At 54.8% G+C, this 115,343-nt stretch carries 101 protein-coding genes, 1 tRNA gene and 3 pseudogenes (1 of these 105 only partly in view); 48 read left to right on the top strand and 57 right to left on the bottom strand.

What is annotated here, in order from left to right; translation table 11 throughout:
* A protein-coding gene (gene rho / locus QP888_RS05895; RefSeq protein WP_284812568.1) for a transcription termination factor Rho crosses the window boundary here: on the bottom strand, positions 1-1,265 show its 5' portion. 787 nt of this gene lie to the left of the window's left edge; 1,265 of the gene's 2,052 nt are visible here — the first part of the coding sequence; the start codon lies at positions 1,263-1,265; the stop codon falls past the left edge of the window.
* Between the two features lie 505 nt (positions 1,266-1,770).
* Between rho and QP888_RS05890 the strand changes: the two genes are divergently transcribed.
* The 5 genes from QP888_RS05890 to mobA all read left to right on the top strand — a co-directional run bounded on the left by QP888_RS05890 (position 1,771) and on the right by mobA (position 7,365).
* Positions 1,771-3,585, top strand: coding sequence for a long-chain fatty-acid--CoA ligase (locus QP888_RS05890; RefSeq protein ID WP_284812567.1), 1,815 nt, complete (start codon positions 1,771-1,773; stop codon positions 3,583-3,585).
* Positions 3,586-3,675: 90 nt separating this feature from the next.
* Complete coding sequence (gene moaA / locus QP888_RS05885) at positions 3,676-4,794, top strand: GTP 3',8-cyclase MoaA (protein WP_284812566.1); 1,119 nt, start codon at positions 3,676-3,678, stop codon at positions 4,792-4,794.
* Between the two features lie 20 nt (positions 4,795-4,814).
* Complete coding sequence (locus QP888_RS05880; RefSeq protein ID WP_284812565.1) at positions 4,815-6,200, top strand: molybdopterin molybdotransferase MoeA; 1,386 nt, start codon at positions 4,815-4,817, stop codon at positions 6,198-6,200.
* Between the two features lie 24 nt (positions 6,201-6,224).
* The gene (moaC, locus tag QP888_RS05875; RefSeq protein ID WP_284812564.1) at positions 6,225-6,704 is read left to right on the top strand and encodes a cyclic pyranopterin monophosphate synthase MoaC; all 480 of its coding nucleotides are present in this window, start codon (positions 6,225-6,227) and stop codon (positions 6,702-6,704) included.
* 28 nt (positions 6,705-6,732) lie between these two features.
* Positions 6,733-7,365 (top strand): molybdenum cofactor guanylyltransferase, encoded by a 633-nt coding sequence (mobA, locus tag QP888_RS05870; RefSeq protein WP_284812563.1) that lies wholly within the window; start codon positions 6,733-6,735, stop codon positions 7,363-7,365.
* Positions 7,366-7,367: 2 nt separating this feature from the next.
* On the opposite strand, the gene QP888_RS05865 is transcribed toward mobA, so the two are convergent.
* The 5 genes from QP888_RS05865 to QP888_RS05845 all read right to left on the bottom strand — a co-directional run bounded on the left by QP888_RS05865 (position 7,368) and on the right by QP888_RS05845 (position 12,869).
* Positions 7,368-8,588: a ThiF family adenylyltransferase gene (locus tag QP888_RS05865; RefSeq protein ID WP_284812562.1), complete on the bottom strand. Its 1,221-nt coding sequence runs from the start codon at positions 8,586-8,588 to the stop codon at positions 7,368-7,370.
* 67 nt (positions 8,589-8,655) lie between these two features.
* Positions 8,656-9,156 carry a molybdenum cofactor biosynthesis protein MoaE gene (locus QP888_RS05860; protein ID WP_284812561.1) on the bottom strand — a complete coding sequence of 167 codons (501 nt, stop codon included), beginning with the start codon at positions 9,154-9,156 and terminating at the stop codon, positions 8,656-8,658.
* On the bottom strand, positions 9,137-9,715 hold the full coding sequence (locus QP888_RS05855; RefSeq protein WP_284812560.1) for a MogA/MoaB family molybdenum cofactor biosynthesis protein: 579 nt from the start codon (positions 9,713-9,715) through the stop codon (positions 9,137-9,139). Before QP888_RS05855 ends, QP888_RS05860 begins: the two co-directional genes overlap by 20 nt.
* Before the next feature lie 143 nt (positions 9,716-9,858).
* A complete protein-coding gene (locus QP888_RS05850; protein WP_284812559.1) occupies positions 9,859-11,400 on the bottom strand; it encodes an L-lactate MFS transporter in 1,542 nt (513 codons plus the stop codon).
* 125 nt (positions 11,401-11,525) lie between these two features.
* Entirely contained in the window at positions 11,526-12,869 is a 1,344-nt protein-coding gene (locus QP888_RS05845) for a molybdopterin molybdotransferase MoeA (protein ID WP_284812558.1), read from the bottom strand.
* Positions 12,870-12,989: 120 nt separating this feature from the next.
* Here QP888_RS05845 and QP888_RS05840 point away from each other — a divergent pair, with 120 nt between their 5' ends.
* The 4 genes from QP888_RS05840 (at position 12,990) to QP888_RS05825 (ending at position 17,051) form a co-directional block, all read left to right on the top strand.
* The gene (locus QP888_RS05840; protein WP_284812557.1) at positions 12,990-13,253 is read left to right on the top strand and encodes a MoaD/ThiS family protein; all 264 of its coding nucleotides are present in this window, start codon (positions 12,990-12,992) and stop codon (positions 13,251-13,253) included.
* Positions 13,254-13,342: 89 nt separating this feature from the next.
* Positions 13,343-14,215 (top strand): formate dehydrogenase accessory sulfurtransferase FdhD, encoded by an 873-nt coding sequence (gene fdhD, locus QP888_RS05835; protein WP_284812556.1) that lies wholly within the window; start codon positions 13,343-13,345, stop codon positions 14,213-14,215.
* Between the two features lie 23 nt (positions 14,216-14,238).
* Positions 14,239-15,060: a molybdate ABC transporter substrate-binding protein gene (modA, locus tag QP888_RS05830; protein ID WP_284812555.1), complete on the top strand. Its 822-nt coding sequence runs from the start codon at positions 14,239-14,241 to the stop codon at positions 15,058-15,060.
* A gap of 23 nt (positions 15,061-15,083) precedes the next feature.
* On the top strand, positions 15,084-17,051 hold the full coding sequence (locus QP888_RS05825) for an ATP-binding cassette domain-containing protein (protein WP_284812554.1): 1,968 nt from the start codon (positions 15,084-15,086) through the stop codon (positions 17,049-17,051).
* An 83-nt stretch (positions 17,052-17,134) separates the two neighbouring features.
* On the opposite strand, the gene thrB is transcribed toward QP888_RS05825, so the two are convergent.
* The 4 genes from thrB to argS all read right to left on the bottom strand — a co-directional run bounded on the left by thrB (position 17,135) and on the right by argS (position 22,630).
* A complete protein-coding gene (thrB, locus tag QP888_RS05820; RefSeq protein WP_284812553.1) occupies positions 17,135-18,064 on the bottom strand; it encodes a homoserine kinase in 930 nt (309 codons plus the stop codon).
* A gap of 24 nt (positions 18,065-18,088) precedes the next feature.
* A complete protein-coding gene (locus QP888_RS05815) occupies positions 18,089-19,420 on the bottom strand; it encodes a homoserine dehydrogenase (protein ID WP_284812552.1) in 1,332 nt (443 codons plus the stop codon).
* A 197-nt stretch (positions 19,421-19,617) separates the two neighbouring features.
* Positions 19,618-20,973 (bottom strand): diaminopimelate decarboxylase, encoded by a 1,356-nt coding sequence (lysA, locus tag QP888_RS05810; protein ID WP_284812551.1) that lies wholly within the window; start codon positions 20,971-20,973, stop codon positions 19,618-19,620.
* A 4-nt stretch (positions 20,974-20,977) separates the two neighbouring features.
* Entirely contained in the window at positions 20,978-22,630 is a 1,653-nt protein-coding gene (gene argS / locus QP888_RS05805) for an arginine--tRNA ligase (protein ID WP_284812550.1), read from the bottom strand.
* Positions 22,631-22,810: 180 nt separating this feature from the next.
* Between argS and QP888_RS05800 the strand changes: the two genes are divergently transcribed.
* Positions 22,811-24,427, top strand: a complete 1,617-nt coding sequence (locus QP888_RS05800; RefSeq protein WP_284812549.1) for an alpha/beta fold hydrolase — start codon at positions 22,811-22,813, stop codon at positions 24,425-24,427.
* 98 nt (positions 24,428-24,525) lie between these two features.
* Positions 24,526-24,599 (top strand) — tRNA-Arg (locus QP888_RS05795).
* A gap of 96 nt (positions 24,600-24,695) precedes the next feature.
* Here the strand turns inward: QP888_RS05795 and QP888_RS05790 are convergent.
* The 5 genes from QP888_RS05790 to QP888_RS05770 all read right to left on the bottom strand — a co-directional run bounded on the left by QP888_RS05790 (position 24,696) and on the right by QP888_RS05770 (position 33,379).
* Complete coding sequence (locus QP888_RS05790) at positions 24,696-25,208, bottom strand: MarR family winged helix-turn-helix transcriptional regulator (protein WP_284812548.1); 513 nt, start codon at positions 25,206-25,208, stop codon at positions 24,696-24,698.
* Between the two features lie 77 nt (positions 25,209-25,285).
* A complete protein-coding gene (locus QP888_RS05785) occupies positions 25,286-28,183 on the bottom strand; it encodes an AAA family ATPase (protein WP_284812547.1) in 2,898 nt (965 codons plus the stop codon).
* Complete coding sequence (locus QP888_RS05780) at positions 28,183-29,370, bottom strand: metallophosphoesterase family protein (RefSeq protein WP_284812546.1); 1,188 nt, start codon at positions 29,368-29,370, stop codon at positions 28,183-28,185. Before QP888_RS05780 ends, QP888_RS05785 begins: the two co-directional genes overlap by 1 nt.
* A 29-nt stretch (positions 29,371-29,399) precedes the next feature.
* Entirely contained in the window at positions 29,400-30,233 is an 834-nt protein-coding gene (locus QP888_RS05775; protein ID WP_284812545.1) for an SWIM zinc finger family protein, read from the bottom strand.
* A gap of 41 nt (positions 30,234-30,274) precedes the next feature.
* On the bottom strand, positions 30,275-33,379 hold the full coding sequence (locus QP888_RS05770) for a DEAD/DEAH box helicase (protein ID WP_284812544.1): 3,105 nt from the start codon (positions 33,377-33,379) through the stop codon (positions 30,275-30,277).
* A 374-nt stretch (positions 33,380-33,753) separates the two neighbouring features.
* Here QP888_RS05770 and putP point away from each other — a divergent pair, with 374 nt between their 5' ends.
* From putP to QP888_RS05750, 4 genes and pseudogenes are all read left to right on the top strand, one after another.
* Positions 33,754-35,325 carry a sodium/proline symporter PutP gene (gene putP / locus QP888_RS05765; RefSeq protein ID WP_284812543.1) on the top strand — a complete coding sequence of 524 codons (1,572 nt, stop codon included), beginning with the start codon at positions 33,754-33,756 and terminating at the stop codon, positions 35,323-35,325.
* 334 nt (positions 35,326-35,659) lie between these two features.
* Positions 35,660-36,086, top strand: a pseudogene (locus QP888_RS05760) (sodium:solute symporter family transporter); the annotation flags it as partial.
* 111 nt (positions 36,087-36,197) lie between these two features.
* Positions 36,198-36,989: an HNH endonuclease family protein gene (locus QP888_RS05755; RefSeq protein WP_284812542.1), complete on the top strand. Its 792-nt coding sequence runs from the start codon at positions 36,198-36,200 to the stop codon at positions 36,987-36,989.
* Positions 36,990-37,059: 70 nt separating this feature from the next.
* A complete protein-coding gene (locus QP888_RS05750) occupies positions 37,060-37,533 on the top strand; it encodes a DUF2269 domain-containing protein (RefSeq protein ID WP_284812541.1) in 474 nt (157 codons plus the stop codon).
* 155 nt (positions 37,534-37,688) lie between these two features.
* On the opposite strand, the gene QP888_RS05745 is transcribed toward QP888_RS05750, so the two are convergent.
* Complete coding sequence (locus tag QP888_RS05745) at positions 37,689-39,620, bottom strand: DEAD/DEAH box helicase (RefSeq protein WP_284812540.1); 1,932 nt, start codon at positions 39,618-39,620, stop codon at positions 37,689-37,691.
* A 114-nt stretch (positions 39,621-39,734) separates the two neighbouring features.
* Here QP888_RS05745 and hutG point away from each other — a divergent pair, with 114 nt between their 5' ends.
* Entirely contained in the window at positions 39,735-40,682 is a 948-nt protein-coding gene (gene hutG / locus QP888_RS05740; protein ID WP_284812539.1) for a formimidoylglutamase, read from the top strand.
* A 40-nt stretch (positions 40,683-40,722) separates the two neighbouring features.
* On the opposite strand, the gene QP888_RS05735 is transcribed toward hutG, so the two are convergent.
* Entirely contained in the window at positions 40,723-42,015 is a 1,293-nt protein-coding gene (locus tag QP888_RS05735) for an MFS transporter (RefSeq protein ID WP_284812538.1), read from the bottom strand.
* 421 nt (positions 42,016-42,436) lie between these two features.
* Here QP888_RS05735 and QP888_RS05730 point away from each other — a divergent pair, with 421 nt between their 5' ends.
* Entirely contained in the window at positions 42,437-42,649 is a 213-nt protein-coding gene (locus tag QP888_RS05730; protein WP_284812537.1) for a hypothetical protein, read from the top strand.
* Positions 42,650-42,682: 33 nt separating this feature from the next.
* On the opposite strand, the gene QP888_RS05725 is transcribed toward QP888_RS05730, so the two are convergent.
* Together QP888_RS05725 and QP888_RS05720 are read right to left on the bottom strand one after the other, a co-directional pair.
* A complete protein-coding gene (locus QP888_RS05725; protein WP_284812536.1) occupies positions 42,683-43,381 on the bottom strand; it encodes a hypothetical protein in 699 nt (232 codons plus the stop codon).
* 24 nt (positions 43,382-43,405) lie between these two features.
* Positions 43,406-44,983 carry a carboxylesterase/lipase family protein gene (locus tag QP888_RS05720; RefSeq protein ID WP_284812535.1) on the bottom strand — a complete coding sequence of 526 codons (1,578 nt, stop codon included), beginning with the start codon at positions 44,981-44,983 and terminating at the stop codon, positions 43,406-43,408.
* A gap of 172 nt (positions 44,984-45,155) precedes the next feature.
* Between QP888_RS05720 and QP888_RS05715 the strand changes: the two genes are divergently transcribed.
* Complete coding sequence (locus QP888_RS05715) at positions 45,156-48,932, top strand: multifunctional oxoglutarate decarboxylase/oxoglutarate dehydrogenase thiamine pyrophosphate-binding subunit/dihydrolipoyllysine-residue succinyltransferase subunit (protein WP_284812534.1); 3,777 nt, start codon at positions 45,156-45,158, stop codon at positions 48,930-48,932.
* A gap of 298 nt (positions 48,933-49,230) precedes the next feature.
* Positions 49,231-49,365 (top strand): hypothetical protein, encoded by a 135-nt coding sequence (locus tag QP888_RS05710; RefSeq protein WP_284812533.1) that lies wholly within the window; start codon positions 49,231-49,233, stop codon positions 49,363-49,365.
* On the opposite strand, the gene QP888_RS05705 is transcribed toward QP888_RS05710, so the two are convergent.
* Positions 49,349-50,098 carry a type 2 periplasmic-binding domain-containing protein gene (locus tag QP888_RS05705; protein ID WP_284812532.1) on the bottom strand — a complete coding sequence of 250 codons (750 nt, stop codon included), beginning with the start codon at positions 50,096-50,098 and terminating at the stop codon, positions 49,349-49,351. The two genes, QP888_RS05710 and QP888_RS05705, sit on opposite strands and share 17 nt — an antisense overlap.
* Before the next feature lie 45 nt (positions 50,099-50,143).
* Between QP888_RS05705 and QP888_RS05700 the strand changes: the two genes are divergently transcribed.
* Positions 50,144-51,268, top strand: coding sequence for an Mrp/NBP35 family ATP-binding protein (locus tag QP888_RS05700; protein ID WP_284812531.1), 1,125 nt, complete (start codon positions 50,144-50,146; stop codon positions 51,266-51,268).
* 78 nt (positions 51,269-51,346) lie between these two features.
* Here the strand turns inward: QP888_RS05700 and tatB are convergent, their stop codons facing one another.
* The 3 genes from tatB to sigE form a co-directional block, all read right to left on the bottom strand.
* A complete protein-coding gene (gene tatB / locus QP888_RS05695) occupies positions 51,347-51,865 on the bottom strand; it encodes a Sec-independent protein translocase protein TatB (protein ID WP_284812530.1) in 519 nt (172 codons plus the stop codon).
* 40 nt (positions 51,866-51,905) lie between these two features.
* Positions 51,906-52,283, bottom strand: a complete 378-nt coding sequence (locus QP888_RS05690) for a hypothetical protein (RefSeq protein ID WP_284812529.1) — start codon at positions 52,281-52,283, stop codon at positions 51,906-51,908.
* 173 nt (positions 52,284-52,456) lie between these two features.
* Positions 52,457-53,122: an RNA polymerase sigma factor SigE gene (sigE, locus tag QP888_RS05685; RefSeq protein ID WP_502869125.1), complete on the bottom strand. Its 666-nt coding sequence runs from the start codon at positions 53,120-53,122 to the stop codon at positions 52,457-52,459.
* Between the two features lie 184 nt (positions 53,123-53,306).
* On the opposite strand from sigE, the gene QP888_RS05680 reads away from it, so the two are divergent.
* A complete protein-coding gene (locus tag QP888_RS05680) occupies positions 53,307-53,936 on the top strand; it encodes an O-methyltransferase (RefSeq protein ID WP_284812670.1) in 630 nt (209 codons plus the stop codon).
* A gap of 106 nt (positions 53,937-54,042) precedes the next feature.
* Positions 54,043-55,533 (top strand): GH32 C-terminal domain-containing protein, encoded by a 1,491-nt coding sequence (locus QP888_RS05675; RefSeq protein ID WP_284812528.1) that lies wholly within the window; start codon positions 54,043-54,045, stop codon positions 55,531-55,533.
* Between the two features lie 6 nt (positions 55,534-55,539).
* On the opposite strand, the gene QP888_RS05670 is transcribed toward QP888_RS05675, so the two are convergent.
* The 6 genes from QP888_RS05670 to dapE all read right to left on the bottom strand — a co-directional run bounded on the left by QP888_RS05670 (position 55,540) and on the right by dapE (position 60,608).
* Positions 55,540-56,436: a methyltransferase domain-containing protein gene (locus tag QP888_RS05670; protein WP_284812527.1), complete on the bottom strand. Its 897-nt coding sequence runs from the start codon at positions 56,434-56,436 to the stop codon at positions 55,540-55,542.
* 4 nt (positions 56,437-56,440) lie between these two features.
* A complete protein-coding gene (locus QP888_RS05665) occupies positions 56,441-56,884 on the bottom strand; it encodes a DivIVA domain-containing protein (RefSeq protein WP_284812526.1) in 444 nt (147 codons plus the stop codon).
* A 2-nt stretch (positions 56,885-56,886) separates the two neighbouring features.
* Positions 56,887-57,660 (bottom strand): glucosyl-3-phosphoglycerate synthase, encoded by a 774-nt coding sequence (locus QP888_RS05660; RefSeq protein ID WP_284812669.1) that lies wholly within the window; start codon positions 57,658-57,660, stop codon positions 56,887-56,889.
* A gap of 143 nt (positions 57,661-57,803) precedes the next feature.
* Entirely contained in the window at positions 57,804-58,628 is an 825-nt protein-coding gene (folP, locus tag QP888_RS05655) for a dihydropteroate synthase (protein WP_502869124.1), read from the bottom strand.
* The gene (locus QP888_RS05650) at positions 58,621-59,355 is read right to left on the bottom strand and encodes an LOG family protein (protein WP_284812668.1); all 735 of its coding nucleotides are present in this window, start codon (positions 59,353-59,355) and stop codon (positions 58,621-58,623) included. Before QP888_RS05650 ends, folP begins: the two co-directional genes overlap by 8 nt.
* 122 nt (positions 59,356-59,477) lie before the next feature.
* The gene (gene dapE, locus QP888_RS05645; RefSeq protein WP_284812667.1) at positions 59,478-60,608 is read right to left on the bottom strand and encodes a succinyl-diaminopimelate desuccinylase; all 1,131 of its coding nucleotides are present in this window, start codon (positions 60,606-60,608) and stop codon (positions 59,478-59,480) included.
* A 283-nt stretch (positions 60,609-60,891) separates the two neighbouring features.
* On the opposite strand from dapE, the gene QP888_RS05640 reads away from it, so the two are divergent.
* Both QP888_RS05640 and dapD read left to right on the top strand, forming a co-directional pair.
* Complete coding sequence (locus QP888_RS05640; protein ID WP_284812524.1) at positions 60,892-62,298, top strand: amino acid permease; 1,407 nt, start codon at positions 60,892-60,894, stop codon at positions 62,296-62,298.
* A gap of 152 nt (positions 62,299-62,450) precedes the next feature.
* Positions 62,451-63,422: a 2,3,4,5-tetrahydropyridine-2,6-dicarboxylate N-succinyltransferase gene (dapD, locus tag QP888_RS05635; protein WP_284812523.1), complete on the top strand. Its 972-nt coding sequence runs from the start codon at positions 62,451-62,453 to the stop codon at positions 63,420-63,422.
* A gap of 21 nt (positions 63,423-63,443) precedes the next feature.
* Here dapD and QP888_RS05630 read toward each other — a convergent pair whose 3' ends face one another.
* The 6 genes from QP888_RS05630 to typA form a co-directional block, all read right to left on the bottom strand.
* The gene (locus QP888_RS05630) at positions 63,444-64,013 is read right to left on the bottom strand and encodes a GtrA family protein (protein WP_284812522.1); all 570 of its coding nucleotides are present in this window, start codon (positions 64,011-64,013) and stop codon (positions 63,444-63,446) included.
* 45 nt (positions 64,014-64,058) lie between these two features.
* On the bottom strand, positions 64,059-65,153 hold the full coding sequence (dapC, locus tag QP888_RS05625) for a succinyldiaminopimelate transaminase (protein ID WP_284812521.1): 1,095 nt from the start codon (positions 65,151-65,153) through the stop codon (positions 64,059-64,061).
* Between the two features lie 80 nt (positions 65,154-65,233).
* Complete coding sequence (gene fdxA, locus QP888_RS05620) at positions 65,234-65,566, bottom strand: ferredoxin (protein ID WP_284571736.1); 333 nt, start codon at positions 65,564-65,566, stop codon at positions 65,234-65,236.
* 397 nt (positions 65,567-65,963) lie between these two features.
* A complete protein-coding gene (locus QP888_RS05615; protein ID WP_284812520.1) occupies positions 65,964-66,815 on the bottom strand; it encodes a PIG-L family deacetylase in 852 nt (283 codons plus the stop codon).
* 95 nt (positions 66,816-66,910) lie between these two features.
* A complete protein-coding gene (locus QP888_RS05610) occupies positions 66,911-68,875 on the bottom strand; it encodes an ABC transporter substrate-binding protein (protein WP_284812519.1) in 1,965 nt (654 codons plus the stop codon).
* Between the two features lie 73 nt (positions 68,876-68,948).
* Complete coding sequence (typA, locus tag QP888_RS05605; RefSeq protein WP_284812518.1) at positions 68,949-70,853, bottom strand: translational GTPase TypA; 1,905 nt, start codon at positions 70,851-70,853, stop codon at positions 68,949-68,951.
* A gap of 367 nt (positions 70,854-71,220) precedes the next feature.
* On the opposite strand from typA, the gene QP888_RS05600 reads away from it, so the two are divergent.
* Complete coding sequence (locus tag QP888_RS05600) at positions 71,221-71,976, top strand: Rv1157c family protein (protein WP_284812517.1); 756 nt, start codon at positions 71,221-71,223, stop codon at positions 71,974-71,976.
* Between the two features lie 14 nt (positions 71,977-71,990).
* The gene (locus tag QP888_RS05595) at positions 71,991-72,587 is read left to right on the top strand and encodes a ribonuclease FAU-1 family protein (protein WP_284812516.1); all 597 of its coding nucleotides are present in this window, start codon (positions 71,991-71,993) and stop codon (positions 72,585-72,587) included.
* Here the strand turns inward: QP888_RS05595 and QP888_RS05590 are convergent.
* The 4 genes and pseudogenes from QP888_RS05590 to QP888_RS05575 form a co-directional block, all read right to left on the bottom strand.
* Positions 72,584-72,808 (bottom strand): annotated as a pseudogene (locus tag QP888_RS05590) (zinc transporter ZupT); the annotation flags it as partial. The gene QP888_RS05595 and the pseudogene QP888_RS05590 sit on opposite strands and share 4 nt — an antisense overlap.
* A gap of 83 nt (positions 72,809-72,891) precedes the next feature.
* Entirely contained in the window at positions 72,892-73,191 is a 300-nt protein-coding gene (locus QP888_RS05585) for a hypothetical protein (RefSeq protein WP_284812515.1), read from the bottom strand.
* A 68-nt stretch (positions 73,192-73,259) separates the two neighbouring features.
* Positions 73,260-73,661, bottom strand: coding sequence for a hypothetical protein (locus tag QP888_RS05580; protein WP_284812514.1), 402 nt, complete (start codon positions 73,659-73,661; stop codon positions 73,260-73,262).
* A gap of 218 nt (positions 73,662-73,879) precedes the next feature.
* Positions 73,880-74,011: a hypothetical protein gene (locus QP888_RS05575; protein WP_284812513.1), complete on the bottom strand. Its 132-nt coding sequence runs from the start codon at positions 74,009-74,011 to the stop codon at positions 73,880-73,882.
* 388 nt (positions 74,012-74,399) lie between these two features.
* Between QP888_RS05575 and QP888_RS05570 the strand changes: the two genes are divergently transcribed.
* Complete coding sequence (locus QP888_RS05570) at positions 74,400-75,332, top strand: hypothetical protein (RefSeq protein ID WP_284812512.1); 933 nt, start codon at positions 74,400-74,402, stop codon at positions 75,330-75,332.
* Positions 75,333-75,769: 437 nt separating this feature from the next.
* Here the strand turns inward: QP888_RS05570 and QP888_RS05565 are convergent.
* Positions 75,770-76,225: pseudogene (locus QP888_RS05565) on the bottom strand (ZIP family transporter); the annotation flags it as partial.
* Between the two features lie 140 nt (positions 76,226-76,365).
* Between QP888_RS05565 and QP888_RS05560 the strand changes: the two are divergent.
* Entirely contained in the window at positions 76,366-77,097 is a 732-nt protein-coding gene (locus tag QP888_RS05560; RefSeq protein ID WP_284812511.1) for a hypothetical protein, read from the top strand.
* Here the strand turns inward: QP888_RS05560 and QP888_RS05555 are convergent.
* From QP888_RS05555 to ychF, 3 genes are read right to left on the bottom strand one after another with little or no spacing between them, the layout of a single operon-like run.
* On the bottom strand, positions 77,078-77,842 hold the full coding sequence (locus tag QP888_RS05555) for a PIG-L deacetylase family protein (RefSeq protein WP_284812510.1): 765 nt from the start codon (positions 77,840-77,842) through the stop codon (positions 77,078-77,080). The genes QP888_RS05560 and QP888_RS05555 overlap by 20 nt on opposite strands.
* Positions 77,843-77,878: 36 nt before the next feature.
* Positions 77,879-78,577: a queuosine precursor transporter gene (locus QP888_RS05550; RefSeq protein WP_284812509.1), complete on the bottom strand. Its 699-nt coding sequence runs from the start codon at positions 78,575-78,577 to the stop codon at positions 77,879-77,881.
* Positions 78,578-78,582: 5 nt separating this feature from the next.
* Positions 78,583-79,668 carry a redox-regulated ATPase YchF gene (gene ychF / locus QP888_RS05545; protein WP_284812508.1) on the bottom strand — a complete coding sequence of 362 codons (1,086 nt, stop codon included), beginning with the start codon at positions 79,666-79,668 and terminating at the stop codon, positions 78,583-78,585.
* An 86-nt stretch (positions 79,669-79,754) separates the two neighbouring features.
* On the opposite strand from ychF, the gene QP888_RS05540 reads away from it, so the two are divergent.
* Genes QP888_RS05540 through QP888_RS05530 form a run of 3 tightly spaced genes read left to right on the top strand, consistent with a single transcriptional unit; the run spans position 79,755 to position 83,323 of the window.
* A complete protein-coding gene (locus QP888_RS05540) occupies positions 79,755-81,257 on the top strand; it encodes an AI-2E family transporter (protein WP_502869123.1) in 1,503 nt (500 codons plus the stop codon).
* Between the two features lie 27 nt (positions 81,258-81,284).
* A complete protein-coding gene (locus QP888_RS05535) occupies positions 81,285-82,496 on the top strand; it encodes a DNA recombination protein RmuC (protein WP_284812507.1) in 1,212 nt (403 codons plus the stop codon).
* Positions 82,497-82,507: 11 nt separating this feature from the next.
* Complete coding sequence (locus QP888_RS05530; protein ID WP_284812506.1) at positions 82,508-83,323, top strand: DUF6542 domain-containing protein; 816 nt, start codon at positions 82,508-82,510, stop codon at positions 83,321-83,323.
* A gap of 74 nt (positions 83,324-83,397) precedes the next feature.
* Here QP888_RS05530 and QP888_RS05525 read toward each other — a convergent pair whose 3' ends face one another.
* Positions 83,398-84,387 carry a 4-hydroxy-3-methylbut-2-enyl diphosphate reductase gene (locus QP888_RS05525; RefSeq protein ID WP_284812505.1) on the bottom strand — a complete coding sequence of 330 codons (990 nt, stop codon included), beginning with the start codon at positions 84,385-84,387 and terminating at the stop codon, positions 83,398-83,400.
* 107 nt (positions 84,388-84,494) lie between these two features.
* On the opposite strand from QP888_RS05525, the gene xseA reads away from it, so the two are divergent.
* The 4 genes from xseA (at position 84,495) to glnA (ending at position 88,908) form a co-directional block, all read left to right on the top strand.
* Entirely contained in the window at positions 84,495-85,733 is a 1,239-nt protein-coding gene (gene xseA / locus QP888_RS05520) for an exodeoxyribonuclease VII large subunit (protein ID WP_284812504.1), read from the top strand.
* A gap of 78 nt (positions 85,734-85,811) precedes the next feature.
* Entirely contained in the window at positions 85,812-86,099 is a 288-nt protein-coding gene (locus QP888_RS05515) for an exodeoxyribonuclease VII small subunit (protein WP_284812503.1), read from the top strand.
* Positions 86,100-86,216: 117 nt separating this feature from the next.
* Positions 86,217-87,362 carry an ornithine cyclodeaminase family protein gene (locus QP888_RS05510; protein ID WP_284812502.1) on the top strand — a complete coding sequence of 382 codons (1,146 nt, stop codon included), beginning with the start codon at positions 86,217-86,219 and terminating at the stop codon, positions 87,360-87,362.
* A 109-nt stretch (positions 87,363-87,471) separates the two neighbouring features.
* Positions 87,472-88,908: a type I glutamate--ammonia ligase gene (gene glnA / locus QP888_RS05505; protein WP_284812501.1), complete on the top strand. Its 1,437-nt coding sequence runs from the start codon at positions 87,472-87,474 to the stop codon at positions 88,906-88,908.
* A 27-nt stretch (positions 88,909-88,935) separates the two neighbouring features.
* Here the strand turns inward: glnA and QP888_RS05500 are convergent, their stop codons facing one another.
* Positions 88,936-89,511 (bottom strand): DUF4245 domain-containing protein, encoded by a 576-nt coding sequence (locus QP888_RS05500; RefSeq protein WP_284812500.1) that lies wholly within the window; start codon positions 89,509-89,511, stop codon positions 88,936-88,938.
* A gap of 191 nt (positions 89,512-89,702) precedes the next feature.
* Here QP888_RS05500 and glpX point away from each other — a divergent pair, with 191 nt between their 5' ends.
* The 5 genes from glpX (at position 89,703) to QP888_RS05475 (ending at position 96,887) form a co-directional block, all read left to right on the top strand.
* Positions 89,703-90,713, top strand: a complete 1,011-nt coding sequence (glpX, locus tag QP888_RS05495) for a class II fructose-bisphosphatase (RefSeq protein ID WP_284812499.1) — start codon at positions 89,703-89,705, stop codon at positions 90,711-90,713.
* Between the two features lie 174 nt (positions 90,714-90,887).
* On the top strand, positions 90,888-92,291 hold the full coding sequence (locus QP888_RS05490) for a class II fumarate hydratase (protein WP_284812498.1): 1,404 nt from the start codon (positions 90,888-90,890) through the stop codon (positions 92,289-92,291).
* A gap of 411 nt (positions 92,292-92,702) precedes the next feature.
* The gene (locus QP888_RS05485) at positions 92,703-93,068 is read left to right on the top strand and encodes a zinc ribbon domain-containing protein YjdM (RefSeq protein WP_284812497.1); all 366 of its coding nucleotides are present in this window, start codon (positions 92,703-92,705) and stop codon (positions 93,066-93,068) included.
* A 1,152-nt stretch (positions 93,069-94,220) separates the two neighbouring features.
* Positions 94,221-94,880 carry a DUF3558 family protein gene (locus tag QP888_RS05480; protein ID WP_284812496.1) on the top strand — a complete coding sequence of 220 codons (660 nt, stop codon included), beginning with the start codon at positions 94,221-94,223 and terminating at the stop codon, positions 94,878-94,880.
* Between the two features lie 213 nt (positions 94,881-95,093).
* On the top strand, positions 95,094-96,887 hold the full coding sequence (locus tag QP888_RS05475; RefSeq protein ID WP_284812495.1) for a hypothetical protein: 1,794 nt from the start codon (positions 95,094-95,096) through the stop codon (positions 96,885-96,887).
* 33 nt (positions 96,888-96,920) lie between these two features.
* Here QP888_RS05475 and QP888_RS05470 read toward each other — a convergent pair whose 3' ends face one another.
* The 3 genes from QP888_RS05470 to QP888_RS05460 are packed head-to-tail and all read right to left on the bottom strand — an operon-like array spanning position 96,921 to position 99,677.
* Positions 96,921-97,844 (bottom strand): hypothetical protein, encoded by a 924-nt coding sequence (locus QP888_RS05470; protein ID WP_284812494.1) that lies wholly within the window; start codon positions 97,842-97,844, stop codon positions 96,921-96,923.
* A gap of 38 nt (positions 97,845-97,882) precedes the next feature.
* Positions 97,883-99,037 carry a hypothetical protein gene (locus QP888_RS05465; RefSeq protein WP_284812493.1) on the bottom strand — a complete coding sequence of 385 codons (1,155 nt, stop codon included), beginning with the start codon at positions 99,035-99,037 and terminating at the stop codon, positions 97,883-97,885.
* Between the two features lie 19 nt (positions 99,038-99,056).
* Positions 99,057-99,677 (bottom strand): GntR family transcriptional regulator, encoded by a 621-nt coding sequence (locus QP888_RS05460; RefSeq protein ID WP_049148217.1) that lies wholly within the window; start codon positions 99,675-99,677, stop codon positions 99,057-99,059.
* Positions 99,678-100,045: 368 nt separating this feature from the next.
* Here QP888_RS05460 and QP888_RS05455 point away from each other — a divergent pair, with 368 nt between their 5' ends.
* The 4 genes from QP888_RS05455 (at position 100,046) to QP888_RS05440 (ending at position 103,552) form a co-directional block, all read left to right on the top strand.
* Positions 100,046-101,215 carry an NRAMP family divalent metal transporter gene (locus QP888_RS05455; RefSeq protein WP_284812665.1) on the top strand — a complete coding sequence of 390 codons (1,170 nt, stop codon included), beginning with the start codon at positions 100,046-100,048 and terminating at the stop codon, positions 101,213-101,215.
* A gap of 95 nt (positions 101,216-101,310) precedes the next feature.
* Entirely contained in the window at positions 101,311-102,084 is a 774-nt protein-coding gene (locus QP888_RS05450; RefSeq protein WP_284812492.1) for a 5-oxoprolinase subunit PxpA, read from the top strand.
* Positions 102,078-102,704: a 5-oxoprolinase subunit B family protein gene (locus tag QP888_RS05445; RefSeq protein WP_284812491.1), complete on the top strand. Its 627-nt coding sequence runs from the start codon at positions 102,078-102,080 to the stop codon at positions 102,702-102,704. The genes QP888_RS05450 and QP888_RS05445 overlap by 7 nt, the downstream gene beginning before the upstream one ends.
* A complete protein-coding gene (locus QP888_RS05440) occupies positions 102,698-103,552 on the top strand; it encodes a 5-oxoprolinase subunit C family protein (protein ID WP_284812490.1) in 855 nt (284 codons plus the stop codon). Before QP888_RS05445 ends, QP888_RS05440 begins: the two co-directional genes overlap by 7 nt.
* A 40-nt stretch (positions 103,553-103,592) precedes the next feature.
* Here QP888_RS05440 and QP888_RS05435 read toward each other — a convergent pair whose 3' ends face one another.
* Together QP888_RS05435 and QP888_RS05430 are read right to left on the bottom strand one after the other, a co-directional pair.
* Positions 103,593-104,120, bottom strand: coding sequence for a GNAT family N-acetyltransferase (locus QP888_RS05435; protein WP_284812489.1), 528 nt, complete (start codon positions 104,118-104,120; stop codon positions 103,593-103,595).
* Between the two features lie 143 nt (positions 104,121-104,263).
* Positions 104,264-105,085, bottom strand: coding sequence for a type 2 periplasmic-binding domain-containing protein (locus QP888_RS05430; RefSeq protein WP_284812488.1), 822 nt, complete (start codon positions 105,083-105,085; stop codon positions 104,264-104,266).
* 65 nt (positions 105,086-105,150) lie between these two features.
* On the opposite strand from QP888_RS05430, the gene QP888_RS05425 reads away from it, so the two are divergent.
* Positions 105,151-105,516 carry a PH domain-containing protein gene (locus tag QP888_RS05425; RefSeq protein ID WP_284812487.1) on the top strand — a complete coding sequence of 122 codons (366 nt, stop codon included), beginning with the start codon at positions 105,151-105,153 and terminating at the stop codon, positions 105,514-105,516.
* Between the two features lie 166 nt (positions 105,517-105,682).
* A complete protein-coding gene (locus QP888_RS05420; RefSeq protein WP_284812664.1) occupies positions 105,683-106,027 on the top strand; it encodes a DUF5997 family protein in 345 nt (114 codons plus the stop codon).
* 107 nt (positions 106,028-106,134) lie between these two features.
* Here the strand turns inward: QP888_RS05420 and QP888_RS05415 are convergent, their stop codons facing one another.
* From QP888_RS05415 to glyA, 4 genes are all read right to left on the bottom strand, one after another.
* On the bottom strand, positions 106,135-106,914 hold the full coding sequence (locus QP888_RS05415) for an aminotransferase class IV (RefSeq protein WP_284812486.1): 780 nt from the start codon (positions 106,912-106,914) through the stop codon (positions 106,135-106,137).
* A 68-nt stretch (positions 106,915-106,982) separates the two neighbouring features.
* The gene (locus tag QP888_RS05410) at positions 106,983-107,918 is read right to left on the bottom strand and encodes an iron-siderophore ABC transporter substrate-binding protein (protein WP_284812485.1); all 936 of its coding nucleotides are present in this window, start codon (positions 107,916-107,918) and stop codon (positions 106,983-106,985) included.
* Positions 107,919-108,058: 140 nt separating this feature from the next.
* Positions 108,059-110,287, bottom strand: a complete 2,229-nt coding sequence (locus QP888_RS05405) for a chorismate-binding protein (RefSeq protein ID WP_284812484.1) — start codon at positions 110,285-110,287, stop codon at positions 108,059-108,061.
* A 3-nt stretch (positions 110,288-110,290) separates the two neighbouring features.
* Entirely contained in the window at positions 110,291-111,559 is a 1,269-nt protein-coding gene (glyA, locus tag QP888_RS05400) for a serine hydroxymethyltransferase (RefSeq protein ID WP_284812483.1), read from the bottom strand.
* An 81-nt stretch (positions 111,560-111,640) separates the two neighbouring features.
* Between glyA and coaA the strand changes: the two genes are divergently transcribed.
* Entirely contained in the window at positions 111,641-112,555 is a 915-nt protein-coding gene (gene coaA / locus QP888_RS05395; protein WP_502869121.1) for a type I pantothenate kinase, read from the top strand.
* Positions 112,556-112,594: 39 nt separating this feature from the next.
* On the opposite strand, the gene QP888_RS05390 is transcribed toward coaA, so the two are convergent.
* Genes QP888_RS05390 through mca form a run of 3 tightly spaced genes read right to left on the bottom strand, consistent with a single transcriptional unit; the run spans position 112,595 to position 114,548 of the window.
* Positions 112,595-113,362, bottom strand: coding sequence for an isoprenyl transferase (locus tag QP888_RS05390; RefSeq protein ID WP_284812482.1), 768 nt, complete (start codon positions 113,360-113,362; stop codon positions 112,595-112,597).
* A 2-nt stretch (positions 113,363-113,364) separates the two neighbouring features.
* Entirely contained in the window at positions 113,365-113,682 is a 318-nt protein-coding gene (locus QP888_RS05385; protein WP_502869119.1) for a hypothetical protein, read from the bottom strand.
* Positions 113,682-114,548 (bottom strand): mycothiol conjugate amidase Mca, encoded by an 867-nt coding sequence (mca, locus tag QP888_RS05380; protein ID WP_284812481.1) that lies wholly within the window; start codon positions 114,546-114,548, stop codon positions 113,682-113,684. The genes QP888_RS05385 and mca overlap by 1 nt, the downstream gene beginning before the upstream one ends.
* A gap of 92 nt (positions 114,549-114,640) precedes the next feature.
* Between mca and QP888_RS05375 the strand changes: the two genes are divergently transcribed.
* Positions 114,641-115,114, top strand: a complete 474-nt coding sequence (locus QP888_RS05375) for a DUF4307 domain-containing protein (protein WP_284812480.1) — start codon at positions 114,641-114,643, stop codon at positions 115,112-115,114.
* Positions 115,115-115,343: the final 229 nt, after the last annotated feature.

Below are 115,343 nucleotides of genomic sequence, written 5' to 3'. Positions count from 1 at the left end.
CCGATCGGCATGATCAAGTCGATCACGCGGGTAGTTAAGATCTTTGGCTCAGTTTCCAAACGTAACCGCTTATTCGGATACAGCGGGGTGAGCTTGCTGAACTGCGGACGCTGCTTGGCTTCTTCTGGGTGCAACCCATTAACGGTTTCCACGAAAACCATCTGGTTGTACTTTTTGCGGTTGCGGCCTTTGCCATGCGACTGGCCGCCACCGGTCATTTTCACCTTACCGGTGAGGTAATCACCGGTACGCAAGTGGAAACGGCGCACCAGGTTGGTGTTGACGAATACATCCAGTGAACTTGGGCGGTAGCCGGTGGTACGCAAGAACGCAGTGTTACTGTCAACAACTTCCAAGATGCCGGCAACTTCCTGCAAGCCGTTGTTGCGGCCATCGTTGTTGCGATTGTCGCCACCCCGGTTTTCGTTGTTGTTCCGGTTCTCCCGTGGGCTTCGATTATCGCGGTTATCACGACTGTCGCGGTTGTCACGATCATCCCGACCACCACGTGGGCCCCGATTGCGCTGTTCCCGATCAGTGCGGTCGGAACGCTCAACGTGCTCATCGTGAGCAATAGAATCTGCGGCATCATCTGCAGCACCCTGATCACCCGCGTTATCGAAGTTCTGCTCGTGCTCGCGGTGCTGGTGCTGCTTACTATCGCTCAAGCGACGAACCCGCCGACCACGACGTCCGCGACGGGTGTTTCCGGTCTGACGCTGCTCATCGGTGCTCTCAGGCAGCGACTGCGCATCGTCCGTAACAGTTTCAGGGCGATCCGCAGTGGCATCCTGGTCGCTACGCTGCTCGTGCGCCTTCCGGACCTCACCATTTGCGGAGTTGTTTTGGTGATCTTCGTTCACGCGCGCTTTAACGCGAGCGCGCCGTGCACGTCGAGCTGCTGCTGGCGATGGAGTATCGTCGCTAGGGTTTTCTGCCGTTGGACGTGACTCATTCGACCTCTCTGCTGAGCGTCCTGCAGTGCTCTCGGTCACGTCTTGCTGTGCATTGGCCTGCACGTCGCGCACATTCGTGTCGGATTCACCGGACTCCAGACGTGCCGCGCGCTGTGCTAGCATCTCAGACTTCTTCATCCGCGGCAGCGGCTTCTCCGTGGATTTACGCGGAACCTTACCTGTTTCAATAGCCATGATCAGCTCGCCCTTACGCAGAGCGGTGATGCTTTTCAACCCCTTCTCGATAGCAAGCTCCCGGAGTTCAGGAAGCTTCATGGAGTACAGATCTGGGTTGTCCGTTGTGCTCACGGATATCCTTTCGCGTCGTTTTTTCGCGTAACTGAGGCTGCCCCGCGGATTCGGGTCGCCTGGCTACAGTCCTGCCTGTGCTGCACGAAGCACCTCGTACGACAAAGAGTACGAACTTGCTATTGCTGCAGATCGCGTCCGTCGTCAAGCAATCCACTCACAGCTGCGCGCACAGTCACAGCACTGCAACTCTAAATAAAGGGTGAAAGTCTCATTACGAAATGTTCAGCATATGCCTACTCCGGCACACGCCACAATAACGACTGATGCACGTAGTAATCAGTTTCACAAACCCTACTGTGACACCCCGTAATTGTTCTCGTGAGACTTTAGAATAATCGCCTAGACAATTCGAGGAGAGTTCACGTCCTTGTCTATCGATTTCCCTTACAGTATAGCGCACTTCTCAAAGATTCCCCAGTTCTCTCCCACCATAGCAAAGCCTGTATTGCCACCGACGCGGCGTGGCTAGGGCTGTACGATTGCCGACGCTAAAATCAGAACTATGCTCTCGACGATGCAGGACCTGCCCCTGTCCGTGTCCCGGATTCTGGAATACGGCCGCAGCACGCACGCTACAACGAAGGTCACCACCTGGTCACCCAACGGACCACAGGAAATCAGTTTTCGTGCAATCGCTGCCCGGGCCAGTGCTTTTGCGCACGCTCTGCACAACATTCTGGGCATTACCGGTGATCAACGTGTGGGATCGCTGCTCACTAATTGCGCAGAGCATCTTGAAGTCATGTTCGCAGTCATGTCGAAGGGCGCGGTCTTTGCTCCGCTAAACAAGCAGCTCATGCTTGATCAACTCACTCATATTGTCAATCACAGCCACACGGAAATCCTTGTCGTCGATCCGCGTATGATTGACCTGGTACGTGATATCACAACTCAAACCCCGTGCGTACGTGTAGTCGCTTTCATCGGGTTGCCCACACCACACGAGCTTGCCAACTACGCGGAAATACTGCCGAAGCATATCGAGATCTATTCATATGAATCTTTACTCGACGGCCAACCTACTACTTACGACTGGCCGGAAGTCGACGAGCACGAAGCCACAGCACTGTGTTATTCCACAGGAACCACAGGTGCGCCGAAAGGCATAGTGTATTCGCACCGCGCGATTTATCTGGCGGCTTTGCAGTTGCGTACCACGGACTCCATTGCTATCACCCACGGTGAATCATTCCTATGCGGCATACCTATTTATCACGTGCTGTGTTGGAGTGTTCCGTTCGCAGCTTTTCTTTCGGGTGCGCCGTTGGTGCTTCCCGACGCCGATACTTCGGCACCCACCCTGGCGAAAATCATCGAAGCGACGCATCCCCGTCGTGCCAATGGCGTGCCGACGCTGTGGATCCAACTGATGGTGCATTACTTGAAACACCCACCAGAGCGCATGTCTTTGGTCGAGATTTTTGCTGGAGGCTCCCCCGCGCCACCAGCTTTGATCAAGATTTGGGAAGAACACTACGGTGTCGATGTCGTACACGTGTGGGGCATGGCAGAAACCACCACCATTGGAACTGTCTCCCGTCCACCGTCGGGCGCTTCGGGCGAAACCCGGTGGGGATATCGCATTTCGCAGGGCCGCTTCCCCTCGATGTTGCAATATCGAGTCGTCAACGATGGCGAGATCGTGCCGAACACCGACCGAAACGAAGGCGAAATTCAGGTTCGTGGCAACTTGGTTACCGGTTCCTATTTCCGCTCCGCCGCAGAAAACGATGAAGGTGCGGCGACGGAATTTCGGGGTCATGACGTCTCCGATGACACCGACGCGGTACAGAATAAATTTACTGATGACGGCTGGCTGCGCACCGGTGACGTCGGCTCGATTACCACAGACGGTTTTTTGACAGTCTCCGACCGCGCTCGCGATGTCATCCGCTCCGGTGGCGAATGGATTTATTCCGTAGGTCTAGAAAACATGGTCATGGCCTCGGACAAAGTCGTCGAATGCGCCGTCATCGGCTATCCGGATGAAAAGTGGAACGAGCGCCCATTAGCGGTCACCGTCTTGCATACTGATATCCCACGAGACCAGGAAACTGCCAACGAATTGCGTAATTTCCTCCGCGAATCACTGCCGAATTGGATGACGCCCGAATATTGGTCCTTCGTCGATTCCATCGATAAAACCTCCGTCGGCAAGTTCGACAAAAAAGACCTCCGCGAACACCTGGAAGCAGGCCGTTTAGACATCATTGCCCTACCTGGCCCAGGTGAAGACTCCGCGCACACGGATGCCGCCACCCCCACGAATTCCACAGAAGCTTCCTCTGTCACCGACTCCACGGAAAACACACCATGATCAGCCCCACTACCGAATTCATTGTGTCTGCACTCATGGTTTCTGTACTCATTGTTTCTGCCACGCACGGTCACTAAACTAGGAACTAATATGTCCACACCTGTTATGCTGCCGGAACCTATTATCCCGTCGACTCCATCTGCGCAGGATGTTGCCTCCGATCTGCCCACTGCCAATGCCGACGGCACACGTCAGCTGTCAGACCGCTACGGCCGCATCGCGCGTGATCTGCGCGTCAGCCTGACCGATAAGTGCAATTTACGCTGCACGTATTGCATGCCCGCCGAAGGTTTGCAATGGATGCACAATGACAAAGTGCTGTCCGACGACGAGGTTATTCGCCTGGTGCGTATCGCCGTGGAAAAGCTTGGGGTGCGCAAACTCCGTTTCACCGGTGGCGAACCGTTACTGCGCAAATCATTACCCAGCATCATTTCACGGGCCAAAGCCTTGACGACGGATACTGGCGAGACGCCAGAAATCGCATTGACGACTAACGGACTGGGGCTCGATAAGCGCGCAGCAAGCCTTGCCGACGTAGGACTGGATCGCATCAATATCTCGCTCGATACGATTGACAGGGAGAAATACACGGCGCTGACCCGTCGCGACCGCCTGAATCACGTGCTGCGCTCCATCGATAAATGTTCCGAAGTCGGTCTGAATCCCATCAAAATCAACGCTTTGGTGATGAAGGGCGTTAACGAAGATGATGTGGTCGATCTTGCCGATTTTGCCCTGAATAAAGGCGCGCAGCTGCGATTTATTGAACAGATGCCGTTGGGCCCGCGTGAAGCCTGGTCACGGGAAGATATGATCACCGCAGACGAGATCTTGGCCAAGCTGCAATCCGCATTCATTATGACACCAGCGAAACAACCGCGCGGTTCTGCACCCGCAGCGTTGTGGGACGTCTGGGAGGATGCAGATCGCAGTATGCGACGCGGAGCTTTAGGTATTATCAGCTCAGTTTCTTATCCATTCTGTGGGGACTGTGACCGCACTCGACTCACTGCCGACGGGGCGATTCGCACCTGTCTGTTTAGCAACAATGAAACGCAATTGCGTGATCTGCTCCGCGATGGCGCCAGCGACGAAGAACTAGCCACAATCTGGGCTGGCGCCATGTGGGAGAAACTGCCTGGCCACGGCATTAACGACGAAGGCTTCTTACAGCCTGCCCGCACGATGTCTGCTATCGGCGGATAGGATAAGGCAGCACTCCGACCATGACTACCTCTCCTGTATCGGTGGACCGGCATCTGGCTCGCGTCTGTGAGCTTGTGCAGCCACCTCACCCACAGCTTGTGCCGGTACATGAAGCTCACGGATACTATCTTGCACATCCGGTAAAGGCACAGCAGCCTATCCCGTCGTTTCACAATTCTGCAATGGATGGTTTTTTGGTCCACCAGGCAGACCTTTCCGGCCCCGGCCCATGGACGATTCCGGTAGTCGGTGAAGTTGCCGCAGGTGAAAGCCCACAAGAGCTTGCCCCGCACCAGGCGCTGCGCATCATGACGGGGGCACCGATTTGTGGCGATAGCAATTCATTACGGGTGGTTCCATCGGAATTAACCAATGCCCAGCTGGGTCCGTCGCAGTTGCCTGAGCAGGTAACCATCCACGAATTACCGGCCAAGCGCCATATCCGGCTGCGCGGCGAAGTAATAACCCCTGGCGCAGAAATCGTCGCCGCGCACACGCTTGTCGATGCCGGTACGCTCGCGTTTTTGCTTACGGCTGGAGTCACACAAGTCTCGGTATATCGCCGTCCCCGGGTTGCGGTGATCTCTTCTGGCGACGAGCTTATTTCCACCGCCAACCCTGCGAGCACACGCGCTGCATCCGCAGGCAGCAACGCCGTGGGTGCTAAGGCTCGTGGCAGTCTAGACGACCAGACAAATTACCGGATCGTAGATTCCAACGGCCCCATGGTGGCGAATTTATTAGCTGAGCATGGTCCGGTGGATATTCAACGCTTCCATGTCGGCGATGGGGTAGAAAAACTAATCGCGCTTTTCGACGAACTCACTTCATCAGTGGAACCGCCACTGGATCTCATCGTTACCACCGGTGGGATTTCCCAAGGCGCATTTGATGTGGTCAAGGCTGCTGCCACACAATCTCCGAACGCAGATTTCTGGTTTGGCAATGCAGCGCAGAGGCCAGGTTCCCCGCAAGGCGCTGGGCTCTGGAATGGGGTGGCCGTCGTAACTCTACCGGGCAATCCGGTTGCTGCATATGTCTCAGCCACCGTTTACGCACTCGCGGCCCTGTACATTGTGCAAGGACGCAGGGGATCCCCAACAAATACACCTGAGCGCGCAGACACAGCAGACACAGCAGACACATGGTGGCCACACCGGGCAGCAGAACTTGCCGCCCACCACGCACTGCCGCGACCGCGTCCCGGGAAAACCCAGTTGATCCCGGTGCGGATCGAAGCTGCTAATTCCGGTTTGGTTGCGGTACCGACTACCGTCGGCAAGCCCGGCTCACATTTCGTCAGTGCGCTGACAGAGATTGCGGGACTAGCGATTATCTCGCAGACAGAACGCACAAAGCAGAATGATCCTACCGGCATGGTCACCGTGCTCGGTTGGTCTCGGTAATACTTCGAGAGGAAGCGAAAGCACATGAAACAACCCCCACATCTGGATAGCTCCGGAAATGCATATATGGTCGATGTGACAGAGAAAAAACCTACCGTGCGCTCTGCAACCGCAGTGGCTTCTGTCGTGTGTTCTGCGGAAATCCTGCAGGCGCTGCGCGACGGGACCGTCCCCAAAGGCGATGTCTTCGCAGTCGCCCGCATCGGTGGTATTTCTGCTGCGAAAAAAGTTCCCGAATTGCTGCCATTAGCGCACACTATCGGAGTCCATGGCTGCGAAGTCTCCCTCGATTTGCACGATCACCACCTCCGGATCGAAGCCACCGTACGCACTGCGGACCGCACCGGCGTGGAAATGGAAGCACTGACCGCCGTCAACGTTGCTGCGCTCAACGTGATTGACATGGTCAAAGGCGTGGACCGCAGCGCCTATATCACCAATTGTGCAATCATCAAGAAATCCGGCGGCCGCTCTGGCGACTGGTCCCGCCCAGAGCCACACTAAAACGGCCAAAGCGCTACCAGGAAAAGCTATGAACAAGGCAGCTGAGCAGAAATTTCCTACCGACGACTCCCCCAACTTCGATGACCTCGCAGTCGTCATTTTGGCCGGTGGCCGCTCGGAGCGCATGGGTGGGATTGATAAATCCACGATTCGGCTCAATGGCACGCGGTTAATTGATCACCAACTCGCCGGTGTGCAATCACTTGGTATTGACAAGAATTTTATTGTGATTGTTTCCACCAAACATCTGGCAACTGGAATTACCCACACCGCAGAAAAACCGGCTTACGGTGGGCCTTTAGCTGGAATCTCCGCGAGCTTGTACGTTATCCCAGATTCCGTGAAGCGCGTGGCGATTTTAAGCGTCGATGCACCGGACTCATGGCAGTTGCTGCCCGATCTCGCTGCGGCGCTGGAACGCAATGCGGAGTGGGATGCAGCGATCATTAAAGACGATGCTGGAATCGCGAATCCGCTGTGCTCAGTGTGGCGGTCAGGCCGCTTGCGTGCCAGCCTCGCGGAGATCGGCGAAGCGCAGAACAAGCCTGCGCGTGCTCTGGTGCGCCATTCGGAGTGGGTGAGCATCGACGGTGCTGGACTCGAGGTCGATTACGACAGCCTTGCGGAGTTGCAGGTTCGCGGCGCAGTCGAGCTACCTTAGCCTTATTCCGTTTGGCGTGCGAGCCAAGCGTCAATGCCGCCGCGCAAATTTCCCAGGCCCGTAACACCCGCCTTGTGCAGGTGAGCGATGGCCTGGTTTGAACGCTTGCCTGCCGCACAATAAATGACCACCGGATGCTGTGGGTTATGCGCACGCACAGTGGTGATGACTTGCGCGATAGCTTCCTCACCGGCAACCTCAATACCCCCCGCTACAGTCTTCGCCTCTGTACCAGACTTCTCTGCACCACTCTGAGCTTGACCACCGCTAAAAGTTGACAGCGGAATATTCAACGCCCCAGGAATCGCGAATTCTGCATATTCTTCTGGTTCGCGGACGTCGATAACCACGGCGTCTTCGGGAATGTCATCTACGTTCCACACTTCATCGACACTCCAGTTTTCGTCAACGTTGTGGGCAGCGAAAGTACGATCCCCTGGTTCTTCGGTGGTATCCGCGCGGATAGGACCGGAAGACAGCACGGTCTCTCGGGTCCGAGCGTTGGCTTGTACTGGGATATATTCCCATTCACCCGACAACGCATCGAAATAGCCCAACCGCCCGGATAACGGAATTCCAATACCGGTGAGCACTTTAATCGCCTCGAGAGCCATGGCTGAGCCCACCGTTCCAACCACCGGCCCCAGCACCCCAGCTTGTGCGCAAGAAGGAACCGATCCAGCTGGTGGTGGTGTGGGAAAAACGTCTTCATAAATCGGGCCGTCTCCCAGTCCAAAGACTGAAAGTTGTGCATCAAAGCCAAGAATAGAGGCCCAAATATGCGGAATTCCGCTACGCAACGCCGCCCACGAAATGAGATAACGCGCCCCTAAATTATCGGTGCCATCAATGACAAGATCAGCACCCGCGAAGATATCCCGTGCATGGTCCCGATCCAGATCAGCGTTGATCACGGCAACCGCTATGTCCGGGTTAAGCGCTTGGATAGTGTCGCGCGCCGAGACCGCCTTCGGGGTGCCGATCGCTCCGGTGGTATGAATGATCTGCCGGTGCAGGTTAGACAGCGAGACTTCATCACCATCGATGATGGTCAGCGCACCAACCCCGGCAGCGGCTAAATACAGCAGGACCGGAGAACCAAGCCCACCAGCACCGACCACTACGACGTGAGAACCAGCTAGTTTTTCCTGCGCTTGCTTTCCAAAACCACGCAAGCTGAGTTGCCGTTGATAGCGTGCAACCCACCGTGGATCAAACTCCATATGTCCTTGTCCCTCCAGTTCAGCTCGGCTAGATATCAACGCTAGATATAAACTTGGCGCGTTATGTTTAATCCAGGCCGACCCATTGGGCGGAGCCGTCGGCAAGGAACTGTTCTTTCCAAATTGGCACGGTGGCCTTGACACGATCAGCCAATTCAGCGCATGCGGCGAATGCTTCCTTGCGGTGTGCACTTGCCACCACGACGGCGAAAGCCAGCTCCCCAATCCCGAGCTTGCCTGTGCGGTGCGCAGCCCACAGACGTACATCCGGAAACTCGGTGGCGATAACCGCCACAACGCGAGATAATTCTTTCGCCGCAGAAGGGTGCGCGGAATACACCAGTTCAGCAACCGAGTGCCCATTATCGTGATTGCGGATGATGCCGTCAAAAGTAACCACAGCACCAGCTGTGGCATCGGGAACGAGCCGACTAGCTTCTTCGCGTAGCGGCTCTAATGGCTCGCCGGTAAGTACGGTTCCAACGATGCGTTCGTTAGCCCCACATGTGCCCACCGGGTTTTCATCAACTGTACGCGGACCGGGCGAATTAGGAATGGTGTTTGCCATGATTGGAGACTTGCCGTCCTTTCAGCACATTGAGTACATGGAGCAATATACCGTCCAGAACCTTCACCCCGTCACGTACTCCTCCGGGTGAACCGGGCATAGCCATCACGAACGTCTCTCCCACCGTGCCAGCGAGCGCGCGGGAAATAACAGCGGTCGGTGTTTTTGCCAGCCCTTCCGACCAAAAAGCATGCGCGATGCCAGGAAGCTCTTTATCCAAGCGCGGCTGAATCGACTCAATCACCCGATCATCGGGGCTGATGCCCGTTCCACCAGAGGTTAAAACAACATCGGGCCGATCAGGGCTAGTAAAAACCTCATCGATCACGCGGGAAATATCTTTATCCGCAATTACACGCGCATCTGGGGTATGAAAGCCTTTGTCACGCAAAAATCGTACGGCGATAGGACCAGACTCGTCGCTATAGACCCCGGCGGCTGCACGAGTCGAGGAGACCAACACCAGCCCTGTTCGTTGCCGCTGGTCACTGTCCTGGGTGTGTTGGGAGGGTTGGGAATGCCCAGAATCCTGGATGCCTGCAGAGTCGGTATGCACCACGCTGGCCTTTCTGCTGCGATGTCTTCGCTCATCCACCGCAGAATCTATATGGGTTTTTCTCCCCTAATCTTATTCGACAACCCGTATACCGCGATATTCTGTGCAAATCTCACACGGTTAGACGCACTGTGTTAGTGATTACGCTATCCGGTAAACAGCCCTGCTGCACGCACCATAGTGTCCCAAAGGCCGAAAGCCAGGCTGACACCAATGAATACCCCCAAGATCAACGAAACCGCATTGTGCACGAAGCTGGAATTGCCTTTCGCCTGTCCGCTTTCTTTCGCGGCATGCTCTGCATCATCGACTGCTTTACGGTCGGCAGCTTCTTTTTCCTTGACGACGTCGACATCAACGTGATGTTTCTCATCGACCGGCCGGATCAGGAAGTTAGCAATCACACCCACCGCCAGAAGACCACACATCAACAAAAGGCTGGCTCGGTACAGGTCGGCACCATCCAAGCCGGCGTCGGCACGCGATTCCACCAGAGTATTTACGATAAGCGGGCCAGCTATACCAGCAGCTGCCCAAGCCGTGAGCAACCGACCGTGAATGGCGCCAACGTTATACACCCCGAAAAGATCCTTGAGGTAAGCCGGAACCGTGGAAAAACCACCACCATAGAACGAAATGATTATCAACGTGCTGAGAACGAAGATCGTCAGCGAGGCCGAGGAGAAAGTAGCAACCACCAGGTACAACAGCAAGCCAAGTCCGAGGTACAGGAAATAGGTGTTCTTCCTACCGATCCAGTCCGAGACCGTCGACCACACAAAACGACCGCCCATATTGGCCAGAGACAGCAAACCCACATATCCTGCGGCAGCACCCGCGGTGATTTCCGGAAAATAATCCTGTGCCATCGGTGCAGCATTTTCCAGAATTCCGATACCAGCAGTGACGTTAACAAACAGCACTATCCACAACAGCCAGAACTGCGGGGTACGGATAGCTGTATTCGCAGAGACGTTGCCTGTGGTTTTCAGTTTCTTCCCGGAGTTGTCTTCCGGTTTGAATCCCGCTGGTATCCAATCTGGGTGCGGCAAGCGGATCGCGTAGGAACCTAGTGCAATAACCACGAGATACAAGATGGCCAAGGTCAGGAAAGTCCCGTAAAGGCCGTCGGCAAGATCGGCAGTTTCCGTGCCACCGCCAAAAAATTCCATCAAGGTATTCGACGCTGGGCTTGCAATGAGTGCGCCACCACCGAAGCCCATGATTGCCATTCCTGTAGCCAGGCCGGGCTTATCGGGGAACCACTTCATCAACGTGGAAACTGGGGAGATATACCCGATGCCCAGGCCAATACCGCCAATGGCGCCATAGCCCACGTAAACCAGCCATAATTGTCCAATGGCCAGTCCAAACGTGGCGACGAAGAAGCCAACGACCCAGAACAGGCCGGCGATAGCCATGGACGTTCTCGGGCCGACCTTTTCTACCCAATTTCCAGCGACAGCAGAAGAAAGCCCCAGCATGCCGATCGCGAGGGAGAAGATCCAGCCCACGGCCACTTCCCGGACAGCGAAAAATTCCATGAGCGGGGCTTTAAATACCGAAAAGGCATAAACCTGGCCAATAGATAAATGAATTGCCAGGGCGGCTGGTGGGATTAACCAGCGGTTAAATTCTTTTGGCGCAATGATCTTAGTCCGCGAAAAGAATGAAGTGGCCGTTGCCATGATAATCTCCCCATAACGAATGTGTTCTATATCACTATATCTAGTGTGTTAAACATAATAGATCATGGCGATTCAGGGCTCAGAAAACAGGCCACCCTTGCACCAGCCGGGGCCTCGAAAGTCAGCTATAACGGGTACGCCCACACCCGCTGGCGCGCATTAATCGTGGCACCCGCGGGAACCCGAACCAGTGCATCGGCGGCCACCGCCTGCTGCAACAAGTGTGAACCAGGGCCAGACACGATACGTGCCCGAACGTGCCCGCCGGAATACTCAAGCCGGGCACGCAAAAACTGATCCTTATCAGCCAACCCAGTCAACGATTCCGTGGCGATCACCTCGATCGGGTCCGGAGCCACCCCCAAGGCGGGAGCAACAAACAACCGAAAACTCACGAGCGAAGAAACCGGATTGCCGGGCAAACACACGCACGGCACTCCAGCGAATGATCCGTAGCCTTGCGGCCCACCAGGTTGTTGCAAAACCGCACCAAACCAAGCATCACTGCCGTCGGCAAGCAGCTGACGCACGACCTCGTATTTACCTTTACTAATTCCGCCAGAGGTAACGACGAGATCAGGATGACATTCCTCGATTGCCTGCTGCAAGCTGGTGGCAAGCTTGTCGACGTCGTCATCAATGTGCACCCGACCAACCGGTTCCAGGCCATAGCGCCGTGCTTGTGCTGCCAACAAAGGGAAATTTGCATCCGGAATGGTTGCAGATCCAGCTTCTGTATCCAGCTTGCCGATCTCTGCAACCTCCGCCCCGCCCGTCGCGATCAGAACGCGCGCACGTGTGCGCACGTGCACAGTCGACACACCCTGAAACGCCAACGCGGCGATCGCCGTGAGAGTGAGCACTTCGCCAGCCGCAACGATAATGTCCCCAGCGCTGCTATCAATGCCCTGCTGGCGAACGAACTGACCGGTCTGCGCTGCAACAATTTCCCGGCGCGCGGGCGCGTGCGTGCCGCTGATAGCGGTTATAGCAGCCTCTTTCTCAGCCGCTCCGGCGGATTCTTCCTCGGCCGTGCCCGGAAACTCCGGTGGTAAAGCGTCTTCGACGCGCACGATCGCAGCAGTACCCTCAGGCACTTGTGCCCCGGTCATGATGGGCACGATCATCTCACCGGTGTTCTCCGGATCTATCCCTTGTGGGTACACCGCGGCCGGGTCAGTACCGGCGGGGATATCATCACCAACGGAGAAATTATCAGGTAGCCTCTCAAGCGCGGCGTGGCTGAGTGCGTATCCGTCGACCTGAGAATTGGAAAACCGCGGCGAGTCATACGGTGCTGGTACGGACTCGGCGAGGGTGCGGCCTAAGGCATCGACGACTGCAACCTCTTCGATAGACGGCCATGCGCCACATTGTTCAATCAACTTGATGATAGTGGCCAAGTGTTCTTCTGGCGTTGGTTTTGTGTTTCCTGGCGTTACTGACGCTTTCTCCCCGCGGTTATTCATGGCTCCATTTAAGCACTTTCGTCTCGCCATGGCCGCGGTATTCCATACGAATTACCAGGATCGACAGCTATACTGAGCAATTGCATTTCCATGATCCAACCAGGCAGTATGGTATACATCATGCTGAGCATTCACTATTTTTCCGCAGCCCGCGCTGCAGCGGGAACTGCCCGCGAAGATCTTACGGACACCGATTTCACGACTTTGGGAGAACTCCTGGAATCCCGCGCACTACAACACAGTGGAACCACAGATTCTGGGATGGGACTGGCAGATATCTTCCCGCGTTGTAGTTTTCTTCTCGACGGTGTCTCCGCTACGCCATCGGCTTCTTTGGCAGGCGTCCAACGCGTTGACGTATTGCCGCCATTCGCTGGGGGTTAGAAAAACTGCCTGTTCGAATTCCGGTTATTGTTGGCTACAGCTCACACATATTACTGGCCTGGCACGCACGACAAAGTAGGTTTTCCACAATGGCCCAACGGCTCACATCCCGCACCCCGATTACTCGGGTATACCGAGACACTCCCGCAGTACGTGCCGAATACACTGTTGCGCCTAACCGCGATGATGTCTCAACCTCCGAGCGTGTCGACACCCTCGCGGTGGAAGAACCTCTGCAGATCCGCATCGATGGCAAAGATTTTGTGACCACCATGCGCACCCCGGGCAATGATTTTGAATTAGTACATGGGCTCTTACATGCAGAGGGCATCATCAGGCGAGCATCTGACGTCGCAACCATGCGCTACTGCGGTGGCGCTGTTGGATCCGATGGCTATAACACGTATAACACCATCGATGTCGAGCTCAGTGCGACGATTACTTCCCCGTCGCTGCCGGTGCGCTCGGTGGCAACTACCTCAGCCTGTGGCATCTGCGGAACCACTTCTATCGACGACGTCGAAAAGCGCAGTTCGTATCCCATTCGCCCGGTTCGCCCGACGCCAGAATTTGTCTTGTCTTTGCCTGGCTTATTGCACAACGAGCAAAGAGCTTTCCGCCGGACCGGCGGTATCCACGCCGCGGGTGCGGTAACCCACGACGGCCGCCTCCTCGTCACGCGTGAGGATGTAGGCCGGCACAATGCTGCGGACAAAGTCATCGGTGCGATGTTGATGGAGAACCAATTGCCCGCGGAACAAATGTATTTGGTGCTAACGTCGCGCGCTAGCTTCGAGCTTGTGCAAAAAGCTGTGCTGGCTGGATTCTCCGGCTTGGTTGCCGTGTCGGCTGCCACATCACTAGCGGTCGAACTTGCACGTCAAACGGGTTTTTTTCTTAGCGGATTCACCCGTGAAAATCGTTTTAATTTGTACAATGGAACCTTAGAAGGTATTGGCTAGAAATATTTAAAAAGAGAGGCTCCATGCTTCCTCGTCACCACGCAACCAGTATTCGCCGCATCGCCACCGGTGCGCTCGCTGCCAGCGCTCTCACGTTGGCTGGCTGCCAGTCCGATGGCGGCTCCACCGACAGCTCCGCAGCAGATACCACTGGTGACTCCGCCGTAGCACAAGACGTTACCCTGTTCGCCGCAGCTTCTACCCGCGTAATCGGCGACGAGCTGATCGAGGAAGCAAAGAAACTGGACCCGCCAGTTAACTTGACCATCAACAATGCTGGTTCCACTGACTTGGTTAACCAGATCAAAGAGGGAGCGCCAGCAGACGTCTTGCTGACCGCCGACACCACATCGATGGATAAAGCACGAGATAACGGCGACGTAGAAGAATCCGAACTTGTCGCTGCTAACACCCTGGTCATGGTGGTTCCGGCTGATAACCCGGCAAATATCAACAGCATCGAGGATCTCACCGAAGACACCACCTTGGTTCTCTGCGACCCATCGGTTCCCTGTGGCAACTTGACTGAACAGCTGGCCGAAGAAAATAACCTAGAGTTGCACCCATCCTCGCTGGAGCACTCCGTGACCGACACCTTGGGTAAAGTCACTTCCGGCCAAGCTGATGTGGCATGGGTATACAAGACCGACGCAATTGCTGCTGGTGACGAGGTCGAAGTCATTGAAATCCCGAATTCCGAGGATTTCGTGAATGATTACCCAGCAGCAGTGTTGAAAAACGCTGACAACACCGAAGCTGCACAGGCCATTCTCGAGTTGCTGCGCAGCGAAGCACTGCGCTCAGTATGGGAAGACGCGGGATTTTTGCCAGCAGCCGCCAAGTAAATAACAGCTGAAAGTACCGCACCATGGCACTGACTTATTCTGCCGAATGGACCCCACACCCGGTTCGCCCGCGCAACCCGATTTCCCTGGTAATTCTTGCGGCAATTGCCGTGGTGACGGTGTTGGGCCCGCTTCTGGCCCTCATTTTTCGCGTACCGTGGGAACGATTTATCGAAATCGCCACGGAGGCCTCCACACTGGAAGCTTTACGGCTGTCCCTGTTTGCCGCCGTCTTGTCCACGATCATTACACTGGCACTCGGCATCCCGTTGTCATTGTGGTTGTTGCACAACAGCAAAAGCGGTTGGTTTATTCGGTTACTAGTCGTCTTACCACTAGCGATGCCGCCTGTGGTCGCAGGCCTAGCGCTCACAGCAGCGATCGGTCGGCGCTCCTATACTTCCGGGATCTTGGATGCGCTCGGCATCGACATCGCTTTTACTTTTAGCGGCGTAGTGGCCTCGCACGTATTTATTACATTGCCGTTTATCATCGTTTCAGCTGATTCTGCCCTGCGCCAGATTAACCAAGAAATCATCGACTCCGCACTCAGCATCGGTATGAATTACCGACGGGTTATCTGGCAGGTAATCTTGCCGACGATTCTGCCCGCTATCGTTACGGGTGCAGGCTTGGGACTAGCCCGTTCTCTAGGCGAATTCGGTGCCACACTTACCTTTGCGGGTTCGTTACCAGGAGAAACTCGTACTCTCCCATTGGCTATCTATCTCAACCGCGAAGTTGACGCAGATATCGCGTATGTGCAAGCGGCCTTATTAATTTTCATCGCCATAATCGTGCTGTGTCTGTCGGGGTTGCCAACAGTATTGAAAAAGCATCACCAGCACCGGGTAAGCCGGAATAGTGGGCTCGATCGGCAGCGCCTTAGTGAGCTCACAGCCGCAACCACGACGCCGGTGGGAATCAAGGTCAACGGTTACAACGTTCAAGCAGGACACACCACTGCCGTGGTTGGTTCCAATGGTGCTGGTAAAACTACGCTCATGAAAGCAATCGCTGGACGCTTGAGCGGGGCTGACGTGCAGTTCGTGGACGGCGACGGCCACCAATGCCGCAACAACCCTAGAACCATTATCTTGTCCCAAAATCCTGCTTTGCCGCCCGCTGCAACCGTGCTGCAGGCAATCACCATGGCAACTCGAGATACAGACCGAGCAAAGAACTTATTAGATGCTGCTGGTCTCAGTGACCTGCAGTCTGTACCTGTGCCAGCGTTATCGGGAGGCCAATCGCGCCAGGTTGCCATCATCCGGGCTATTGCCGCCAGCCCTGAAGTCTTGATTCTCGATGAGCCGTTCGCGGGCCTCGATAGTTCGATTGCCGCCCAATGGAAGGCATATTTCCGAACGACTTCGCAGCAGCGAACCACGCTGTTGGTCACGCACAATGGTCATGACATTTCCTCATTGTCTGATTACGTCATGTCTATTGCTTCCGGAAAAATCGTTGGCTATGGCAGAACGACGGAGCTCACCGCTGCCCCAAGTACAAAATTTTTGGCAACGACCTTGGGACTCAACGCCGTCGCAGCACACATTACGCCTGGCGAGGACACAGACAATTCTGGGCACACTCCTGTGCGGATTAACTGTGGTAAGTTCTCGCTCACAGTAACTCCCGAGAGCCTTGCGCTGGGCAACTATGGTGCGCCCGCAGGAACAGCGCAACGCACCGAGGTACTAGCGACGTGGCTTCCTTCCGATGCATGGTTATCGCAACACGAGCCTGACGACGTAGATTCCCAGACCAATTCTTGGACCGGACGGATTACCGATATTTCCGTTCCCCACCCCACGGTCTGTGACGTCACGGTGGATACACACGGTGAACAGGTTGATATCACCATCTCGCCCCACGATGCCCACGAACTCGGGCTAGAACTCGATGGGGAAATTACCTGGGGCATCGACCCAGCGAAGATCTCCGTAACAGCATTGGCTGCCGAAGACAAGACAGTCATACACGACTAACCACACAAATAGGAAGAAACAAATAAGGTGCTAGCCGAATACGGGCTAGCACCTTCAGAACACCTTCAGCGTCTCCACGACCGCTAGGCGTGCGTAACACTCGTTTCTACTGGACCGGCGACCCCCAGCTCGACGACCTTCAATCCCTGCTCGCGGGCGTCGGCAAGCAAGCCTTCCGCAATATCTTCGGTGTGCAGCACCATGATAGTCGGGCCTGCGCCGGAGAGGTACGCAGCATAACCGCGGTTCCGCAAACGGTTGACCCATTCCGCTGTCACAGGCAACACGTCAGAGCGGTACGGTTGGTGCAAACGATCTCGGGTGCCTTCCCACAGCAGATCTGGGTGATGCTGGATAGCTACCGTCATCACAGCCACGCGAGACACGTTGAACGCTGCGTCACCGTGCGTAACGTGGCTGGGAAGCACCCGGCGAACTGCTGGGGTTGAGGCATGGAAATCGGGAACGATGGCCGTCGCGCGGACGGTCTCGTGCACCCCGATGCTCACAGCCTTGTATTCCGGGGCTGAGCGACCATCAACCGGAACCGTCATCCAGGACACCGTCGCACCGCCGAGAACCGAGGCCGCAGCATTATCCGGGTGGCCTTCGAACGCGGACGACAACTGCACCACCCGGTTATCCGACAGTGGATACCCAGCCAACGCATTCGCGGCAGCCACACCGGCAACCGCCGACGACGCCGATGAACCCAGACCACGCGACTGTGGAATGGCATTGGTACAGGTAACACGCAGACCCGGTGCAGTCACATCAGCCGCGTTCAGCCCGGAGCGCAGAGCCTTGATCACCAAGTGTGAGCCATCCCGCGGCAGGTCATCCTCACCCTCACCATAAATTTCAATCTCTAGGCCGGAGGAAGTGACCTCAACCTCGATGACATCATAAATGCCCACTGCCAGGCCCAGTGTGTCATAACCCGGCCCGAGGTTGGCCGAAGATGCGGGCACTCTGACCGTCGCCTTCGTGCCGATTTCTAGTTCGGTGCTCATAAACTACGTTGCTCCCCAAATTCCCTATACGTCCAAGCGGATCACAGAATGTACTTGCTTGACGTCCGAAGACTTCTTTAATGCTTCAACGGTGTCGTGCAGCAGGGATTCTTTCGCGCTGTGGGTAACCACGATAAGACGAGCAACGCCGTTGTCGTTTTCTTCCTGACGCACTGTACGCAAAGAAATGCCCTGCTGTGCGAATGTTGCAGAAAGATCGGACAAAACACCGGCGCGGTCGACTACTTCCATGTCGATGTGATAGCGGGTGCGTACCTCGCCGAAATCAGCGATGGGCAGGTTGGCGTAGGTGTTGTCACCTGGTGCGCGGCCTCCGTGCACCTTGTTACGGGAAGCTCCCACCAAATCACCCAGCACTGCCGACGCGGTTGGGTCACCGCCCGCGCCGTTGCCGTAGAACATCAGCGAACCAGCCGCTTCGGCTTCCACGAAGATAGCGTTGTAGGACTCGTTGACAGAAGCCAACGGGTGATCCTTGGCGACCAAAGTCGGGTGGACACGGGCATTGACAGCATCATTGCCGTGATCATCGACGATCTTTTCGCAGATTCCCAACAACTTGATGACGTATCCCGCCTTGTCTGCGGCAGCGATATCGGCTGCGGTGATGTCACGGATTCCTTCGCAGTGCACATCGTTAAAGTTGACGCGGGTATAGAACCCCAGCGATGCCATAATTGCAGCCTTGGAAGCCGCATCGTGACCATCGACATCGGCAGTTGGGTCTGCTTCTGCATACCCTAAGTCAGTAGCAATCTGCAGGGCCTCGTCGTAGCTCATGCCCTCAGTGATCATTTTGTCCAAGATGAAGTTCGTCGTACCGTTGACGATTCCAGAGATACGACGGATCTGGTCACCAGCCAATGAGCGGCGCAACATGCCGACGACTGGGATCGCAGCAGCCACGGCGGCTTCAAAGTACAGATCGACTCCAGATTCTTCTGCAGCTTGCGCAAGTTCATCGGCGTGCGCCGCAACGAGCGCTTTGTTCGCGGTCACCACCGATTTACCAGCACGCAACGCAGCAAGCACCAGCTCACGCGGATAATCAATACCACCAATGAGCTCGACGACGACGTCGACATCATCACGTTCAATCAACGCGTGCGCATCACCGGTGATCATCTCTGGATCTACACCACGGCGTGGTTTCGAGGTGTCATCAACTGCCACTCCACGCAATTCCAATGGACCACCAACGCGTTGCCGGAAGTGCTCGGAATTTTCCGCGAGCAAGCGAATGACCTCGGTACCGACGGTACCCATTCCTAATACCGCAATTCCGACCGGTTTGCCAGCATTGTTGTCGGTATTGGCAGGTGAATTAGCGACCATGTTGTTTCGCATTCCTTTTGTAGATCGTCGTTGGTCAGTTGCTGAATTGAGCAATTAACTATTTGCTCATTCGTCGGTCTTCACAGTTTTCTGTCGACAATCGTACCGTCTTTAACGGCAGATTTAGCTTGCTTGGCGAAATTTATTCAGCCACGGCGGATTGGAAGCCTGATCCCGTAGTACTTGGAGGTCATGGGTTAATGTGCATCCGGTTCCACATCGAGACTCAGCAAGTCCTCGATGGTTTCCCGTCGCAGCATCAGCTCTGCACGCCCATCACGGACTGCGACCACGGCCGGGCGGGTAAAAGCGTTATACCGGGACGACATTGGGTAACAATAAGCCCCAGTTACTGCCAGTGCCAACAGGTCACCGGTATACACATCCGCAGGGCAGGCGAAATCAGAAATCAAAATATCGCCGGATTCACAGTGCGCCCCCACCAAGCGGGTGGATTTCTGGTGTCCATCAGTAAACCGTGAGACCACACGGGCGTCGTAATCAGCGCCGTACAACGCTGGGCGAATGTTATCCGACATTCCCCCATCGACCGCGAGATACCTGCGGTAGCGATCGTCATCGATTTGCACGTTTTTATCCGCACCGACCTCATAGACTGTCACAGCAGCAGGGCCAACAAGCGCACGACCAGGTTCTACGACGACTTGTGGCGGATCGATCCCGAGAAATGCCGCTTTATTATTCACCGCCGCAATCAGGTCTGCGGCAATGCCAGCGATATCCAATTCGGAGTCGTCGGCAAGATAAGGCACGCCATAACCGCCACCGAGATCCAACATCGGTAGCTGTACACCCAATTCCTGGTGCACCCGCGCGAACAATTCCAGTAAGCGGTTGGCAGCGAGTGTAAAACCATCGGCATCAAAAACCTGTGAACCGACATGGCAATGGATACCATCCAAGTCCAGGTTACTCGCTTGGTGCGCATCAACAACGGCCTGCCACGCATCACCGGAGGCAAGCGAAAATCCAAATTTTTGATCTTCGTGGCTAGTCGCGATGAATTCATGGGTATGGGCATCCACGCCCGGAGTCACGCGCACGAAGACAGACTGGTGCTGATTCATTTCTGCAGCAATCTCATTGAGCTCCACAAGCTCACCGGGAGCATCCACCACGACGTGGCCTACGCGCACGGTAACACAGTGGCGCAAAAATTCGCGGTTTTTGGTGTTGCCATGCACCGTGATGCGGTCGGCTGGAAATCCCGCACGCAATGCGATGAGAAGCTCGTTGAGTGAAGCCACATCGAGAGACAAGCCCTCATCCTTGACCCACTGAACGATGCGCGTCGACAGCATCGCTTTGGACGCATAGTGCACGTTTTTAGCCCCGCGAAAAGCCTGCGCCATATCACGGCACCGCGAGCGGAAATCGTCTTCATCGAAAACCATGACGGGAGTGCCATGCTCCGCGACGATGTCTGGCAAAGCCACGCCTGCAATAGCCACCGTACCGTCATTGTTACGACGCGCATTCCGTGGCCAGACATGGCTAGGCAATTCATTGAAATCAGAAAGGTGCATGCTCATACAACTACATCCGTTCTGGTGCGTTGACACCGACCATGGTCAAGCCATTGCGTAATACCTGCCGCGTCGCACGGGCTAAAGCCAAACGTGCGCTGTGGATAGCTTGCGGCTGCTCGCCTGCTTTCGGCAGAATCTGGCATTGATCATAAAAACGGTGAAAGGTTGCCGCTAGGTCCTCAACATAGCGGGCAATGCGGTGTGGTTCGCGCAGTTGTACGGCGGTCGCCACCACCTTCGGGAACTCACCCAAGGTGCGGATGAGGTCACCTTCTTTGTCATGGACCAACAATCCCAGATCTGGGGAATCCGCATCCACTCCGAGTTCTGCTGCTTTCCGCTCAATCGAGCACAGTCGGGCGTGGCCGTATTGCACGTAGTACACGGGATTATCAGCCGACTGCGCCGTCCACAGTTCCAGATCAATATCCACCGAAGTATCCACGCTGGAGCGCACCAGCGCATAACGCGCGCCGTCGATGCCGATGGCTTCTACCAAATCTTCCAGGGTGATGACGGTTCCGGCACGTTTAGACATCCGCACCGGTTTGCCGTCGCGCAACAGATTCACCATCTGGCCGATCAACACTTCCACATTATCCGGCTCATATCCCAGGGCTTGGGCAGCTGCGCGCAGTCGTCCGATATATCCATGGTGGTCGGCGCCTAACATATAGATTGCCAGGTTATGGCCGCGGTCGAACTTATCGGCAACATATGCGATATCACCGGCGATATATGCGTGATCACCATCGGATTTGATCACCACACGGTCTTTGTCGTCGCCGAACTTTTCTGACCGCAACCACCACGCGCCGTCGGCTTCGTACAGATTGTCGTTATCTTTCAGAGTGGCAATTGCCTTGTCTACCGCACCGGATTCATACAGAGAATTTTCGTGAAAATATACATCGTACTCCACGCCAAATTCTCGCAACGAAGCTTTGATCTGCTCGAACATCATGTCGACCCCGAGTGCCCGGAAGTTTTCTTGTGCTTGCGCTGGCTCACCGTCGAGCGCAGCTGGGTTTTTCTCAAGCACCGCGCTGGCGATTTCGTGAATATAGTGCCCACCGTAGCCGTCTTCTGGGGTTGGTTCGCCCTTGGCATTCGCAACCAGCGACCGTGAGAAACGGTCAATCTGTCCACCGTGGTCGTTGAAATAGTACTCCCGGGTAACTTCTGCCCCGCTGGCCTCCAACACACGACCTAAGGAATCGCCGACGGCAGCCCAACGTGTACCACCAAGGTGGATAGGCCCTGTAGGGTTTGCCGAAACAAATTCGAGGTTGATGCGCTGTCCAGCACACAGATCCGAATTTCCAAAAGTATCTTTTTCGCGCAGAATCTTGGCGACGATCTCACCTTGCGCATCGGCAGCTAGACGAATATTCAAAAATCCAGGACCTGCAATCTCAGCTTGGTCAATCGCGGCATTGTCCGCTAATGCCTCCGCCAACCAGCTAGCGAATTCCCGCGGGTTAGCTCCAGCCTTTTTCGCCACCTGCAAAGCAACATTGCTGGCGTAATCGCCGTGCTCGGGGTTGCGTGGTCGCTCCACTGTCACCATCTCAGGCAAAACCGAAGCATCCAAATCACGCTCCGTCATAACTGAGGTAGCGGTGTCTTTAATTAATTGGGAAAGATCAGCTGGAGTCATAGCTTCTTAGTGTAATAGACAAGTAACCTGGCTTAAGAAACAGGCAAATTGAGCATTTTTAGAAGGCCACAGAATGATCGTGCGGTGCCCGGCGTTTCCCAACACCCTGCACAACTTAAACCGCTAGCATCGCATGAAGTAACTATTTTCACTTTCGTCACTTCCTGGAAGGACTTCCCAGTGCGATCGACACCATTTTTTCAACGGAACCGGACCACTATTGCCAGCGTTGCGTGCCTAGGCACTTCCATTGCGTTGTTCCAACCGCTATCAGCACCCGCCGGCATCGCACAACACCCCGCACGCAATGCAGAGATTACCTGGGAAGACTGCCCCGCGCAGGTGACCGACGACAACGCAGAATGTGGCCGCATCGACGTTCCTACCTACCACGACAACCCAGAAGCTGGCACCATCTCCGTCGGCTTTGTCCGACAGAAAGCTACCGGACACTCCCGCGGTGCACTTTTCGGCAACCCGGGTGGACCTGGCGGAGACGGTTATTCTTACTTCGCAGGTGACATGTTCGAGTGGCCGGAAGGCATCACCCAAGAATGGGACCGCATCGTCGTTCAGCCACGAGGCCTACCGGGTTCCACGCCCGTGCGTTGCGATGAACCACGAAACATCTTTGCCAATGATCCCATCACCCGCCCCGGTGGATTCTGGAAAGATACCTGCGAGAATTCCACGCCGGGCTACACCGATTCCTTGACGACGCACAACACCACGCATGATTGGGAATGGGTACGCCAGGCTCTGGGATACGACGAAATCTCGATCCTAGGCTTGTCCTACGGCACCTACTTGGGTTCTGCGTATGCTAGCGCGTACCCAGAACATACAGATCGGTTGATTCTCGACTCCGCCATGAACCCTTATGCATCTTGGGGTGGTGTGCTCGCACAACAAAAACAGGGTTACGACAACGCCTACGAAGATTTTTTCACCTATGTCGCTGACCACAATGACATTTATGGCCTCGGCACCACCCCGCTAGCCGCCTATAACTCTTGGTCGCACAAGGTTTTGCAGGAATCCGGCGTAAACCCCACCAATCTGCCTCCAGCAGCCCGAATTGGTGACCTACCAGCAGGATTGGAATGGTCCGGCGCAATCGGCACAGAAATCATCAATGCCACTAGTCAGGGTTCTGCCCAGCTGGAACATTTAACACGTTCCGCACTCACCCCTGGCGCCAGCCTCGATAAATCCTTGACCGTCATGATGACCCACCAGTTGGTTCCGCAACCACGGCAATGGGACAAGCTCGCGAAACATATCAATGGCAGCGAAGATATGTTTGCTGGGCTGGAACAGCCTACCGAACTCAGTGATGAAGAAATTGAGAAGATCCTGCAAGCGCAAGTTGCCACGATCGCGATGCAGCAGTTAATAGTCTGCAATGAAAACACGACACCAACGAACCCTGCGTTGTTGCCGGAATACCTGTGGGCAAACTATGTCGTCAATGATATTCCTACTGCCAATTCTTACAGCATGGCGGCTGGCCACACCTGCAACGGTGCGGCACCGATTACCGGGGTGGCTCACTTGGATGGCGCCGAACTTGACGTGCAACCGCTTCAGGTCAGTGCCACTGGAGACCCACAAACCGTCTACGCTGACCACGAAGCTCTTGCCGACGTCATGAACGCGCACGTTCTCACCGTCCATGGCCCAGGCCACGGTCACGTGGGCAACGGCAACAAAGTCGTCGACGATATCGTCGTGGATTATCTGCGCACGGGTAAGGCCCCAGAGCAGGCCGATGCGCCAGGTTACTTCGAGCAATAATCAGCGCAGTTTTACCGCATAAACACCCGCGACCTGCTAATTATTGCCAATGAACGGCGAGATGTTAGTATGTGGGTTGTGGTAAATTCCGCCGGATTGCCCCCGTAGCTCAGCGGATTAGAGCGTCGGTTTCCGGTACCGAAGGTCGAAGGTTCGAACCCTTTCGGGGGCACGCTGTGTTGTCTCGAGACATCGTTGCTGTTTTCTACGATGCCTCGAGACTTTAGACTTTCGTCGTTGAGCTCATTCTCTATCGCTCATAAGCCTGTTAATTATCGTGCCGGGGAGCAGACGGTGGGCACCCATCGGTTGCTTCGTATCCCGGGATATTGTCCACCGCGAGCACGGAATTCATAAACCGTTGAATGCTTGGTTTATCGTCCTCTTGCAAGTGATCGAAAATCAACCTGCGCACCGACTCCACGTGATCAGGCACTGCTTTTTGCAACCGCTGCATACCGTCATCGGTGAGCACCACACTGACGCCGCGGCCGTCACCGCTGAAGCGTTCTTTACGTAGCAATCCCCGCTTTTCCATACGCGTGATCTGGTGCGAAGTTCTGGAGCGGTCCCACACCAATTCATCGCATAGTGCGCACAAGCGCAGGCAGTGATTAGGTGCTTCCGAAAGAACAACAAGCACCCCATATTCTGCAGTCGACAATCCGCTAGCATTCAGCAGTGTTTCGTCTAAGACGCGATTGATCTTACGGTTTGCCTGCAAGATGCTGCGCCACAGGTCTTGTTCATGATCATCAAGCCAACGTACTGATTCCGCCATGGACATATACTAACGAATTTTGTTGACAAGTCAGATTTCACCGGATTAATCAGTATCCTGCTGGTTATCTTCATCAGCTAACCTGCGGTCAATTCACGCATCGAATAGCGCTGGGCGTCCACCACCCGGGAATAGCGATCCGGCATACACGTCAACACGAATACCTGAGTCTGTCGGGCAATTTCGCTAAATAACGTGGCCATAAGCCGGAGCCGTCGTGCATCAGTCGAACCCAGCGCATCGTCGACCATAACCGGCACAGGAATTATTGGCAGTTCGCCTGCAGCAGTTCTTCCCTGCTGCCCGTGAGCAGTCAATGCAGCCACCGCAAAACGAACCAACAACGCCAATTGCTCCTGGGCTCCACCAGATAGATGCTCAGTCTCTAAAGCCTCATCACCAATGATGCGCTGAGAAATCGCGAGGTCTTCGTCTAATTCAAAACTGACAGACTGATCAAAAACCACACGGGCAAAACGCTCAAGCTCGCGGGCAAATGGTTCCATGTATCGCTGGCGTGCGGCATCCCTATGCCGAATTAACGTCTCCCAAAGGCGGTGTGCAGCGTGAGCACGTCGTTCGACGACTGCATAGTCAGCTTTCCGGTTCTCCAGCTGAGCCTCGGCCTTGTGTAGCCGCTCAGCCGCGCCAGTAGCGGCCTCGATGTGCGAGGTTAGGGCTAGTTTCCGATTCTCGGCTTCACGTATCGTCTTTTGTAACTGAACAAGATGTGCTTTCGCACCCTCCCAATCCCGCACGGCCATGGAAACATCCGCATCATCAGCAGCGGCTTGTGCAGCTTCCCGTTCATTGATCGCTTGCTGCCACTGCATATTCGTAAGTTCAACTTTTTCACGCAGCTTCTCCATCGAAGCAGAATCCGCACTCGCCGACACTTTTTCTTCAGCGTTAACAACGCGCTCAGTGGCCAAACCGTAGCGTTCGCGCACACGCATCGCTTCTGTTTCGGCAGGCCGACCATCATAAACTGCAAGCTTGTTTGCTGCGGCTTCCAACTCTTCGCGGGCCTTCTCTTCAGCTGCTTCGGCAGCACTCAGTTCTGCTGCAATCTCATCAGCAGTAAATCCCGCTAGCTGGTCTGCGCTCGTTTCGGTGCCAGGTTCAGTACCAGAATCCGCGACTCCACCATCCTCGGCGTACTGTTTTACGCTTGCAAGTTCTTGGACCACATCGTCGATATCTTTCTCACCTACGACACCAGCACGCCGATTCCGCAAAGCAGTGATTTCTCCATCAAGCGCATCACACTTGGTATAAATCTTTTCTGCACTCTCCAGATCAGAGCATTGGAATTCACGCAATAGCTCGTCTAAGTGTGCCCGAGCTTGTTCCAGCGCAGATAATGCGGACTGTGTGTCTTCCTGTTCCCGCTGTGCACTGCGATAGATCGCAGTAATATCGCCAAACTGCACCGACATGCCGTCGGAAAGCGCAAGGCTGTGTTCCGGCTGGAATTTTTCGGTAGTTTGCTCGTCAAGTTCTCCGGCCCCGCTCTGCACAGCTGATCCGAGAGAAATTTCGCGGCTACCGGTGTCATCTACAACAGTGACCGTAGTTGGAGAACCTGCACGCAGTTCCAGGCGCGCAGCATGGGCATCGGCAAGCTTCTGCTCAACCACCAGATCATCGTGTGCTTGGCGCAGACGTTGCCATGCAGACCGATCTATATACGCGGGTAGAGCCGCCAGCTGCGCACGAGCTTCCGCGATCTTTGTATCAATCCCTTCTACCTTGTCTAGTAAGTGACGCAGTTCCTGTGCCCGCTGTGCATTGCGTAATTTGTTCGAGGCCACACGGGCTGCCTTATGCCGATCCCGTTGCGCTCGATATTTTGCATCAGCCTTGTTTTTCGTATCCTGCAGCTGGTCAATGATTACTGCTTCTTTCGTTGCCGCTTCTTCTGCCTGCTGCAGCTGCTCTGACAGTTCATCCCGGCGCGATTGTTCCTGCTCAAATTCATTGATCAGAGCAGTACGGGCTTCTAATAGCTCTGATTGCGAATTTTTCTGCTGCATTGCTTGCCGTACCGATTCCACAGCGTCGCTCAGCCGTTGCTGTACTGTTTCCGCATTCTGCTTCGCGGCTTCCAAATCGGCATATTCTTGCTCTGCAATGGGGATTTCGCCCGCGGCGATTTTTTCACGTTCGCTGAGTTCTTCGTATTCTGCAACGTATCCAGCTACGTCGTCGAGTTGCTTTTTTGCCTCGTCATAACGGGATTGAGCAGAGCTGAATTCTTCTTTTGCAGCTTTCAACTCTTTCGCAGGCTTACCGGTCTTTGCAGTGTAATAACGTGCGTATTCTGCGTTGACGGCCGCAAGCAGCCGTGATTCTTCCTGTGCTTGTTCTGTGCTCGTGCCTGGCGCAGTAGAAAAACCAGCGTTTTCTGATATCTCGCTTGCTATGCCTGCAATGTCCTTCGTCGTCGCGTGCGCGGAGCCGTTGCCTTCATTCCAGGTATGTCCGGATTGCAATGAGCTTTCCACGCTAGGGATGCCGGCCGCGGCGAGCGAATGGTCTAGTTCTCCTTGTCGGACAAACAATGTTTTTAACAGTTTGGTATCAAGATATTCACTGATGATGGAACGGAATTCGTTTTCGGCTTCATCACCACGCAAACTTGCTTTTTTCGGGCTTTGGAATTTCAGCTCGCATTTTTTGCTCGCGGCCGAGCTGGAAAATTGTTTGTAGATTTCCATGCGGTACGGACCAATCGACAGGTCAAGCCGTATCTCTGGCCATCCGGAACCGTCGGCAGGCACGAGAGACTTAATTTCTTTCGGAAACCCCGAATACCTTCTATTCAGGCACGCGTTGATGGCGTCCATGATGGTGGATTTTCCCGCCTCATTATCACCATGAATCACGATGACGCCAGCCTCCGGTAACTCAGAAAGCTCCATCTGGCTAATTCCTCGGACATTGTGCAGGTTAAGTGCGTGTATACGCATCATCAGCGGGCCTCCTTCGTCAATCGGAATAATAAATGTGCGCCATCACGTGCGGCATCGTCGTGATCAGCATCATTCAGTAACTCTTCAAGCGCATCTCGGGCGTAGCCACTGACATCGAGATTTTCTAGCTCATCTGCTTCTGGTTGGAGATTCAGCCCCGGCGACGACCGCGATTCATACAGTGCCCCGAAGCTAGGGCGAAGCTCCGCTAACTCACGCTCTAACCGCATGGTATCGGTCAAGTTCAACGCACCGCGCAGATAGTATTTCACCACCGTGCGTCGCTTGTTGGGGTAACTGTGCAGGTAATTCAGAAACCTATCAACGGTAGCGGCATCATCGAGTTCGGGTTGAAGTGCGTGAAATTGCCACTGGCCAATAGCGTGCTTGACGACGCTTACTTCTGCTTGCTGCACGGGGTGTGTGGCGGGCTTGGTGATATTGACAACCAACACGTTTCCGGAATCGGTTTCTCCGCCGTCTGTGGGAAAGCCCCAGTCCGTGAGTTTATGAAAATCCGTTGTTTCAGGTGCCCCGGAGAACCATACTTTCCCGGTTGAGCTCAGTGACGCCGTGGAATGGGTATCACCAAGAGCAAGATAATCGATGGTTCCGGACTCTAAAGCTGTTTCCACACAATTCAGATCAATCAAATCGGGCTTGATCTCATCGCCATACGATTCCACCTGCCCGTGCCCCACCATCACGCGGATGGCGCTCGTTGGTTTCAGCCCCTCTAGTGCGGCAGCTACCAAGTCATGATCCGGGCTTTTCACCAAAAAGGGAGCGCCAACGAGTTCGACACCATCTGCTACTTCCTGTGGCGTGTTGTTATCGATGACGTGGATATTGGATAATTCCCGCGCACTGAAAAAGATGGAATCTGCCACGAGTGGGTCATGGTTGCCCGGAAGCAAATACACCGGCACCGGTAGCGATTGCATCGTCTCTAACGCGCGATCCATTGTCCGTCGCTCCAAGGAATTATCGTCGAAGACGTCACCAGCAACAAGGATGAACGCGCAGCCTTCCTGTTGAGCTAGCTCACCTAATTTTTCAATCGCTAGCAGACGTGATTCTTCAAAGCGTGCGCCTGCATCGCCATCAAGGAAACGCCGATGCATACCCAACTGGAAATCGGAAGTGTGGAGGAAAGTGACGGTCTGATCTGTGCTCGAATGCTTCACAACTACATTGTTAACACAGCCGTCTCACATTATCGCTTCCCGCGGGTTAAATGATGGTACATATCTTCGATATCAGAGACAGCACGCAATAAATCAATATTGGTATGGCTTACTGCCCGTAACGCTTTGCGCAGTAGGTCTGGGTCTGAATCATCCAGCGCAGGCGCAATTTTCGGGCTCGGCACAGCCGGTAATTCCCGGCCGCTCCAAAACGTTTCTGCACCGTCTTCGGTAGCTTTTCGGGCAACGTCCTGCGCAGAGGCAGCGATCATTTCTTCGAGTTGCCGCAGGGAGATTCCGCGAAGATGGAAAACAGCGGCCGGGTCAGCATCCAGTTTTCCGCCGAGCTCCTCGGCAAAAGCAACCAGGTGTTTACAGATCCACGCGCTATCCGGGCAATCGCAATAACAGCGAATATCACCATCATCTTCTGCCAGCAGCACTGCTAGGACGTCGTCGGCAAGCTCACCAGCGCGCACTCTGTCCATCGCCCCAGAAGTTTCTGCCAACATCCGCCCTACTGAGTTCAATTCAGAAACCGACCGCGGCGGGAGCTGGATAAGCACCGAAAACGGTTGATTTTGCGAGCCAGCCACCTTGCCATGGGCCGCGCCGTTGTGAATATCGATGTCCACGACGTGGCCACTGCGAGCATAATCGATTCCCCGCTGGTAGCGTCTTGCATCCGCATTTTCTTGGATCATGCGACGCAACTCCAGCCCAGCAGAACCTTTCAGTGGGCGTGCGCGCTGAAGCTGCCGCACGGCCTCATGCAAATCAGGGGCTTTTTCTACGCGTTTGCGTGCGCCGAAGTTCGCATAAATGACATTATCCGCCCCGGAGTCCGGCCGAGAGTTTGTCACGCCTAGAGTTTTCCCATTCTTCCTATGCTTATCATTCATAGCTATTGCTCGCGGTAACTCATTAACTCTGCCAATTGTTGTGGATCCAATTCAGTAATCCAGCCTTCACCTTCACCCACAATGGCGCCAGCCAAATGAGTCTTTCCATCAAGAATATCCTGAATGGATTCCTCCATCGTTCCGGCACTGATCATCTTATACACCGCCACATTCTTTTGCTGGCCAATGCGGAAAGCCCTGTCGGTCGCTTGGTTTTCCACCGCCGGATTCCACCACCGGTCCATGTGCACAACCATTGATGCCGCAGTGAGATTCAACCCGGTCCCGCCTGCTTTCAAGGATAGAATCATCAAGGCCGGACCATCGTCTGCCTGGAAATCACTCACTAGCCGGTCGCGCTTTTCTTGCGGAACGCCACCGTGCAAAAAAGGCACGCTTTCTCCGAGCTGCTCACTCAAATATGGCTGCAGAATCTCCCCAAATGCCCGGTATTGCGTAAATACCAGCATGCGCTGGCCAGACTGCACGGCATGATCCACCAGCTCCATGAGTTTCTCAATTTTTCCTGAGCGATGTTGGCCTTTCAACGTCACTGGTGAGCCATCGCCTAAGTAATGTGCCGGATGATTACAAATCTGTTTCATCCGCGTCAAACTGGCCAAAACCATGCCCCGGCGCGCCATGCCCTTATCTTTGGTCTCAAGCTGGCGTTGTACGTCATCAACTAGAGCTTTGTACAGGGCAGCCTGTTCATCGCTCAACGTGACGGTGAGCACTTCCTCTGTTTTTTCCGGAAGGTCATCAATGATGGCGGGATCTGTCTTCAGTCGCCGCAGAATAAACGGTGCTGTCAAACGTCGTAACCGATCCGTTAATGCCTCATCATTATCGCGTTCAATTGGTTTCGCGAAGTGGTGTCGGAAAAAGCTTGCCGAGCCTAACACACCCGGATTGGTGAAATCGACAATGGAACGCATCTCAGACAAGCGGTTTTCTACCGGGGTTCCCGTCAAAGCAATGCGGTGGCGAGAAGGCAAGGACCGCACGCTTTTCGACGCACGTGTCGACGAGTTTTTAATAGCCTGTGCCTCATCTAGCACTACGCGATCCCATTCTATGCGTCCCAGAGCAGAAAAGTCTCGGCTCACAGTGCCATACGAGGTAATAACGAGATCACGTTCTGTCGCCACTCGAACAAGTTCCTCACCGGTGGCACGCTGGCTGCCGTGGTGCACCAAGATTCGCAGGCTAGGTACGAACTTCGCTGCCTCTCGGGCCCAGTTTCCTACCACCGAAGTCGGTGCCACGACGAGTGTGGGACCAGTTGATTGTTCGCGGTGTTTTTCGATCGCAGTCAAAGACAACAGTTGCAGTGTCTTTCCTAAGCCCATGTCGTCGGCAAGCACAGCCCCCAGGTTGTTTCGCGACATCCAGTACATCCAATCCACGCCGCGGCGCTGATAATCACGCAACTGCGCATGCACGGTATCGGGGATCTCTACCCTCTGGGGTGCTGGGGTTTCCATGCCTCCGAGCAAGCTAGCGTGCCAGTTCGATCCGGTAAATTCGATGGGCTCATCGGCCATAGACTGCAGCGCTAGCTCGCGGAGGTCACCGACGGTCACTTCTTGAGCATTAAACCCCTCATCGCCTGCTGCGCCATCTGCATGCGCAGCACCTGCGTTGTTCTTGACAGCATCGTTGTAGGCCTGCCGCAATCTTTCGGCTTCTGCAGCCAGTTCGTCAGCGTCCGGGGAATCCGCCAAGCGTGCCATTTCCGCTAAGCGCGCAGCTTTTTCCATCCGTTTTTTCGCGCGTTTCGACGCCGTTTCGGACAGCTGGTCCATATACTCACTGATTCGACTCAGTGCTTGGGTATCCGCCATGACCCAATTACCGCGCAGCTTGATTAACCCGGATTTCGAGTTGACCAAATCCGACATTTCCGCGTCGCTCAGTTCCTGGTCGCCGATGGAAAGCCGCCAGTTGTATTGCACGAGCTTATCCATGCCCAGTTGCGATTGGGTTGCTTTCTCATTGACCTCGTGAGTTTCTAGTTTGGCGGTAGTTTCCAGCTGCGACCAGGCACGTGGCAGCATGACAGTAAACCCTGCTGTACGAAGATCAGTAATGTCTGAACTCACGAAGTCCACGACATCTTCGGTGTCGACGTAGACATCCCAATCACCTGCGTTAGCATCGTCTTGTCGACGACGCATGCGCTCTACCGAGTCCAGGTTCGGTTCCAACATTGGCGAGACCCGGATTGCTTCCAGGTGCGATTTACGAAGCAGCTCGACGCTCGATTGGTCGAGCTGGTCTGTGCGAATGGGCTGTGGCGAGTCTGTGCCAGAACGCACCTGCAGCCGAATAGGCCATTGCGCATTCGGTTCATCCGGCGGTTCATTCACGATGATGACCAGTTGCAGATCAACGGAGGTGATCGAGTCATTCCACTCATTGAGACCGCGCAACAGCGCGCCCTTGCCGCGCCGAATTGGTTGGCCTTTGAGTAACGCTTGGGAAAATTCATGCCACGGGTACGGTCTAGGTTCTGCCGCTAGTGATTGCAAGTGCGCGATGGTAATCCAGTGGACCAGGTGGTGAGCCAACTCGTCGGCAAGATCGCGATTATTGACCGTGAGAATTCCGGGGCAGGCCGCAATCATCTCGCTAAGCCAACCACGTTCTGCCAGCCCCGTGGCAAGGTGCCACTGGGGAAACCACTCACCTGCCTGGTAGCTCAGACGAACAGTAACTCGCCCGGCGCGGACAAATTGGGTTAGCCCCGTATACATACGAATCAACCAATAAAGATCCGGTGCGATCGCGTTGCGTTGGGATTCTGTTGCTGCCGGGGAGGAATTATCTAAAAATTCTAATTCACTCAGTATCTTCACAGAATCTTCTGGAGCAAAAAGCCCCATGGGTACCATAAGAGAGACGTCTTTGCCTTTGGGGGTACGCAAGGAAATACGGGCGCGGTTTCGAAAGCTACGTCGCTGCAATAAGGACTCGACGACCGGTGGAAAAGTCCCGGATGGAACCTGTTCCGGCAGAACGATCTTCCGCCCTTCCACCTTTTCAATCCATAAGCTCAACCCGGAAACTGGCAGCCACAGACCGTGCAGAAGGAACGAAGACATAAGGAACAGACTACCAGTTTGCACCAGAGCCGAAATCTAATTGTTATCATCCTGTTATATTCTGCAGTGCGGCCTGCTAAGAGCCTAAAAAACCTGAAATTTTACTGGGTTTGACGCAGGTAACATTTGGGTGAGCTGCGAATTCTCACTACGGTAAATCATTGATCCACTAAAACCAGTCGTTTTGCTGTGCGGATTGGCCGCTATGACTACTGATTAAGTATTCGCGACGGCAACGTCGAGCAGTAGGTCGCTGAGTTTTCAAGTGGTAAGCAGAGCTCGACAAACCGTATGGCCCGGCTACCTCACGCCAGGCAATGCACAAATTATGCGCACTTCCCGGTGCGCCAGATAACTACTCATAAGGAGAAACGGTGACTGAATCAACCTGGTTTGTCATCGCGATCATCATCTACATGTTCGGGATGCTCGCGATTGGCTACTGGAGCTATAAACAAACAGATCAATACGACGATTACGTCCTCGCAGGCCGTGGCCTTCCGCCATTTGTCGCCGCGTTGTCTGCCGGAGCATCGGACATGTCCGGCTGGTTGCTCATGGGCCTTCCGGGCGCATTGTTCGCATCCGGCATGGTTGAACTGTGGATCGCGATCGGTCTTACGATCGGTGCATGGGTGAACTGGAAGGTTGTTGCACCACGTCTTCGTGCATATTCCGAGATCGCAGACGATTCGATTACGGTTCCTTCCTTCTTCGAAAACCGTCTAGCAGATAAATCACGCGTCCTGCGTGTTCTGTCCGCAGCGGTGATTATCTTCTTCTTTACTTTCTACGTTTCCTCCGGCATGGTGGCCGGCGGTCGTTACTTCGAGTCCACTTTCGATGGCGATTATCTGATCGGCCTGCTGATCGTCGCGGCCATCACTGTTGCCTACACTTTCATCGGTGGCTTCCTGGCTGTGTCTTACACCGATACTGTCCAGGGCATTATCATGTTCCTGTCGCTGATGATCGTCCCAATCATGGCGTTCGTATCTCTCGACAACGGTTCGGACATCTTCAGCTTCGCAGCTGAAAATAATTACGGCACCGACGGCATCGTCGAGGCCAACCCAGAGTTCTTCAACCTGTTCAACGTAGCTTCTGCTGGAGCAGTTGCCGCTATCGTTGGTAACTTCGCCTGGGGCTTGGGCTACTTCGGCCAACCACACATCATCGTTCGCTTCATGGCCCTGCGTAACTCCACCGACGCCCGCGCAGGTCGTTTCTGGGGTATCGGCTGGATGCTGCTCTGCGTTATCGGCGCCGTTTTCGTCGCCCTGGTCGGCACCGTGTTCTTCACCCAGACCGGCAACTCCATTACCGACCAGGACGCTTTCGAGACCGTCTTCTTGGACATGGCCCGCGTCATGTTCCACCCGCTAATCGCAGGCCTGGTTCTGACCGCAGTTCTGGCTGCGATCATGTCCACCATGTCCTCCCAGCTGCTGGCTGTCTCTTCCTCACTGATCGAGGACCTATACAAGATGTTTGCGAAGCGCAAGCCAGCAGAACAGGTTTTGATCAACCTGTCCCGCACCTGCGTCGTTGCCGTCGCTGTTCTGGCCGCTATCCTGGCAGTCAACCCAAGCGACTCCATCCTGGGACTGGTCGGATTCGCATGGGCCGGCTTTGGTTCCGCATTCGGTCCGGTCGTCTTGTTCTCGCTGTACTGGAAGCGTCTGAACGCACCAGGTGCCATCGCAGGTATGGCCACCGGTGCTATCGTCTCCGTAGTTTGGGGCGTATGGTTCTCCGACATCATCTACGAGATCGTGCCTGGCTTCGCAGCAGCTGTTATTGCCCTCGTACTAGTCACCTTGGCAACCAAGGAACCAGCGACCAAGGTCAAGAAACAGTTTGATCAGGCTGCCAAGCTAACCGACATCGCGACCGAAAACGAAGACGTTGACTTCGACGAGGCCGCGGAAGAAGTGAAGAAATAAGCTTCTTAATCAGCTTTGGCGCTTAACACCGCAGGAGATGCATTTTCTTTCGGTACGCCACTCCCCCGTGGATAGAGTCACCTCATCCACAGGGGAGTTTTTGTTATCTATCTGATATTTCTCAGCTTTTGCGCTAACCTAGCAACTACCGCCATAGAGTGACTCAAACCACAGACCCTGGCCTAGGTCGACTAATTTATGCACTGCAAGGAAGCGGAGCAATAATGTCAGAACAGACCTGGTTTGTGATTGCGATTATCGCCTATCTCTTGGCGATGTTGGCGATTGGATATTGGAGCTGGGTCTTCCGGTGCCTTGTTTCTCTCTGGCCTTTCACAGCATCACCGACCACACCGCCTTTGAAACGGTCTTTTTGGACATGGCGCACGTCATGTTCCGTCCACTGCCAGCCGGACTCGTGCTCACAGCAATACTGACAGCCATTATGTCCACGATGTCGTCACAGCTGTTAATCTTGTCTTTTCCCTCATCGAAGACATCTACATGAGACTCGCGAAAAAGCACCCTCCCAATTCGTGCTGATCAATCTCTCACGCACCGCAGTTGTCGTCATCGCCGTCGTCGGTGCGCTGCTTGCAGTTAATCCAAGCGAAACTATCCTCGGACTGGTTCTTATGATGCTGGCTACCAAGGCGCCGAGTGAAAAAATCCAACAAGAATTCAACAAGGCTGCCAAACTGGATAACCTTGCCGACGCCGGTGGACTCGATTTCGACCAGGCAGCGAGCAAAGTCGATTAGCTGTGGCTTCGGCCAAACTGCCGGTAATTGCTTTCACAACGTTTCGCTCACGACTCATGTGCATACTGATGGTCGTGGAACTCGCTAGACGCTTATGCAGTCTTATAGTGCATGCACTCTTGCACTCTGCGGCCAACCAGTTGTATTCGACGGTGCATTTTTCGCTGGTATATTCTCCTGTTAACCGTAGCTACCGTTGGACTTGCACTCGCTGCTGTATGTCCGCGTCTTAAGCCCACAACATACGACGAAAACCTGAATCTTCCATCATGGGATGTGCTGTCAACACAGCTGAAAACAACGCCACAGCGGCAGCGCATCCCTGGGTATGAAAGAGAACAATTCGGCAATGGCTGGGGGCGAAAAGGCGTGTGTACTACCCGTGAAGCCGCCTTGCTCTCTGCTGCAATCACCCATGCTTCTCCTGAGATTGAGGATTACAGCAACACTCATGACGCCCTACCAGCCCCACAACCTGTCCGCCAACGCACTGGGAAACTACCAGAGCCAACGGATTTAGCTGCATGCAAAATTTTTGATAGCCAGATTTGGGATGAATATGCTGGGGCTCCCCTACTCATTACAGATTCTGCGCGCGACATTGATATCGACCATATTTTTCCGCTTTCTGCTGCCTGGGATTTAGGCGCACATTCATGGGGCCACCAGCAACGGAGAAAATTCGCCAATGATGGCCGAAACCTCGTTCCCACAGATGCCAGTGCGAACCGAGAAAAATCAGACTCATTACCAGCGAACTGGATGCCGTCGGATGGCTCCGCACATTGCTGGTATGCACGCAGGCTTGCGTTCGTAGCAGTGCTGTACGATCTCTTGATCCCCGAGGTAGATGCACGAAAAATGAATGAAGCATGTACGCTATTTAGCCTACTTGGAAGCTAATTCTGCGCTGGTAAAGTGGCACACGGAGCCTTTGTCCCTATACAATTTCCTCTACCGAAAGAGATTTTCCATGACAGATTTTATGCTTGTCCTACACATCGCAGCAGCCGTGTTATTCATTGGCCCAATTATGGTAGCTACCTCGGCTTTTCCTGCACAAATATTCGAAGCAAAATCGGGTACCACCACTGCGCAAGGCGGAGCATCGGCGCTCTATCGAATCACCAAAGTCTACGGGTTCCTCTCCGCACTGGTTCCCTTGCTCGGCCTTGTCCTGTTCCTGAGCGATATGGATACTTACGGCAGCCAAGGAAAATTCCATGCATCCATTCTGCTCGCAATTATCGCCTGGGTTATTTTGCTTGTGGTTATTTTGCCACGCCAGCGCACTGCACTCGGCGCACTAGGCATGTTGCCAGAAAGCGAGGCATCACCTGACGAAGATAAAGTGGAAAATTGGGCACAGTTGAAAAAGCAACTATCCATGTACGGCGGAATTTTCAACTTGCTCTGGATCGTAGTATTGATCTTGATGTTCGTATAGCTACCACTCGCTACGAGCTCAACGCTCACAGCAAAGCACGGTTAAGTAGCACAAAACCCGGGTCCAGGATGAAGTACTCCTGACCCGGGCTTTGCCGTGTGCCCATATTCCGTTAGCTACGAATGATAGTAGCTTCTAAGAATGCGTGGGCATCTCTAGCCGCGGAATTTTCCGCCTTTTCTGGAACCTCTGTTCTGGCGTCCACTGCCCTGGAACCCGCCGCGACTAGGAGCACCGTAATCCTTACGAATCTTAATCAGCTCACCAGAAATTCTGGTATCCGACAGGCGGTCCAGTACAGCCGGATCCAGGTTCTTTGGCAGTTCGACAATGGTGTGATCGGCACCAATATTGATACGACCAAAGTCCTTGTTGCTCAAGCCGCCTTCGTTTGCCAGCGCACCAACGATCGATCCAGGGCGCACGTGTTGACGCTTACCCACAGCCAAACGGTATGGCTGGAAATTAGCGTCCCGGCCCCCGCGTCCACGGCCACCACGATCACGGCCCCGGCCATCACGTCCGCCGCGGTCGTCGAAATCGCGTCCGCCACGCTTATCATTAAAACGATCTTTGCGCTTATCGACTGGTTGTTCTTTCAGCAAAAAGTCTTTGTCGCCTTGCAGTTTCACTGCAAGCGCAGCGGCGATATCGTCCATCGCAACATCGTGGTTCTTCGAGTACTCACGGATCATTGTCCGGAAGAAATCTTTGTCCTTGGCACCAAGGGCCTCGGTGATGCCTTCGGCAAAGTTCTTCTTGCGCACCTCATTGACCTCATCGACCGTCGGCAGCTGCATTTCTTCCAGCGTTGCCTTAGTGACTTTCTCGATCGACCGCAGCATGCGGCGCTCACGTGGGGTAACAAATAGGATCGCTTCACCGCTACGCCCAGCGCGTGCTGTGCGTCCAATACGGTGCACATAAGACTCGGTATCGCCAGGAATATCGAAGTTAATGACGTGCGAGATGCGCTCGACGTCAAGGCCTCGCGCGGCAACGTCGGTCGCAACCAGGATATCCAAACGACCCGATTTCAGCTGCTCCACCGTACGCTCACGCTGGTTTTGTGCAATATCGCCGTTGATAGCAGCTGCACTGTAGCCGACGGCGCGCAACTTCTCCGCAACTTCTTCTGTTTCGTGCTTCGTGCGGGTAAACACGATCATGCCGTCATAGTCGATAACTTCCAAGATGCGAATGAAAGCGTCGAACTTTGCGCGGTGCTGAGTGAAAAGGAAGCGCTGGGTGATGTTTTCGTTCGTGCGTGCCTGCGATTTCACCGTCACTTCAGCAGGATCATTCAGGTACTGCTTTGAAAGACGGCGAATACCATTGGGCATCGTCGCTGAGAACAACGCAACCTGCTTCTGTTCTGGCGTGTCTGCCAAAATACGCTCAACGTCTTCCTGAAAGCCCATGTTCAGCATCTCGTCGGCTTCATCCAGCACGAGGTACCGCAGCTTGGAAATATCCAGACTGCCCTTTTCCAGATGGTCAATGACGCGGCCTGGCGTGCCGACGATGATCTGCGCACCGCGGCGCAGGCCTGCCAACTGAATTCCATAGGCTTGGCCACCGTAAATCGGTAGCACTTCAATTCCGCCGAGGTGCTTAGCGAAAGACTCAAAGCTGTCTGCAACCTGCAGGGCCAACTCACGAGTCGGCGCCAAAACCAATGCTTGCGGGAATCGTTCGTTTGGGTCCAGCTGGGCCAGCACTGGCAACGCGAAGGCAGCGGTTTTACCGGTACCTGTTTGGGCTAGGCCAACCACATCGCGGCCCTGCATAAGGATCGGGATGGTTTGTTCTTGAATTGGGGATGGTTTTTCAAAACCTACGGCTGTAACCGCATCTACCACGCTGGTAGGCAGGTCGAGGTTGGAAAAACCCTGAGGACTGTCGCTGGCTGGAGCTTGCGCTGCAGCGTCGGTGTGCTCAGAAGTTTCGCCACTCTCGGCAACGGCACTTGCGGTAGCCGTGTTATTGCCCTGCGAATTTTCCTGAGATTCCGACATAGTCGATGGAGACTGACTGAAATTATCCGGCTCGTTGTCGCCGCCGGTGGCGTAATCGGTAATGCTCATTGCCTGACATACACTACGGCAGCGCGAAGAAAAACACCATTCTGTGGGGACGCATTTTTACGCACCCCGATACATAGTGAACTAACACACATAAATTTTGCCTATACTGGTGACATGGCTAACGAGAATCCCCATTCCCCTGTTTCACGTACCCCACATCACTGGGATGGTCGACACGACGGCGATGGATCTGAGTTCCGTCGCTGGCATTCGGTCATCGACACGGTACAAGACAAGCCAGGCGCCGCAGTCCTGGGATTCGCTTGCGATGAAGGTGCCCGTCGTAATGGCTGCCGCCACGGTGCTGCCGAAGGCCCCCATGTCCTGCGTGAGGCTTTGGCTAACCTTCCTATCCACAACGACCTGCCTCGCTACGACGCCGGCACAGTGATCGTCAACGGTACCGATATGGAAGGTGCTCAGGAAGAGCTTTCTGAACGCATCAAAGATCTAGTCAACGCCGGACATTTGCCAGTCGTGCTTGGGGGTTCTCACGAGGTGGGTTATGCCAGCTACCTTGGCCTACACAAAGCTTTGCAGCGCCCCATTTCCATCGTGAATTTCGACGGACACCTAGACTTGCGACAGACCGAAATCCCAACCCATGGCACCCCGTTCACTCAGGTGGCTGATTTGGTCGGCGATAATTTCGATTATTCAGTCATCGGTGTTTCCACTGCGGACAACACCGGAAAGCTGTTTAATTTCGCTGAGGAGCTTGGCACCAAAATCGTTCTTGACGACGAGATCCACAACATGACCCCACGCGAGGCTGCCGAGCGTGCCCTGAAGATTTCTGATGTCCATGACGACCTTTACGTCACCATCGACCTGGATGCCATTTCCCCAGCCGTTGCCCCGGGCGTATCGTCCCCATGCACAGTCGGGATTGGTATTGAACCGATGCGTGCAATGTGTAAAGCCTTAGCGGCTACCGGAAAATTGCGGCTGGTCGATGTTGCTGAGATGAATCCGTACTACGACGTCGATGGCCGCACCGCGCGTGTTGCCGCCCGTCTTCTCGACGACATGATCAACGAACACGCCAAGCTACAGAAATAATTTTTGGTGAAGCGCACTTCCCGCGGTAATACCGGAAGTTCTACCCATTAGCGCGCTTTGCGGCGCTAGATTCCGGTGGCATTTGATGCAGATTGGTATCTCTCGTGTGTAAGGTCTCGCGCCCGGGAATCCACGCCAGAAATGCCAGTGCTGCCACCGCAGCACTCCCGAAAAATGCCCAGGTGAATCCCCAGTTATCAGCAACCGCACCAATCGCCAATGGGCCGAAGATCATTCCCAGATCCATCGACATCTGGAATCCTGCCAGTACTTTTCCGCCCGAGCGGTCATTGCCGATGACGTCGGCAACCGCGGCCTGTTGTGCGGGAACAGCAATACCCGCAGCTGCACCGCTCAAGCTGGAGAGGATAATCAAAAGCCACAACGTGTCAGCAGTACTGTACAGCGCTACGCAGAGAGTGCTAGCAGCGAATCCGGTCATGATCATTGGCTTGCGGCCTATGCGATCCGAAAGCCTGCCGGAAAACTGCAATACAACTGCGTTTCCCGCGGCATACGCTGCCAGCGCATAACCGGCGGCGGCACCACTATCAGCAAAAACAGCTGCCGCGAATAATGGAATCACTGCCACGCGTACGCCCATATTCACCCATCCGTGGGCAAAATTTGACACCAGCACGCTCCGAAATGCAGAATCCCTGAATGCCTCACCGTAAGTGAACTGCGCATTGTCTACAGATTGGTTCGCTGAAGTATTCGTTTTGGGCATCAGCAGCCAGACCACAGCGGCCGCAGCACATAAACCGATTCCGTAAATGAAAAAAGGCCACCGGAACCCTAAGAATGCAAGCGCAGAGCCAACCAATGGTCCCAAGATGCTGCCGAGCAAAAAGCTGGTGGCATACGTTGCTGAGCACTTACCGCGGATTTCCGGTGGTGCGAGTTTGACGATCAATCCCATTGCCGACACCGTAAACATCGTCGATCCGATGCCAGCCAAGAATCTTAAGAGTAGGATCTGCCAGTATTCCTGAGCAATAGAGATGAGTCCAGTATTGATCGCTACCAACAAAATACCGGTGATATAGATTCTGCGGACCCCAAATTTATCTGCCAAGACGCCCGCCCCGGTGGCAAAGATCAGGCGTGAGACGGAAAAGATAGAGATGACTGCGCCGGCAGCAGCCATTCCGACATCGAAGCTCACCACAAATTGCGGCAATAATGGGGCGATCAGCCCATAACCTAAAGCGACCAAGAAAAACGCCGCGACCAAGACCCAGATTTCTTTGGGGATCTTCGGTTGTTCGCGGTCTGGACTTTCGGATTCCTGGGTTTTTGTGTCATTCGAGTTGGAGTTAGCAATAGGCATAGTTCTTGCGAGCCTACTCCTCGATTCAGATTTTTGGCCCGCGATGCACACATCAACATGAACCTCGGCGAATACGTGTTCGACAACAGGAGCTTGTGTGTGAGCCTGTTTTTCTACGGTCTATGCCATGAGCACACACAATTATCTATCGGATTTTTCCCGTACTACAGAAGATATCCATAAAATTGTCACCGAGCTACACAACACTGCCCAGGACCAGCTCACTGCAATACGCTCAATCTTGCGCCACCCACGTTCACTAGCACGCCCCACTGCAAGTTGGCGACCACCTCAAGCTAGACTCAGCGCCGCTAGCCACCACACATTAACCGCAGCGCTTTCACGTTATCGAGTAGGCCCCCTAGCACAATCTCGCGTTCGGGGCTATGGTGAGCAGCGAACCCCTGCATATGTTGTTAGCGTGCGCATTACCGACCCATCCGGCGCCACCCCGTTCGCACCTTTGGCTGAAGCCTGGATCCGCGCGCTCATTCCACCCGAGTTCATTAATGCGATCCACCGAATCGACACCAACTTTGGAACGGCAGCGATATATGCCTGGCTTGTCGACGCCAACTATATTCCTGTGCATTCACCAGCATCGATCTTTGCTGGTTTTTCCAGGGCTGCCTAGCGCTTCCTGGCAACTGGGCTATGGCTCAACGAGCTAGAGCTCAGTACCGTCGTCACACGGTGTAAGCCGCGCCTCCCAGTCTTCCGCCTGTTCCGCACACAATGACAACACGTCGAACAAGCGGTCAAAGTCGGTATAGCTGCCTAACTCCAAAATTTCGGGTTCATAACCATGAATCAACTCGCCGGGAGCAAACGCTGCCTCGTTGAATTCTTCTACAGCTTGATCGCTCACAGTGCCTTCCTGAGTATTCTGCGACCAAGCTTCTATCATCTCCGAATCGAAGGTGATAAATGACAGCTTCGCTGTAGGATCGCCGTCCACGACCTCGATCAGCACCCGCAACTGTGAGTAGCTCGCAACTTGCGCCACAACTACGCCGGGATCGACATAATGGTGCTCAAATTCTAAGTCCGCAATGCGGTCATCGTGCCTATCAAGCAAATCCCGTAACACGGTCACAACTTGATCAGTAGCAACGTGTTCTGCTACAGTCGCGACCGCATCATCCACGGAGAATGCGACCGATACCAATGCTGCATCAAAGTATTCATCATCTTCGTCAACATCAGCTGCTGCAATATACACATTTGCCGCAGGCAAAACCGCATCTATTTCGACAAACTGAATTTCTACATCTGATGTTATCGGCACGAACAAAACGTCGCCATTAACCCGAGATTCAATACCTTCAGCATCGAGTGCAGAAGCAATATCTTCGAAGAAGCTCATAACCGCTAATGTACTACGGCAAAGCTAATCACCGACGGAAAATCCTAAATCCCGCAACAACTCTGGCCGGCCAGTTCCCCATTCTAAGACGTCATAGCCTTTCCAGGCCCGGCGTTTCTCTGCTTTCGGGTCGTATTCAACATATGACTCAGCATCAAAAATCATTGTCGGACGCGAGTGATGCTCCTCAGTCGGCGGCTTATATTGTGGCCAATCTCGTCCAGGTGCTCCGTCACGAATGAAGCTCGCCCAATGCCGCTGCATTTCGTCGGTCAATTTCTGCATGGCAGCTTCATCGCGGCCGAATTTTGCCAGCATCCGAGTTTTCGACGCTTCGGGGGTGCCAAAGACATTGGAGAGTTCCGAAGAATGCGCTGCTCCGATCCCCAACTTCCGCATCAGCTGGGGCGCAAAATCGAACCGATACATCCACGTCGGTGCATACTCATTGTGATGACTAGCTATACGAATAGTAGGCGCCCAAAACAAAGCATCCGTCACTAACTCCGCAAACTCTGCTCTCGTACGAGCGCCACCATAAGCTTCTAGCACCGTATCGGTATGTTCTGGATCGTACGGATACAGCAAACGCCGTCCAGCCTTCGCGCGGCGCGTAGTACGTTGAAAGAAATACCGCGTTATCCCAGCTTCGTCGAGGGTAGTTCCCAACATGAGAGGCACCCGAGCCTGTTTGCCATGTTGGAACGCAACCATTGGATGTTCTGGCAAGGATTCCGATTCCACTGTCGGGCCGAAAGTGGAATTCAAAAACTGCAGTTCGCCACCCCGCCACATCATCGACATGCCAGCACGCACTAGCTTATCTGCGCTGATCTGGCGCAAATCTTCCGCCGTGCTTTCCGGAGCCATCCCCAATCGAGCAAGCAATTGGCGCGCCCATAACTGGGATTGCGCTTTGGAATGGATCAGTCCGATCGGTGGCGATTGTGCAATAGCCCGATGAAACAACCCCTGTGCCGGCGGAGAACACAATAACGCGAGCACCGCTGCTCCGCCTGCAGATTCTCCCATGATCGTCACAGAATCTGGGTCCCCTCCAAACCTGGCGATGTTTTCTTGAATCCATTGCAGTGCTAAAACTTGATCCCACAGCGCTGGGTTAGCGACACAGTCACCGCCAAGGCTGCGCAGGTCAAGATACCCCAGAACCCCGAGACGAAAATTCAACGATACGTAAACCACGTTCATTGCTTCGGCCAGCCGATGCCCCCGCAACATGCTTTGGTGGCTTGCCCCCATCAGAAATGATCCGCCATGAAAATAAACCACAACGGGCAGTTTTTCCGTGGTGTGTGGGCGAACAATGTCCAGGTGCAAGCAGTCTTCATCGCCAATCAGCCGATCGTTCAAGCCATAATTAGGCTGCGGAGCCGGTGATTGATAACGAGTACAATCCAGAACCCCTAACCACGAACGAACGGGACGCGGTCTCCGGAAACGGGCTTTGCCACCGGTCGGTGCACCGAATGGCACGCCTTTCCATGTGGCGATTGTGCCATCCCGAACGATTTCTCCTTGAATCTCGCCGCCACTAACGCGCACACGTGGGTAGTCTGCCGTTACATGCGCTGATTCTTCCATAGCATTCCAGATTAGTGACCACACCACGGAATATCATGTGCCAAATCCTAAGCAATAAGCGCGTAGAATGAATGCAAACTGTCTATTAGGCTTGGTAAAAGCGTCGATATGACAGCAAAAGCGCAGATAAAACACATGCACGCAAATCAACGGAAAGAGGCGAGCACCTGCCGTGAGCACTAATAATCCCTTCGGCTTGAGCACCTGGTTAGCGGACGAGTTGTATCAGGAGTACAAGAAAGATCCGCAGTCGGTAGACAAAGAATGGCGCGAATTATTTGACAAGCACGGCGCACCATCCGATATCGCGGCGTCACCGGAGTCCGCTGCAACAGGTTCCGATTCCAATAAAGCCCAGGGTGGTAAGGAAGCCGCAGACATTGCCCCGCCAACCCAGAAATCGCTGGCGCATAAGCAACAACAGCGTGAATCTGTGGTGGAAGAGTCTGCACAAAAGGCTAAAAGTAAAGTCGCTGCCGACAAGCGCGCTGCCGCCCCGAAGGCGCCAAAGAAGGCACCATCCCCATTGGATGATCTTCCGGATTATGAGGGTGGCGAATCCAAGCCACTCAAGGGCATGTTCAAAGCTATCGCAAAGAACATGGACGAATCCCTCGAGATTCCTACCGCTACCTCCGTGCGTGATATTCCGGTCAAGCTCATGTGGGAAAACCGCTCCCTTATCAATGAGCACTTAAAGCGCACCCGCGGTGGCAAGATCTCGTTCACCCACATCATTGGCTACGCGTTGGTCAAGGCCACGCAAAAGCACCCAGACATGAACGTGCGCTACGAGTTGGTCGACGGTAAGAAACCAACCGTAGTCCGCCCTGAAGACATCAACTTGGGCTTGGCTATCGACCTGCCACAAAAGGATGGTTCCCGCGCACTTGTCGTTGCCGCTTTGAAGAAGGCGCAAGATAAGAACTTCGCAGAATTTATTGAAGCTTACGACGACATTGTTGCCCGTTCCCGCCAGAACAAATTGACTGCCGCTGATTTCCAGGGCGCAACAATCAACCTGACTAATCCGGGTGGCATCGGTACTCGTCATTCTATTGCCCGGTTGACCAAGGGGCTGGGCACCATCATCGGTGTTGGTTCGATGGACTATCCTGCTGAATTCGCAGGGGCTTCCTCGGACCGTTTGGCGGAACTCGGTGTGGGCCGCCTGGTCACGTTGACCTCCACCTATGACCACCGCGTGATTCAGGGCGCCGAATCTGGTGAATTCCTGCGCACCATGTCGCAGCTGCTTGTCGACGACGCCTTCTGGGATGAGCTGTTTAACGACCTCGAAATCCCGTATGAACCAATGCGCTGGGCACAAGACATTCCGAACACCGGAATTGATAAGTCCACCCGTGTCATGAACCTCATCGAGGCCTACCGTTCCCGGGGTCACTTGATTGCTGATACCAACCCACTGCGCTGGAAGCAGCCTGGTTTGCCAGCACCTGACCACCGCGATCTGGATATCCGCACCCATGGTCTGACGCTGTGGGATTTGGACCGAACCTTCCACGTCGGCGGATTTGGCGGCAAGGAATCCATGACTTTGCGTGAGGTGCTTTCTCGCTTGCGCGCCGCGTACACGCTGAAGGTTGGCTCGGAATTTACCCACATCATGGACCGCGACGAGCGTGAATGGTTGCGTGATGCCCTCGAAGCCGGGATGCCAAAGCCAACGAATGCGGAGCAGAAATATATTCTGCAGAAGGTCAACGCAGCCGAGGCTTTCGAGAACTTCCTGCAAACCAAGTACGTCGGCCAGAAGCGTTTCTCCCTTGAGGGTGCTGAAGCACTAATTCCACTGATGGACTCGGTCATCGACACTGCCGCTGGCCAAGACCTCGACGAAGTGGTCATCGGCATGCCACACCGTGGTCGTTTGAACGTGCTGTTCAACATCGTCGGCAAGCCACTGGCAGAAGTCTTTAACGAGTTCGATGGCAACTACAAGGGCGGCCAAGCTGGCGGTTCCGGTGACGTGAAATACCACTTGGGAGCTGAGGGCGAACACCTACAGATGTTCGGCGATGGTGAAATCAAGGTCACACTGACCGCTAACCCGTCGCACCTGGAAGCAGTCAACCCAGTAGTCGTTGGTATTGCCCGCGCCAAGCAGGACATTCTGGACCGTGTAGAAGGCAGCCACGACAAACGCGTCGTCCCATTGCTGCTGCACGGCGATGCTTCATTCGCAGGTCTGGGTATCGTCCAAGAGACTATCAACCTGATGGGATTGGACGCCTACAACATCGGTGGCTCTATCCACGTCGTCGTGAACAATCAGGTCGGATTCACCACTACCCCAGATTCTGGACGTTCCACCCTGTACTCCACTGACCTGGCTAAGGGCTTCGATTGCCCCGTCTTCCATGTCAATGGCGATGATCCGGAGGCAGTGGTCTGGGTTGGTCAGCTAGCTACCGAATACCGCCGTCGCTTCGGCAAAGACGTCTTTATCGACCTCATTTGCTACCGCCTGCGCGGCCACAATGAGGCTGATGATCCATCGATGACGCAGCCATTGATGTACGAGCGCATCGGTAACCGCGATTCCGTGCGCCAGAAATACACCGACGAACTCATCGGCCGTGGTGATCTGTCTGAAGAAGACGCTGAGGCAGCTGCCCGCGACTTCCGAGACCAGATGGAATCCGTATTCAACGAGGTCAAAGAAGCAGAAAAGAACGGTCCCCAAGAACAGACCGGTATCACTGCTTCCCAGGAACTTACGCGTGGGCTGGACACTTCGATTTCTGCCGATACCCTCCGCGAGTTGGGCGAGGCCTACCTGGATCTGCCAGAAGGCTTCGAATTGCACAACCGCGTAGCACCCATCGCCGAAAAGCGCGCCAAGTCTGCTGTCGAAGGCGGTATCGATTGGGGCTGGGGCGAGTTGATCGCTCTGGGCTCACTCGCCAGCGAAGGCAAGCAAGTACGCCTGGTCGGCGAAGATTCCAAGCGTGGTACCTTCACACAGCGCCACGCTGTCACCTACAACCCGAATACCGCCGAGCAGTACAACCCGCTGGATGCCCTGGCTCAAGAAGCCGGTAATGGCGGTAGCTTCGAAGCCTACAACTCAGCGTTGACTGAATTTGCTGGATTGGGCGTGGAATACGGCTATTCCGTAGGAAACCTCGACGCTGTTGTCGCTTGGGAAGCTCAGTTCGGTGACTTCGTCAATGGTGCACAGACCATCATCGACGAATACGTTTGCTCTGGTGAAGCCAAATGGGGCCAGTTGTCCAAGGTTATCTTGCTGTTGCCGCACGGCTACGAGGGCCAAGGACCAGACCACTCCTCTGCTCGCATCGAACGCTTCCTGCAACTGGCTGCAGAAGGCTCCATGACGATCGCTCAGCCATCAACCCCGGCAAACCACTTCCACCTGCTGCGTCGTCACGCGCTGGGCACCATGTCGCGCCCACTGGTTGTCTTCACGCCGAAGTCGATGCTGCGTGCCAAGGCGGCAACCTCTGAGGTTGAGGAATTCACCGAGATCACCTCGTTCCGCTCCGTCATCAATGACCCACGGTTGGTTGATGCCGACAACAACGTCATCGGTGACGCAGACAAGGTGAAAACCGTGATGTTGTGTTCCGGCAAGGTCTACTACGAGCTGGAGAAGCGTCGGCAGAAGGATGAGCGCGATGACATCGCGATCGTACGTATCGAAATGTTGCACCCAATTCCGTTCAACCGCCTGTCGGAAGCTTTCGATAACTTCCCGAACATGGAAGAAATCCGCTTTGTGCAGGACGAGCCAGCCAACCAGGGCCCATGGCCGTTCTACAACGAGCACCTGCACGAGTTGCTTCCGGATATGCCGCGGATGCGCCGCATTTCTCGCCGCGCGCAGTCCTCGACTGCCACCGGCATCGCCAAGGTGCACCAGTTGGAGCAAAAGCAGCTTATCGACGAAGCTTTCGCTGACTAGTGTGTCTAGTGCTCACTAGCGCTGACTAGGAAGCCTCTAGCTTTCAGCAATATTCGGAGCCTAATACGACTCCGGTGGGATACAGCACAGTACCCCACCGGAAAAGGCCCGACAGCCATGCGACTTGCCTCTGTAGCAACCCCCTTAGACATCGCCACGAGGGATCTCGATACTGCCATTGCCTGTCCAGGCAAGATTGTTTGTCAAAGGCTAATGACTACACTTTGCGGAACGCGCAGCGGCGCACGCCCCAGTGGCACCAAGGAAAATCTTTCCCTGCCAGCAGTGGTTGTGGCCCGTGGCTGACGACCCGGACGGCGTCGGGTTTGCGCGGACCCCGCAACGTTTTATCCGCGATGGCGAAACCGTCACGATCACAATTGACGAACTAGGAACTAGTGCGAATGCTACCCGTATTACTCATCATCACTAACGGAGTCTGGTGACGCACCTGTGACATTGACGCTGGCCCATTGGCCTACAGCATCTTCGATGCTGAGGCCGTCGGCCAGTTTTTCTTCCATTTCTTCTAATGCGCGGTCATCGACTAACCGAGTGACCTTTTGAATTTCATTGGCCGTATCTCGATCGAATAGCCGTGAGCTAAATAGTGGAGTGAAATCCTGTGGCAGCGCATCGCCTGCGTGCGCGCATCCTTCAGCAGAAGAAGGTGCAGTCGTCACAATATCCGGCGGGAGCAGCCCCATCACTTCACGATGCAGCTGTTCATGAATATCTGCGCTATTCGGTTCTTCCTCATCCGCATCGTCGACAAGCTGTTTCGCCAACGCAGGGTGAAGTTCTTCCACGAGAGTACCGGTGCATGTGATCATGAAATCGGCCTCACCCGTGCGTAGCAATTCCCAGCGGTCCGCGGTGGTTGCACCGTCGGCAACAATCACCTGCGCCTTCCGACCAACTTCGCGCAGCGTGTCACGATAAATATAAGCCCAGAGCACCTGCTCAGTCGAAGAACTATCAGCAGTAATACGTACTGCGTGGCTTACGTCCAACGCAGTACCGGTTCCAGGCCCCGCTTGGCCAGGAGTACTTGGTCCCGCAGTCACGCCAGTTGTTTCGTCAACCGACGTACATCCCGCCAGCAGGACCAAGCCTGCGCATACTGCTGATAACGAGCGATTTCTCACGTACTTAATCGTAGCCACGCTGTGCAGTTTACAGATTCACCAGCAGGACTAAGATGGAAACCAATGAGTGCCATTACAGAAACTGCAGTCCGCGAAGCGTTAGCACGCGTCGAAGATCCCGAGATTGGGAAGCCGATCACCGATCTCGGCATGGTGAAATCCATTGCTATCGACGGCGCCGACGTCAACGTCGAAGTTTATTTGACAATCTCTGGGTGCCCGATGAAATCGACCATCCAGTCCAATACCCAAGCCGCCGTCGAGGATATCGATGGTGTGGAGAATGTCTCGGTTTCGCTCGATGTTATGAGTGATGAGCAACGCCGTGAGCTGCGTAATTCTTTGCGTGGTTCGCAGCGGGAGCCGGAGATACCTTTCGCCAAACCAGAAAGCACCACCCGCGTGTTTGCGGTAGCTTCCGGTAAAGGCGGTGTCGGTAAATCTTCTATGACCGTGAACCTGGGCGCCGCGTTGGCCAACCAAGGGTTAAAGGTCGGCATTGTTGATGCTGATATTTATGGCCATTCGGTTCCGAATTTGCTCGGTTCTACCGAGGCGCCCACGGTTGTCGACGATATGTTGCTGCCGCCGCAGGCACATAACCTGAAGTTTATTTCCATTGGTCAGTTCGTTGAGGGCAACGCACCTGTTGTGTGGCGTGGCCCTATGCTCCACCGAGCAATTCAGCAATTTCTTGTCGACGTCTTCTGGGGCGACCTCGACATCCTGCTACTGGATTTACCTCCGGGAACAGGTGATGTCGCGTTGTCGGTTGCGCAATTGATTCCGAATGCCGAGCTGCTGGTAGTTACTACCCCACAGGCAGCCGCCGCAGAAGTTGCAGAGCGTGCTGGTTCGTTATCGCAGCAAACTCGGCAGCGCGTAGCCGGTGTGATCGAGAATATGAGCGCGATGGTTTTGCCTGATGGTTCCACTATGGATATATTCGGCTCCGGGGGTGGCGAAATCGTGGCGCAACGCTTGACGACGTTGGTGGGCAACGACGTACCGTTATTGGGGCAGGTTCCGCTAGATCCGTCGCTCCGTTCCCGCAGTGATCAAGGTACCCCGGTGGTCTTGTCCGAACCGGACAGCCCGTCGGCGCAAGAAATCACCAAGATTGCCGATGGCCTAGCAAAGCGGCGCAATTCCCTGGCTGGTAAACCGCTCAGCCTGGGCGTGAATTAAGTCATCCAGACTAAGACTATCCGCGGCCTCGTTGCGTGACGATGCCACGCTGGCTGCTAGTCATAGTAGTTCACTCCACTAAATAACATCGGTCCAGCTAAATTCGGCTTTGCCTCCACCACTGTTCGGGGAGTGCATTCCCCGCGGTGTTTGTGCTTGCGGTCGTGACTGCACTTGTGACTGTGGATTTCGTGGGGTCTGGTTGTGTGACTGTGACTTAGCTGGCTTAGCCGGATTAGCTTCTGGCCCGCGCGGAGCAGGGGATGCAGGGCTTTCGCCTTTCAGAATCGTGCGCGGATCAAATTGTTGAAAAAAATCATCATCGTCGTCGAACAGCGTTTTCGCGATGGCTGCACGCGGCCCCATGCGACTAAGCTGGCTGACTTTTTGAATGGGCTCTCGGAATTGTTCAAATTCTGAACCAAGTTCCTCGAATTCGCCATTGAGTTCTTGTTTCGCGTTATTGATCGCTTTTCGTGCCGCAAAAACCGCTGCACGGAAGTCCTGTAGCAATCCAGGTAGACGTTCGGGACCGATGACAATGATCGCCACCACAATGATGACGCCTATCTCCGACCAACCGATATTGGAAAACACGAAACCATCTTAACGCCTAAGCGACGTTATTTCTCGGCTGCTATTTACCATTGCTACTGCGGCGCACCGCTCGGGCAAGTTTTTCCAAATGATCCAACAGATCAGACTGCTTCTGGGAGCGCCCATTATGCGCAACTCGAGGATTGCCCGCAGAGGCAGAAGCATTTCCCCCTATTTCAGCGGTTTTAGCGGATTGGCCGTTACTGTCTTCTGCTACAGCGCCAGCGTCTCTAGCATCGCTGGCATCACCGGCGATGCGGCGTAGTCGGTCCAGCAAAGATTCCGACACTTGCACCTGATCATTCGCGTTGCAGCTTCGCAGGGCTTGCGCGGCGTGTCGTTGTTTGTGCACGTCGTCACGGCAATTTTCGCACAGTACTAAATGTACCCGGGCATTATGAGCGGACTTGCTGGACATCTCGCCATCAACAAAAGCAGCGACGGCTTCTGGCCCCAAGTGATCAAAGCGACGCCGAGTCTTCGGGGTCCTCGGGGCGCGCTTAGGTTTGTCTGAACCAGACTGCGTCGAAGGCGTCTTCGTAAAAATTGCTTCGCCTCCTTCGTAACTACTGTGCGTTGTGCCCTACGATTTTAGCGGGTGCGCAAAAGGATCTGCGTTTCTTCGTTGTGTACCGCGTCATCTTCTAGACGGGCACGCAATTGGGAGCGGCCACGGTGGATCCGCGAGCGCACGGTACCCATTTTGACTCCCAGCGTAGCGGCGATCTCCTCGTAGCTCATCCCCATCACGTCGCACAAAACGATGGCAACGCGGAAATCCGGGGCTAGCTCATCCAACGCTTTTTGCAGAGCCGGATCCAAATTGGCGACGTTATACGCTTGTTCTGGGGTCATGCTATTACCGGCAAATCGTTCATAATCTTCCGGGAGCGATTCCATCCGGATCTTCGACCGGTGCCGTACCATATCCAAAAATAGGTTGGTCGTAATGCGGTGAAGCCAACCAGCAAAAGTGCCGGGTTGGTAATCCTGCAGAGAACGAAAAACTCGCATAAACGTTTCTTGCGTGAGGTCTTCGGCATCCTGCGGGTTACCAGCGAGGCGAAATGCGAGTCGATACACACTGTCGGCGTGTTCGAAAACCAGCTCGTCCCAACTTGGCATCGCTCCAACGCCTTCGTCGAAAGCTTCTGTTCCGTACAAATTCTTAGCAGACTCCGCGCTTCTTCTACTTTCCGCGTTTTCTGCGTTGTGCTGACTGTACTGGCTGTACTGGGCACCCTCCGGCAACGTCATGCCAATTATTGTGCTACACGTCTCTCAATAAAGCCAGCCCTGTTGCTGAGCATTAACTGTGAATACGGTGCAGCCCGAATTTTGACCCGGTCTTCTCCACTACAAGGACAAAGCACAAAGACTGTTTTAGACTGTTGGTGTGTCTACTTCAGAAAATTCCCCGTACACCTCGTCGGTGCCAGCAATGCTTGGATACATCAACTCCACTGCCGTGGTTTCTGAAGGCTTGCAGGCAGCGCATGCCCACGCCGCGGAATACTCGTTACCAGCCCCGGATGCGACGGTGGGCCAATTATTGACTACGCTTACCGCCAGCGCGACGCATCCGGATAATCCCAAGAGCGCAGGAGTCATTGCAGTCAGCCCGGCAGCGAGCGTCGTTGGGTTGTATCTTTTGCAAGGTCTTCCAGACAAAGGTGTGCTCACCTGCATTGATCCCGAAGTGGAACATCAGCAACACGCCAAGCATGCTTTTCGTGAGGCCGGGTATGGGCCATCACGGATTCGCTTTTTGCCCTCACGCCCGCTCGACGTGATGGGTCGGCTAGCCACTGCTGCTTACCAGGTGATTTATGCCGATGTCACACCGACGGACCTACCGAAGCTCGTCGAGCTAGCCTGGCCTTTATTGGGGCAACGCGGCACCTTGGTTTTAGCTAATTCGCTTCTCGATGGCACAGTAGCTGATTCTTCGCGGACTGACCGTGCCACCCAGGCTGCACTGGCTGCCGACGAGTATTGTCGGGAACTCGACGACGCGATCGTCACCAGGCTACCGCTGGGGTCTGGGCTCACGCTGGTCACCAAGCTTTAATCACCAAGCTCTCACCGCCACACTGTTAGCCACAACTTACCGCCCCCTGCACGATACCGCGAACATCACTACCCTGGTCGGGAGTTCAATGACGCAAGGAGAAATCATGACGGAAATCCATCGACCGGAACTCCACATCACCCCGGAGCACGGTGTACTTGATGCCCCCGCTGGAGTTCTGCTCGACGGCAATGACTGGCACGTGTTCTACCAGTACCGCCCAGAGATTCCGGGCCCCGCACGCTGGGCACATACCGTCTCGCAGGGCGACCCATTCTCGTGGTTTGAATGCGATGATGTCCTTGCACCAGTCGGCGGTGAGCTCACTGTTCGTGCCGGCTCCGTCGTGCCTATCGATGGCAAAGGTGAGCAGGATGCCAACCTGTATTTCACATCAGTGACCTCCAGCGGCACCAATATTCAGCTCGCAAAAATGCGGGAACTCACCGCAGATTGTCCGTTGTCGGAGGACCACGCGGCATTGAACCCGGCGGTTAACCGGGTTTCGGCGGTACTGGAAACGCAGAAAGGTTTCCAACGGTTTCGTTCCCCGTGCGTTGTGCCGAATTGGGAAACCCCAGTGGATCGCGAAGCAGGACATGCGGGTTGGTTGATGCTCGCCCTGACCGGTGATGCGGAAACCCCCACTCCGGTTATTGCCACCTCTCAGGACGGCCAATCCTGGGACTTGCAAGGTGAACTGGAATTCGATGGTGAGATTGGCTTGGACCTATCCCCGGAGGAGGGCCAGCTGTCGACAATCGTCGCACCGCGTATTCTGCGTTTGCGTGATGAAGTCGACGGAGAAATCTACGATATTTTACTGTTGACCTTGGAGCGTGCCGGCATCGATGTTTCCGGTTATTTGGTCGGCACGTTGCGCGGCACCACCTTCCGTGTGCGCAGTGCGTTCCGCCGTATTGATTACGGTCATGATTTCACTCGTCCACGTAACACGAACACGACCAAAGGCACCACGGTGCGCGGGTCCACCATCAAATCAAACAATCCTGCTGATTATTACACCGAGGCAGCATTGTTCGGTTTCATTAATGGTATCGGCCGCCATGATGACCCCGCCCAACATCCATCACTTATCGAAGAAGGCTGGGCCAACGCCCTCACGCTGCCACGCATGATCTCGCTGCAGGATGGTCGCTTATATCAAACGCCTCCTGCAGGCTTGCCAGAAGCAATTACGGCATCAGAACGCGCCCGCGCCTATACCGTGCTTTGCGAAGTCCCCTCCGATGACGATTCTGCACTGACAGTCTCGCTTTTCGACGCCGATGACAACGAAACCGCCCGGATCACGCATACTGGCCACACGCTCAGCATCGACCGAGGTGTCGGACCTAGTGATCGTTACCGGGATGAGGCACCAGCTACCGCAGAGCTTGCCGACGGCGACAGTGATTCACTGACCATCATCGTTGATGGCTCGACGGTGGAAGTATTTGCCGATGGCGGCTGCGTCGCTATGACCTCACGCGTATATTTTTCTGGCGGCTGCTCGAAAATCGATGCCTCGACCACCGGTGCTGCCCAGATCGAGCGCGACTGGCACCGCAGTGGCCACGAGAGCACCAGCCGTTAATTCCAGTTACCCGCCCGTGGCGTGGTTGAGCGCGGTTGGTTTCGCGAAACAGTCAATCCTGCCCCGGGCGGTCACCGTCATAGTTTCTGGTAAGCCCGCCAGCCTGTGCTCCAATTTTTCGGCACTAATGTGCCGTGCAGACGGACTCATTTTCACCTGGGCGGCGATCGAGGCTTTTTCTAACCGCATGGCAAATTCAATGATGCGGGGGCTACCAATTGGCTCGAGAATCCCGTGTGCCTGCTGATATAACCGCGTGATTTTGTCTTCTTCCACCGACACGATCCCTAGTGGTGTCCGCAGCTCATCCAAATGCCCGGTATCTGGTGTGAGTACTACCAATTGTCCGGCTGGTTTTAAAACGCGGGCGAATTCTGGCATATTCCGTGGCGCGAACACGACAGAAAGTGCATCAGCGCTTTCATTAGCAAGTGGTAGCCTGCGCCAAACATCAGCAACCACCGCTCCTACCCGCGGATGACATTTCGCTAATTGCTTCGCCGCAGGCGTCGAAATGTCTAATCCGACCCCGCGAGCACCGGCAATGCTGTCGAGGGTATGAGATAGATAATATCCTGTACCAGCACCGGATTCGACGATGACTGGTGCCGAATTCTGACCAGATTCCAGAGAGCATTCCGTCGCCGCCACCATCGCCTCGGTGACCGCTTCAACAAATGGAGCAAAATGCCCGCCGGCAAGAAATGTCTCCCTGGCTTGGATCATGCCAGCACTATCGCCATCATGTTTTCTTCCCGCCCCGGCAAGCAAGCTGACATAGCCTTGCTTAGCGACGTCAAAACTGTGTCCGGATTCTGATACTAACCGGCGGAAGTCGTTGTCACCATGCAGTGCTGTACCATCGTTGGGGTCAGCGAGTACATCAATTACCTCAGCAAGCATGCTGCTAGTTTATCCCGCGTGTTTCTTCTGGTTGTGCACCTGCTTGCTGTTGAGTAGCTACATTCTTTTCAGCAATTGTGTCTCGTTCGGCATCGGCGTCGCTTAGCTGAAAATATTCGAGTTCTCTGCGTAATCTCGTGAGCTCGCGCTGGCATTCGGCTAAAACAGCATCGACTTGATCGGCACGATATCCGCGTGGAACCACCGAAAATTCCACAGCATCAAGGTCTCCCACAACCACAGCCTGCCGGTTCACTAGCCCAATCGCAGTGCAATTTTCCGCGTGTGCGTTATCTGCGTACTCATCGCTGTTGCTCGCTCCGTTGACCCGGGCGGCTGCATCATCGGCACCATCTGTTCCGAAAAGTTTGGCCCACGCCACGACCCCAAATATCACGATGGTCGCGGTAATAATGAGCAGAAAAATCCATGATAAAAAGATTGTCACTGTTATTGCACCCCATAATCGTGTAACGGCGCACGTTCTACAAATGCGCAGTCTTTTCGCACAGAATCTGGCGCCAGGCCAGCGCGCTGGCTAATCGTAGTCGCAACAATATCTGCCATCGGTGCGAGTTCGGCTAATGGTTTGTTTCGGTGATGGCGGGTACCAAGTTCTACCTGGGTAACCGCTGGCACCCCGAATTTTTCTGCGGTATCAATCAGCAATCCGGCTTCCACGCCGAAACCGCCGACGAACGGCAACTGCAGCGCTGCTGAACGACGAATCGCATATTCTCCTCCCAGTGGTTGTGCTATGTGAGCTAGTTCAGGAAAAAATAGCCGCAGCAGCGGCTTCGCGGTTAATTCTGTGACGCGGCCTCCACCGTCGCTCGCGCCGTGGAAGCCACGGCGATAGATAGGCTTTACGAGTTGCACGTTGGCATCATTAGCTAACGGCTGCGCCAACGAACGCACTACTCCGGCAGGTGGATCGACCAGATCCGCATCGACGAACACCACAAAGTCATGTCGTGCCTCAGCTACCCCGCGCCATAGCGATTCTCCTTTTCCTGGCAGGGTCACAACCCCACGCCCCGGCGCAGCGTCCTGCCAGTTGACCACGCGTGCCCCCGCGCGCCGAGCACGCGTTGCGGTGTCGTCCGTGGAATCTGCGTCGATGACAATGATTTCGCCTGGTCCTTCATCCGCGATGGCGGAAACCACGGAGCCAACGGTGTTTTCTTCGTTCAGCGCCGGGATGACGATGCTCACGTGACGCATAAAGTCGATGTCGCGAGAGACTCGATCTTGAGCCAATGCACCGTTAGGCGCTGCAACGTTAGACGCTGCACCATTAGGCGATGTGTCGTAAGACAGCATGTCATAGGACGATGTGTCGCGAGCACCTGATCCTTGCTGTGGTCTCATAACAGCCCACGGATGGTGTTCTCGGGTGCTCGCTCACCGGCGATAGCAGCAGTCATTTTGATAATGTCGACAGTCTCTGCCACTTCGTGTACGCGGAATGCGGCTACTCCACGGGCCGCCGCCCAGGCCGTGGCTGCCAGCGTACCCACTACTCGTTCCCGCGGGGCACGTTGCAGGGTCTCGCCAATAAAGTCTTTATTCGACAATGCCATCAGCACTGGCCAGCCGGTAGCAACGAGCTCATCACAGCGCCGCAGTAATTCCAGGCCATGGAAGGTATTTTTCCCGAAATCATGGGTGGGGTCGATAAAAACCTTGTGCTCTGGGACCCCACACGATACTGCACGTTCGGCCAGGGCTGTGGTCTGCGTGATGACATCGGCAACCACATCGTCATAATGAACCCGGTGTGGCCGGGTACGGGGCGTATTAACCCCAGTGTGCGAGCACACGTACCCCACATGGTGTGCTCCGGCAACCTCGATCAGTTCGGGCTCATAACCTGCCCACGTATCGTTGATCAATCCAGCCCCGGCTCTAATAGCGGCATCGGCGACATCGGCCCGCCACGTATCAACAGAAATAGTGATTTCTGGATGGCGTTCGTGTACAGCAGAAATCGTCGGGATAACGCGATCTATTTCTTCTGCGGCCGTGACTTCTTCGCCGGGCCCTGCTTTCACTCCGCCGACGTCGATAATGCTCGCACCGTCGGCAATGGCTTGATCTGCTCGTGCTAGCGCGGAATCTTCGGCAAAGGTCGCTCCTTTGTCATAAAACGAATCCGGGGTGCGATTAATAATCGCCATGATCTCAGTCATGCACATCTGCCTCTGCAATGCGCGTGTGCACAGAAACGATGTGCTCGACGGCTTCCTCGACATCGTCGGTGAGAATAAACAGGTCCATATCCGCGTGATCAATCATGCCTTCGGCTAACAAGCGTTGTTGCAACCAATCCACCAACCCCGACCAGAATTTCTTACCAACCAACACGATGGGAAAACTCGTGACTTTTTTGGTTTGCACCATGCACAGTACTTCAAAAAGTTCATCGAGGGTCCCCAACCCACCTGGTAAGCAGACGAAGCCCTGCGAATACTTCAAAAACATCGTCTTGCGAGCAAAAAAGTAGCGAAAATGAATTCCCAGCCCAATATAGTCATTGAGTCTCTGCTCAAAGGGCAACTCAATCCCAAGCCCAACGGATCGCCCGTCCGACTCGAATGCGCCTTTATTGGCTGCTTCCATCAGTCCTGGACCGCCACCTGTGATCACGGCATAATCACGTTCCGCGAGTCGCGCCGCGACCTGTTCACCCCAATCATAGTATTGGTGCCCCCGCGGGATCCGGGCCGAACCAAACACAGTGACGGCTTTCGGGAGCTTGGCGAGCGCATCGAAGCCAGCGACGAATTCGCCTTGGATACGCAAAATCCGCCACGGATCCGCATGCATCCAGTCGTGATCAGCAGAACGCTCCAGTAAACGCTGGTCATAGGTCGATTGAGACCGGTTTTCATTACGTGTGATCACTGGACCACGCATGCTAGCATCACGCCGCGACGAACGGTCCGCAGTGGGTTTTTCGTTCGTACTGCGTGCCGACGCCGTCGAGTCGCCTGTGGCACCAGTGTGGGAGGGATCTGCAGCCATGTGAGAAGCCATAACTAGGAAGGTATTTCTTCTTTCTTCAGGTAGTCAATAAGTTGATCCGCGACCTGGGTAATCTGCGCCGTCGGGCATTGTTCATCGGGTTTGTGTGCAAAACCTGGATCGCCGCAACCGAAGTTCACCGCCGGTACGCCCATGGCACTAAAGCGGGACACGTCTGTCCAGCCCAGTTTCGCACGGAAATTACCGCCAACTGCTTCAACCAGCCGCTGAGCCACGGGCGCTCCAAGTCCTGGCAGTGCAGCACCAGCGCTGTCATCAACTTCCACATACAGGGGCGAGTCGTCGGCAAGATCATCCAACCCCAGTATCTCGAGCGCATGAGCTAAAGCCTCGTCCTCACTGCGATCGGGTGCGAAGCGGAAATTCACAAACATCCAGGCATCATCGGGAATCGTGTTGGTTGCCACGCCTGCCTCCAGGTGCACGATATTCAAACCTTCACGATACGTACAACCATCGATGACAACCTCGCGTGCTTGATAGCCTGCAACTTTTACCATGACCGGGGCCAGAGTATGCGCTGCATTGGAACCTAGCCACGACCGTGCCGAATGCGCCCGGTGCCCGCGTGCCCCGACTTTCAGCCGCAAAGTCCCCTGGCAACCTGCCTCAATCATTCCGCCAGACGGCTCTCCTAGCAGGGCGAAATCACCGGATAGCCATTCCGGGTGATCGCGCTGCAAATGATACAAACCGTTGTATTTAGTAGCGACCTCTTCGCCCTCATAGGCAATCATCGTCAGATCACACGACAGATTTCCGTGACGCACTAGCTGCGCAAAAACATGCAGGTACACGGCCAAACCAGACTTCATGTCTGTCGTGCCGCACCCATGCATTACTGGCTGCCCCTCTGCATCGTGAGCAATAGAATGCGGAACGTTATCGGCAATCGGAACCGTATCCACATGACCTGCGAGTACCACGCGGGTATCGAACCCCGCATTGGTCTTTGCACACACCGTGTTGTTGTAGCGCTGTACCTCGATGTCCACAGCCGCATACTTCTGCACATCTATTAATGCCATCTCGATAGCGTCGGCAATGGTGTCTTCGTGATGGGATGGCGAAGCAATATCCACTAACGCCGCGGTCAGCACCACTGGATCAGAATGAAAATCCAAGTGTGGAGGGGATTGTTTGCCAGAAGGCTGGGCAGATTCTACTTGTTCCGTGCGTGAGAATTGAGTGTCTCGGGCTTCTGGTGTATTCACAGTCACCTAGCCTACCGCGATCTATCCATAATTCGCGGGGTTTTCAGGATGGTGTTAATAGTTTGCGTAATTGCACGGCATACGAGACCAGTCGGTAAACCGTAACGTGCATTTAGTACAACCCAAGACGTGATCCAGCAAACGCTCTGGGCTAGGGTGTTTATATTCTGCGAGGACGAGAAAGGCGCTAATCATGACGCAACCGCAAGCCGGGTCATCTCCGGCACAAAAACAGGGTGGGAACTTGATGAAAACCCGGCACCTAACCATGATGGGACTCGGCTCTGCCGTGGGTGCGGGATTATTCCTGGGAGTCGGCCTAGGCATCCAAATCTCGGGTACTTCAGTTTTATTGTCTTATATCGTAGCCGGAATTTTGGTCACCCTCATCATGCGCATGTTGGGTGAAATGGCCGCCGCTCGCCCCTCCCTGGGCTCCTTTTCGACGTTTTCTGGCATGGCCTTCGGTAACTGGGCACGATTCACCAACGGCTGGATCTATTGGTTCATGCTGGTCATGGTCATGGGCGCAGAAATCACTGGGGCCTCGGCCATTATCGGCAATTGGTTCGGTATCGCTCCGGTCATTCCGGCATTGGTCACCGTCGTATTTTTTGCTCTAGTGAACTTCGCTAATGTCCGCGGCTTTGGCGAATTCGAATTCTGGTTCGCCATCATCAAAATCGTGGTCATTGTGGGATTCATCGGCATCGGCCTGTTGATGATCTTCGGTCTATGGCCGGGTGCAGACGGCGCAAACCCCGGTGAATTTGTCGAGAACTTTGCCCCGAATGGGCTTTCCGGAATAGCTGCTGGTTTGTTGGCAGTAGCCTTCGCATTCGGTGGTATCGAATTGGTAACCATCGCGGCTGCTGAGTCGGAAGACCCGGCGAAAAACGTGAAAACTGCGGTCAACGCGATTATTTTCCGAATTCTGTTCTTCTACATCGGCTCAGTGCTGGTGATCACCCTCCTGCTACCTTTTGATTCCATCCAGGATGCCGACGTTGCTGCAGAATCACCATTCACCCAGATCCTTTCACTGGCTAATATCCCTGGCGCAGCCGGCTTCATGGAATTGATCATCGTCATTGCGCTGTTGTCAGCGTTTAATGCGCAGATTTATGCCACCTCACGTCTGGTGTTCAATATGAGCCGAGATGGCAACGCCCCGGCAGTGTTTTCCCACACCAATAAGGCCTCGTCGCCGCAGAATGCAGTTATTTTGTCCGTGATCTTTGCCTTCGGTTCGGTTGCACTGCAATGGTGGAATCCGCCAGGATTGTTAGCTTTCCTGTTCAACGCCGTTGGCGGATGCTTGCTGGTCATTTGGATCCTCACAATTTTGTCATACCTGAAGCTGCACCCCGTGATGAAGCGCAATGGCGAGCTCGATGAGTTCAAAGCCGGCTTCTACCCCTGGGATGGGTATATCTCACTGGCAGCGCTGGCTGGAATCGTCATCTTGATGCTCACCGACGCCGGAGCTCGCGGCCAGCTGGTAGCAGTCGCCGTGCTTGTTGCCTTCTTGCTGTTTGCGGCAGTATTCGTCGAACACAACCGCAAACGCAAAGGTTTATCCAACGTCGTCAAGCAATAAACGCAACCCAGAAAAGAACGTCGAGAGGCTCTAAGCTAGCGTATCTTTTTCGGGTATGCTCGTGTCAGCAAAGGCGAGTCACAACTATACCTTCACTCACAGGTGTGGCTCGTGATGACAGTCCCCGATAAAGAATAGGTTGCAGCTTTTCTATGACTTCAGCATCGGCACGCGGGCTTGCCACTGTTACCCACGATGGCACGGTTCTCGACGTCTGGTATCCAGCACCAAAACTGGGAGAATCCGTCTCCACCAGCGCAACAAGCAAACTAGATGAGGTTCCACAACAGTTTGCTGATCTCGTTGGCCCAGACGAAGAGCGCGGAGTCGCACGAATCGCCGTACGCACAGACATCGCAGACTTAGATCAGGCACCACAGGACACCTACGACGCATATCTGCGTCTGCACCTTCTGTCCCACCGATTGATCAAGCCACATGAACAAAACCTCGAGGGCCTTTTCGGCCTATTGGCCAACGTCGTCTGGACGAACTACGGGCCATGCGCGGTGGATGATTTCCAAATGGTGCGGGGCCGATTGGCCAGCCGCGGACCAGTAATCGTATACTCCGTCGACAAATTCCCACGAATGGTGGACTATGTCGTCCCCTCAGGTGTGCGCATCGGCGACGCAGACCGCGTACGGCTCGGCGCCTATCTCGCAGAAGGCACCACCGTGATGCACGAAGGCTTCGTCAACTTTAATGCCGGAACTTTGGGCTCCGGCATGGTCGAAGGCCGTATTTCGGCCGGCGTCGTCGTCGACGACGGTTCAGATGTAGGCGGTGGGGCTTCGATCATGGGCACCTTGTCGGGCGGCGGCAAGGAAGTCATTTCCGTGGGCAAACGCTGCTTGCTGGGAGCTAACGCCGGAATCGGAATCTCCCTGGGTGATGATTGCGTAGTAGAAGCCGGACTTTATATCACCGGCGGTACCAAATTGACCGTCTTCGGTTCCGTGGCAGAAGCCATCGGAGTCTCGAATGGCTCCACTGTCAAGGCCAGCACCCTAAGCGGCGCCAGCGGAATCCTATTCCGCCGGAACTCGGTATCTGGCTCGGTAGAAGCTACGGAATGGAAAGCCTCTGCTGTACAACTCAACGAAGACTTGCACAACAACTAGTGACAAACTAGTTGTACAACGCTAAGTTGCTGGGGAGTCGAGAACCACTCGGCTCCCCTTGGGGCTTTTCCGAAACGTCCATACTTTATTAATCACAAAATTCACCGGCATCGAAACCAGGATTGACATGGCGCTCGCCCAATAAAACTTTGTACGCAATCCAGTAGAATCGTCAAAGATGTGCTCCGGCAATGCGATGGGCGATTCGGGGTTCATCAGCAAGACCAGAACACTTTGCGAAACAACCAGTGCGCCAACCCCTGTGACCATAAACGGTACTAATCCGCGGAGCCACCCGACAGAGGAAACGCCTCTGAATGTCCAGGAACGGTTAAGTTGGTAGTTCCAAATATTCGCAACAATAAACGCGACTATGGTGAATACGTTGTACCAACGGATATTAAAATCCGTGTTGAACAATGGCAGAAAAATATCGCGTTCATTGAGCGCGAAGGCTACCTCAGCAAATTTTTTGCAAAGATACACCACGGTGAGGTTGACGATGACGCCAGAACCGCCCACCATCCCAAATTGGATAAATTGGCGGAAGTGAGCAAGCGTCTGCACCGTCTTCGGTGGAGATTCGACCACACAGTCCCTTTCGACGACCGAATAAGAAACAAACAGCAGCAAAAACTACTGCTCTACGCGCAACCGTGCTACGGCTGCATCGATGCGTTCATCGGTTTCAGTCAACGAAACACGCACATGTTTTTTACCCTTCGGGCCGTAGAATTCTCCGGGCGCGACAAGAATACCGCGTCGGGCAAACCAATCGACAGTGTCACGGCATGGTTCATCGCGGGTCGCCCACAAATACAAGCCAGCCTCAGAATTATCAATCTGGAAACCTGCATCCAGCAGCGCACCTAATAGTTGTGCGCGACGACGCGCGTAACGCTGTTTCTGTTCTAGCTCGTGAGCGTCGTCATCCAAAGCAGCCAGCATCGCCTCTTGAATGGGTCCAGGCACAATGAGACCTGCATGCTTGCGCGCCTGCAACAGCGCCGAAATGATTTCCGGATCGCCGGCCAAGTAACCAGCCCGGTACGACGCCAGGTTTGACGTTTTCGACAGCGAGTGGATAGCAATCAAGTTGGTGGTATCGCCATCACACACCCGAGGATCCAGAATAGACAGGGGTTGGTCTTCGTCTTCGCCTTGCCAACCCAATCCCAGATAACACTCGTCTGAGGCAACGATGACGCCACGCGACTGTGCCCAGCCCACTACTTTGCGTAAGTGTTCGATACCCAAGACTTTTCCTGTCGGATTCGACGGGCTGTTGATATACAACAAATCTGGTTTTGCTGGACCAATTTGGGTAAGAGAATCTGCGCGCATCACATTCGCACCCGCCAACCGCGCAGAAACCTCATACGTAGGGTACGCCAATTCTGGAATGACAACGGACTTCGCTCCCAGCAAAGTGGGCAACCAGGCAATCGCTTCCTTCGTACCAACGACAGGCAACACGGATTCGGCCTGCATGTGATAACGCCGCTGCAACGCAGCAGAAATGGATGCGCGGAGTTTTTCGGTACCCGCTGTTTGCGGATACCCGGGTGCTGCACCCGATTCTGCCAATGCCAATTGAATTCCTGGAGCGACTGGATCAACCGGTGTCCCTACAGACAGGTTCACGATCCCGTCGGGATGGGATTCAGCCGTTTTCTTGGCCCCGGCCAAACTATCCCACGGAAAATCTGGAAGCGAAGGTGTGCGCATCATCGTTTTTTATCCTTAATCGGTCGTGTGCAGCCGATTTTATCCCAGGCGAGCTGGTGTCGGCCCTAGCGGCCACCGGAGAATTAAATCTCGACGTCCTGATTTTGTGGAGGCAATTTTGCAATCATCGAATGGTCGAAATCTTGTGGCCCTAAGCCCGCAGCTCCGCCCGGAGATCCAAGGTCATCAAAGAAACCAACGTTTGCGTCGTAGTATTCTTCCCACTCATCCGGGGTATCGTCTTCATAGAAAATTGCCTCTACCGGGCAAGCTGGCTCACACGCACCACAGTCAACGCATTCATCCGGGTGGATATACAACATGCGCTTGCCTTCATAGATGCAGTCAACCGGGCATTCTTCCACACAGCCGCGGTCCATCACGTCGACGCAGGGCTGGGCAATGATATAGGTCATGGGTTCTCCTGAGTATTTTGTGCTGTTTCGGTACGACGGCTTCTTCTTTGGTGTTTGTGGTAAGCAATGACCGGCCAAGCTGCTCCTGCCAGGACGGCACACACCAAACCCACCACGTACGCAACCGCAGCTGACGTGGGCCACATCAGCCAAACCACACCCATCCAGATTACCGTGGGAAGTAGCTGAACAAGGTAGTTCGACGACCACAACGTGGCGGTTTTCACCAAAACCAGGCACCAACCGAAGGCTAATGGGATAGTCCACGGCAGGCTCGTAACCTTGAGTTCGATGGTAGCGGGCAAATACTGCAGACAAAAAACTGCACCAACGGAAGCGAAAATGCTCAGCCAGACGAGGGCCCCGACGACCTCGCCGCGACTGAATTCAGTACGTATTACTCGTTTACCCACCGATGCTGCTCCTGTGCACGCGCAATCGGCCCAGGACCAAACGGGAGCTGATAATGCTCGGTGCGAGTTATCGGGTAGGCATACAAGTTTGACAGGGCATAAACCCCAGCGAGGGCGTCGTCATGAGTGGTCGTCACGGTCTCTGGATTGACTTCCGAGGCTCGGCCGTCGGCAAGCCACACTTGCGTGGCGTGGGCAGCCATAGCTTCGCGTTTCGCTGTTACTTCCGTCTCAGATAGCTCTAAACCCACATCGGCAATCTCATCAGTGCCATTGAATAAATATTCCTGGCTGGGCCACTGCCAGTCCGCTGGCAAGGCGAACTGTTTCTGGCCTTCCACAACCCCATCGCGGTACAGAACCGTCCACCAGACTTCGGGGTCAATGCCGTCGGCATGTACCCGAGATAACGCCTCGTGTGTGGCATCATGCGCAGCAATGTGGTCTGGATGCCCATAACCTCCGTCAGGACCATAGGTAATTACCAGATCGGGTTCTTCTGCCCGCAAGAACTTCTCGACGGCGCTGGCTGCACTATCGACGTTATTGACCAATGCCTGTGGGTGTTTAGCAGACTCCGACCCTGCCATACCCGAATCACGAAGATTTAGTCTGTGACCACGTACTCGCAAGATATCGAGGGCGTCGGCTAATTCATGCAGACGAAACTCGGCTAAATCCTCCACGATTTCCGCTCGCCCAATAATCTCGCCTTCTTCACCATTCGTGCACGTCAAGACAGTGACCTGAGCACCTTGACGAGCGAAACGTGCCAAGGCGCCGCCTGTCCATATTGATTCATCATCGGGGTGAGCGTGTACCGCCAACACCTTCATTGCTCTACCTCCAGGTGTATTTTTGTGTCATGTCGATGCACAGGGTTGCATGGTCTACAAATCAGTTCAATGTATTAGCGACATTCGGTTATTAATTATGGTTCGGGGTTGTCCGGTTCCACGGTCAATGGAGCAGCAGCCCGCTTATCAGCAGAACCTGCTGGACCTCCTGGACCTGCCAAATCCCAAAATGGGGCCAATTTTAACCCGGCCGACCAGTCTTCCAATTCTGGTTCCGGCCCCACCATACCGCTGCCGAGAATCCGAATTCGACGCTCATCGAGCACCGGGATGTGCAGGACATGATCCGATTCCAGCGTCGAAACCAGTTGGCTCGCTCGATCATTATCTACTGCCCCGCTAAGCACCTCTGACCACGCGTTTCCAATCTCGGGTAGACACTGCGGTAACCAATCAGCATGCGCGGTGTTGGTCGCTGGTGCACGACAGAGCAAATCATCGGCAAGATTAAATGACGTAGTGCTTGTATCGCTCCAGCTAATTACCGCATCGACAGCACCATCTGGTACCAATTCTTCACTGATTGAGACAAAATCATCGGTGACCACTTCCGCGACTACGCCGGCTGCCACCATCCGGTCCACCAGGACGCTCGCTGCGGCATTGGCCACGGCATCGGCTGGATCTGCTGCAATCCGAAGCGGGCGCTGGTTGCTCGTGTGTTGCTGCAAAAGGGCTACGTGTTCCTCAAACAATTCCCTAGGCCCCATCGTGCCATCGTGTACTGCGGAGTCGCCGCTACCAACCATCTTGGCGGCTTCGCCGGGGTTTCCAGGAATTCGGAGGTCAGTACGTCGACCAGTCGCTTGCACCGCGAGCGAGGGAATATCGAGCGCGCGAGCAAACTCTGCACGCACGTCGTGTTCCCGGAAAATTGGGGATTGCCCCAAGAGCTCCACCTGTAGTTGGCGCTGAGTATTCAAACGGAACACCTGGGTTCCTGGCAAGGCACTATAGGATAAAAACGTCGTCTCTCCTGGGGTGAGATCGGCGAATGCGATCTGCCCGGAACGCATGAGATTAAGTCCTTGCGCTGGATTGCGAATCTCGGTCAATTCCAGCACGTCAATCCGAGCAGGATCAGCGCCCCAGAAACGATCATTGCGGTGCAACGTTACCTTTCCGCGTGCCCAATCGACGCCGTCAATGTGATAACGGCCTGCACTAGCGGGTAGTTCCCGAGCTGCCGCAAACGGCGTATTCATTAAATGCGCAGGTAACAAGTAGCGGAATAATTCCCACCAATCATTGACACGTTGCGAAAACTCCACATCGACGATTTTGCCACCGGCGGTGGTGGTGATATCCGAAATCGCGAAATAGCCAGCAGCACCGACCGCCCCCGGCGTGGACGTCATCTGCTGCCACAAATAGATAAAGTCCTCACCTGTGATTGGGGTTCCGTCGGACCACTGCGCCTGGGTTGAGATTTCATAGCGCACCTTCTGGACGACAGGCTGGTCCGCGGGATCCACCGGTTGTGCGGACGTGCCTACCGCCGACTCGGATTCGGCCTCGGCAGGCCTCGCACTATCTTTTTCGCCCTGCTGCTCGTCGCTTCTAGTGTGGTGCTCATTCACTGGAACTTCTTCTGCGGAATCTAACAGCTCCGTAATCTCACCGTTCACAAACGCCGACGGCAACACAAGCGCAGCAATATCATCGACGACAGCTTGTTGATTAGCTTTCAGGTGCGGGTTCAAACCAAAATGGATCGGGTCAATACCGACACCAACCTGCGACTTCTCCGCTGAATTTCGGCCGTGTTCGCGCTGTTCCGCGTCGGATTCTCCCGGACGAGACTGCTCTGCTCCACTTTCTGACGCTGATGGGTTATCTCCGCGAGCAACATCAGAAGCGCTAGATTCAGCCTCTTGCCCCAACTCAATTGGCGGTGGTCCAGGATTGGCCACGCATGCGGTCAACAAACCGGTAACAGCGATGATGGCACCAGGAAACATGTGACGACGCCGGGTCTTTCCCGAGCCAGCATCGGTATCTTCCGCAGGCAATGCGGCTGTTTCGTGTCTGCGCATCATGGCTGTACGTATTCTTCTTAGGTCACGTTAAGTGCCAAGCATTCTGGGCTATCCAGCTTCTGCGGCTGTCTGCCTACTTCTGGTTTTTCGCGCGGGATGCAGCACGACGACGCTCAGCAGCGTTAAGCTCTACCTTGCGCACGCGCAGTACCTCTGGAGCAACTTCGACGCATTCGTCATTGCCACAGAATTCCAGCGCTTCTTCCAATGACAGCGTCTTGGCTTTAGCCAGAGTGACTGTGGTATCCGCAGAAGCTGCACGCATGTTGGTCAGCTTCTTTTCCTTCGTGATGTTGATATCCATGTCTTCATCACGGTTGTTAGCACCAACGACCATGCCTTCGTAGGCCTCTGCACCCGGCTCAACGAAGAAGTTTCCACGGTCAGCCAGCGACATCAGCGCGAACTGGGTGATTTTGCCCGAACGGTCTGCAACCAGCGAACCGGTGGCGCGAGACTTGATCTGTCCGGCCCACACGTCCATGCCATCGGACATGGAGTTCGCGATACCGGTACCACGGGTTTCTGTCATAAATTGCGTGCGGAAACCAATCAAACCACGGGCCGGGATACGGAAGATCATGCGAACCCAGTCGCCTTCCTTAATGTCCATGGATTGCATCTGGCCTTTTCGACCAGCCAACAGCTGGGTAACGGCACCCTGGAATTCACTCGGAACGTCGATGGTGATGATCTCGTATGGCTCGTGCACCTGACCATCAATGGTGTGCGTGACAACTTCCGGCTTGCCGACGGTCAGTTCGAAGCCTTCCCGACGCATGGATTCAATCAAGACAGACAATGCCATTTCACCGCGTCCCTGCACCTCCCAAGCATCTGGCTTTTCGGTGGGCAGAACGCGCAGCGAAACGTTACCGATCAGTTCTTGGTCCAGGCGGTTTTTCAGCAAGCGGGCGGTCATCTTGTCGCCACCTCCGCGACCGGCCAATGGTGAGGTATTGACGCCGATGGTCATAGAGATTGCTGGCTCATCGACAGCAATGCGCGGCAGCGCCTTCGGAGATTCTGGATCAGCGACGGTATCGCCGATCATAATTTCCGGGATACCAGAAATAGCGACGATGTCACCAGCGATCGCTTCCTGCGCTGGTTGGCGGTCGAAGCCTACGGTACGCAGCAACTCTGCGACCTTGACATTAGTGGTCTTTTCATTGCCGTCTTCGTCGTAATGAATCCACGCAACCTGCTGCCCCTTGGTGATCTTACCGGCGTAAACACGCAGTAACGCGAGACGTCCCAAAAAGTCCGAGGAGTCCAAGTTGGTAACGTGCGCTTGCAGTGGAGCATCGACAGTGGCGGATGGTTCCGGCAAAACGTCGTAGATGACATCAAACAGTGGCTGCAGATCCTCAGAATCTGGCACATTGCCATCGCCCGGATTCTCCGTCGAGGCTTTGCCTTCTCGGCCCGAAGCGTAAAGAACAGGCAAGTCCAGCAGTTCCTCGGCTGCCGCGGCCGCTCCTTCGTCTTCGAGACCAGCGGCGATTTCCAAGAGCAGGTCTTGGGATTCCTGCACGACGTCGTCGATGCGGGCATCTGGACGATCCGTTTTGTTGACGGCGATGATCACCGGCAGCTTTGCCTCCAAAGCCTTGGTAAGCACGAAACGAGTTTGTGGCAGTGGACCTTCGGCGGCGTCGACAAGCAACACTACGCCGTCAACCATCGAGATTCCGCGTTCGACTTCACCACCGAAATCAGCGTGGCCGGGGGTATCGATGACGTTAATAATAAGGTCGGCGCCGTCTTTACCCAGGCCTTTACGACGAACCGCGGTGTTTTTCGCAAGGATCGTAATGCCACGCTCTTTTTCCTGGTCATTCGAGTCCATGACGCGATCATTGACTTCGCCATGTTCACCGAACGCACCGGATTGTTCGAGCATTCCGTTGACGAGCGTGGTTTTGCCATGGTCGACGTGTGCGACGATTGCGACGTTGCGGAACTCAGTGTTCACAGTACTCCTGAAAGATTGTGGGTTTTAACGCTTCAACGATACTCGTCTTGCAGCCGACATGCATCTTCTTAATCTCCCCATCCCCCACAAGCTCCAACCCCAACCGCGTAAATAAAGAACAGCACAACATCCAATGCGGCAAAACAACCCCGACAAAGCCTCAGAAAATTCACCACCCCAGAGAATTTCCCATTGCGCTAAGCGCCGCGGGCAACTAACCTTATAAAAATTGTGACAGATGTTGCCCCTGTTACTAGAGTGACAATAATAAATATTCTCACAGACGAAGAACTGCTTACGAAGTCGCTATACTTAGGCACTTACCGCAGACAGACTTTATCCCCAAACCCGGTTCACGGAGGATCACATGGTCGCAGCCATCCACCCACGCACCATCATGGCTAGTATTACCGCTGGTTGTGCCCTCATCGCAGCATCTGCCCTGCAGGCCCAGGCAGCACCGATGCCTTCCAGCATGTCGCCGACGCCCACAATTGAGCACCACCTCAATGACCTCGATGATCTCCAAAGCAGCCAGCTCGATGATCTTTTCGAACGCTATTCTCCGGTTGATCATTTGGGACGTCCTACCCCCAAAACAGCCGCGCAAATCCGTGATTTCGCCCACCAGCCGTGGATACCGCCCCAAGCACGGGATGCAATCTTGCAGGCACTCGATTTCGCCATCGGCGCCGGTGAGACTGGCGGGCCTGAGCTGCCACAACAAGGCCCGAATTTCACACAGTTTGGCTGGCCAACGGTGGCAGGCTCATGCATCAACGGCACACACAATAGCGTCGGCACAGCAATAGCAGTGCCAGGGCCAGCGGAGATTCCAGCCCCGGGCGCGCGCGCCAACGAAACCGCCTTCCTGTTCACGGCACTAGGAACCGCCCCAGCTGCCCACAACCAAAATATGCGGGCACACTGGTTCAACTTGAGCAATGGAAAGTACGGTACTACCGCCTTGGACAATCACGGCATTAATCCCGAAGGCCCAGCGACCATATCTGGCGTCGCCGATACTGGTCGTGGAACCATCATGGCCCTGCTTGAAGGCAGCGTGCACACCGAACACAGTAAGTGCAACTATTTGCCCACCGCAGCCATCATCACCAGTTAAACTTCGTTGAGATCATGCACCCAGTTAAGCAAGAAACTTTCGCCACCGAATGCGGCATCAATATCGACCCGAAAGGCTTCCACCGCATGGTCGATACTTACAATGAAACAAAATTCGGTTTGTACATGGCCCGGGGCGCTGATCATCCACAATTCGGTTATCTGGAATCGTGGCTACTGCCAGATCTTTCCCTGCGCGTGAGCATTTTTCACTACCGCCCAGGTTATGAAAGACCGCAAGATTACTACATTGACATTGTCGATATCAGCAAGGTTGATATCAACAAGCAAGACGCAGTTTCTTCAACCATCCCACAATCAGTATCCACCGAAACAACGCACACTTGGCACACCCGGGATTTGTACGTCGACATCGTTTCGTTAACTGGGCAGCAAGTCGACGTACTCGATATTGACGAACTCGCAGAAGCCACGGCTGAAGGCCTCATTAGTGCCGAGGATGCTGAACAGGCCATCGAGGCCACGCTGCGCGCGGTAGAAGGCATTACCCGCCACAATGATAATGTCCTCGCCTGGCTGGATGCTTTGAACCTCCCCATTTCCTGGGCTGACCCGGCAACTATTGAGCTCACCCCACCACTGCAAAACTAGGCACCGAGCAACAATGACACCGCCATGATTGCCATACCCGCTATGAGCCCGTATACGGCGGCATGGTGTCGCCCAGTCACCTCAGCCGTCGGCAAGAGTTTATCCAAACTGATAAACACCTTCACGCCGGCAACGGCGGAAAACACAACTCCCAACGCCACAGGCCCCATGATCAGCATTAAGAAAGCAAACCCCACGACGGCACCGAGTGGTTCTGCTAAACACCAGCGCCCCGACACTCAAATTGTGAGTGCCGGGGCGCTGGTCTATCCCGAGTGGCTAGTTATCTAGCTAGTAGCTAACTCTAGTAATCAAAACCGGGCAAGCCAGGCGTGTCATTGAGAACATGCCGGTTATCGACGGTGACTACACCTCCGGCATCGTGCCGGGCACTCATGCGCGCCCCGATAGCGTCAAAGTCGTCGTTACCTGTTGAGTACACATCGGTAGTCGGGCGCACCTCGTCGAGGCGCCACCGCTCGGGCGTAGGCTTGTCGGCGGCGTCGTCCTGTTCGTGACTCACCACGCCCTGGTCACCGCGGCCGTTAACCCGTGCGCCGGAGGGCGTGTATTGAGTCACTGTGGCCAAACTCTCGCTTGCCATGTGTATTGGTCTCAGGGTGTTGTGTCCGTAGATATGGACACCGAGTCGGTCAAGATCGTTCTTGGTTGTCATTGGTTTACGCTCTCTTTCTTCTGCGGTCGGTCAAGCTGCAAGTTGGCCCTCATGCGGGTGCCAATTGCCCGACAGTTGGCCTCGTGCTCGGCAATGAACTTGTCAAAATTGCCCATACGTCGGCTAAAGAAATGCCCCGGCCTACCGCTTAAGTTGCCGATATAGCGCCTGTACATGCGGCGGCGTGAGGTTCCACCTTGCAACATGTGCACCTCGTGATTGCTCGGCCCAGCGGCCTTAAGTATTGCCACCGTGCGGTCGATATTGGGCACACCGGCATAGCCCGCCACACGACGGGCAAACTCAAGTGAGCCCACCACCTCGCTAGGGCTAAGAACGGTGGTAGCGGCGTCGATGACCGGACCTATTACGGTTTCTCCTGATGTAACAAGGTGCATTTGGGTACAACGCCGTTCATGCACTGTGTCCATGTCAGCGTGACCGGGTGCCGCTCCCACCGAGCCAAGGCCTTAGCGTCGGCGTCGTCCACCGGTAGCCCAAGGCTTTGGTGAAGTAGTGCCCGCTGCCATCAGCCGTGAGGGTGGCACGGCCACACCGTGAGGTGTAATCCGTCCATGTGGACTACTCGGCGTAGATGTCGGCGGCCGGGTCAAGGTCATAAGTCACCGGACTCGGCGGTTAATACCTCGGGACGATCGACCTTGAGCGCGGCGAAACGTGCCCGGTGGCCTGTTAGCTCTTCCATGCGGTCGAGCACGTCACGCTCACCGTTCGGCGTATCGCTCACGTCGTTAAACGCCATAGCGCGAGCTAGTGGGGCGTAGTCGTCGAGGTTGTCAAGCCGTGCCCATGCCCCACTGCTCGACGGTAGATAGAGATTGTGGCCTCGGGCGTGATGCCCGGGTCGATAAGGTCTAGCACCTCGGCAATCCGCCCGGTTGTTGCGGCTTTGTCTCGGGCTACGTCGTCAAATGCTGCCAACGCTTTGGCTGATTGGGTGCGCCGCGTCGATATGGTGGAGTGGAGGAAGGAATTCTTCAACGGCAGGTCGTAACGTCAGCCCAAGGCCGTGGCTGGTCAGTTCTTTTGGAATGTGGAGACGCAGCGTAACGGTAGTAACGTTCCGACCACAAGTTTTCCGAGCTTCTTATCCGTCGAATTGTTAACATTGTCTCATGATTAACCCATGGAAAGATTTAGCCCCCAACAACGATGGCGAATATGTGGCGAATTGCGATAAAGATGCTCTTGGGCCATTTCTTGCGATCGGGGATGTTAAAAAGAAGCTTCAGCTCAATGTTCTACCTGAGCCGTTTATTGGAGATCCTTCCACCGCTTCTTTTGTGGCGTTGCAACTAAACCCGGGTGGCAGCCGTTCAGACGATACTGCGAAGCGAATCTCTAGCGACGTCAGGGCCTTCCGTCCTAAATGCGAAGAGATTCTTGCTAATCTTTCCGGTGAAAAAAGGGAAATGTATTGGGCTGAACCCACTCCGAATCTTGGGAAAGGTGAAGAGGAACCACTTTATAGTTCCCCCCATACTTGGTATTTTGGGGCGGAAATCGAGACGGAATCTGGATGGAAGTCTCTCTTTAATAGTGCCCGTTTTAAGCTTCTGCTGCTTGCACTGACTTCTCCACGCGCTAGGGAAGATCTGAGGGCGCTTAAAAAACCCGATATCGACAACTTCCATAACGTTGTTTTGGCTACTGAGGGTGAGAATTTTCCTTCGAGCCTCGACCGTGCCTACGGGATTCTTAGGAAAAAGTTCGCCGTAATCGAATACTTTCCGTACCATTCCGAAAAGGCGGATACATATAAGATCGAAAATTCAAATCTGCCTAGCCAAGAGTACACAAAGTACCTTCTTGAACAGGCGTTTGACAGTGGCGCTTACATTTTCTTGACGAGGTCTGTCAACGCATGGAAAAAGCTCGAAACTACGTTGTTCGAACACGGTGAGCGGTTGATCGTTGCATCTAATAAACAGTCTCCAACCTTTACGCCAAACAATGTTCGCAAGTGGGATAGTGTTACGAGGCGTGAGGGGGATAAAGATCCCAACCTATTCTGGAATGTCGTAGAAAAACTCGATCCGCAGGAATGAGGTCGAAGAGCGCATCGGCCGGAAAACAACTGCCTGAACCTTTCGTGCCATTCGAGGAACTTCTAGCCGGTGGTTCCTAAGCAGCCTTCATGCCCACGCGTTTCGAACAAAGTCGGGCGATCGATCGCAATAACGGATCTGCGGGGACGAGCGTGATTTCTGGGAGCACTTCGAGCGTAAGAAGAAGCGGAAACGACATCGACCTAAAGATGTCGATGCTCCCGGCAGTGCTAAGAGAGCTGAAGGAGCAGGTGATGCGCCTCCGCTGGCAAATGAGCACCGGCTGGTACTGGGAAGTGCCAGCAAAGGTCTTGCGGGCTTTGCCCAGGGTTTTTGCAATGCGCTTTTGGCGTACTCATTCGCTCAGAATAGGTGGCACTTTCTGCGTGCCAGAGCTTCCTCGATTCAGATCGTACCCACAACCCGGGTTCTGCTTAACCCGACAAAGTCGCTGCCGCCCACGCTTTCCATCTAGAACCCAGGGCTTCGCGCAGCGGAATCGCCACCGCAATCCCTTCCGGGATGTTGTGAATAGCAATCGCCACGGCAGTAAACACCCCGGTCTTAAGAAATCGAGCTCTCGGGTCGTTGTGCAGCTGTAACGGCTCGTGCGGGTTCACCTCTTCGGGAACCAACCGATCGATGATGAGAATCATGAGGATTCCGGCAAAAAATCCGGCGACCGCCCAACCGCCAATGGATTCCATGGCCTTCGGTAAGATTTCGACGAACGAAACGTAGAGCATAACACCAGCAGACAACCCCAATGAGGCGGCCATAAACGCTGGCCCAGGGCGCTTTTTGGCAACTGCGATCGCGCCGCCGATTCCGGTGGAAAGCCCGGCGGCGAGCGTGAGCGCGAACGCGAATAAGATCGTGGAAATGTCGTACATCGTTTCCCGAAGGTCAGTGACTGATTAAACTAAGCGGTGTTGTATTGCAGAGTGGTAGTGCAGATCGTTCATTGCCGAAGATCTATTACCAAGCATGTTAAACGTGCCGTGCACATTGCGCGACAGTCAGGGTGATTCAAGTGCAGAATTTTCCGCTGCCAACTAGCGCCGTCCACATCAGCGACCCGATCGTGGCCGAGCGCGTATTCAGTGCAGCCGTACTCAGCCTGCCCATGGTGCAGGTAGACCAGCCGCAAGGCAGACATGCACGCGAAACTGGCGGGCAGCCAGTCGAAATAGAACTTCCCGTCACTATGACGTTCCACGGAGCTTGGCGCGTCCATGCAGCCACGGGCGTGATTGCACTACTTGCCGACGTCGACGCCCTGCAGTCGCTGCGCACAGTGAGAATTTCGGCGACTGCACGAATCAGTCTCGGCACCGGCCGGATCCGGGTCGAGATCCTCGCGCCCATCGCTCCATGGATCGTAGCGGTGAACAACCCCGAAGGCCCCGTCATTGTTGGGTCACGGTATTTCCCGGTGCAGTCGGGATACGACATGCGCAATTATGGCACTTCGCATATGTATGCGGTTGTTGCAGGAACCAGCGTGTTTCTCGATGGCAATAAATTAGGCACGCTTGCTTTGCCAGAGCCAGTTGAGTCCCCAATCAACGTACGGGCATACTGTGCAGACGGGCAGATGGTAGTGGCTTTACCTGCCGGTGCACCACGTTTCGTGACGATACCGGCTTTAGCGCAGCCATTAGATATTTACCCGGCTGCAGCGATCGTGCAACCGTTACCGCACGGTAACCGAGTCATTCACCAACCAGTGCCTCCGGAAACTCCTACAGACGATAAACTTTAAACTTCACGTGCGGGGAGCCGCTACGGTCCTCACCACGCAATACCGTGGGAATGAAATCTTTCGCCGCCGGGTGGTCGTCCAACTCATCTAGGTAGCGCTCGTGGCAGGCCAGCGAGGAAATCGCTGCCTGTTCATCGTCGTCACCAACGTGGTAAATATGGTCAGAGTCTACATCGCTGACGATCCAAAATCGCTGAGCTGACCATGCCGGTTCGTCCATGTCACGGAATACCCACGGGTTTGCAGCATCTCGCGCGGCATCCAGGGCAGCGAGTCCTACTACTCGGTGATCAGCTTGGTTTAACCCACCCGGCAATTCCATCCCCATGGGCAGCGTCACGATGGCATCAGGTTGGAACTGGCGAATCTTGCGTGCAATGACCTGCCGTAATTCTAGGCTATAGACCAAGTGGCCATCCGGGAAGTCTAAGATCTCCAGCGAATCCACCCCCACTGCCTGGCACGCACGCCGCTGTTCGTCGGCACGCAACGGGCCGCATTTTTCTGGCGTCATCGAAGCAATGCCCGCCTCGCCAGAAGTCAGTAACAAATAACCGACCTCGATGTCTTCTTGCTGGATCCAGGCATGCGATGCCGCCGAGAGACCGTATTCCGGATCATCGGGGTGTGCGACGACCACCAGTACCTTTGTGATGTCGGTAAGCTCCAGCGGTGCAAGTGCAGTGCCACTGTTGCCACCGTGTTGGCGGGTATGCGAATAATTATGATTGCGTTCCGTGCTCATGCACCCCATTATGCCGACCCATCGCTGGCACCGACCTCAGCTGTACCGCTCGCGCTTTTTCACCCATCCAACCACGCTATAGGTCACGGGCAATAAGATCGCTTCCATCGCGGTCTTCCATACGAACCCCACAGTGACGTAATTGATGAGATCAGGCAGTGTACTAATGCCGATCGCGGTAGCGGCGATCAGGCAAAACACCAGGGTGTCGCCGAATTCGCCAACCACGGTTGAGCCCATCAGCCGCTGCCACAATGGCGCCGAGGCGTCACGATTTTTCATCTTCGTCAGCACCCAAGCATTCAGCAACTGGCCAACGGCATATCCAGCCAACGACGCTGCGACGATTTGTGGCACCAGCCCGAGCACCGTAGAGAACGCTTCTTGGTTTTCGTAAAAATCCGCCGCGGGTAACCAAATAGCAATATAGAATGCGATGACAGCGCCCAGTGCGGAGGCAAAACCTGTCCAGATCGCAACGCGAGTGGCTTTAAAGCCATAGCATTCTGCCAACACGTCGCCAATGACATAGGCAATCGGGAACAAGAAAAACGCACCATCAGTCACCAACGGGCCAATGGTTACACCCTTACTGGCCGTGATATTCGAAATCACGAACACCACAACGAAAGCTGCAACGAAAATCGGGTAGACCCCAGCACGAACTGGGATATACCTCGCTGTGGACTTCTTATCTGCTCGATCAATCAGCGGTTCTGCGGAATTAGCAGACATTGCAGTTACGCTCCGGTTTTCCAGTCACACACGTCGCCGTCCTGCATAATGTAGTCCTTGCCTTCCAAACGCACCTTACCGGCGTTGCGGGCAGCAACCATCGAACCAGCTTCATCCAAGTCAGAAAACGATACGATCTCGCCTTTAATGAAGGTTTTTTCGAAATCGGAGTGGATCACGCCAGCTGCCTGTGGTGCGGTGGCACCTTTCTTGATGGTCCAGGCACGGGCTTCTTTCGGTCCGGCCGTCAGATAGGTCTGCAATCCCAAGGTTTCAAAGCCGGCGCGAGCCAGCGTATTCAGTCCTGGCTCCGTTTGTCCGACAGATTCCAAAAGCTCAGCAGCTTCGTCTTCTTCCAGTTCCAACAGCTCGGTTTCGGTTTTCGCATCCAAGAACACACAATCTGCTGGTGCCACCAATTCTGCCAATTCCGCGCGCTTCGCCTCGTCGGTCAGTACTCCCTCATCGGAGTTAAAGACGTACAAAAACGGCTTGGTGGTCATCAGATGCAGCTCACGCAATGGAGCTAGTTCAATTTCACCGTTTTTGGCCGCTGCATACAGGGTGCGATCATCTTCCAGGATCGCGCGTGCTGCTTTTGCTGCTTCGACAACCTCGCCTAAATCTTTATTCTTTTTCGCGTCTTTTTCCAGCCTAGGCAGCGCCTTTTCCAGAGTCTGCAGGTCCGCGAGTATCAGCTCAGTGTTGATGATCGAAATATCGCTGGTGGGGTCCACCTTGCCGTCCACGTGGATCACGTTATCGTCGGCAAAGGCTCGGACCACCTGACAGATCGCATCAGCCTCCCGGATATTTGACAGGAAAGCATTGCCCATGCCTTCGCCTTCCGAGGCACCTTTCACGATGCCAGCAATATCAACGAAGGACACGATGGCTGGCAGGATACGTTCTGAGGAAAAAATTTCTGCTAAACGGCGCAATCGCGGATCCGGCAGTTCCACCTGGCCAACGTTGGGCTCGATGGTGGCGAACGGATAGTTCGCTGCCAAAATTTCGCTACGGGTCAGGGCATTAAACAAAGTGGACTTGCCGACATTGGGCAATCCGACGATTCCTAAAGTAAGACTCACAGCGCTCATCCTAACTTATTAGCTGCACAAGCTTCGACCTCTGGGCTTCTTCGCCTCACTGCTGTGAATAAGGCATGATAATAGGCGTGAGTACAAAGCCAAACCGAGCAAGCGATTCCGGAGAAGCGGAGTCTGCTCCGCAGGATATCGAGTGGTCGGAAATCACACCGCACCCACCCGGCGATCAAGTCGATCGTTCAGTGGTGCTCGGCCACGTCATCAAGGAGGCCGCCACCTGGGCTCTGCGCCTTATTATTTTGGGTGTTTTTGTCTACTTTTTGGGCCGCATCCTCGGTCGTTTCTGGGCAGGCGTACTTCCCATCACCTTTGCGCTGATCATCTGCACGGTTTTGGCCCCTATCTCGAGCCGCTTACGCAAAGCGGGTTTTCCCAGCGCACTCGCGGCATTACTGACCTTGAGTGGATTCGTCGGGTTGGTCAGCGGCACCATTTTTTATATTGCACCGGATTTTGTCCGTCAATCCCAAGGGCTTTACTTACAGACGGTTGAAGGCATCCAACGCGTGCAGGTCTGGCTACAAGGCCCGCCGCTGCATCTCAATAGTGAAGACCTATCCAACGTCATTGAAGAAATATTCACTTGGTTACAGGAACAAGCCGACACCATCGTCGGCGGTGTATTCGCAGGTATAGAGACCGCAACATCAGTAGTGATCACTATTTTCGTCGTCTTGGTATTGACATTTTTCTTCCTCAAAGACGGACATAAATTCCTGCCTTGGCTACGCCGCGCCACCGGACGTCGTACCGGATGGCACTTAACCGAGCTGTTCACCCGCGCATGGCTCACCCTCGGCGGATTCATCCGCGCACAAGCGTTGGTGTCCCTGATCGACGCGGTGTTCATCGGCCTCGGCCTAGTCATCATCGGCGTGCCTCTGGCATTGGCCCTGGCTATCATTACCTTCATGGCGGGATTCATTCCCTTCGCCGGCGCTATCACCGCAGGCGCCTTGTCGACGCTGATCGCACTGGTGAGTCTCGGTTTCACCGAGGCAATTATAGTGTTGATCCTCGTCGTCGCTGTCCAACAAATCGAAAGCAATATTCTGTCTCCCTGGTTCCAGGCACGCGCGATGAACCTACACCCAGTCGTCGTTTTAATCTCTGTGATCACCGGCGCCGCCCTGTTTGGTCTCATCGGTGCGTTCTTGGCCGTACCAGTCGCTGCAATGGTCGCAGTGTGCTACCGCTATATTCAGGATCTGCTGACATTAGATTCTGGAGAACGCCGCGCCCGCGATATCACTTCTGTCACCATCGCCGGTGAGCTAGCTGCGAAATTTACCGAAGATAACGGTCGCAGCCTGCGTCGAACTTGGCGTCAAGATGGCAGCTCGCAGGCCCACGCCCACGAGGATGCCGCCAAATACACCAAAGAAGCCACAATCCATCTTGACGACGACCTCGAGGATCTCTTAGAAAAACGCATCGATCTGGATGCGCGTCCACAGAACAACGATCCAGAACGCCACAAACACCGTCTTGCCACCGAGCGTTTGGAACGTTGGTGGTCGAAACTGTCGCGATCCAGACCAACCGACCGCGATAGCAGCGGGAAAAGCTAAGCAACACGAAGATTTTCGAGTGAATTCATGACTATCTCTGCAGCTTCCGTCGTTGGCATGATCATTGCGCTTCTTTTGGGCATCGCGCTCGGGTGGTTTGCCCATGGCAGCCGCCAACAGCACCAAACACAGCGGCTTCCTGTCGGCGCGTCGGATACAACACCAGCCCCAAACGGCTCAACTCCAGACAGCTCAGTTCCGGCAGGCCCGGCACCGGTCACACTAACGCCTGCCCTGGAGTCACTGGCGGTCGTCGAACGCTCACTCGCAAATATCGACGGGCAGTTGCGCGCTATGGAATCTGAGCGCAGCCACACCGCGGCTTCGCTGAGCAGTCAGATGCAAGCACTATCTCGTACCTCCACCCGCTTGAACGAGCGGACTGATCAGCTGGTCAATGCGTTACGCAGTCCAAACGTACGTGGACGCTGGGGCGAGATGCAGCTCGAGCGCGTCGTCGAGTTAGGTGGCATGGTTGAGCACTGCGATTTCAAAACGCAAGCAACTGCGCGGCTGGGCGATAAAATCGTGCGCCCCGATATGATCATCCATTTGGCTGGTGGTAGACAGATCGTCGTTGATGCCAAAGTACCGTTTTCTTCGTATCTGGATGCGCTCGATACTAATGATCCAGAAGAACACGCCGGCTATTTGCGTCGGCACGCGCACTTAGTACGCACACACGTGGCAAACCTTTCCGCCAAGCCTTACCTCGATGCTTTCCAGCCGAGTCCGGAGTTCGTTGTCATGTTCGTGCCTGCTGATCCATTTCTGGATTCTGCTTTGAATACCGACCCGGACTTGCTGGAATACGCTTTCGAGCGCAATATCGTGATCGCAACGCCTACCAGTCTGTTCGGGTTGCTGCGCACAGTGGCGCTGGGTTGGCGCCAAGAGGATTTTTCCGACAAAGCACAAGAAATTCACGAGCTAGGCAGACAATTGTATTCTCGGTTAAATACCGTTGGAGAACACTATAATCGCGTGGGACGAAGCCTCGACAAAGCAGTCGATGCGTACAATTCAACCCTTTCCTCGCTGGATTCCCGAGTGATGGTCACGGCACGGCGACTCGCCGAGATGGGCGTGAGCTCACGAGAGACAACCAAGCCGTACCATGCTGCACAGCGATCTCGGCACAGCGTCACAAATCCTTACACTGATGACGGAGAACTGGGTGTAACCTCCACCCCGCTAAACCCAGATGTCGCAGACTATCACGGCCCTAACTTGGGCTAAGATGATCGATTGTGTCTACCCAGTCTCGAAGGTCCCCCGCGCCAGGTTTCACAGGCCTGTCGTTGTCGTTTGCACTCGTACTTGTGCTGGCCGCCAGCGTGACAGGATTATTACTGAGTATTTTGGCTAACGGCCTCGGCTGGCCGTTTTTGTTGTGCTTTTTAGTCGCTGCAGTATTTGTCACACTGTTTGTGGAGCCAGAATCGCTGTTTCTTACTGTGGCACCACAGCCCTTATTTTTTGGAATTTTCGCGTTTTTCACTTCGTGGGCCAACAACGCAGCTGCAGCGCCAGACGGGGCAAATTGGGCTTCTCGGACAATGGTATGGACATCAATTTATGCGGTGGTCGAATACTTCCCAACGCTCGCACTCATCACGGTGCTCACGGTAGTCATCGCTGTTGTACGCCTCATGCTGTTGCGCGGGCAGGCAAAGATTCATGACCGTTCGCGTCGTCAGCGACGCACCAACCAGCGGGAGTCTGACCGCCGTAATATCCGCTCAACATCCCGGGCCCGTGAGCGCACCAACCGGGTCACGGTGGAAGAACTCATGGCCCGCAATCGCGCTGATAACGTCACGCGCTCGCCGGTTCGATCCTCGCGTTTGCCCCAATCACAAACCGAAAATCGGCTGCGACCACAGCCGCAACGACAGCCTCGATACGCAGAGACCGAAAGCGGACAGAAAGAATATATCCGACCCGCAGAGCCACAGCGTACGGTTAACCGGCGGTCTACTAACCGGCAGTCCACCGCTAACGCACAAGATAATTATTCCAGCAGCACAACGCGGCAACGCAGAACAAATCAGCCGCGTTATTAACGCATCTAGTCAATAACGCGGCTGATTAATTAAACGGGGCCCGCAGCCGGATTAATGGCTTACGGCTTAGCAACTTAATTGTGAGCCGGTTTTTTCCGATTACGATTACGCGCTGGACGCAGATCGCGGGGCAGTGAAAATTGGATAGTTTCGGTAGTCGTCGTCACTTCTTTGACACGAGAATAACCGCGCTGATCCAACCATTCGACGACGTCACGCACCAATAATTCCGGTACCGAAGCACCACAGGTGACGCCGACTGTTTCCACGCCATCCAGCCATTCTTCTTTGATCTCGTCGGCAAAGTCCACCAAATACGACGCTGTGGAACCGGCATCAAGCGCGACTTCAACCAAACGCTTGGAATTCGATGAATTGGTAGAACCCACCACTATCATCAATTCGCAATGCGGAGCAATCGCGCGTACTGATTCCTGGCGGTTTTGCGTCGCGTAGCAGATATCGTCGCTCGGTGGGTTTTCCAGGTGTGGGAAACGCTCGCGCAGCTTGTTCACGATATCCATGGTTTCAGTGACCGACAGCGTGGTTTGTGAAAGCCACACAATTTTTTCATCAACCAGAGATTCTGGCAGCTGGCCGACACCTTCGACGCCGTCGACAAGATAAGTTACCTCTGGCGCGTGCCCGGCGGTACCTTCGACCTCCTCGTGGCCTTCGTGACCAACGAGCAAGATATGGTAGCCATCCCGGGCAAAGCGTTCCGCTTCCCGATGTACCTTGGTCACCAGCGGGCAGGTTGCATCAAGCGTGAGCTGCTTACGCTCAGAAGCTTCGGCACGTACAGCCGGTGAGATTCCGTGCGCAGAAAACACCAAGTGTGCACCTTCAGGCGCTTCTTCGGCTTCATTGACGAAAATAACGCCTTTCTTCTCGAAGGATTGCACGACGTATTTGTTGTGCACAATTTCTTTGCGCACGTAAATCGGCGCGCCATATTTTTCTAAGGCCTTTTCCACCGTCTCTACGGCACGGTCCACTCCGGCGCAATATCCTCGGGGTGCCGCGAGGAGAACATTGGGTTCTTGCACAGCCTGTTCAGTCATGCCTTCCAGGGTATCCAATACGTCAACACCCAGTACAATGGGCGAGCATTAGGACGGCTTTTTCAGGTCGGCCAGCACATACTCGTCGTGAAGCGAAGGGATCATTGTTGAGTAGACCACCCGCAACATTCGAGAATCCATGGTCAGTCAGCACTGTTAATACCGAGGTCAAAGGCTGGATTGAGCGGCTTGGCTATGTGTGGGTGGAAGGTCAGCTCACCCAAATCAATATGAAACCTTCGTGGAAGCTATCCTACCTCACGCTGCGCGATGTAAACCAAGAAATGTCGGTCTCATTGACGGCTTCCACGGCGTTGTTGCAAAATCTACCAACCCCAATCAAAGATGGCGACCGCATCGTGGTTTATGGCAAGCCCGCGTTTTATGCCGGCCGGGGTTCATTTTCGCTGTGGGTCACCGAAATCCGTCACGTCGGAGTTGGCGAATTACTAGCCCGTATCGAAAACCTGCGTCGGGCATTGGCTGCAGAGGGGCTTTTCGACGCCTCGCGGAAGCTGCCGCTTCCCCATCTTCCGCGCACCATCGGTTTGATCACCGGCCGCGGCTCGGCAGCAGAACGCGACGTGTTGTCTGTCGCCCGCGACCGGTGGCCACAGGTTAATTTCCGGGTACTCAACACCGCCGTGCAAGGTGCCCAAGCCGTGAGCCAAGTGATAGAGGCACTAGAGAAATTGGATGCTGATGATGAGGTGGATGTCATCATCATCGCGCGCGGTGGCGGCAGTGTCGAGGATCTTTTGCCGTTTTCGGAAGAAGCGCTGCAGCGCGCTGTGTCTGCCGCACGCACCCCGGTGGTTTCGGCGATTGGGCACGAACCTGATTCGCCGGTGTTGGACAATGTGGCCGATCTGCGCGCAGCAACCCCGACGGATGCGGCTAAACGGGTGGTCCCGGATGTTGCCGAGGAACACGCACTTCTCGACGAAGCACGCGCCCGCATGGCACACGCCGTCGGTCAGTGGGTAGCCCGGGAGCGAAACAATCTGGATTCGTTACGTTCTCGTCCTGTCCTGGCGGACCCGCGCACGCCCATTAAAGCCCGGCGCGATGAGCTCGATACTGCACTGAGTTCAATTCGGCGCGAGATGCGGCATGTGCTCGGTCAGGAGACTTCTCGGGTGGCTGCGTTACGCGGACAGGTTTCGGCGTTGGGTCCGGCATCGACCTTAGAGCGTGGTTATTCCATCGTGCAGGTGCTTCCACGTGACGGTGGTTCGGAAGTGGTAACCACCATCGACCAGTCACCTCCTGGTTCCCAGCTACGAATTCGTGTCTCTGATGGCTCGATCACCGCGGCGGGCATGGGAACCCAACGCGCGGATTAGCCCGTTGACAAGCGAGCATCATTGTTAGCCAGTGAGCCAGTGAACCAGTCAGCAAATTATTTCAAGAAAGGTTGCACCATGAACGATTCTTTTGGCACCGGAAACCCGAGCGAGCAAACCCCTGTTGAAAACCTCAGCTATGAACAAGCCCGCGACGAGCTCATCGAAACGGTGAAAATCCTGGAGCTGGGACAGATGGGCCTGGATGAATCACTCAAGTATTGGGAACGCGGAGAAGCTCTGGCTAAGCGTTGTGAGGAGCATTTAGACCGCGCCAGTAAACGCGTCGACGAGGCTATGAATGCCCGTGGTGGTCAGGAACAGCACGATGCTGATACTGACACGGATACGGCTGTCGATTCTTAAGGACGGTTTCCCACCAGAAGCTCTCGCATAGAACGCCGCCCATCATTTCTGTGTAGCGTGGATGACATCACTGTGGCCGGTACCGGTAGCAGGGTGATTTTCTGGAAAGGAATACCATTGAGCACGGAAAATGATACTCGAATTGATTTTCTCTATTTGTCTGAGCAGGACATGATCGACGCTGGGGTCACTGACTCTGCGCAGTGCGTCGAGGCGATGGAAGAAACTCTCATTTTGCTCGCCGAAGGTGATTACCGCATGGCGGGTGCTACTGCGAATTCGCACGGCGCGCAGATCAGTTTCCCGGCTAATCCTGAGCACGAGTCCATGCCTGCCGACGGTCCGGATCGCCGATTCATGGCCATGCCTGCATATCTCGGGGGCCGTTTCCGTAATACAGGCGTGAAATGGTACGGCTCGAATGCAGAAAACCGGAAGAAAGATCTGCCTCGTTCCATTCACGTCTTTGTTCTTAACGACGCCGATACTGGTGCTCCATTGTCGATTATGTCGGCGAACCTGCTTTCGGCCTATCGCACGGGAGCTGTCCCAGGCGTTGGTGTCAAGCACTTAGCGGTTGACAATGCGGAAACCGTGGGCATCATTGGCCCGGGTGTGATGGCCCGGACCATCCTGGGTTCTGCTATTTCGCAGCGGCCATCCATTAAACATGTGAAGTTGAAAGGCCGCAGCACTGGTTCGACGGAGCAGGCTGCGGACTGGATCCGTGACAATTACGACGTCGAGGTCACTGTGGTTGATTCCGAACAAGCAGCCATTGAAGGTTCAGATATCTGCATTTCCGCAACAACGACATCAGCAGATGGCCCGGAAGCTTATCCGTATTTCAAAAAAGAATGGATCAAACCCGGTGCCTTGTTGCTCTGCCCTGCAGCGGCTCGTATGGATGAAGATTTCCTAGCATCTGACGAGTGCACCCTGGTCTGGGACTATGAAGGTCTGTATGACGAGTGGTACCGGGAAAACGGTCCAGGCCAAACATATAAATCACTCGGCATCATTGGCAGCGCCTGGTATGACATGATCAAAGAGTCACGGTTGGATCCACAACAGATTACCAATATGGGTGATATTGCCTCTGGCAAAGCTGTTGGCCGGGAAAACGATGAGCAGATTATTTGTTATTCGGTCGGCGGTATGCCGGTCGAAGACGTCGCTTGGGCAACGGATGTGTACCACAATGCTGTGGACAAAGGCATTGGCACCTCACTCAAATTGTGGGATACCCCGGCGCTGAAGTAGCTCTTCGCGCTTGCGCAGACGCTTGTGCAAACAACCCGTCTGCTACCAACCGTTTTGCTAGTGATACTTCTACTTCTGCTGGACATCGATAAATCTGCGAGGAGCAGCCATGGCAGTCACTACTGTGACCGAGTTACTGGACTATTTTGAAGCTCATTCCGTCGAATATTTGGACATGCGCTTTACTGACTTGCGGGGCATTGAACACGCACTGACCATTCCCGCTAGCGCTTTTACCGAAGAGGCTGCCAGCGAAGGATTTGCCTTTGACGGATCTTCTATCGACGGCTTCGCAACAGTCGATGAATCCGACATGATGCTGCACCCGGATATTTCGACCGCTTATATCGATCCTTTCCGGGCACGTAAGACCGTCAATATGAAGTTTTTCGTGCACAAACCGGATTCCGATGGTGCCGCGTATTCCCGAGACCCGCGCAGCATTGCACGGCATGCTGAGGAATATCTGAGAGAAACTGGTATCGCTGATACCTGCTATATCGGCTGCGAGGCGGAATTTTTCGTATTCGATTCCGTACGCTATTCCACCGCGGTCAACTCTGCATTCCACCACGTCGATTCCGACGAGGGCTGGTGGCGTTCCGGGGAAAAGACCATGGTTAATGGCGAACCAAACCGGGGAAACCAAATCCAAATTAATGATGGCTATTTCCCCGTCGCACCGTACGATAAAACCATCGCGGTTCGCGATGAGATCGCGCATCACCTCACCACCTGTGGTTTTGAAGTTGAGCGCTTTCACCACGAAATTGCCACTGGCGGCGTGCAAGAAGTCAACTACAAGTTCAACACCTTGCTGGCAGCCGGCGATGATTTACAAACGTTCAAATACATCGTGAAAAATACCGCCGAAGCGATGGGGCAAACCGCGACGTTTATGCCGAAGCCATTGGAAAACGACGGCGGTTGCGGCATGCACGCGCACCAGTCGCTGTGGAAGGACGGCGAACCGTTGTTCTATGGCGACGGCTATGCCGGACTCTCGGATCTGGGGCGCTGGTATATCGGTGGGTTACTCAAACACGCAGGCGCAGTGTTGGCGTTTACCAATCCGACAGCGAACTCCTACCGGCGTTTGTATTCCGGTTTTGAAGCTCCGGTTAACTTGGCGTATTCGGAATCAAACCGTTCGGCAGCGATTCGAATTCCGGCAGCTGGTAACAGCCCGGCAGCCAAGCGCTTAGAATTCCGTGCTCCCGACCCTTCGGGGAACCCCTATCTGGGTTTTGCCGCGCAGTTGTTGGCTGGGCTGGACGGGATTCAGAACCAGATTGATCCAGGACCGCCAGCAGATTTCGATTTATCTGATGCCGACAGCGCCCGGGCCCAGAAAGTCGAGCGCGTGCCGTATTCCCTAGAGCGTTCCTTGGAAGCATTGGATAATGACCGCGAGTTTCTCACCCGCACCAGCGTGTTTAGTGATTCGTTGATCGACGCGCATATCCAGTTGAAATACGACAAAGAGATCATACCGCTGCGCAAGGGCCCAACACCGAAGGAATTCGAGCTATATTACAACGTGTAATGGTGCCATGGGCGCTCGACGAGCCGCTTAAGCAGGCCGATAAGCCTCAGCCTGCAGTGTTGCCTCGATGATCGTGGCGAATTCATCGTCAGAAGCCACTCCGTCGAAAAGCACCGTCGTGCCGTCTTTTTCCACGCCCCACAACCGGCTAACCGAATCATCGTCGGAAAATTTCAGCGTGACTTCTCGGCCAGAAACCTGCCGGGTTTCCTCGTGCGGCCGGTACTTACTATCAAAAGCTTGTAGTGCCTGGTCGAGGGGAACACCGGTCTGCGCAATCTGGATGAAGCCGCGTTCTGCAGTAACCCAACCGACGACGGTCGAAGATTCACCAGCAATCAGCTTCCGTCGTGCGGAATTCGGCACCCAATTATCTGGCGTGTCGGGAAAAAAGATGTCATAGTCGGCGGCGCGAGCTTCGTTATCGATAAAAGCCTGCGGGTCGACCTCATGAACGGGCTCAAACTCCGGTTCACCGGGGCTATATGACCAGAGGCCGGTCGGTGCGACCACCACGATCATGGCAATAACAATGACGGCGACAGAGATAACCATATCTCGACCGCCTTGAAAAATTGCAGGTTTTTTAGATTCGCCAGCCACGCTCAACAGTATGACATGACTACCGCATTTTGTCGCCTTTATTAGCCCTCTATAGGGTGCGTCCCACAACAATTGACCAATTTAGTGGAACAATGGCAATAATGTTTGTGCTCAAGCGAGATGCCTAGAGCACGCGCATCCGAAAACACTTGAACCGTACTAGAGCTAAGACTCATGACACAGGAGGATTCATGTCCGCTCCCACCTCGTATATCCCTGACCGCAACCTTGCCATGGAGCTGGTCCGCGTCACCGAAGCTGCTGCTTTGGCCTCGGGCCGCTGGGTAGGTCGTGGCCAGAAAAATGAGGGCGACGGTGCCGCAGTAGATGCCATGCGCAGCCTGATTAATTCGGTGCACATGGACGGCGTCGTCGTGATTGGCGAGGGCGAAAAAGACGAAGCTCCGATGCTCTACAACGGCGAAAACGTCGGCACGGGTGAAGGTCCACAGGTTGACATTGCCGTCGACCCGGTGGACGGCACACGGTTGATGGCGGAAGGCCGCCCGAATGCCATTTCCGTGATTGCCGCTGCAGAACGCGGCACCATGTTTGATCCATCCGCGGTCTTTTACATGAACAAGATCGCAGTTGGTCCAGAAGCGCGTGGTGCGATCGACATCAACGCATCCGTCGCGGACAACATCGCCGCCGTCGCCAAGGCCAAAGGCATCAAGATCGCAGAGATGAACGTCGTCGTGCTGGACCGCCCACGCCATGAAAAGCTGATCCAAGAAATCCGTGAGGCAGGTGCCAAAGTGCGCTTGATCATGGACGGTGACGTCGCAGGCGCCATTGCAGCAGCACAATCGCATGATTCAAACACCGTGGACATGATGATGGGTATTGGCGGCACCCCGGAAGGCATCATCACAGCCTGCGCCATGAAGTGCATGGGCGGCGAAATTCAGGGCAAACTCTGGCCGCAGAATGAGGAAGAAGCCGAAAAAGCACGCGCTGCTGGACACGACCTTGACAAGGTCCTGACCACCGATGACTTGGTATCGTCCGACAACTGCTACTTCGCTGCCACTGGTGTCACCGATGGCGATATGGTCCGCGGGGTGTCTTATCGACCTGCCGGTGCAGTCACCCGCAGCTTGGTAATGCGTTCGAAATCCGGCACCACCCGTTATGTCGAATCAATTCACCAACTGGCTAAGCTGCAGGAATACTCCGTGGTCGATTACAGCGGCAAATAGTCAGCAACTTCTACGGGAAATAATTCCCAAACGCTGGAATACTGGTAGGCAGCACGGGCTTGGGCTTATACCTCAAGTTTATGGCTTGAAGTTCACAGCTTGGCCCGGTGCATGACTACACAGATGCACATTTGCACGTATTACGCACTTACGTATTGAGTTGAAGGTGAGAAAATGACCGAGCAAGAATACCGCATCGAACACGACACGATGGGCGAAGTTAAAGTCCCGAAAAACGCTTTGTGGCGCGCACAGACCCAGCGTGCGGTGCAGAACTTCCCTATTTCTGGTCGTGGGCTAGAGTCTGCACAGATCCGCGCGATGGGGCTTCTGAAGGCTGCATGTGCGCAGGTTAATAAGAACAACGGCTCGCTGGACGCTGACAAGGCTGATGCCATCATTGCTGCTGCTAAGGATATTGCGTCCGGCAAGTACGACGACGAATTCCCGATCGACGTTTTCCAGACTGGTTCAGGTACTTCGTCGAACATGAACACCAACGAGGTCATCGCCTCCTTGGCCAAACAGGCTGGCACCGAGGTCCACCCGAATGACGATGTCAACATGGGCCAGTCCTCGAACGACACCTTCCCGACGGCTACACACGTCGCAGCAACCGAAGCTGCCGTGAAGGATCTGATTCCTGGACTCCAGCAGCTGCACGATTCGCTGTTGAACAAGGCCAAGGAATGGAAGGACGTCGTGAAGTCCGGCCGCACCCACTTGATGGATGCCGTGCCTGTCACCTTGGGACAGGAATTCGGCGGTTATGCCCGCCAGATCGAGTTGGGCATCGAGCGCATCAAGGCGACCCTGCCACGCCTAGGTGAACTACCTATCGGCGGTACTGCTACCGGAACCGGCCTGAACACGTCCGCTGACTTTGGTGCACAAGTTACCGAGGAGCTCAAGAAGCTAACAGAGCTCGACGAACTGCGCGAGGCCGTCGACCACTTCGAGGCACAGGCCAACCGCGACGCACTGGTGGAATTCTCTGGTGCTATGAAGGTCGTCGCTGGTTCGTTGTACAAGATCACCAACGACATTCGCCTGATGGGCTCTGGTCCACTGACTGGTCTGGGTGAGATTCGTCTGGCTGATCTGCAGCCTGGTTCTTCCATCATGCCGGGTAAGGTCAACCCAGTTCTCTGTGAGACCGCTACCCAGGTTTCCGCCCAAGTCATCGGTAACGACGCTGCTGTTGCCTTCGGTGGCACCCAGGGTCAGTTTGAGTTGAATGTCTTTATCCCGATGATGGCCCGCAATGTGCTGGAGTCGGCTCGTCTGCTGGCAAACACCTCCCGCGTATGTGCTGAGCGCCTGATTGATGACATTGAGCCAAACCGCGAGATGATGAAGACTTCCGCGGAGTCTTCCCCATCGATCGTGACCCCGTTGAACTCGGCGATCGGTTACGAGAACGCCGCAAAGGTGGCTAAACACGCACTGGCCAAGGAAATCACCATCCGTGAGGCCGTCATTGACCTGGGCTTCGTTGGCGACGACTTGTCTGAAGAAGATCTGGACAAGCGTCTCGACGTTCTGGCCATGGCTAACACGGACCGCGATCGCTTCTAAGGCACCGCTGGCTCGCAATCCCCCGGTCCTGTTGTAGGCGGCTGCGAACTCAGCACCGCCTACGGAGCGCCGCTATGTGCGCAGCGCTGCATTCATGTCGCGCCCCTGGGCTCCCTGCCCCGGGGCGTTTTTAGATGGAATTCAGCAGTTTGGGTCTAAACAGTGCGCTTTATAAAACACGTAACCCGCTCCTGGCCCACATGGTCTCAACCTCTCTTCAGATCTACTCGGAGACCTGAGGCAGCTATCTTGCTCGTAGCACGTACAAAATTGTGGCTGCCTGTTCGGCTGACGAATCAGCCGCGGCCTAACGACATCAGCTAGGTGCGCGGCTACGTTTTACTCTGCATTCGGGCTTAATTCAAAGTAGCAGGCTTCTATTTAATCGCGGCACACAGTTATTATGAGTCAATGACTTTGCCAGCTTGCCCCGAGTGCACCAGTGAATTCACCTACGAACTCCCACCCATGCTCGTCTGCCCCGAGTGTGCACACGAGTGGAACCCAAGCACTGAATCGAATGAAGAGGCCACGACGCCTTTCAGCTCCGTGATTAAGGACAGTGTGGGCAATGAGCTTGCCGACGGTGATTCCATCACAATTACCCAAACAGTGAAGGTCAAAGGCGCTCAGCAGGCGCTGAAATCTGGCACAAAGGTGCGCAATATTCGGCTCAATTTCGACGCCGGGACGGGCCCTGAAGACCACAACATCGATTGCAAGATTGATGGTTTCGGCGCGATGACGTTGAAGCCAGCCGTCGTAAAGAAGTCTTAAAGTCTCAGGTTTGGTGTCGCTTTAGAAGCATTTTATTCCACCTTGAATAAGATGCATCGCAGCGCTCAGACCCCCAAATTAGGGTAAAAACGGGAGCCGTTATATCGCCCCATCAGCAGCACTTCTAAGAGTCATAATCATCCCTTGGTTCGAACAGGCTCCCGCCTCTCGAAAATCGTCCACGGGGCACGTTATTTCTGCAGACCCACCGTCAGCGATCACAAGCTCATCTTATAGAAAACTGTAGATTACCCGTTTTAATGCTACTGCCCTTGGAAAATATAAAAGTCGCGAAGGGACGCGCATAGCAAAACCCATCATAACCAGTTGTTTTATAGTAAAAATTTAACATTCAAAATTGCCCTCGAACACATTCCCGAACGAGTTTTTATATTCCGCATCTTTTCGAAATTTGTTGATTAATCACTTAATTTCACAGCAATAGACATGGTGGGACTAATCACGAAGTTTCATGCACAATGAATCCTGGCGAAATGATCAAAATCGCTTGAGCATTCGCTGAGAGCATGTTTGTAACCACCGGCAATAAGCGGGGGATCGTTGATGCAGTTACTCCGGAACGGCCTCATGCAGGCGACCGATTCAGTCTTAAGCTTTGGCGCGGCTAGCGTGTATCGGGGGAACACTACTAACCGCAATGGCCAAGGCTCGTTCACTGATTGGCACGTCTCGGGGTCAAGGACTGCGTCAATTGCTCGGGCACAGCCTGCGAAGACAAAGGAGGCCCGAGAAGTGGTTGCGGCCGGGACCACCTATTCAGCGGATACACGTTGGGGGCTATTTCGTGTATCGCCAGCGTGCTCTCGGAAAGCGCTTTCGGGGGCGCTTTCCAGAAGGCGACAGGATTCCGGCCCACAGGGGGTTTAAAGCAATCAATGCACCGCATCGATTGCTCGGGCTGGAATCCGGCTGATTTGGAAAATTCCATAGCGTTTGGTTCGCGAGAGCGCCCCAGATCTCACCACAGTGTTGGTCTGGGGCGCTTTCGCATATACCCGGGCTTCCGCGGCAATTGAAATATTTTCTTTTCTTGGGAACCCTGAGCCAAACCACAAAGTCTAACCACAATGTGAGACCGCTACTCCGCTAATAACCAGGGCCACGCAGTTGTGAAAGAAAAGGGGGAATTCGATGAGTTGGAACCGAATAGGCTTAGCAACGACGGTGCTAACAGGAGTCCTGATTGTCGGGTGCAGCCCACATGGTGCTTCCACCGAAGCACAAGATGGACTAAGCCATGCTTCAGATAGGACCACAGATACTGGGTCTACGGCACGAGAAACTCCTACTCAGAACCATCCAGACCGCATCGTTGAGTTCGCTGACTGGGTACCAGAGCGCGGTCCCACCGACCGACATGCCCCAGGCTTCGAATTATTCAACCTCTGCGACGAAGCACCGGATGAGGTGTGGGAGAAAGCCGGACTGCATTTTCACCCGGAACTTTCTGAAACCAAAAACTATGGCACTCATATAACGTGTCATTTCGGTTTGTCCGAGGATCTAATTGAATCTTTGCCTACAGGTAGCAAAGGGCACTTAACACTCACAGTCGATGACTATTCGCTGGCTGAGCTAGAGCAAAGCGGAGAACTGCTAAACATGCCTCTCGAATCTCAAATTCCCGGCGTTCATTTCCGCGAATTAATTCAGACCGATGAATGCACCGTGGGGCTTGAAACAGTCGATGGACGAATAAACATCGGCAGTGATGGGAAACGTAGAGGCCTTTCAATGGAAGAAAGCTGTGAACTAGCCTTAAACAGTTTAGAAAAAATGATATTGAAATAACCAAGACTGAGGGGGTAAATAATGCAACTAAACATTTCAACCGAATCTCTTTGGGCAATCCAAAGAAAATTATTGCTTCTAGCTAAAACTGCGAACTACGCAGGTTTAGAGAGCGCCCGTGCACGACTCTCAGCAGCCTTTTCACAGATCCCGGGCCTCGGATTCCTCGCCGCAGAACACGGAAGGACACTTGCGGGCAACCCAGGTTCGGCCGTGGACGAATTCAACGCACTAGAGCAAAAGATTGCTTGGGCCGCTAACAATCTGCACAATTTGGCAGATGCTGTCAATGAGCAAGACGAATTTCTTTCAAGTAGCTTAACCCACATGTACTCCGGTCGGCCCGGCGGACATATCAACTTCTTCACTGCAGCTGAGCCATCCGCCAAAACTGCGCCTGTGGGAATCAATAGTCCAGTTATCGGTCGCGTACCAGATATCAACCTGCTGGCCAGCTATTTCTCGTCTACAGTTGATTCTGCTGCGCATCATGACGCCGGCCTCTGGCAAAAACTTGGTGATACTGCTGCCGAAATTTCTGATGGGCTAGAAGACGTAGCCGCAGAACTCGAGGCCAACAACTATGGAGAATCCATTTCTGCCGGCGCAGAAAAACTCCGCGGCTTCGCAGAAACTGGTCGCATTCTCAACGCCAACTCCCACATCATGAAGGGAACCATCGACAACCTGGCCCATGCCATTGAGACCACGCGAAAAACCACCACAATTGTGCAAGCCACGGTCAATCTGAAACAAGCATCGGAACATGGTAAAGCGATCGAAGAAGCATATTTAAACCTATTCCCTGCGCAATTCAGCGCGGCTCTACAGCCAGCAGTCCCCCGTTTGCTTGGTCTCAGCATTCCACACCTCGAAGCAAGCGGCGGTGGAAACGAAGCGATCGCACCAGAAGTTGCAGGTTCTAATGCAGAACAAGCGCGCAATGCAGTACAACTTCCCAGTGAAGTCCAGCAAGTTGTGGCGGATTACGGACCAAACCAGGCAACATTTGCCGCAGCAGATGACGGTGCAGCTCAGCTTTCCAACGTTGGCGAGTCCAATCTCCCCACCAATGCTGCTGCCACTGCCAATCCTGCGGTAGCCAACGGACCTGCACCAGGTTTTGGTTCCCACGCAGCAGCCACGAATCCAGTAAATGCCCAGCACGCAGGAGTACCTTCTCCTGTACACGGCCCCGCAGCTTCACCAGGACTCAATCGTTTTGACGGTGCACCAAGCACAATGCCAGCGAACAATTCCCCGAATGCTGGTGCATCTCGTGTTTTAGGTACCGGAAACGCTTCTGCCCCAATTACTACGGGAGCTGCTGGACACACCCCATCCACTGTCGGTGGTGCGCCAAACACAAGCCTCAGCGGACAAAGGATACAGGGTATCGGAAATGGCACCACCGGCAACGGTTTAAGTCGTGGCGGCGGGCATTCTGGTACGCCACTAGGTGTCTCTCGCGGTATAAACACACCAGGGCTACCTCAAACCGGCGCTATCGGAACCAACCACGGTGGATCTTTCAGTGCCCGACCCATCGGCTCGGGCGGAGCTGTTCCTTATGCTGGCGGAACCGGAGGATCCGGTGGAGCCGCACATCCCGGAACATCCGGCACACCAGGAGCCCACAACGGACACGCCGGACCAGGCGCGAACAGCGGTTCTCATGGATCCCATAATGGAGCCGGAAACCACGGTGGCTCCGGCAACGGATCCGGCAACCACGGCGGGCATAACCCACACGGAAATTCTGCTTCCGGCAATGGTAATTCCCAGTCAGGGAATTCCCCGCGCTCTAACTCCGGGCACATGGGGCGTGGAATGACGCCGATGATGGGTGGTGCTGGGCAACCGCAATCCGGTGCCGCGAAAAACTCCGCACAAGGCCGAGCCAAAGCTGTCACCACTGCGGTCGAACGAGAAGGCAACCAAAAAGCATTGCTCGGTGAACGTCGTCCGGTAATACCCGGTGTCATCGGTGCTTGGGTACGCGACTAACCTGCAGACATGTGCACACCGGTTCACTCACACCTAGGTCCCCTTAATTCGGGATGCTAGGTAATCCGTTGGGTACAGCAGATAACTGTTATCTGTCACATCAGAGATCGTATGAACCTCTTCTTCAACGCTGACGTGCAGGCGCGGTGAAATGCCCCGCTTATCAGAAGCGAAAAGTGTCAACGCCGCGCCTGCCATCGTGGCCATCCCCTCTGCCAGATCATCGCCATAGGTCACCGGGCGAAACAACGCCATATCTGGCTGTGGGACAGCAAATAGAATCCCCGCACTGAAATCTTCACCAGGGATAAAACGCTGCACACACCAATCCAAAAATATCGGAGCAGACGACCAGTGCGGGCTCGAGCAACGCAGCACATAGGCAAATTCCCCACCAGGCCCACTACGCCGACGTTGTACGTCTACCTCGGCATTATCTAAAGCCTGGAAAAGATTCCGGCGAGCAATACCCAAAATCGTGGGAATATCGTCATCAATGTCACGTACGACGTGTGCTGGCAATCGGAGATAGCTACCAGCATTACCAACCACCAGATACCGAGCCAGGTCGAAGCTAAAACTTCCCCATTCTCCACCACGCTTGGCATCCAGGTGCAAATACGCCCCGCGATAAAGTTCAGAGAGACTCAGCCCACGCGCCACCGTGTCAGTCTCGGTGCGAATGATATTCGAGACAAAGACATCCACGGTTGACTGCACAGGCGCACCGGCCGATATCTTTTCTAGCAAGGGCGCTAAATCCCTGCTCGTTTCATGGCCTTCCCGCCACCGCAGATGAATCTTGCGGCCTGTAGTCTGCATCCCAATTCCGGCAACACCGAGAGTCGTCTCTAGCTCTGCTTCCAGGTCTTTTGCTTGCCCAGCGGGCAATCCCCAGTGCTTTCTACCGCGGGCGGAAGTAAATTTCGGCTTCGGGTTTAACCTTTTCGGCCACATATTTCCTCGCGGATGCTAGCAATTTTTGATGCTGGCAATTAGGTATCCCAACGCGGGTGGTCATTGCCGAAGCCACGATCATCGCCGAACCCAGGTTCGCCATTGTCATCGCCATCGACGTCATCAATATCGGCCGGGGTATCCGGCAGCTCAAAATCATCTGGCAATGGTGGCAAATCACCAGATTCCCATACGCCACCACCTGATTCAATCGCCGCCTGTGGGTCAAAACCGCCTTTAATCAGTTGGTTCATAATGTGTGTATTGGGCGCGATCTCAATTTGCTGGCTACCGGGAGTCCAATTGGAAATCGTGGTGATTTCCCCGTCGTCGTAGACATGCACCAATGGTGACACCGTGGATTCTGCACTATCCGCAATTTGGGCGGCCACCGGCGCCATACGTGAAATACCTTCCAGCAAATCCGTGCCCTCGGTCACCGAACGGACCAGCAACAGGTGCCGGGTTGGCATAGAAAACAATAGACCATTGGTGGTATCGATCTCTGGGGCCCACATATCGATAAATTCTTCGAGCAACAACGGCGCCGAGCCAAGATAATGCGAACTCGATTCAAACGTCCATGCCGATGCACCAGGCGATTCCACGGGCCCGTTGTGAAACTGCACGTCAATGTCACTATTGCGTAATTCCTCGCGCAGGTTCGTCCGTGCGGCACGCTCCAGTGCATCGACATCATCGATCTCAGCCAACTTTTCTAACGCAATCGTCTGAATGGAAGATGCGGTATCCAGCGCAATCGTTGCAGAGGTGTCGTTGGTGAAATCAAACAGCGTGGCAGCGTCAATGATCTTGTGTTCTTCTGCGCTCAAATCCCGCGTCGAGACCAAACGCAGGCGCAACCGCGAATACAACGACGCGGTATCCAGCTGTTCCATGTAGGTACCGTCGTCTAATCCAGTCATAAACGATGCCGCCAAATTCGGGATTGCTTTTGGGTGTTGCGAGCTTGCAACTTGGCGCACCAAATCATCCAGGCGCACCGACATCCGCCCCCTTCGCGGGTGTTCAATGGTCGCTGCCATGCCGTCGAAACGAATTGACGCGCCCTCAGCTGCCAACTGACGACGCAGCGACGAGCGCAACTGGTCGGCATCTTTCCGGTTCAAGCTAGGAAACGACGGGTCCGGCTGCCGCAACAGGCGGTTTTGGCGATAGCGTCGGAACATCATGCATCTAGTGTAACGGCATCTAGGATTCCAGGCGTTCCAGCACGTGTTGCTGCGCGGTATTCAGCAAGTTGCGCAGCGCAACGACGGCGTCGTCACGCTGTTTCTTGCGTAGTAATTCGATGATTTCCTCGTTTCGGGAAATGAATGGTTCATGAATATCGCGCTGTGCCAGCGACAAAAAAGCAATGCGTGCTTGGGCAATCACCGGGCGAATATCTTCCACTAGCCGGTGTACCCCTGCTAGTGCTACCAATTCCAGATGCACTTGTGCATTGAGGCTGCCGACGACATGCCAATCATCATGCTCGGCAGCCCGGCGCGCTTCGGTAATAATCATGTCCAGGCTGGACAGGTCAATGGCATCCAAATCAGATTCTGCAACCGCAGCACATTCGACAATCCGGCGGTAGGTGTATATCTCGCTGATTGCTTCGGCCGTCAGGGTGCGTACGAATACTCCCCGGTTGGGAATGTGTACGACAAGCCCGTCATTAGCCAGAAAGCGAAAGGCCTCACGTAAGGAATTCCGGGAACAATCCAGTTGTTGAGCAAGGCGGGTTTCGGGCAAACGTTGGCCGGGGCGGAGATCCCCGCGCGTGATGCGCTGAGTAATCTCGCGCGCCAAAGAATCAGCGATCATGCATAGTAATTTTATCGACTTTACAGGTGCTAGCAAACTGGTGCTAACAAGTTACTGTACGGGCATACCCAGCATTCGGTGAGGCCCTGAACAAGGGCGTATACCGACGCTCCGACGCCACATATACTATTTTCGTGAGTTAACACACAGTTATGCTATCGTTGTTCAACAATCATCAACAACGCTGATCTATGCCACACATATTCACCCCTCCGAAGAGCAAGGATCCAGACATGTCACCAGCAAGCAACGGCGGCACCACAGCAGCCGGTTCCGGCTCTCAGTCGGCTACTACCCCATCACAGCCAAACCCATCGCAGCCAAACCTGAAACAGGCAGCAGCGACCGCATCCACCCGCAGCATTCTGATGGGTGCGATTTTTTTGATGGCTACCTCTGCCATCGGTCCGGGATTTCTGACCCAAACAGCCGTGTTTACAAACCAGCTCGCCGCCGCGTTTGGGTTCGCGATTCTGGTCTCGATCATCATTGACATCGCAGTACAGATGAACGTCTGGCGCGTTATCGGCATTTCCGGCCTGCGCGCCCAAGAACTCGGCAACGTCGTATTCCCGGGTCTTGGCTACCTACTTACCGCACTGATCGGTATCGGCGGCTTCGTGTTTAACATCGGCAATATCGCCGGTGGCGGGCTGGGGTTAAACGCTTTACTGGGCATTGATGCCAAGATCGGCGGCTTGATCACCGCAGGCCTGGCCATCATCATCTTCTCTATCCAACGCCTGGGTGCCGCCCTGGACAAGATCCTGGTGGTTCTCGGCGTCGTCATGTTTGCGTTGACTATCTACGTCGCCTTCGTCTCCCAACCACCAGTTGGCGAAGCACTGACCCAAACTGTCTGGCCAGAAACCATCGACTGGGTCGTAGTCACCACCCTGGTCGGTGGAACCGTCGGTGGGTATATCACCTACGCCGGAGCACATAGGATGCTTGATTCCGGCACCACCGGTCCAGAAAATGTCAAGGCTGTCACCCGCGCATCGGTGACCGCCATTGTGCTTACCGGCGTCATGCGATTCGTGCTTTTCCTGGCCATCCTGGGCGTAGTCGCAGGTGGCATCGCGTTGAATATCGACGACAACCCAGCAGCAGAGGCCTTCCAGGCCGCCGCGGGTGATTTCGGAATGCGGGCATTCGGCGCCGTGCTCTTCGCCGCGGCTTTGTCCTCAGTCATCGGCGCGTCGTATACCTCGGCGACGTTTATCATCCCGAAGAAAGACCACCTGCGTAAAGCACAGAACATCGTCACTATCGTCTTCATCGTGGCATCAGGTACCACCTTCGCTTTCGTTGGTTCTGCCCCTGCTGCGCTGCTAGTATTCGCCGGCGCGTTCAACGGCCTAGTGCTTCCGGTTGGCTTCACGATGATCATCTATGTCGCTGTGTTCCGCCAAAAAGATCTGCTGTTCGGATACAACTACCCACGTTGGCTGATCGGACTGGGCATGATCGGCGTGGTTATCGCCTGGTTCCTTGCCATTCGCTCATTCGGCGGCGTCTGGGACTTCGTGTTCTAAGCACCCGCCAATCACTGATCCCCACAGGCAACGGCCGCAACAACACCCCAAAGCAGCACACCCAAACAGAAACACACTGTCAGGAGATGACAACGATGGCTCATGCATCCAACACCACCGGACTGCACATCGACCTCAACAGCGACCTCGGCGAAAGCTTCGGCAACTGGACCATGGGCAACGACAATGCCGTACTGGACCTGGTCAGCTCCGCCAATATCGCCTGCGGTTTCCACGCCGGTGACCCCAAGGTATTACTCGATACCGTCAAAGCCGCCCACGAGCGTGACGTCCGCATCGGCGCACACATCGGCTACCGGGATCTACCCGGCTTCGGCCGTCGTTTCATCGATTACAACGCCGAAGAGCTACTAGCAGAAACCATTTACCAACTTGGCGCTATCAAAGCTGCAGCCGCCGTCGTCGGCGCGGAAGTCAGCTACGTCAAACCACACGGGGCGCTCTATAACCGCATGGCCACCGATAGCTACCAGGCAGAGGCTGTCATCGGCGGAATATTGGCCGTCGACCCACAGCTCAAACTCATGGCCATGTCCGGCACCCCCGTCGTCGGTGAAGCTCGCGCGGCCGGGCTCGAGGTCATCGAAGAAACCTTCGCCGACCGCGCCTACACCGACGAAGGTCGGCTGGTTCCCAGGAAACAACCGGGTGCAGTGCATGACGACGTCGACACCGTCGTCAACCAAGCCCTGGCGATTGCCACTGGGCAGTCTTTCCAGTCTGTCAACGGCAACCCAGTCCAGGTTGTGGGCCAATCCATTTGCGTCCATGGCGACAATGCCAAAGCACTGGAAATCGTCGAAGCTATCATCGCAGCGCTGAAGAAGGAGGGAATCACAATATGCTAATCCCCTATGGCGACCGCGGTTTGTTGATCGATTTCAGCGACCACGATGATCCCCTCGCCCAGGTTCTCGCCTACCAGACACAACTCGAACGCGACAACCTCGAAGCGATCGTGGATGTGATTCCTGCAGCACACACCCTGCTCGTCGCCTTCGACCGCGACCCCAAGGAAATCACGTTGCCCGAGCTCGATAGCGCGGCGTCGACAAGCGAAACTGGCGCTGCACACACCATCGAGGTCACCTACGACGGCGCGGACTTAGACGAACTTGCCGACGAACTGGGCCTCACCCCAGCACAGCTCATCACAGCGCACACCGAAACCACCTGGACAGCCGCCTTCGCCGGGTTCGCACCAGGATTTTTATACTTGCGCCCGGCCCCAGAAAGCCCACATGCCCAGGTGTTTGCCGAAATCTCTCGCCGCAGCCAACCGCGAACCTCCATTCCGGCTGGCTCTGTAGGGCTGGCCGGAGGCTTTTCCGCCATATACCCACAAAGTTCACCCGGTGGCTGGCAGTTAATCGGTTCCACCGAAGAGCGCATGTGGGATTTAGACCGCGACCAGCCAGCTCTGCTACAACCCGGTGATACCGTGCGATTCCAGGAGAAAACATGCTAAAGGTGCTAGAAACCGGACCACAGGCAACTTTTCAGGATCTCGGGCGCAGTGGATATTCCGGGTTGGGTGTCGGCCCTTCCGGCGCATTTGACCGTGGTGCTGCCCGGCGTGCCAACCGCATGCTCGGTAACGATGAAAACGCTGCCGTCGTTGAGATCCTCTTCGGCGGCTTTCAGGTCACCGCACAGCGCGCGGTACGCATCGTGTTTACTGGCACTGATGCAGATGTCGTCGTCGACAAACGGCGAATGCGTACCAACACGGTTCTTGATATTCAGCGAGGCCAGACCGTGCGATTGGAGGCCGGTACCGGGCTGCGCGCTTATTTGGCAGTCACCGGTGGCTTCGCGGTCGAACCTGTGCTGGGTTCCGTCGCCACGGATACGCTCTCCGGCATCGGACCTGCCCCCATTGAACCTGGAGCCAGCTTGCCGACGAATACTGGCATCGCCACCCCCGCCCTACCGCGGACCAAGCATTTACCCGCTCAATTCGTGCCGCAGGCACGCGAGGTTCTCGAGGTGGTGCTTGGGCCGCGCCAGGATTGGTTCGCAGATACATCAGAGCTGTTCAACCAGGATTTCCGGGTTTCGTCTGACTCCGACCGGATCGGTGTGAATCTCGAGGCAACTCGGCCACTACAGCGGGCCCACGACGGTGAGCTGGCTTCCGAAGGGGCGCTGCGCGGCGCCCTGCAGGTTCCGCCCAGTGGACACCCGGTGGCCTTCGGCGCTGATCACCCAATCACCGGAGGTTACCCAGTCATTGGGGTGTTGACCAGCGCATCCGTCGACAAGATGGCACAATTAAGCCCCGGCACGATCGTGACGTTCCGGGGTATAGGTTAACGCCAGCTGGCGGGGCATTAACTAGCGCCAGCCAGCACGATTATTTCTCGTCTGGTTTCGTCAGCAGTTTTTCCCACACATCGGTATCGCGCCATTCCCCGGCGCGCTCACCGTAGGTCATTTTCGCCATGTGACTAAACGTTCCCACCTTTTCGTAGCCACGGGATTCGTGCAGCTTCGCCGAGCCTTCATTTTCCGGGAAAATCCACGCGTGAATGGCCCACTTGTGCAGTTCTTCTGCCACCTCAATCAACTTATCTAACAGCGCTCCGGATACGCCGCGCCCCTGTGCATCCGGATGCAGATAAATGGAATCCTCCAACACGCCGTGAAACGCCGGGCGGTGGCTGGCTGGCGCGCCCGAAACCCATCCCAAAATTGTGGAATCATTGTCTTTTTCCACGGCCACAAAGACGGTCTCCATGACCTTCAGCCGGGTGAACTGCTCCCAGGTTGGCGCTTCCGTCTCATAAGTAGCATGGCCGGTCTCTAGACCAAGTTCGTAGATTTCGCGTACCTGTGGATAATCGTCTGGTCGGATGGGGCGCAGGTTGAAGTCATCGGACATTGCTGTTGGTCCTTCCGTAGCTGTGTCGAATTCACTAGAAAAGTCGAGTTCACTGGATAGATTGGTACGACTCGCAGCAATGCGGGAAGTACATTTCGCCTTTATCAGCCGCCCAGTTTACACCCGGTTTTATACAGCCGGTTTTACTGGCGTTTCTTTTTGCATGCCCCTCCCTGCGCTTTCCCATGGGGCCGTGCTCCTTTTCCTGCGTGCTTCGGTTTGTTGCCCCTATGCATGGCGTTTTTATGCTTGCCGACGCTTTTCTGCCCGCCTTTGTGCCGCGTCTCTTTCACCGCCCGGTGTCGAGTTGACCCGGATTTGCGCCCCTTCGCGATCCCAACAAAATCTTGAATCGCATCCCCGTCCGCGGCGACTTTCCACACCAAAGCGATCTCGGTCGTCGGAACGGTAGCCTTTCCGCCGGAGTGCTCCCCTACTTGTTCGCTATCGCCGACATATTCACCGTTGTACGGCAGCACGCTAATCTGGTTTTTCGACAGCATTTTCAACAACGGCAGCGGCCCGATCGCCGCCCCGACATTGGCAGCAACCACCTGCAGGGCTTCTCTAAGCTTGTCGACGTTTATAGGCCCGCATTCTTCTGCCACAAAGTTAATGATCTCGCCTTCGATGTCTCGCGGGCCGACGGGCTCACCAACTTCTGCGAACACGCTATCTTTCGGTACCGCTATCCCGCATTGCTCGGTATAAAGCTTGACGACGTGAAACTCTCGCCCGATTGTGGCTTCGTCGATGCGTGAATCAGGTAACCGCATCAGTGCTAGCTCGCAACTATCAGCTGCACTGACAACGCCATGCGCGACGCTGTCGGCACTCGCACCGTCAGCAAGCATTGCGAAAGGATCATCCGCCGCCACTGCTTTGAGTCCGTGCGGGGTATCGCGTTGAAATCGCTGGAACCATTTGCCTGGTTCGGTTCCGGTAGCGAATACGAGGTGCAACATGACGGCCATGCTACCGCGGTTGGAATATAGTAAGAGAACTTAGAACACCTTAAGGAAGGACTCCCGTGGAATTCAAAGCGATTGCCGAATGGACGCTGTTTGAAGAAACCCCAATCCCAGACGATGTCTACGCACTCCTGACCACCGGCGAACAAGCACACGTTGCTTTCAAGACCTTCCGCGACAGTGCGGTTTTTACCAATAAGCGGCTGATTGTCCGAGATTCACAAGGCCTTCGTGGCAAGAAAGTGGAGATGTATTCTCTGCCGTACTCCGCGATCAATATGTGGTCCACGGAAAACGCTGGGACGCTGGACTTCAACGCGGAAATTGAACTCTGGACTCGTGCCGGACACGTCAAGATCAAAATCGGTCGCAAGTTGGATGTACGCGCGATCGATAAGCTCATCGGCGACTGCGTGCTGGGTTGATATGCGTGCCGTGTTGTAGTGTGCAGGTGTGAACGAAAGCAATAACTCTACCGCTAACGCCGATCAGATCAGCACTGATCACAATAACTACGACAGCACCGACCAAACCGCCACCGCTGATACCACGATTCGTGGTGCCGACGCTGCCACCCCGTCCAGCACGGCCATGAAACCGCAGACCGCGGCGAAAAAACTTGGCATTCATCTACCTGCCTGCCCACCGGAATTTCAAAACGGCGGTATCAGCCATGCGCAGCTGCGCTCATTGCAGCACGAGCCACCAGAGTGGCTGCAGCAATTACGTTTGGAAGGCCCACACCCACGCGCTGAGGTGGCCCGGAAACTTGGTGTCTCCGTCAACGCGGTAAAAACCCACTTGGATAAAGCGCTAACGACTGCCGAGATCAAACAGCTACTGCAAAACCAGCCAGAGTGGTTGTCCAAAGCCCGCACCCAGCTAGCGGAATCCCGCAAGGAAAACGCAAAGCCCGGCAACACCGGTTCCAATTAGCTTTCCAGCATCCGATTAGCTTTCCGTCCTGGGTCCAGCACAGCAGCCCGGATCTAGCGGCACTGCGGATCCGCCGCCAGGCCGGACCCGGCGGTACCGTTGCCTGGCTAGCTAGCGTGCTCCCATAACGCACGATTAATCGATGTCGGGTCTGGAGCGGCAACCGCTTGCCGACGCCCGGCATCAGTGCGCCACGCGGTCAGCCGAGTCCAGCCATGCAATGAGCTTCCCACCCACGCCGGCGTTTCCAAGGCCTCTGCCAGGCTCAACACCCCGCGGTGGACTTGCCAACCCGCGCTCTGCAGGGCATCAACGCTGCTGTGGGCTGTCACCGACGCCAAGACCTGGGCTTGCTCTGGTGGCAGTAGCGCAATTTTGTGCGGCGCTGCACTCGGATCTGCTGGTGCACCGTTATCTGGCGTGAGACCTGCCACACCCGCTGCACTGTCAGTCTCCTGCTTCCACCCCGGAAAAAACATGATCGCAGCATTCGCTGCTTCCAATACTTTCCCATTGCGGTGCAACAGCGTATCATCGGCACCCACGGTACGAGCTTGCTCACGCAACTGCTGCAAATAGCCGTAATCAGGGCCTTTTACACGCGGGTGTACGCGCTGGTCCTGTTCAGTCGGAATATACAGCTCCGTGGTGCTGCGCAATGCAGGTGGGTGCCGCAATTGCCAACGAAGGGCACCGCTTGCACCAACTTCTATTTTCGGGAAATATGTGCCATCATCCGGCAGCTCATCGCGTACCCGCAGTAAGAAGGCTTCGATGTCCCACTGGTCCAGTCCGGCCTCGCGCGCGCCAAGGCTAAATCGGTGCTCGTGGGCTTCACGGCCAACCACGCGGCCGTCTTTAATGAGGTAAGAATCCAGGATCTTCATCGCCTGCCCGATTATGCCAGAGTCTCGGTCACAGCTGAATGCTGCCTAATCTCACTAATATCTGATAGCTATGACGCTCGCTTTGGCAGCACCGCACTGTCGGTCAGGTGCTCAGCCAATCCATCTTGGATTAGAGTCGCCGACAGCCAAGAAGCATTCAGAAACCAGCCATCGTTGTCTATCTCAATGGCTTGATCTTTTTCTACCGCACCTAGGCTCGCCCATAAGGAGGTCTCTGTAGGGCTAGGGCTGCCCGGGACCACGCCATAGAAGATCCAGTCAGCATCGGCCAGCCCCAGCTCTTCGGCAGAGATATCATGGCTGGATTTATCCGTAAATTGTTGGCTTTCCGGGCGCTGCAATCCAGCATCTGCAACCACAATTCCGGCCATGGATTCAACCCCGAATATATTAAATGCGTTATTTTTTGGCCGTAACAGCGAAATCGTACCTACGCCGCCCTCGATTGCTTCGTCAAGCGCATGTACGCGCTGCTCGTAGTTCATCATGAGTTTGTCATACTCATCAGTCTTGCCCAGTGCTTCCGCAAGTACTTTGAAATCATTTTTCCAATTTTCGCCACCACCTTTCCCCAAGGTCACAGGTGCGATCTGCTCGAGCTTTGCCACGATCTCCGAATCAGTTCGTTCATTGGCAAAAATATGCGTTGGTTTCAGTGCTGCAATTGCCTCAATATCTGGATTTGCTCGTTCACCAACAACTTTGATCCCGTCCAGATCAACATCGTCCCCATATTCCTCGTGAACGAAGGTTGGGATAGCATCAGCATTTTTCGCGACAGCAGTACCTACTGGAACTACACCAAGCTGCAACGCATTCTCCAGCTGCCCAGTGTTCAGAACAACGACGCGTTGCTCATTGGCAGCATCCGCAGTGGCAGGGCCAGACTGTGCTTGATCATCAGCAACACATGCGGTCATCACACCTAGTATTGCAGCCCCAACTAATGTCACGATTATTTGTCGCATGTGGGAAAATTTCACGAAGCCCTCCTTGTCAGGCACTCCTACGCAGGAAAGCATCCAGCTAGAGTAGAGTACTCAAAATTACCGCACTCAAATTTAGTGCAGGCTATTTTAATAAACAAGGCAAGGCAAACTTATTAAATCTCTTTACGGTGACCTCATTGTGGCAGGCCAGATATATGGCCATGATCCCGCGCGCTATCAAGCAACCCGAACAACGGCCGGGCTTTCACTTGAGTTTCGGCATATTCGTCTTCCGGGTCAGACAAGGATACGATCGCCCCACCCACTCCATAGCTCATTTGCGCACCTTCAAAAATCAGGGTGCGAATAGTCATCGACAAATCCACCGCTCCGCTAAACGAGAAGTAGCCAAAAGCCCCGGAATAAGCACCACGATGGCTGCCTTCCAGCCGGTCGATGATTTCCAGCGTGCGCTTTTTCGGAGCGCCCGTCATGGAACCAGCAGGAAACAATGCGCGCACCGCTGCGACTGGGCTGACCTCTCCCAACTGGGCAGATACCGTACTAACCAACTGGTGCACGCTAGGAAATGATTCCACGTCCCATAGCTTCGGTACCTCTACTGTGCCGGGCACTGCAACTGCATTCATATCGTGGCGCACTAGATCCACAATCATCAGATTTTCCGCGCGGTCTTTTTCTGCCATCTGCAAATCCTCTGCCAGGGCTGCATCTTCAGCAGCATCAGCTCCCCGGTGGCGGGTCCCTTTAATGGGTTTGCTTGTCACCACACCGCCCGCGATGCGCACGAAGCGTTCCGGGCTTGTCGACGCTAGCCCGAAATCAACAAATTCCAGCAAGCCTGCACGCTGCGACGCATGATGTTGTCGTAAATAAGCGAAGGCATCTTTTGCGTTATACCCCGCGACCGGCATCGTCAACCGGTTGGTCAAACACACTTCATAGGACTCACCAGCTGCAATGAGTTCTTGGGACTGCCGAATCAGTTCCAGGTATTCCGCGCGCGAATGTAATTGCTGCGCGGTATCTTGCTTCTTTGTAGTGCTGGTTTGTTCCACCCCGACAGACCGGTCAGCGTGCGCAGGAACCTGAAAATTAGCTTCCTGTAATTCCGCGAGCATGGCGTCCACCCACGCCTGTTGCACGGCAGCCGATTCGGTATCTTCGCACAGCGCCACCACGTAGCACTGGTCGTCGGCAAGAATTAGTGCGCGATCTGCACACAACAGCTGTGCGTCCGGAAAATCCTCACGCGCGTGGGGTGCAGAATACCCGCAGTCCGCTTTGAGCTCATAGCCCAAGTAGCCGACCAAGCCCAAGCTAAATTCGCACCCAGGCACTGGTGGTTGCACAGAGGAATAGTGCTGCAGCAGCCGCTCAATGGTCGTGAACACTGATTCGCGGTACATTGCCTGGCTTTTCTGCTCCCCGGTATCGCCAGGGCGAGAAATTTCTACTTCCCCGCGTACAACAGAAGCCTTAATATGCCGAGCAAGCGGGCCAGAATCATCCCCCATGCAAATTGCCCCAGAGCCATCTTCGATCCACCAGCGCTGCCCCTGCAAATGCTCATAGGCACGCATCGGGTCGGTGGTCAGCGCTCGTGCCGGAAAAGCTCGCGAAATCAGCCACGGCTGGGTGTCCGTTGTATTCGGCTCGTCACTATGGGGACCGGAAAGTTGCGATTCGGGAAGTGTCGATTCGGAAATCTCCAGTCCGGCAACTTCTGCACGCGCTGAATCTGATTCATTATCGCGACTAGCATCATTACGACTGGTATTATCACCAGAGGCCCTATTCCTTGCGGCAAGCTGCAAGAAATTACGCACGATTCCCATGCCGTGCGCGTCAGCGATGGATTCTGGATGGAACTGCACACCCCACCACGGTTTGTGCTTGTGTTCTAACCCCATCACCAAGTTATCCGCATCTGCGGTACGGGCGGTAACCCGGAAACATTCCGGAACGGGATTGTTGACGTCGTCGGCCACCACCAGCGAGTGGTAACGCACCACCTGATAATCCGCGTCAATACCGGAAAACAACCCGGTACCGTCGTGCGTAATCCGACTCCTGCGACCATGAAATGGCTCGGGTGCACGTACCACCGAGCCACCTTCTGCCCAAGCCATGGCCTGCTGGCCTAAACACACCCCTAACACCGGCAGCCCAACGTGTAACGCAGCTGCTGAATGCCCCAGATCCGACGGATTGTCCGGCGTGCCCGGCCCCGGTGAAATAATCACCGCACCGAAGCCAGCCTGGCGCACGAAAGCGGCGAAATCTAGCCCGCCGAGATCAGCGTCATTGGCGACAACCACAACCTCCTGGCCAGCCATGCGCACATAACTAGCCAGGTTATTGGTAAACGAGTCGTGGTTATCAACCAGGACTACCTTCAATGACTAAACCAGCTTCCAGTCTTCCAGGCCCTCATACAGTGGGAAGTCCTGGGTCAGCTTCTCAACGCGGTTACGCAGCTGTGCCACATCTTTGCCCAGCAAAGCCTGTGCAATGACATCGGCGGTTTCCTCAAAAGCCTTCTCGTCGAAACCACGGGTCGCCAGCGCCGAAGCACCGATGCGCAAACCAGAAGTCACCATTGGTGGACGTGGATCGTTCGGCACCGCATTGCGGTTAACGGTGATTCCTACCTCGTGCAGGCGGTCTTCCGCCTGCTGACCGTCTAGTTCCGAGTTCCGCAGATCCGCCAAAACCAAGTGGGTATCGGTGCCGCCAGTGAGCACGGAGATACCAGAATCCTGGCAATCTTGTGCAGTCAAGCGCTCTGCCAAGATGCGCGCGCCGTCGATAGTGCGCTGCTGGCGCTCACGGAATTCTTCAGTAGCAGCAACCTTGAACGACACTGCCTTCGCAGCCACCGCGTGCATCAACGGACCACCCTGCTGGCCTGGGAATACAGCAGAGTTGATCTGCTTAGCATAATCCTGCTTTGCCAGAATCAGACCAGAACGTGGGCCGCCCAAGGTCTTATGCACGGTGGAAGAGACAATATCAGAGTGTGGAACTGGCGATGGGTACAGATCAGCAGCCACCAGACCAGCGAAGTGTGCCATATCAGTCCACAGATAAGCGCCAACTTCATCAGCGATGGAACGGAAGGCTTCGAAATCCAAGCGCCGCGAGTATGCCGACCAACCAGCGATGATCACCTGTGGCTTTTCTGCCAAAGCCTGCTCGCGGACCTTGTCCATATCGATGCGATGGGTTTCCGGGTCCACCTCGTATGCAGCAACCTCATACAGCTTGCCGGAAAAGTTCAGCTTCATGCCGTGGGTCAGGTGCCCACCGTGTGCCAGGGACAATCCCATGATCTTGTCGCCTGGTTTGATCAGCGACGCCAAAACCGCAGCGTTGGCCTGTGCACCCGAGTGTGGCTGTACGTTGGCAAATTCTGCACCAAATAGATCCTTAGCACGCTGTCGGGCGAGGTCTTCAATAACGTCGACGTGCTCGCAACCACCGTAGTAGCGACGACCCGGGTAGCCCTCAGCGTACTTATTGGTCAGTACCGAACCTTGTGCCTGCAACACCGCGCGTGGCACAAAGTTTTCCGAGGCAATCATTTCCAAGGTTCCACGTTGACGGGAGATTTCTCCGTCGATGGCAGCAGCTACCTCTGGGTCAAACTCAGACAGCGGGGATTCAAACATCAAAGCGGGCCTTTCTGCACGCAGGTGGCGATTATAATGCTTATAACAATAACACCAAGCAGCAATGAGACAATACCTACTATGACTACCAGCCCCTACCTGGATTTTTCCCGCGAACATTGGCGTAACCTGCGCAAATCCGTTCCCCAATTATTGACGGAAGACGAAGTCTCCGAACTCGCTGGAATCGGGGAGAATATTGACCTCGACGAGGTTGCCGACGTCTACCTACCGCTGGCTCGTCTGCTGCATTTCCAGATCGAAGCCCACCGCCGGGTTAACGATGCCGCCCAGCAGTTCCTGGGGCATCCACCAGAAAAGGTGCCGTTTATCATCGCAGTCGCGGGATCAGTAGCCGTCGGCAAGTCCACTACCGCCCGCCTGCTGCAAGTGTTGTTACAAAAGTGGGACAAACACCAGCGCGTTGATCTCGTGCCCACCGACGGTTTCTTGTTGCCCACCGCAGAATTGAAAAAGCGTGGGTTGATGAAGCGCAAAGGCTTCCCGGAATCCTATGACCAGCGTGGATTGTTACGTTTTGTCACAGAGGTAAAATCGGGCGCGCCCGAGGCCCACGCACCGGTATATTCCCACACCGCCTATGACATTTTGCCTGGTGAAGTTCAGCGCATCCGCCAACCAGACATTTTGATCATTGAGGGCCTGAACGTATTGCAAACCGGCCGTACGCTCATGGTTTCCGACCTTGTGGATTTTTCGGTCTATGTCGACGCTCATATCGACGATATCGAGAGCTGGTACATCGAGAGATTCTTAAAACTGCGGCGCACCGCATTCCGAGAGCCGGGTGCTCACTTTGCCCACTTCGCTGATTTGGAAGAAGCCGCAGCACGCGCCGAAGCCCGCGAGATCTGGCAGTCCATCAACCTGCCCAACCTGGTGGAAAATATCTTGCCGACGCGCGTGCGGGCGTCGTTGGTACTACGCAAAAATCAGGATCACCTGGTCGAAAAGGTGCGGCTACGCAAACTATAACCGTCGCACCTGCGTGCAAGAAGCTATCCGCCTGGTTGCCTATTTACCAAAACGTCGTGAACGCTGCGAAAATTCGCGCAGCGCCCGGAAGAAATCAATTTTGCGAAACGCGGGCCAGTAAGTATCGGTAAACCAGATTTCCGAGTAGGCTGCCTGCCACAACAAAAAGCCCGACAACCGCTGCTCACCCGAAGTTCGGATCACCAAGTCCGGGTCGGGCAAACCTTTGGTGTACAAGTGGTGCGAAATCGACTCGGCGGTGACAGCGTCCGCAATTTCGTCGGCAGACCGCCCCTTGTTCGCCTCGGCGCGTATAAGTTTTTGCACAGCATCGACGATTTCTTGTCGCCCGCCATAGCCCACAGCCACGTTAACGATCACCCCCGTGTTATCCCGGGTCGTTGCCGCTGCTTGCTCCATGCGCTGGGCCACCTCGTCTGGTAACAAATCCAAATGGCCGACCAGACGAACCTGACAGTCTGGTTCCCCCTGCGCAAGCTGCACCACAACGTCAGTGATGATGTCAAAAAGCAGATTTAACTCTTCTGGGGAACGCCGGAGGTTTTCCGTGGACAATAAATAGCAGGTGACAACGTCGACTTCAGTCTCTGCGCACCACGAGACGAGTTCGGCGATCTTGTGTGCACCACGACGGTGCCCCTGACTGATATCGGTAAACCCAGATTCGCGCGCCCAGCGCCGGTTGCCATCGGCCATGATCGCGACGTGTTTCGGCTGTGGGCGTCCTTTCAGGCTACGCCGAATGCGTGCTTCATAAATTGGGTAGACCAATTCCCGCAGTTTCATCCCTACCGCCGATCGTGCACGTCGACTTCACGCATTGCAGCTTCAACAGCCTCGACATCAAAAGGATCCAAACCATGATCTTCCGCAAACGCGCGCCGACGGCGGAACTTCGACTGCCGACGATGAAAAGACCAGCCCAAAACCAGAACCGCGACCAGTAAGGACACGATAACCAGCAAACCGATCGGCGAGGCTTTGCCAAACTCCGGCCCCATCGGGCCTTCGTGCACCTGGTTTTGTGCCCAGTAAAACACCTCATCGGCGGTATAGACGACGTGCGATAGTGAGGCGTGCAACGTCGACAGCAGTGAAATCTGCATCAGTCGGTTCCCTCCAAACCGGCAAACAAATCAGTCTCCGGCAGTTCTGTTTCTACCCTGCTGCGTGCCAGTTCATATTCTTCTGTGGGCCAGAGTTCCTGTTGGGTGGAAACATCAGTAGCCATGAACGCACCCGCAGGATCGATTTGGGTAGCGTGTGCGCGCAATGCGGCCTCGCGGTGCGAGAAATAGTCACTGCACTCCACCTGTGTGGTCACACGCGACATGATATCCGCCAAATGCGGATCCCAACGTTCCATCATCGGGCCATACGGCGAGGACTTTCCTTGCGCCAACAACCGGTTGTGGAACATTTCCATGCGCTGATACACAAAGCCGTGGCTGTAATACAGTTTCAGCGGCTCCCAGGCAGGAACTTCCGAAAGAAACTCTGGGTCGCCAGCGCGCTCCCATGCGATCATGCTGATTTCATGGACCTTTAAGTGATCTGGATGCGGGTAGCCGCCGTTTTCATCATAAGTCATGATGACGTGCGGCTTGAACTCACGAATGATTTCAATTAGCTCGGTGGCGACCTTCATGCTGTCCTCGCGAGCAAAACAGCCGTCGGGAAGCGGTGGCATCGGATCACCCTGCGGCAGACCTGAATCCACATAGCCCATCCACTTGTGCTGCACCCCCAATGCACGCACCGACTCGGCCATTTCTTCATGGCGCACAGCCTGCATGTTTTCTTTCACCCCGGGCTTATCCATTGCCGGGTTGATAATGTCACCGCGCTCACCACCCGTGCAGGTGACAATCATGACTTCGTGACCATTGTGCGCATACATCGCGGTCGTAGCTGCGCCTTTTGATGCCTCGTCATCGGGGTGGGCATGGATAGACAGCAACCGGTAGCTCACATCGGTCCTTTCGCACAGTCGCGTGATATTTTCTCAAATTGATTATATTACCTAATTGTACTGGCCGATACACCTGCCTTAAGATGCGAAGAATGAGCACTCGCAAGCGCGCACGGTACGGTTCACCTGGCTCCAAGGGCCCGAATGGCTCGAGGGGTTCAATTGGCTCTGCCACCTCTGGGAGCAACCTCACCGGAAAAATTTTGGTGGCCCTTGTAGTGCTGATGTTGGCAATTGGTTCCTGGGGCCTTTTCCGGTTATTTAACGCCGACGCACCTGCCGCCGAAATCACGCTTCTCAGTCAGGAATACCCCGATGATGACACATTGCGGGTGTGGGTAGACATCACGCGCGAAGACCCGGAAGTACCTGCGTATTGCATCGTACAAGCTTTTAACTATGAAAAAGCCGAAGTCGGTCGCGTAGAAATTCCCATGTCATCCGGCGAGAAGCGCACTGAACGTCTCAGCGTCGACGTCCCGGTACGCGCAGGCGAAAAAGCCGTAGCCGGCGGTGTCTATGGTTGTTCCGGCACGATTCCTACTCATCTGGATCTCGGTGACTAGCGGGTTATTAAATAATAACTAGCTCGTGCGGAGACTCCCTAAGGTAATTCATCGAATGCATCGAGTACGCCGAGAAGGCTGTGCACAGATACTACACAGTGGAATGGTGCGGGCAGAATCTCTGAAGCCCTGGGCAAAATTACACGGGCATATGCGTTAAGATCTAGGCAGAATCGTCGCAACACAGCGAGTGCAAACACCAGAATTTTGCACAGCCATTTGCGCAACC

This window comes from Corynebacterium sp. MSK297 (assembly GCF_030232885.1).
GTDB lineage: Bacteria > Actinomycetota > Actinomycetes > Mycobacteriales > Mycobacteriaceae > Corynebacterium.
The sequence above is the reverse complement of the archived record's forward strand: the minus strand, read 5'-3'. Positions and strand labels throughout refer to the sequence as shown.

What these genes read in the sequence shown, in the direction of transcription:
- QP888_RS05610 (WP_284812519.1), bottom strand. Translation starts at nt 68,875, where the DNA reads ATGATGCGCAGACACGAAACAGCCGCATTGCCTGCGGAAGATACCGAT.
- QP888_RS05460 (WP_049148217.1), bottom strand. Translation starts at nt 99,677, where the DNA reads ATGATCGCTGATTCTTTGGCGCGCGAGATTACTCAGCGCATCACGCGC.
- QP888_RS05845 (WP_284812558.1), bottom strand. Translation starts at nt 12,869, where the DNA reads ATGAATAACCGCGGGGAGAAAGCGTCAGTAACGCCAGGAAACACAAAA.
- QP888_RS05700 (WP_284812531.1), top strand. Translation starts at nt 50,144, where the DNA reads ATGAGTGCCATTACAGAAACTGCAGTCCGCGAAGCGTTAGCACGCGTC.
- QP888_RS05840 (WP_284812557.1), top strand. Translation starts at nt 12,990, where the DNA reads ATGCTGAGCATTCACTATTTTTCCGCAGCCCGCGCTGCAGCGGGAACT.
- QP888_RS05790 (WP_284812548.1), bottom strand. Translation starts at nt 25,208, where the DNA reads ATGGCGGAATCAGTACGTTGGCTTGATGATCATGAACAAGACCTGTGG.
- QP888_RS05490 (WP_284812498.1), top strand. Translation starts at nt 90,888, where the DNA reads ATGACCGAGCAAGAATACCGCATCGAACACGACACGATGGGCGAAGTT.
- QP888_RS05440 (WP_284812490.1), top strand. Translation starts at nt 102,698, where the DNA reads ATGCTAAAGGTGCTAGAAACCGGACCACAGGCAACTTTTCAGGATCTC.
- QP888_RS05385 (WP_502869119.1), bottom strand. Translation starts at nt 113,682, where the DNA reads ATGCAGATTTCACTGCTGTCGACGTTGCACGCCTCACTATCGCACGTC.
- QP888_RS05640 (WP_284812524.1), top strand. Translation starts at nt 60,892, where the DNA reads ATGACGCAACCGCAAGCCGGGTCATCTCCGGCACAAAAACAGGGTGGG.
- QP888_RS05470 (WP_284812494.1), bottom strand. Translation starts at nt 97,844, where the DNA reads ATGTGGCCGAAAAGGTTAAACCCGAAGCCGAAATTTACTTCCGCCCGC.
- QP888_RS05785 (WP_284812547.1), bottom strand. Translation starts at nt 28,183, where the DNA reads ATGATGCGTATACACGCACTTAACCTGCACAATGTCCGAGGAATTAGC.
- QP888_RS05725 (WP_284812536.1), bottom strand. Translation starts at nt 43,381, where the DNA reads ATGAGCTTCTTCGAAGATATTGCTTCTGCACTCGATGCTGAAGGTATT.
- QP888_RS05375 (WP_284812480.1), top strand. Translation starts at nt 114,641, where the DNA reads ATGAGCACTCGCAAGCGCGCACGGTACGGTTCACCTGGCTCCAAGGGC.
- QP888_RS05445 (WP_284812491.1), top strand. Translation starts at nt 102,078, where the DNA reads ATGCTAATCCCCTATGGCGACCGCGGTTTGTTGATCGATTTCAGCGAC.
- fdhD (WP_284812556.1), top strand. Translation starts at nt 13,343, where the DNA reads ATGGCCCAACGGCTCACATCCCGCACCCCGATTACTCGGGTATACCGA.
- QP888_RS05890 (WP_284812567.1), top strand. Translation starts at nt 1,771, where the DNA reads ATGCTCTCGACGATGCAGGACCTGCCCCTGTCCGTGTCCCGGATTCTG.
- fdxA (WP_284571736.1), bottom strand. Translation starts at nt 65,566, where the DNA reads ATGACCTATATCATTGCCCAGCCCTGCGTCGACGTGATGGACCGCGGC.
- QP888_RS05515 (WP_284812503.1), top strand. Translation starts at nt 85,812, where the DNA reads ATGAACGATTCTTTTGGCACCGGAAACCCGAGCGAGCAAACCCCTGTT.
- folP (WP_502869124.1), bottom strand. Translation starts at nt 58,628, where the DNA reads ATGACTGAGATCATGGCGATTATTAATCGCACCCCGGATTCGTTTTAT.
- QP888_RS05455 (WP_284812665.1), top strand. Translation starts at nt 100,046, where the DNA reads ATGGGTGCGATTTTTTTGATGGCTACCTCTGCCATCGGTCCGGGATTT.
- moaC (WP_284812564.1), top strand. Translation starts at nt 6,225, where the DNA reads ATGAAACAACCCCCACATCTGGATAGCTCCGGAAATGCATATATGGTC.
- thrB (WP_284812553.1), bottom strand. Translation starts at nt 18,064, where the DNA reads ATGAGCACCGAACTAGAAATCGGCACGAAGGCGACGGTCAGAGTGCCC.
- lysA (WP_284812551.1), bottom strand. Translation starts at nt 20,973, where the DNA reads ATGAGCATGCACCTTTCTGATTTCAATGAATTGCCTAGCCATGTCTGG.
- QP888_RS05555 (WP_284812510.1), bottom strand. Translation starts at nt 77,842, where the DNA reads ATGAGCACGGAACGCAATCATAATTATTCGCATACCCGCCAACACGGT.
- dapC (WP_284812521.1), bottom strand. Translation starts at nt 65,153, where the DNA reads ATGATGCGCACACCTTCGCTTCCAGATTTTCCGTGGGATAGTTTGGCC.
- QP888_RS05850 (WP_284812559.1), bottom strand. Translation starts at nt 11,400, where the DNA reads ATGGCAACGGCCACTTCATTCTTTTCGCGGACTAAGATCATTGCGCCA.
- QP888_RS05690 (WP_284812529.1), bottom strand. Translation starts at nt 52,283, where the DNA reads ATGTCCAGCAAGTCCGCTCATAATGCCCGGGTACATTTAGTACTGTGC.
- QP888_RS05675 (WP_284812528.1), top strand. Translation starts at nt 54,043, where the DNA reads ATGACGGAAATCCATCGACCGGAACTCCACATCACCCCGGAGCACGGT.
- sigE (WP_502869125.1), bottom strand. Translation starts at nt 53,122, where the DNA reads ATGACGTTGCCGGAGGGTGCCCAGTACAGCCAGTACAGTCAGCACAAC.
- mobA (WP_284812563.1), top strand. Translation starts at nt 6,733, where the DNA reads ATGAACAAGGCAGCTGAGCAGAAATTTCCTACCGACGACTCCCCCAAC.
- QP888_RS05480 (WP_284812496.1), top strand. Translation starts at nt 94,221, where the DNA reads ATGAGTTGGAACCGAATAGGCTTAGCAACGACGGTGCTAACAGGAGTC.
- QP888_RS05435 (WP_284812489.1), bottom strand. Translation starts at nt 104,120, where the DNA reads ATGTCCGATGACTTCAACCTGCGCCCCATCCGACCAGACGATTATCCA.
- QP888_RS05720 (WP_284812535.1), bottom strand. Translation starts at nt 44,983, where the DNA reads ATGGAAGAATCAGCGCATGTAACGGCAGACTACCCACGTGTGCGCGTT.
- QP888_RS05815 (WP_284812552.1), bottom strand. Translation starts at nt 19,420, where the DNA reads ATGGTCGCTAATTCACCTGCCAATACCGACAACAATGCTGGCAAACCG.
- QP888_RS05525 (WP_284812505.1), bottom strand. Translation starts at nt 84,387, where the DNA reads ATGACTGAACAGGCTGTGCAAGAACCCAATGTTCTCCTCGCGGCACCC.
- QP888_RS05550 (WP_284812509.1), bottom strand. Translation starts at nt 78,577, where the DNA reads ATGTCTGCTAATTCCGCAGAACCGCTGATTGATCGAGCAGATAAGAAG.
- QP888_RS05415 (WP_284812486.1), bottom strand. Translation starts at nt 106,914, where the DNA reads ATGAAGATCCTGGATTCTTACCTCATTAAAGACGGCCGCGTGGTTGGC.
- QP888_RS05450 (WP_284812492.1), top strand. Translation starts at nt 101,311, where the DNA reads ATGGCTCATGCATCCAACACCACCGGACTGCACATCGACCTCAACAGC.
- QP888_RS05670 (WP_284812527.1), bottom strand. Translation starts at nt 56,436, where the DNA reads ATGCTTGCTGAGGTAATTGATGTACTCGCTGACCCCAACGATGGTACA.
- QP888_RS05615 (WP_284812520.1), bottom strand. Translation starts at nt 66,815, where the DNA reads ATGAAGGTGTTGGCGGTACACGCTCACCCCGATGATGAATCAATATGG.
- QP888_RS05430 (WP_284812488.1), bottom strand. Translation starts at nt 105,085, where the DNA reads ATGTTGCACCTCGTATTCGCTACCGGAACCGAACCAGGCAAATGGTTC.
- QP888_RS05390 (WP_284812482.1), bottom strand. Translation starts at nt 113,362, where the DNA reads ATGAAACTGCGGGAATTGGTCTACCCAATTTATGAAGCACGCATTCGG.
- argS (WP_284812550.1), bottom strand. Translation starts at nt 22,630, where the DNA reads ATGACTCCAGCTGATCTTTCCCAATTAATTAAAGACACCGCTACCTCA.
- QP888_RS05570 (WP_284812512.1), top strand. Translation starts at nt 74,400, where the DNA reads ATGATTAACCCATGGAAAGATTTAGCCCCCAACAACGATGGCGAATAT.
- QP888_RS05600 (WP_284812517.1), top strand. Translation starts at nt 71,221, where the DNA reads ATGGTCGCAGCCATCCACCCACGCACCATCATGGCTAGTATTACCGCT.
- QP888_RS05660 (WP_284812669.1), bottom strand. Translation starts at nt 57,660, where the DNA reads ATGCGTCACGTGAGCATCGTCATCCCGGCGCTGAACGAAGAAAACACC.
- glyA (WP_284812483.1), bottom strand. Translation starts at nt 111,559, where the DNA reads ATGTTTGAATCCCCGCTGTCTGAGTTTGACCCAGAGGTAGCTGCTGCC.
- QP888_RS05745 (WP_284812540.1), bottom strand. Translation starts at nt 39,620, where the DNA reads ATGAGCATTACCGATTACGCCACCGGCGGCGACAACGAGCCGGATAAT.
- dapD (WP_284812523.1), top strand. Translation starts at nt 62,451, where the DNA reads ATGACTTCAGCATCGGCACGCGGGCTTGCCACTGTTACCCACGATGGC.
- QP888_RS05860 (WP_284812561.1), bottom strand. Translation starts at nt 9,156, where the DNA reads ATGGCAAACACCATTCCTAATTCGCCCGGTCCGCGTACAGTTGATGAA.
- QP888_RS05770 (WP_284812544.1), bottom strand. Translation starts at nt 33,379, where the DNA reads ATGTCTTCGTTCCTTCTGCACGGTCTGTGGCTGCCAGTTTCCGGGTTG.
- QP888_RS05650 (WP_284812668.1), bottom strand. Translation starts at nt 59,355, where the DNA reads ATGCGTGGTCCAGTGATCACACGTAATGAAAACCGGTCTCAATCGACC.
- modA (WP_284812555.1), top strand. Translation starts at nt 14,239, where the DNA reads ATGCTTCCTCGTCACCACGCAACCAGTATTCGCCGCATCGCCACCGGT.
- glpX (WP_284812499.1), top strand. Translation starts at nt 89,703, where the DNA reads ATGTCCGCTCCCACCTCGTATATCCCTGACCGCAACCTTGCCATGGAG.
- QP888_RS05825 (WP_284812554.1), top strand. Translation starts at nt 15,084, where the DNA reads ATGGCACTGACTTATTCTGCCGAATGGACCCCACACCCGGTTCGCCCG.
- QP888_RS05755 (WP_284812542.1), top strand. Translation starts at nt 36,198, where the DNA reads ATGCACTCTTGCACTCTGCGGCCAACCAGTTGTATTCGACGGTGCATT.
- hutG (WP_284812539.1), top strand. Translation starts at nt 39,735, where the DNA reads ATGGCTAACGAGAATCCCCATTCCCCTGTTTCACGTACCCCACATCAC.
- QP888_RS05865 (WP_284812562.1), bottom strand. Translation starts at nt 8,588, where the DNA reads ATGGAGTTTGATCCACGGTGGGTTGCACGCTATCAACGGCAACTCAGC.
- QP888_RS05735 (WP_284812538.1), bottom strand. Translation starts at nt 42,015, where the DNA reads ATGCCTATTGCTAACTCCAACTCGAATGACACAAAAACCCAGGAATCC.
- moaA (WP_284812566.1), top strand. Translation starts at nt 3,676, where the DNA reads ATGTCCACACCTGTTATGCTGCCGGAACCTATTATCCCGTCGACTCCA.
- QP888_RS05485 (WP_284812497.1), top strand. Translation starts at nt 92,703, where the DNA reads ATGACTTTGCCAGCTTGCCCCGAGTGCACCAGTGAATTCACCTACGAA.
- QP888_RS05580 (WP_284812514.1), bottom strand. Translation starts at nt 73,661, where the DNA reads ATGCACCTTGTTACATCAGGAGAAACCGTAATAGGTCCGGTCATCGAC.
- QP888_RS05465 (WP_284812493.1), bottom strand. Translation starts at nt 99,037, where the DNA reads ATGATGTTCCGACGCTATCGCCAAAACCGCCTGTTGCGGCAGCCGGAC.
- QP888_RS05585 (WP_284812515.1), bottom strand. Translation starts at nt 73,191, where the DNA reads ATGGCAAGCGAGAGTTTGGCCACAGTGACTCAATACACGCCCTCCGGC.
- glnA (WP_284812501.1), top strand. Translation starts at nt 87,472, where the DNA reads ATGGCAGTCACTACTGTGACCGAGTTACTGGACTATTTTGAAGCTCAT.
- QP888_RS05750 (WP_284812541.1), top strand. Translation starts at nt 37,060, where the DNA reads ATGACAGATTTTATGCTTGTCCTACACATCGCAGCAGCCGTGTTATTC.
- QP888_RS05420 (WP_284812664.1), top strand. Translation starts at nt 105,683, where the DNA reads ATGAAACCGCAGACCGCGGCGAAAAAACTTGGCATTCATCTACCTGCC.
- QP888_RS05880 (WP_284812565.1), top strand. Translation starts at nt 4,815, where the DNA reads ATGACTACCTCTCCTGTATCGGTGGACCGGCATCTGGCTCGCGTCTGT.
- coaA (WP_502869121.1), top strand. Translation starts at nt 111,641, where the DNA reads ATGACTACCAGCCCCTACCTGGATTTTTCCCGCGAACATTGGCGTAAC.
- QP888_RS05680 (WP_284812670.1), top strand. Translation starts at nt 53,307, where the DNA reads ATGCTTGGATACATCAACTCCACTGCCGTGGTTTCTGAAGGCTTGCAG.
- QP888_RS05595 (WP_284812516.1), top strand. Translation starts at nt 71,991, where the DNA reads ATGCACCCAGTTAAGCAAGAAACTTTCGCCACCGAATGCGGCATCAAT.
- QP888_RS05535 (WP_284812507.1), top strand. Translation starts at nt 81,285, where the DNA reads ATGACTATCTCTGCAGCTTCCGTCGTTGGCATGATCATTGCGCTTCTT.